This is a genomic window from Carnobacterium pleistocenium FTR1, assembly GCF_000744285.1.
GTDB classification, from domain to species: domain Bacteria; phylum Bacillota; class Bacilli; order Lactobacillales; family Carnobacteriaceae; genus Carnobacterium_B; species Carnobacterium_B pleistocenium.
Genome location: NZ_JQLQ01000002.1, coordinates 980,415 through 1,095,757, shown reverse-complemented (window position 1 = coordinate 1,095,757; position 115,343 = coordinate 980,415). Strand labels below are relative to the sequence as shown.

The following is a 115,343-nucleotide window of genomic DNA, read 5'->3' as shown; positions in this document are numbered from 1 at the left end:
CTATTTTCTTTCATTTTTTTTAATTAAAATTCTGATTGTAGCGTTGAATAGCCGCCTTTGATTTTTCTAAATTTGTGACGGTCAACTCAAAATGTTTAGAGGCATAGCTGTAAAATAAAATATCGACAGCATACATTTGAGTCAACAATGAAATCGTGGCTCCGCTTCTTAAAGGAGCTTCATGAGCAAAAGCCGTTTTTAAAGGAAGATCAGCTTCAAGACTCAAGGCATTCTCTGTATTACTTGTGAGTGACACTGTTTTCAGTCCCAACTCTTTTGCAATCCTCATTAATGCCAAGACTTCTCTCTTTTCCCCACTATTTGAAATACCAAAAAATACTGCATCCTTAGAAGCGACTGCCATTGAAGTGACTAACAAGTGTTGATCAAGGGAACAAACCGCTATTTTCCCCGTGCGGCTAAATTTTTGTTGGATATCTGAAGCCACAATGTGTGAGGCACCTAAACCGTACAAATAAATCACCGAACTTTGATATAACAGTTCTGTAACGCGCTCGATTTGTTCTGTGTTCAACACATTATTGGTTTCTCTAAACAAATGATTGGTATTGATCAGCAACTTTTTTTTCACCTGTTCTAAACTTTCGTCTGATAGAATATCTGTGTATAAGTTATCTTTGATCCCCTGCGAATCGGCAGATAATTGCAGCTTCAACTCGGTAAAGCCCTTTATGCCGATCGACCGGCAAAAGCGAATCACAGCAGCTGAACTGGACCCTGCTTCAGTTGCCAGCTCTGTCGCACTCATTTGGATAATCCTCACTGGATTTTTTAAAATCGTTTCGGCAATTTTTTTTTCTGATTGCGGCAAAGCAATCATTTTTTCTCTAATGGTCAACAAGACATTATTTTGCATAAACTGCAACCTCCATATTTATTGAAAAACGCAATTTTATTTCATTTTGAGCTGAAAAAAGACATGCAAATCATTAGACTCACATGTCTTTTTCAAACGCTATTGCTATAGTATTAGTTTACAGTTTATAAATCCAATTAGCCAACAATACTTTCTGATGCGAATTCTTCTTCCTCATCATACGTTACTAATTCTGTTGGTTCCATAGCTGATTTAGGAACGCCAAAGAAGTAAGTTGCTGCGAATCCACCAGCATAAGCTGCTAATAATCCAACAACGTAGCCCCACCATTGACCATTTGCAATCAACGGAATCAAGGCAACTCCACTTGGTCCGATCGCAGTTGCACCGATGCCACCAAATAATCCAATAACAGCTCCGCCAATACCGCCACCGATACATGCCGTAATGAACGGACGACCTAAAGGCAAGGTGACAGCATAAATCAATGGTTCGCCAATGCCTAAAATACCAACTGGCAAGGATCCTTTGATCATATTTGTTAATTGTTTGTTTTTACGACATTTTACCCAAAGAGCGATTGAAGCCCCCACTTGACCAGCACCAGCCATTGCTAAAATGGGCAATAACAGTGTCATCCCTTGAGAAGCAATCATTTCGATATGGATCGGTGTTAAAATTTGGTGTAAACCAAACATAACCATTGGTAAGAACAAGGCCCCTAAAACAAATCCAGCAAAAGCTCCTCCCACATTTAAGACCCAGGTGATGGCTCCAACTAAACTAGTTGATACAGCCCCTGCGATCGGCATGATCAAGAAGATCGTGACTAATCCGATTGCTAACAGAGAGATTGTCGGTGTTACAATAATATCGATTGAATCTGGAATAACTTTACGCAAGTTTTTTTCTACTACTGACAAGAGGTAAACAGCCAAGATAACGCCGATAATCCCGCCTTGTCCAGCAACCATTGGAGCACCAGTGAAGATATTGGTCAGTGGTGCTTCAACATTCATTCCTGGAAGGTAAATAATCCCAGCAACGACCCCACCAAGACCTTCTGTCGCGCCAAATACTTTGGCTGCATTGATCCCTACATAGACATTCAAGTATAAGAATAAGCCGTTTTTAATGATGTTCAATACAACAATACTATTCTCCCAGTTTGCGCCACTAATTTGTTCAGCAATTAACATATTCCCAAAAATAGATGCGATCCCACCGATAATCCCAGCTCCTACAAATGCAGGAATCAAGGGAACGAAGATGTTCGCGATATCTTTTAAGACACGCTTGAATGGCGTATTGTTTTTCTTTTTTAATTCAGCTTTGTTTGCATTAGCTTTTTTTTCGGCTTCCGAACGGCCAGATACTGGTGTAGTTGATTTGCCAGCCGGAATCTTGTCGCCTAAACGAACACCCGCCATTTCAACCATTTGATTCGCTACTTTATTTACCGTACCCGGTCCAACAACGACTTGCAAAGTATCATCTTCCACAACACCCATCACGCCGTCAATTTTCTTCAGTCCTGCTAAGTTCACTTTAGCATTGTCTTTGATGTCCATCCGAACACGTGTCATACAGTGAATAACAGAGTCGACGTTCCCCATCCCACCAACTTGTTCATAAACCTGTCTAGCTATACGCTGCTCTTTAGTTTCGGCCATTTTTTTCTCCTCCTATTTTAGGCTAAGGTTTCGCGAATAAACCCTTTAGCTGCTGTTAATTTTTGTGCTGCTGTCGTTTTATCTGAATCCGTTAAAATCATCACGATGGCTAATTTCACTTGCTGATCAGCTGCTTCAAATATTTCACTAGCTTTTTCATACGTACATTCTGTCGCTTGCATAATAATGCGTTTTGACCGTTCTTCTAATTTTTTATTAGACGGTTTCACGTCTACCATTAAGTTTTGGTAAACTTTGCCTGAACCGATCATTGCACCCGTTGACAACATATTTAAAATTAGTTTCTGAGCAGTGCCCGCTTTTAAGCGAGTAGAACCCGTCAGCACTTCTGGACCAGCATCTACTTCGATCGGCATTTGCGCAAATTGGCTGATTTCAGCTTGCTTGTTGCATGAAATCGTCGCGGTTTTTGCTCCGACACGAGTCGCATAGTCTAACCCACCGATAACATAGGGTGTACGGCCGCTTGCGGCAATACCGACAACGACATCTTTATCGCTCAACTGGATCGCTGCTAGATCTTCTGCACCCAGCGTTTTTGAATCTTCCGCGCCTTCAACAGCCACTGTCATGGCTTTCATTCCACCAGCAATCAATCCTTGGACCATACTTGGATCCACACTAAACGTTGGCACACATTCAGCTGCATCTAAAACACCTAATCGTCCACTTGTTCCAGCACCCATATAGATCAAGCGTCCGCCTTTGCTAAAGGCTTCAATAATAACTTCAACTACTTTTGTGATCATTGGCACTGCTTCTTCCACAGCTAAAGCCACTTTTTGGTCTTCTTGATTCATCAAAGTTATGACTTCACTTGTCGAAAGCTCGTCTAAGTTCATGGTTTGACTGTTTCTCGTCTCAGTCGTTAATTTAGCTAAATTCATTTCGTTAACCTCTTTCGTTGTTCTGTATCGGTTGAAGTTCAAATAGTTGTCCTGCTTTGCACCAGTCTATTAATGAAAGGTCCTCTGGGATAACATGCGCTACAATATTTACCTTTTCATCTTTAAACAGCGGTCGCTTGACTAGTTGAATTTCGCCCATATATCGCCCGTATAACTTGTTGTCTAGTGTAATGCTTCCTTGTACACGATCATTCGTGTGTTGTGGTTCAATTGTCGAAATGGTTTTGAATCGTGCATCGGCACTTCGGATGACATCTCTTGCTGCATCCCACCGATTTTGGTGGTTTCCAACAACGGCAGCTAGATAGTTTGTTTCTGGAACTTCTTCAATTGAAAATAAGAGCGTTTGTTTTTTGATATAATAAAAAAATTGCTGTTTTGTTCGATCATCAATGGTTGGATCTCCAATATAAACAGCATCAACTGCACAGTCTTCTAACAACTCGATCGTACTGGCCAATGGATGTAGTCCGCGGTGCTTTTCCAACGTTGGCAATCGAGAAAATAAAGGACCTCTTAAAGTTTCATTTCCGGGAACAAAAGCCATTACCTTGAATCCTAGTGCTTTCAGCCACTGATTTTTACGGCTAAACGATTCTTTTTCTAAACCTGTTTCTGGCCGCGGATAGTAATTGTGCCACGCTTCCATTTGATCGAAGTTTGCATGAAATTGCTGCAACTCTTCTACATCTTCTTGCGTAATCGTACTCGCATTGAACGCCACCATCATCGATTGGCTGACTTGAGCGCTGATTTGGTTTGTGATGCCATAATCCATTCTTAAACCAGTGATCCCAATAGCCAGCATTTCTTCAGGTCGCTCAAATGAAAAACCAATTTTCCGCAAAGCTTCTCCTGAACTATCAACCACTAGTTGCATGCCCAATTCCTTGGTCCATTCCCCTAGCGTCTTTAAACGTTTCACATATTGAGATGCGTCTTCTTCTGGGATATGCACGGAAGTAAACACACCTTCAAAACCACTGTCTTTCATTGCTTGCAGATAAGCTTTTGTCTCAATCGTTAACGCCTCGCCCAGAAAGACAGATACTCCAAACATAGCACCCCTCCTTTGAAATCGTTTTATTTACTGAACTAATCATAACATGTTGAAATATAATTTCAATACCTTTTCTTTATTTTTATAAAATTAGACCACCTAGCACTAAAACATCCTTTAGCCCATATGATATCTAATTAAATAAATGTATACCTTTACATTTAAATTCTATTTCATAGGTTTTTTTTTAATTTATGCTTAAATTATTGTTTTTATCCTTTCTTTTTTTAGTAACTTGTTTATGTTAAACTGAAATTATATTTCAATATAGGAGGACGATTATGCAACGACTATTTTTTATCCGTCATGGAATGACCGAATACAATTTAGCGGCTCGGATCCAGGGTGGGAGTATTGATTCTCCCTTATTGCCGCAAAGTTTAGAAGATGCTAAGAAAACGGGCCAGCACCTTAAAGATTATGGATTTGAACATATTTTCGCTAGCCCTCAGGAACGGGCGGCCGAAACTGCTCGTCTGATCACTTCACAATTTGATCAAGATTTCACTATGCATTACCTAGATGATCTCAAGGAATTTGGCTATGGTTCACGGGAAGGAACGTTTACGACTCAATGGCATGAAACATCACCTGACACTTTTTATAATTTGCGTAATCGGCCAGATTTGTATGACCCTAGTGACTTTAATGGAGAAACGTATCCAGCGTTGATTGCTAGAGGAAGCGAAGCGATCCATCAAGCTATTGAACAATTTCCTGATACTGATTTATTGTTTGTTGGACACAGCATCATCTGGACAATGACACTTTTGTCACTGATTGGAATGGATCTGAAAGATCTTCGTTCTCAAGAACCGCTGGCAAATACGAGTATTTCTGAACTCGGTTACGCTGATGGGAAATTCACCTTGACTACTTGGAACCAGATCGGTCATTTGCAATAAATGATTGGCAGCGGACTAGCTGAGAATAAGCCAAAGGGTCTGTTATCAGAAAACTGATGAACGGACCCTTTTTTTCTATACATATTGATTGTTTGAAAAATGGTGTTGGTCTTTTAAAAGAAATTTCTGCTGGAATAACAGATTTGCTTGTGGAGAGCCACGGAAGCGCCTGAAGCCTTTGGTCTTCCAGGCTTTCAAGCCTCAAACAAAGCTTAATCGCTTAAGCGTTAATGCTTTATAATTCGCATTGAATTCTTTACATGGCTACAAGCAACTCCTATTCCGCCTGAAATTTCAAGTGAGTGATCCAACTGATCTATTAACATCAAAAAATTTTAGTTTGTTATACCACTATTTTTATCAGACAACGTAAAAAAAGAAGCTATGCGGTTTTTGCATAGCTTCTTTCTTGCGGTCGATTCATCTTTCAATTTGTTTCTAGTAGTTTATTTTTTGCTCTCAACGACAAAAATTTGACTGCTAAGATGTGTAAAGATATCCCTAACCCCGCACCCCAGCTGTCAATCACCACATCGCTTAATTGGCCGCCTCTTCCCGGTACCAATAATTGATGAGCTTCATCTGAAATAGCATACACGATACAAATCAGCAAGCCAATCCCGATTGCTTTAACTCCCTTGATACCCGTGCTGGTCAAAGCGTATTTTACTAGCCCACCTAAAATGAGATAGATAAAAAAATGAGCATTTTTTCGAATAAAGTGATGCAAGTCTGTCGGAACGAGCGCTTGACGTACTCCAATAGACCAGTTATAGAGCAGATAAGCTACGATAAGAACTAAGATGAGTTCTTTTGCCCCAATGGTCATGCCACGTTTTTTCAATTTTATGATCACAACTCCAGCTAAACCGATCGTGATGATTACTTGTCCAATTTTAATCGCTTGGATACTGATTCCTAAAACAGTATAGCTCAAATTCCAAGACTGTTGTTGGAGCTGCTGAGAAAAATAAAAAATCAAACCCATCCATAATACTACCAGTATCCAAGGCCACCCTCTTGCCAATCTATTCTTCTCTACTTTCATTTCACACTTCCCTTATATCCATTCATTGATTCAATCTTTTTCGCTACTTGGTCTGATTTTTCTAGTATACCTTTAAGCAACTGGCACTTCAAATAAAACTCATTTATTTCAACCCATTTGATTACCCTTCATTCAACGCTAGAATACCTTCTTTGTAAGGACAATGAGGCGCTAGAACAATATATAAACCACTTTCAAAAACATTTGTTTTTCTATATCTTTTTTTCGATTTAATCGGTAAAATAAGGATAATAAATTTGATAACCGAATTTGCGTAATTAGTTAGCTTTTTTACTTATTAGTTATTAAAATCCTTAAAGAAAAGAGGAATATTGATGCGTGATGTATTAGAGGCAAATGAGCGCAGAAGATTAGAAGTTATCGAATACCTTTATACAAGTAATAGATGGTTGACCCTAAGAGAAATTGCTCAAAATATAGCTAGTTCCGAACGAATTTTAAAACAAGACATGACTCTACTGCGTGAACAATTTTCTAGAGAAGTTTTACAAACATCTCATCGTGGCATTAGATTGGTCTTGCCTTCAAACAAAGATATTGATGACATTTATCGTCATATTTTAAAAAATAGTCTAGCCTTTAATTTTATTGAACAATTAATTTATGATGAAACAAAAACAGTTGCTAAACTAGCAGAAGAATTATTTGTCAGTCAATCCACATTGACCCGGTTAATAAAAAAAATCAATGTTTCATTAAAAAAATCCTATTGTGTACAAGTACAGACAAAACCTTGCAAAATGATCAGTGAAAGCGAAGAAAACATTCGCTATTTTTATATCAGCTACTTTTCTGAACGGTACAGTAATTTTGATTGGCCTTATAAAACAATTGATCAAAGTTTTTTTGAACAATTATTACTATTTTTAGCAAATGCGTTAGATTTCCCTTTAGATTTTGCCGATTTTAAACGGTTAAAAAATTGGACAGCTATTCCTTATTTACGTATTCAACAAGGACATTACGTCACTATCAAATCTGACCGCTACTCAAACATGGTTCCAGATTTTACTAATTTTCAGCATTTAGCACGGGCAATTAAAAAAAGGACTGGTGATACGTTAAATGTTGCTTTTATTGAACAACTCTTTTCCATCTTTATCAATAATGACTTTGCACTAAGCTATGATTTCTTAATTGAAGCGGCAAAAAATGATCCAGTCATTAATGAAAAGGTCTCTTATCATGCTACATTGCTCGATTATCTATCTGATCAGGTACAAATCTCTATACCAAATCGCAATCATTTGATAAAAGAGATGTACAATATCTCGCATTTTGCATTTAAAACCAAGCAAGGTGACTATCCGCTTCCGTTTATTTTATTTGATCCAAAAAAACAATTCATCCAATCGATGGAAGAATTGTTTCCTCATTTTATAACTGCTGCTTTTACAACTTTAGACATGTATGAACAGAAAATGCATGAAACCTATAGCGAATCTGCCCGCTATGAAATCATCTACACCCTGCTCATTCATTGGGATCACTTATTACCCGATCTCTATAACCAAAAAGGAAAATTCCACTTATTGATTATAAGCGATCTTGATTTTGAACATGCTAGAATGATTCAATACTTATTGCATCACTATTTTAAACAAGAAATCACAACTGAAATTTATATGAAACCAACTGTTTCAATCGAACAAATCAAAAAACAGCCACATGATTTTTTGGTTACCACTTTCTCATTGGAAACAGAAAATTTGGCTCTTGCAGAAAATAGTATCTGTATTCAAAATATTCCAACTAAACAAAATATATCCAGTATTCGTCAAGCTATTGAAGAACATTATAAATTGAGAGAAACCGCTTTGAAATTTCTTTAAAAAATCCATTTAATTCTAAAAGACAACTTGCAGTAAAAAATACTAAAAAAAATAATCTTGAGGTCATATTCCCTCAAGATTATTTTTTATGTTTATTATTCGCCTTTAACTAATTCTAATGGTGATGCAATGTATTCTTCAATTGTTTCGCCAGCAAAGTAATCAAAAGCTGCTTGCATTGCTAATTTACCCATTTCGCTAGGTTGTTGAGCAACCGTTGCGCTTAGTGTTCCTGCTTCAACCGCTTTGATTCCGTCTTCTGTTCCATCAAAACCGACAACTTGGATCTCACCTGTTTTTCCTGCTGATTGAATAGCTTGGATCGCTCCTAAAGCCATTTCATCATTTTGGGCAAAAACCGCTTGGATATCTGGGTTTGATTGCAACATATTTTCCATAACCGTTAATCCTTCTGCACGGTCAAAGTTAGCTGTTTGGCTGTCCACTACATTTAATGATGCTTCTGCTATATTCGTGAACCCTTCGCCACGTTCTCTTGTAGCTGATGCTCCTGGGACTCCTTCTAATTGAACCGTATTTGCATCTGCTCCTGAAATTTCTTCGATATATTCAGCGGCCATTTCTCCACCTTCAATATTATCTGAAGCTACCAATGTTACCACTTGTCCGCCATCACTTGAACGATCGATCGTAATAACCGGAATTCCGGCTGCATTTGCTGATTCAACAGCTGGTGTGATAGCCGATGAATCTACTGGGTTGATCAGTAAAATATCTACCCCTTGTTGGATCAAATCATCTATGTCATTTGTTTGTTTAGCCGTATCATCTTGCGCGTCGACACTTTTGACCGATGTGCCTTGTTCATCTGCTAAATCGGTAATGCCTTCTTCAAGAGAAACGAAAAACGGATTATTCAATGTCGAGATTGAAACACCGACCACTAATTCTGCCGTATCTTTTTCTTCAACTGGGCCACTCTCCGTTGCATTTTCGCCTTCTAAAGTTGCTGCTCCGCATCCTGCAATAAATAACGCTGCTGCTGTTGCTAATCCAATGATTTTTTTCATAAGTGTAATTCCTCCTATTTTTTGTTTTTTCTGTCTAATAATACAGCGATGATGATAACAATACCCTTAACAACTTGTTGATAGAAACTTGAAATACCTAATAAGTTCATTCCATTGTTCAATGTCCCGATGATCAATGCCCCAATCAAAGTTCCAACTAATCTTCCACGTCCGCCTGATAAACTGGTTCCACCTAATACCACAGAAGCAATCGCGTCCATTTCATAAGACGTACCAGCAGTTGGTTGTGCAGAATCCAATCGAGAAGTAATAATGATTCCGGCTAAAGAAGCCATCAAACCAGAAATAGCATAGATTCCTGTTTTAATTCGGTCGTTTTTGATCCCCGCAATAAATGCTGCTTTTTCATTTCCCCCTATCGCAAATGTTTTTCTACCAAAAGTCATTTTGTGTAACAGGATATACAATAAGATAAAACTAATGATCATCAATACAACTGGGAATGGGATACCGAATAAATAGCCGCGTCCGACAAATTTGAAAATAAAACTGTCGCCAATCCCTGTGATTGGATTTCCATTCGTATAAACCAATGTCAATCCACGGTAAATCGTCATTGTTGCAAGTGTTGCAATAAACGGTGCCATCCTGCCTTTAGTGATCAACAAACCATTGACCGCTCCAAAAGCTGTTCCGGCAAATAAACTTAGTACCATAGCCAGTATCGGATCCAAACCAGAGGCAATTGCACCTGCCATCAACGCACTGCTTAAAGCTAAGGTTGACCCAACGGATAAATCGATCCCCCCGGTGATAATAACGAAAGTCATCCCGAAAGCGATTAGTGCATTTGTTGATACTTGTCGCAATAGATTCAATAAATTATTCGGTGAGATAAAACCTGGATTGACGACTGTGACCAAAATGACTAAGACGATCAGTGCAAGCAATGGACCAAGCTTTCCCATAAAGTCTTTCGAGCTTATTTTCTTCTTTTTCGTTTCTACTGTATCTGTTTGTATCATCTTAGTACCCTCCTGTTGCGAGTTTCATTATTTTTTCTTCGGTTGCTGCTGCTTTAGCGAGTTCACCTGCGACATGACCTTCATGAACCACGATCACGCGGTCGCTGACTCCTAAAATCTCAGGTAAATCACTGGATACCATGATGATAGCCACACCCCTATCGGCTAACTCATTCATCAGTTGATAGATTTCACGCTTGGCTCCAACGTCTACTCCTCGTGTTGGTTCGTCGAGAATCAACACTTTTGAGCCGATTCCGATCCATTTAGCTAACACGACTTTTTGCTGATTTCCACCTGACAAACTTGATACACTATCAAATTGGTCTTCGGCTTTCACATGCAACCGTTCCATCAATAATTTGGCAAAATCGGATTCAGCATGTGTATCGATCAGTCCTTTTTTACTAAAACCATCAATCGACGGTAAGCTGATATTATCTCGAATGGAGTAATCGAGTATCAAACCTTCTTCTTTACGGTTTTCAGTCAAGAAACCGATGCCCTGTGCAATAGCCATACTTGGATTCTTGATGATTATCTTTTCCCCTTCAAGGTAAATTTCCCCTTGATCCAATTCATCGATCCCGAATAGGCTGCGCATGATTTCGGTTCTTCCTGCTCCCATCAAACCGGAGAATCCAACAATTTCACCGGATTTGACCGTGAAAGAAATGTTTTCAAAGCGATTCTCTTTCGTCAGCCCTTTTGTTTCAAAGACAACCTTACCAATTTTTGAGTGTTTCTTTGGGTAATAATCTTCCAAGTCACGCCCAACCATTTTACGCACCACTTCATCATTCGTGGTTTCTTTTGTCAACGAAGTGTCGATCGATACCCCGTCTCGCATGACGGTGATCCGGTCGCTGATTTTAAAAATTTCTTCCATCCGATGAGAGATATAAATAATAGCAACATTCTTTGTTTTCAACGTATAGATGATTTTAAACAGCATCTCGATTTCTCTTTCCGTCAAAGCCGCTGTTGGCTCGTCCATGATGATCACTTGAGCGTTAGTCATCAAAGATTTGGCGATTTCAATCATTTGCTGTTGACCTACAGATAATTGTTTAACGTCTTGATCCAACTCGATATGGACACCTAAATCAGCAAATGTCTTTTCTGCTAACGTTCTCATTTCTTTGGTTTTGACCCAACCCATTTTATTTTTAAGTTCTTTCCCAATAAACAAATTTTCCAACACCGTCATTTCTGGCCAGGTATTCATTTCTTGATGAATAAAACTTACCCCATGTTCTTCTGCTTCCTTTGGATTATCAAAACGTTTCTTTTCGCCGTTAATAACAATTTCGCCCGCGTCTGCTTTATGCATTCCGGTCAAGATATTCATTAGCGTTGATTTTCCAGCACCATTTTCACCCATTAAGGCATGAACTTCTCCAGCTTGGATATCAAAGTCGACTCCTCTAAGGACCGAATTGCTGCCAAAGCTCTTTCTAATGCCCGTCATTTTCACTTCCATTTGATACACCTCCTAAAATAGCACACCTGATTGCAAGATAATGTTGGAATATGGCGTTGCTTCGCCGGTACGGATCACAGCTTTAACGTCTTTCAACTGGTCTTTGAAGTCTTCGTGGCTGACATATGTGATTTCTTCATTTTCGATTAAAGCTGCTTCAACTGCTGCCAACTGACTAGTATTTTGTTGTTTGATTTCTTCTGCTAAGATCACTTTTTCGACTTTCATATCGCTTAAGACAACTTTTAAGACGGATAAGAATGATGGTTCGGATAAAGTCAACGCTAAATCGATTTTTTTCACACCATCCGGTACAGGCAGACCCGCATCTCCGATCGCAATTTTATCTGTATGTCCTAAATCGGCTAACACTTTAGCGATCTCACTATTTAATATTCCATGTTTTTTCATACTGTTCACTCTCTTTCATCTCTGCTAGTGTAGGCATTCCGCCTTGAGCACCAAATTTTTGAATCGATAACGATGCAGCTAAATTGCCAAAACGAATACTAGATTCCATATCCAAGCCAGCTGTAAGTGCTACTGCGAAGGCTCCGTTAAACGTATCTCCAGCACCTGTTGTGTCTACTGGATTCACTTTATAAGAAGAAACCTGTTTTTCACTTGTTCCATCATGGTAATAAACGCCTTTTGATCCCATGGTCACGATCAATTGATTTGGAAATTTTGCTACCCCTTCAGCAACCGTCATGTCTGGAAACAGCAATTTAAACTCACTTTCATTGGGTGTCAAATACGTTGCTTTTGCTAAAAGATTTTGGCTTACTTGTCTAGCTGGAGCTGGGTTATAAATGACTTTGACGTGCTGCTCAAAACAACTAGTAATAATTTGTTCCACTACTTCTTGCGGCAATTCATTTTGGACCACTACAATATCGCTTGCTTGGATCAATTCCTTTAGTTTTGCCATGCGCTCGTTGCCAATCGCGTTATTCGCTCCGGGAATATAAATGATGGTGTTATCGCCATCTACAACCGTGATATGAGCAGATCCAGATGGTACTTGTGTAACGGGTTCCACATAATCCGTATGAATCTTATTTACGGTCAAGTTTTGGATCAATTCTTTCCCGAATAGATCCGTTCCAACCGTTCCAGCCATATAAACGTCTCCGCCTAAACGAGCACTCGCTACCGCTTGGTTCGCTCCTTTGCCACCAAAAGTGGTCGTAAATCCGTTACCGGTAATGGTTTCTCCGACTACTGGTCTTTTATCAGCAGTTACTACGAAATCTGTTGAAATACTGCCGATCACTGCTATTTTACTCATTTTTTATCCTTCTCTCTGACTGATTCTCTAATTTTTAAGGTTACGGGCAATTGAATCCGGCTACTCTCGACCGGTTTTTTTTCAAGAATGTCGCACAATAATTCTGCTCCTCTATAGCCCATCTCATAAGCAGGCTGCGCAATCGTCGATAAACCTGGATACATCATTCTGCTAAACGGCATATCATCATAGCCAATGATTTGAAACTCTTCTGGGATGTGCTTTCCTTTTTTGATGGCTTCTTTCATCAACGCGATTGCATACACATCGTTTGAAGCGATGACACTATCAGCCAAAGGATAAGCTTCAAAAAATTGTTCAGCTGTTTGCTCGGCTAATTCAAATTTAAAACTTTGTGTTTGAAACAACTGGTAGTCTAACTGACGTGCTTGTAGAATTTTTTCGTTACCCGCTAATCGCAATGCTGAACTTGGGACGTCTTTTGGTCCCACCATGATCACGATTTCTTTTGGGTCTCTATCGGCAATCGCTTCTGCAGCGAGCATCCCACCAGTGTAGTCGTCGGAATGGACTGCCAGATCTCGGTCGCTTTCGACGCGGTCTAGCGTGACGAACGGCATTTTTTTTATTTTGTTGACATCTCCTTGAACAGCAGAGATCACACCGGCAATGTTATTTTGCAAGAAAATTTTCAAGTAGTCTTTCTCTTTTTCCAAATCATCTTCTACATTGCCTAACAGCAAACTGTACCCTCGTTGATTCACTCCATCTTCTACTCCTTTAGCAATCAAAGGAAAAAACGGATTCGCAATATCTGGCAATAATAGGCCAATCAGCTTTGATTTCTTTTGATACAATGACCGGGCTACTTCGTTAGGGTAAAAATTCAATTCCTTGACGGCTGCCTCTACTTTTTTGCGAGCTGCTTCACTGACATAGCCGCTATGGTTTAGCGCCCTCGATACTGTAGCGACCGATACACCTGCTAATTTTGCTACTTCTTTTATCGTTGTCATGTCATCCCTCGCTTAATTTAAAAGTAATATGGAACCGATTACACATGAATCTTAACATGGCTTGTTTTTATATGCAAGCGTTTTCTTTATGTTTTTTTAATTAGTTGAAAATTTTCTTAGGTCTTCTTGGCTTTCAAGCCTCAAACAGTGCTTAATCGATGAGGCGTTAACGCTCTATAATTCGCACTGAATACAATGCAGGTCTACAAGCAACCCCTATTCCGTCAGAAATTCCAGGTAAGTAGTTGAAACAATTCACCAATACAAAAATCTGTTTTCAGGCATCTAAATTTTTCGCGAAAAAAAGCCTATCTCCTGTAAGATAGGCTTTTTTACTTTTATCCTTCGTAAGCTTTTATCAATTCGGCAATATTCATTTTTTTCATTGGAAGAAAGGCTTGTACTACACGATTCAATTGTTCTTGGTCTTTGGTATTCATTATGTCATTCATGATTGTAGGTGAAATTTGCCATGAGAATCCATATTTATCTTTCAACCAGCCACATTGTTCAGCTTCCGGTACAACAGATAATTCTTCCCAAAGGTAATCAATTTCTTCTTGCGTATCACAATTTACTAAAAATGAAATAGCTTCAGAAAATTTAAAATCATGAGCCATAGCACTATCCATCGCTACGAAATTTTGTCCTTCTAGATTAAATGCTCCATACATCAATTTCCCACCTTGTTTTAGCTCATCATCACCGTAATAACTCAACCCATCAATGGCGGAATTAACAAAAATTGAGGTATAAAATTGGATTGCCTCTTCTGCTTTACCATACTGTTCACCAGTAAACAACATAACTGGAGTAATTTTTTGTGAGATCAACTGATCTGGTAGATACATAATTTGCCAAGAAAGGCCAAACCTATCTTCTGTCCAGCCATATTTCTCACTAAAAGGATACGCATCAAGTGGCATAAGGATTGAACCATCTTTGGATAGTTGCTTCCATAAACGATCGACTTCTGACAAGGTATTGCAAATGACCTGTAAAGAAACGGATGGATTCAACTTGAAAGTTGGACCAGCAGAAATGGACATAAAAGTTTTGTTAGCCAAAGTAAACACGATGCTGTCTGCAGATCCGGAAGGTGTATCTGAAGGAGTGTTATTAAGGGTTACGATACTGTCGATAGAAGAATAATCAAACAAACTAACATAGAATTCGGCCGCTTCAAGAGCTTCTTTGTCATACCATAGATGCGTAACAATTTTTTGCATGGTATACCTCCTCGTTCCTTTTGATTAAGTATACGCCTGACAAAAAATATTGTAAAAACATCTTGCTTGTCATTTTCCACTCTTAAAACTATTCTCAAACTTGTGATAAAGAGCCTCAGTTCAGGCTACTCAAAGGCATTTCTGATTTGAGATTGCGCTACTAGCCTTAGTTCATGCTACTCACTAGGAACTTTTTATTTGAGTTACCGCTACCAGACTTAGTTCATGCTACTCACTAGGCACTTTCTATTTGAGTTACCGATACGAGCTCTAGTTCAGGCTACTCAACAGCATTTTCGACTTTGAGTTACCTTTACTAGCTTTAGTTCGGGCGACTCAACAGCATTTCCGACTTTGAGTTGCCATTACTACCCTCAGTTCGAACGACTCAAAGGCATTTCCGACTTTGAGTAACTGCAACAAAGCCTTCTAATAGATCCAGTTTTTTACCAGGCTGGAATAAGTGCTCCTTTGAACTCTTCTTCAATATATTGTTTGATTTCATCTGTTTGGTAGTAGTCTACGAATTGCGCAATCGCTTCGTCATCTTTATCTTCGGTACGAGAAACAATGTAGTTTGCTTGTTTTAGATCCGAAACATCTTCCATGAAGATTCCGGTTTCTTGTGGATTTAAACCAGCGTCAAGGGCAAAATTCGAGTTGATACCTGCAGCTCCTAAATCTTGCAATTGGGATGGCAATTGTGCCGCCTCAGAAGTAATAAAGTCTAAATTCAAGTTGTTCTCAATGATGTCGCTCGTTGTAACTTCTTGCCCTGAACCTTCTGGTAAAGTAATCAATCCGGCTTCTTCAAAGAGTTGCAACGCACGTCCTTCTTGCGTTGGCGAATTTGGAATGCCAATCACGTCGCCTTCTTTAACTTCACTGACGTCGGTATATGCTTCAGAATAGATCCCCATCGGAATAGAAACCGTTGAAACTATTTTGGTCAGCTCATACCCAGTTTCTTCTATTACAGTTTCTAAAAAAGGACCTGTTTGGAAGGAATTGATGTCTACTTCGCCATCTGCTAGTGCGGTATTAGGTTGGACAAAATCGGAAAACGCAACGACCTCAATTTCTAAGCCATCTTCAGCGGCTATTTTTTTGATTTCATTCAAAATGTCTTCATGTGGTCCCGTTGTTACGCCTACAGTCAAAACGTCATCACTCAATAATCCTGCTCCTTCTGAAGACTCTGCTTCATTCACACTGCATCCTGCTAAAATGGCCCCAATTGCGACTGTTGTAATGATTCCTAATTTTCTTTTCATGTTTATTTCCCCCTATTAGTTGTTTAGTATTTTTTCTGCTTTTATTGAGTTGAATAGTGCTAACCCAGCGATTCTTTTGGCTGCTTCTAACAGCCGCTCGTCTGGTTGGGATAGCCCAACGCGAATGTACCCTTCGCCTAATGTGCCAAATCCATTGCCGGTTGTTACAATGACATGCGCTTGAAGCAACAAGACATCAAAAAACGCCTCTGACGTAAAGCCATCTGGTACTTTGATCCATACATAAAACGAGCCCTTTGGTTTATGTATCTCTAATCCTGTTGGTTCCAATTCAGAGATAAACGCATTTCTACGTCGCTCATAAACGGCCGCTAATTCTTTTGCAGAAGTCTGATCACTCAATAAAGCTTTTGCTGCAGCTCTTTGAATGCCGCCATACAGACTAACATTGGTATGGTCTTGCATCAAATTGATACTTTCGATGACCGAAGCATTTCCTACTGCAAATCCAATGCGCCAGCCGGCCATATTATGTGACTTTGATAAAGTGAAGAATTCCACCCCCGTGTCTTTTGCGCCTGGCGTTTGTAAAAAGCTTAAGGACTTCTTATTGTCAAATGTGAGCGAGCCATATGCAAAATCGTGAGCGACACAAATGTTATTCTTTTGAGCAAATGCAACCGTCTCAGCGAAGAACTCTGCCGTTGCTGTTGCCGCTGTTGGATTGTTTGGGTAATTTAGAAACAATAATTTCGCTTTGGCCGCAACGGTTGGTTCGACCAGATCATACTCAGGTAAAAAGTCATTTTCAGCCAATAAAGGCAATGAGGCAATTTTAGCATTTGCCAACGCAATTCCCGATAAGTAATCCGGGTAAGAAGGATTTGGCAGCAAGACTGTGTCTCCTGCGTTCAGCAAACACTGGCTGATCTCTACAATGCCCGCTTTTGATCCATGTAAAACCGCTACTTCCGTTTCAGGATCTAGCGTTACTCCGTATTCCCGTAAGTAATATTCAGCAACTGCTTCTCTTAAATAACGATACCCTCTATAAGGTCCGTATTTATCATTCTGTGGATCATCAGCTGCTGCTTTTAATTCTTCCACAATGAAGGTCGGCGTCGGCTGATCTGGATTTCCAATGCCTAAATCGATCACATCGTAACCTGCTTCAATCAGTGGAGCTGCTTTGGCCCGCAAATGAGCAAAGAACTGAACAGGGAGTCGTTTCAGCGTATCTGATGGTTCAAATGTGGTCATATTGCATCCTCCTAGCTATACTTTTAGGGTTAAATAATTTTCTAACGCATGAATCGCTTGTTGAATCGTTTCCTTTGTTGCTGTGTACTCCGATTGACTGAGGTTCGCATCCACTGAAATGTTCGTTGCCAATTCAGCAATTTGGTCATCCGTTAGATAGCTCAAATTCAAATCAGCTAACGTTTTTGGTAAATTTAATTTGTCATAAAAGGCCGCTAGCTGATCGACTTCTGCCCAATTTTCTTCAACTGATAACTGGATCAGTATGCCATAAGCCACTTTCTCACCGTGCAGAAATGCATGTGTTTCAGGAAAGATCGTTAATTTGTCATGAACAGCATGCGCGATGGTTGAACGTGCATAGCCGTCTCCTAGACCGCCCACTAAACCGCTGACGGCAATAATAGTTTCACACACTTGCGTAAAAGCCTGCGTAAGCGTATGGGATTGGCTATCTGTCACTGCCTGCGGGGCATAGTTGAGAATCGTATCTCTACAAGTTAAAGCCGCTGCCCGCGACACCAACAAGAGCGCATTTGTTTGATGTTTAGGTTGGGATAAAATGATGTCCGATTCATACCATTTAGCCAGCGTATCCGCTGCCCCAGCTATAAAATAGTTGACCGGTGCGTCCAGTAGCAAGTTCGGTTCAACAGCTAACAGTGCTGCTTGTTTCGTATGTAGATCAAATCCCAGACAAACACCTTCAACATTATACATGACACTTAATGGTGTCCACGGAGCACAATTGCTAGCCAGGGTTGGGATCAAAATCGATTGAACGCCCGCAGCAGATTTTGCTGCTGCATATTTGACCGTATCCATCAGCTTCCCGCCGCCTACCCCAATAATGGCATCTGCACCGCTTTGCCTAGCGCGTTCTGCGATTCGATCCACTTCTTCATACGTGCATTCGCCATTGAATGCCACAAATTCTAATGCTAGGTCACTTGCTATCAAATCGGCTAGATAACTTTCGGCTTTTTCCCAAGAACGTGCTCCATGGACAATCACGGCTTTTTGGATACCGCGTAAGGTCAATTTATTTGTTAAAGTAGCTAAAACGCCTACTCGACACTCATATTCTTGTGGACCTGTTCTGGCAATTAATGACATGTGCTATCCCTCCAAATTTAAAACTCGCTTTAAAAAAAGATAAAAAAAATCCGCCCCTGCACAAAAAATCTTTGTGCAAGGACGGAAAGTTAAATTCTCTCGTGTTACCACCTTGTTTTATAAAAGCTTCGCAGCTCTTACCTTAACCAGTACGTTTAGTTCAAAGAGAACCTATTAATACTGTGACACTGTAACGGGTGTACCCGTAATCATCTAAAGTCCATAAACTTTCGATCATTCCACTCCAAGACCATCTTCCATTTCAGTTCTACTGCCTCTTTTCACCAACCAAGGCTCTCTACAAGTATCGCTTAAAATGTACTCTTCTTTTCTTCGTGTTTATAAAATCAATTTTAATGTTACTCTAATCAATTTATCATTGAAATCACTATAACAGCCCCATCATTTTTTGTCAATGGATCTTAATAAGTTTATTTCATGTGCTTCTGCTCGATGGTCAAATGGTGTGGATGCTCTCAGATAAAATTTTTTCTGGAATAGACGAACTTTGCTTCAGTTAGTTATCCACACTAAAAATCCAACAGTCACTCAAATTTTCATTTGATTGACTATTGGATTTTTGTTATCTTTAACGATTCACATACCTCAAAATGACAATTCCATTATCTACAATGTATTCTTCCAATTTCAATTCAATTGGCGGGTGATTGTCATAAAATAATGGTCGACCGGCTCCAAGAACGATTGGGATCAGTCCAATAATGTACTCATCAATACAATCCGCTTTTAAAAAAGTATTGATCAACTGACCGCCACCAAATAGCATAATATCTTTTCCAGCTTTTTGCTGCTCTTTTTGGATAACCTCAATAATGTCACTCCCGCAAAATTTGATGTTATCATAAGCAGTGATTGGCGCATGGGTAGCTACATAAACGGTCTTTGTTTTGAATTCCAGATGCATATCTTGCTCATAGCATCTTTTCCCCATCACCACGATATCGATGTCTTCTAACAAAGTTTCATAATTGTACTGATTTTTCGTATTTAATGAATCGTCTTCGTACCCTTTGATCCATTCGTAACTGCCATCTTCATTAGCAATAAAGCCATCTAAACTCATCGCTAAATTCATTATGATTTTTCTCATTCTTATTTGCTCCTTTTTATGCTAGCTCTCATAAGCTTTTTTTAATTCAGCGAGCCCCAGTTCATGCGACTCAAAGGCACTTTTTCATTTGAGTAAGCGTAACGAGCTTTAGTTCGTGCAACTCACTAGTCACTTTCTATTTGAGTTACCTCTACAAGCTTCAGTTCGGACCACTTAAAAATATTTTTCTTATAAGATTGACTTTTACCCCTCATAAGCTTTTTTCAATTCAGCGATATCGATTTTTTTCATTTTAAGGAAGGCTTGTGTTACTCGTTTCAGCTGGTCGGGGTCTTTTGTTGTTGTCAATTTCTTCATGATCGTAGGAATAATTTGCCAAGATACGCCATACTTATCTTTTAACCAGCCACACTGTCCCGCTTCAGGTACAGCAGATAGTTCTTCCCAGTAATAGTCGATTTCTTCTTGCGTATTGCAATTTACCATGAAGGAAACAGCTTCATTAAATGTAAAACCATTTAATTTGCCGCTATCCATCGCTACAAAACCTAGTCCTTCTAAATCGAACAAGCCATACATGACTGTACCCAATTGATTTTGCTCATCGCCCTCACCATAGTAATGAAGTCCATCAATGGCTGCATTATCAAATACCGAAGTATAAAACGCCATCGCTTCTTTGGCCTTGCCGCATTGTTCACCAGAAAACAACAAAGTTGGGACAATTTTTTGAGCAATCAATTGGTTAGGCAAATGCAAAATTTGCCAAGAAAGACCGTATCTATCTTCTGTCCAACCGTATTTGTCGCTAATTTTATCGGCGCCAAGTGGTATCAAAACATGGCCATCCTTAGACAATTCTTGCCATAAATGTTCTGCTTCTTCTATAGTATCGCAAAAGATTTGAAAGGAAATAGCTGGTGTGAATTTGAATCGGGGGCCAGCGGAAATAGCCATGAATGATTGGCCAGCTAGTGTAAAATTGACGGTTTCTACAGTTCCTGAAGGCGTATCATCAATTTCCATACGACTAGTGATTGAAGAATAGTCAAATAACGACGAGTAAAATTCGGCTGCTTCGGCTGCTTCCTGATTACACCAAAAATACGGAACAATTTTTTGCATAATAAGTCCCCCTTATCGCTATCTTTTAGTTCAGTATACGTTACGCATCGGTATTTGTAAAAATATCCCACCTATCAATATGACTAAGTTTTCTACACATTACCTTTCATCTATGGATGATTAGAATTAAAGGGAATTAATTAAAAAACAATTATAATTTAATGTTAAAAATAAAAAAATGAGTGTTATATAAAAAGATAACGTTTACACTAATGATATGTTATTTTATTAACAAATCATTAGTTGAAATGGAGACGAAAGCATGAAAGAAGATTTTGAACGTGATCAGCAGCATGGCTACTATAAAAACTGGCGGAAGAGTTATTATCAATTTAATGAACAATCCCGTGTTAGAAAAGCTCCAACTCATTTAGGCGAAGTTTACGAATCGAATTACTATTATGAAACGACCTTTATTCGAAAACCAATCACCCCTTTATTGATCACGGATAACATGATTCCTTCTTTGCTTGCCATTAGTTTTGAGCAGTCCCATATTTTAGTGAATTCAAAAACCTTTTATATAAAAGATATCCACGATGTAGCAGATACACCCTTTAATACGATTGTTTTCCAATTAGGTGCACCGCCACTAAAAACCAAAGAAGATTCACGTACGATCATGAACCGCTATTTCGATAAAAAACCGTTGAATTATCAGTTCATTCAGTCTATCGGAAAAAGTCTAGGGTATCATCACCGTTGTCCTTTCGTTTCAGGTTATGAACTATTTGTGCCTGAAAAAGGATCTTCTAACGATTCAACCAGTTGGTATGGACTGCACCATATCGTCGATTCAGAGGAAGATAAAAAGGGGAATCATATGCACGTGTATTTTCGTGAAGGGCATGAATTGGAACTGCTTGTTTCCGCGCGCAGTTTTAATGAACAAGTAGAGCGTTCAGCTAACCTTTCTTTTCTTCAGCACTTGGTAATCGACGAACTCGTTGGGCTTTTACACTATACCCGTACACCTTACTTTACAGAAGAACTAAATATCGTTCAAAGACGATTGAAAGCTTCTACTTTTACTGCAGTCCCTCAACCACTAGAAAAAGTTTTGCATTTCATGTCAAGCTATCAGGTAAGTGACATACTCGAAACGGTTTTTGGAGCAGGAAATCCTTATATCGATGAGATCAGAAAAGATTTTACCTTCACTTTGAAAAATAAGCCTTCTTCTTTTAATAAATAGACAAAACAAGCATACGCCAGAAATTAAATATTTCTGGCGTATGCTTGTTTTTTAATTGATGGATTTTTTTAGTTTTTCAGAATAAGTAAAAAGTGGTTCAGCTTCTCAGCTACTCGCTTTTTCCATTGGTAAACGGTTTTTCGACTCACTGCTTGTTTTTTGGCAATTTCGGTGACCGATAACTGATTGACAACAGCATCTAATAAATACGCTTGTTCATTTTTAGTTAACAGCGGCAGCATTTCTTTCAATAGATCCATTTCTTGATACGCTTGTTCAAATGGCACTTGCGTATCTGGTCGATTGGACTCTAAATGTTCTGGCCAAGGCATTTCGCGCTCCCATTTTCGCTGCTGTTTTCGCAATAGATCAAGCATATGCCAGCGGACTTTTGTGTAGGCAAAACCAGTGAATTGATACAAGAATTCTTCTTGTTCCAAATCTTCCGGAAATGTTTCGTAAGCTTCTACAAGTTTTAACAATCCTTGTTGCACGAAATCATCGTAATCTGCATGCCTCCAGCTTACATTTAATTTCTTCAGTACCCCGTGGACGATTTTTGAATGTTGATCAAAAAAAGCTCGTTCTTTGTCTTCGCTTAAGGTTCTTATCATCTGTTTCAAATCCTTTTTCGTGGTGTTACAAGGCCTTGTACTCTTACAGCATACTCAGTTCTTGTGAAACCGACAATCAACCAAACTAGCCAAAAAAGCCTCCAAAATCTCACCAATGAGAGACTTTGGGGCTGTTTAATAAAGGGGTTTATCTTCAAAAAAGAAACCTTTCTGGAATGAGCGAAACAGCTTATAAAATACCAGGTGCTGCTGGAAGCCTTAAATAAGTTGCAATTCCCCACCAATAATCGGGAAACAACCCTCCTAACTATCGATAGGTCATCTTTAGCTGATTGAGGATCAAATCGCAGCTTTTTATCAAATTTGGTCGCATATGGTACAACTTTAATTGGGAGGGTGACCAAATAGAGTAATTAGATGCGAAATCACGTTAAACTTGTTTTCTAAAGTATTGGTCAAGCAATAAAAAGGGTTTAGCCTACAGTGCTCTTGGCTCAATTCTCAACTAAATTGTCCGTCGGCTTCCAATGATCGTCCAATCTCTAATAACCATTCTTCTTTGCCTTTTGGTGCAGTAAACTGGACACCTAAAGGCAACCCGTTCTGAGTTACATGGACTGGTAAACTGATCGCTGGTTGGCCAGTTAAATTGGCCTGCACTCCGAATGGTGTAACAGTCAGACTTTTATCAAACATGTTCCAAACAATTTCCTGTTGTTGGTCCATTGAATAGTCTTCGATATGCCGCATCTGGTCAAGTATAACTTTATCCTGCCATTGCACACCGACTTCTGGAGCAGCCTCCGCTGTTGCTGGGGTCAAATACAGATCGTACGAGTCATTGAAGTTCGCCATCACTTCTGCAGCTTGGTCCCACGTTGTTAATGTATTGGAATAACTGGCTGCTGAAATCGATTTTCCAGCCGTATACAAGACCCACGTGACCAGCTCCATGTCCTCAATAGTCACTGACCGCTGCAATTTTTTTTCAATACCTTCCATCATCGCCGTAGTTTCACCCGAATTCATGGCATAGTAAGATTTCATCAATTGGATCCCATCAATTTCTGGTGTCTTTTCGGTTACTTGGTGCCCATTTGCTTCCAACCATTTAACGGTTTTCAACACGGCTTTTTTAGCTTCTGCACTTACCGGAGTCTGAACGGGTGAATCAAGTGAGAATGCAATCCGAAATATTTTGCGCTGTGGATCAAGTAATCGATTTAAATAACCCGCTTCAAATAAAGGCGTTTGAAACGCAGCAGCCGGTTGAACCACTTGTAGAACATCCAACATCGCTGCAGTGTCTCGCATCGATTTTGTTAAAGCGAAACTAATCGCTGCTCCTTGCCAACTTCTACCGACACCCGGTCCAATCGGTGTCTTGCCGCGAGTTGGTTTTAGACCAACTAACCCCGTAAATGAAGCAGGAATACGAATCGATCCACCACCATCGCTTGCTCCAGCGATGGGTACCATACCAGACGCTACACTAGCAGCTGCTCCACCGCTTGAACCGCCTGGTGTGTGATCTAAATTCCAAGGATTGCGTGCTGGTCCATACAATTCGGACTCCGTTATATTCTTAAACGCAAATTCAGGAATATTCGTTTGGCCAATCACGACAAAACCAGCTTTTTCTAAGGCGGTCACAAAATGATTTGTTGATTGTGCAACATCTTTTTTTAACAACCGTGATCCAGCTGTATCCGGCTCACCAGCTAGCGCTTGGCCAATCCCCTTTGTTAGTAATGGGACTCCCCCAAATAGCTGATGGGAAAAATCACGTTTCTCTGCTTCAGCCAATGCTTTTTCCTTTCGCATATGCGTTACTGCATTCAGCAGCGGATTTTCACCTTCAATGATTCGAAAAGATTCCTCGATCAATTCTTTCGAAGATATTTGTTTGTTCTGTACTTGTTTTGCATAATACAAGCCGTCTTTTGTTCGATCCACTCTTTTCAACCTTCTCTCTTGCTGATTCTATCTTCCAGTGTATCATTGAAAACAAAAATTGACCTTATTGGCAGAAAAAAGACGAAAAAAAAAGGAAAGGTATGTATAATTTTAATTTCTGCACTTTATTAAAAACAGTTTTGTTTTTAATGAAGTGTAGAATGAATTAAAATTTCATCCCACGTCCCTTGATTTGATTGATATCGTGCTTTTTTTATTTTTTGTAGCTCTTATTTAACAATCGATAACAAGCGATTGTTTAAATTTGTCATAAGTTATTCATGACTCACTAAATTTCAAACTATTCTGTTAAAATTTTTAATTCTTTTTTAGAAATTCTATGCTAAAATAATTTGAATTCATTTAAAGGTTTACATCTAAATGAATGGTATGGAGAATTTGTTCCTCATCATCTTTAATGATGACAAAATAAATCTCTTTAGCTGACCAACTATTCAGATCATCAAAGGTATAATTGTTTTTACGCAAGACTGTATCGATTGGACAATCTATCGCACCATCGGCATTGATTAAAACGTCATTTATTTCCACATCTAGCCGAATCGTTTGATTTTTTGCTTTAATCACATACATATATTCTTGTTGAAGATCTGGTTTGGTTGATTTCGCTTCTTTTATAATGTTTAACCCCTACTTTCAGTGTGTAGCTTGTACAAACAAGGTTAAGTTAAAAATTTTTTTTGCTCTCAACTTAAGTTTGTTATCTAAACAGTATAACGAGTATTAGTGACTTTATGACCAAAAGTTACAATAATAACTGGACTAATTTTTAAAGGAGGCAGTCAAAATGAAGGAAATAAACGTACCCATTGGTTCAACACTAAAGAAAATCAGAGAAAATAAAGGGTATACGCAAAAAGAAATTTCAGACCATACGATGGCTCGTTCAACGTATACGAAATTTGAAAATGATGATATCACACCTACGCTTTCCAAATATCTCGCCATATTAGATCATATGGATATGTCCCATGAAGAATTTATTTATCTTTTAAATGACTTTGAATTAGGACAGAAAGAAACGATTTCTTATTTATTCAAACAATTAGAAAGAAATCCAACGCGTGAATTGGTCAAAGAAATCCTCGAAAAAGGCGAAAAATTAGCAAAGGAACGTTATGATCAATTGATTTTAGACATGCTGAATGCTTGTCGTGGCTATCTCGTTTTATTCGAGGAACAAGACTTAACTAAAGCAAAGGTCTATGCTCAAAAAGTGTGGGATCGGATGGAAACGTTGGATAAGTGGTATTTAGCTGAATTGCACATTATCAATAGTATTTTGTATCTATTCGACAGTGAAACAGCGGCTTTATTAACGGAAAGAGCTCTTGTAACGTTAAATCAATACTACCATCTTGAAGAAGCTAAAAACTTAAAAATCAGTTTTTTACTGCATTTAACAAATCTACTGATGATGGACCAAAAATACGAACGAGCTTTGTTTTACATCAAGCAATTAGAAGTAGAAAGTTCTCGTATGGACTTTTCGGTGATGTTTGCAGTTGCATTAGTCCGCAAAGAAGTTTGCATGACAAAAATCGGTGATACTTCTGAGCCGGGACTTATTGACCGTGCGATTCGTATTTTTGATAGTTTAGGGAAACAGAGTTTAAAAGAATTAGTTGAGACTGATCCAGAGAACTTTTTCAATCTTTATTCAAATTACCCTCTCGATAAAATACAAAACGAACTTTTAGCCCATTAACAGATCAGACTAGCAACCACCAACAAAAAAGACAGCCAAGAGGAAACGCTCTTGGCTGTCTTTTTAGTATTAAATGAGTTCGGATCTAGCGATTGCGGTGGTGCCGATAGAAAAAATACTTAGTCCCTTCCATAGCAGCAATGTAAAAACCAATCAGCAGTATGAGTATGGCAATTACATTGAACGGAATCGGTTCAAGTGCAAATAAGGAAGCTAATGGAGTATAGGGAAGCAGCATGGTGATGACTCCTATGATCACCGTTGAACCGGTAAGCAAAGGAGCCGGTTTACTCTTGAAGAAAGGTTTTTGCGTCCGTATGACCATCAATGTAGCTAATTCCGTCAAAATGGAGAAAGTGAACCACCCGCTTTGATAAAGCCCTTGAGACTCCCGAAAGATACTAAATAGGATGAATGTAATAAGGTAATCAAATACTGAACTAACCAAGCCAAAAGTAAACATGAAATGTTGAATAAATTTAATATCCCATTTACGTGGGGTTTGCACCATCTCTTCATCGACTGAATCTCCAGAAAGACTAAGCGCAGGAAAATCGGTCAAAAAATTAAGCAGTAAGATCTGTTTTGGCAACAATGGGAAAAAGTTCAAAATCAGGGAAATTCCCGCTACGCTGAACATATTGCCGAAATTAGCGCTCGTTGTTACCCAAATATACTTTAAGGTATTGCTGAAAGTAGTCCGTCCCTCCTCGATTCCTCGGTTCAATACGGAGAGGCTTTTTTCCATCAGCACGATATCTGCCGATTCTTTTGCTACATCCACAGCATTATCGACTGAGATACTCACGTCAGCGGCATGCAAAGCTGGCAAATCATTGATGCCATCTCCCATGTAGCCTACTACATGTGCTTTTTTCTTTAAGGCCAAAATGATGCGTTCTTTTTGGTTAGGGTCCACTTCAGCAAAAAGATTGATGTGTTCAATCTTTCTCCAAAGCGTATCTTCAGTCATCACTCTTAATTCTTTGCCTGTTACCGTTCCGGTTATCTCTATCCCTACCGCTTGAGCCGTGTGTAGAGCAATCAGCTTGTTATCCCCCGTAATGATCCGTAAGGCTACTCCTTTTCTTGATAATTCTTGTATCATTGAAATTGCATCCTCTTTAGGATGATCGGAGAAAAGAAGGAACCCCATAAATATCATGTCTTTCTCATCAGCTACGGTCACTTTTTCTGGGAGTGCTTCGGTTTTTTGAGCAATACCTAGTACGCGTATGCCTTGCTCGCTCCAGGATTTATAGCGTTGTTCTAATTCCGCTACAAGATCGTCGCCCTTGTCCCGTTTCACGCCATCGATCTCGATAAAACGACAAACCTCGAACACGCTGTTAAAAGCTCCCTTTACTACCAGTTTAGCTTGACCCTCTTCACGATAAAGCACACTCAACCGGCGACGAGTGAAATCGAAAGCCACCTCATCTAATTTTTGAACCGTTGCAATGTCCAACTTTTTAACTTTTTGGATGGTTTCATCTAGACTATTTCGCATTCCTTTTTGCAGAACGGCATTCAAATAAGCCAAACGAAAGACCCTTTCCGAGTCTTGACCGTTCCAATCCAGTGCACCATCTAATTGGATATCTCCATTCGTGAGTGTCCCCGTTTTATCGGTACACAAAGTATCCATGCTGCCAAAATTTTCGATAGAATTCAACCGGCGTACGATAACGCCACCTTTAGCCATCACTCGCGCTCCTTTTGATAAGGTGATGCTGATAATGGCCGGTAACAATTGCGGTGTGATCCCCACTGCTAGAGCGACTGAAAAAAGCAATGAATCAATGGCTGGTTTATCCAACAGAACGTTGATCGCGAATACCGTCAGCGTAAGGATCAACATGATTTGTGTTAAGAGAAAACCAAAATGTCAGATCCCTCTCTCAAAGTCTGTTTCTGGTGGACGCAACGTCAGCTGTTCGGCAATCCTACCATAATGGGTTGCCGTTCCGGTCCCCATCACAAGCTCGATCGCATGGCCACTAAATACGCTCGTTCCCATAAAAACACAGTTTTGTCGCTCTCCTACTTCGCTGTCTTCTGAAACCACTCCTGCTATTTTTTGGACCGACATTGATTCCCCGGTCAACAAGGATTGATTTACATATAGATCATCACTCTCCAATATGCGACCATCTGCTGGGATCATATTGCCCCCGGATAGTTGAACGATGTCGCCTGGCACTACAAACTGCGAAGAGATAGCGCTGAATTTCCCATCTCGTTTCACGGAACACGTAATTTGAACCTTTGACCTTAATTTTTCGATAGCTTGTCCAGCGCTGTACTCCTGATAGAAGCTTAATAACGCACTACCCATCACGATTAGAAGAATGATCTGTGCATCGAACCAATCACCAGTCACTGCAGAAATGCTCGTCGCAAAAATTAAGATCAGAATAATAGGGTTCTTGAACTGATTCAAAAACAGTGCAACCTGCGAAAGTCTTTTCTTTGGTTTTATGACGTTTTCACCATAGGCGGTCAGTCGAGTGGCAGCTTCCTTAGAACTCAGTCCATCTGTACTAGACTGAACTTGATCCAACGCTTCTGAGGAGTCTAAGCTCCAATACGGCACATCTGTTATTCTTTTCATGAATTCCCCTTCTTTGCTCTATTTTTTCACAACAAAAGATCAAATAAAACGATTCAGTTTTTCTTTTTTAACAGTTATTTCTCAATTGATTTAGACGATTTGAAGCTTTAAATAAAGTATACCGGCAAATGATTTTTATACAAAGAGATACGCTAGTTTAACTTACCTCAATCTGACTTAGCAGGTCACACGGACAACTTTTTTCACCATTCAGGTAAGACTGATAAAGTTAATGGGGTTTCACTGCTTTTTTTTAGTCTAAAATTGAGTTCTTTAGGCTTTTATGCTAGACTTAAACAGTATAAATAAAACGCTTACTTATTTCGTTTTTTGTTCGGTTTTTCACAAAAAAGGAGGAGAAGGTAGAATGACAAATTTTGTAGAATGGGAATTTTTGACCGAGTTTGTTGAAAAAGCTTTTATGGCTTATGGAATACCGGAAGCAGATGCAAAAATCTGTACCGATGTTTTGTTGCAATCAGATAAGAAAGGCATTGAAAGTCATGGGGTCAACCGGTTTAAACCGATTTATATCGATCGCATCAAAGACGGTATCCAAAATCCAGTGACTGAGTTTGAAATCGTACGCGAAACCCCTACAACGGCAGTAGTCGATGGTCATGACGGGATGGGTCAAGTGATTGCCCATCGTTCGATGCAAATGGCTATTGCTAAAGCTAAAAAATACGGCATGGGTATGGTAGCCGTCAAGAACTCTACCCATTTTGGGATTGCTGGTTATTATACCGATATGGCAGCAGATGCTGGGTGTATTGGCATGGCCGGCACGAACGCCCGTCCTTCTATTGCGCCAACATTCAGTGTGCAAAATAAATTAGGCACCAACCCACTGACGGTCAGCTTTCCAACGGATGAAGACTTCCCATTCTCATTGGACTGTGCTACTTCTATCATCCAACGAGGCAAAATCGAACTTTACGAACGTGAAGGCAAAGATACGCCTGCTGGAACGGTTGTTGCCCATGATGGATCTGCCATGACTGACTCTCCAACGATTTTAAAAGCTCTTCAAGCTGGCGAAGCAGCTCTTGCTCCACTGGGAGGGATCGGCGAAGAACTTTCTGGTTATAAAGGCTATGGCTACGCTACGATCGTCGAAGTTCTTTCATCTGCTCTGCAGCAAGGGAATTTTTTGAGCATGCTGTCTGGCATCGGCGATAGCGGCGAGAAAATAAAATTCCACTTAGGACACTTCTTCATTGCTATTGATACGGAAGCCTTTATGGGTCTAGAGAGTTTCAAGAAAACGACTGGTGACATCATGCGTGAATTGCGTGCCGCTGAAAAAGCTCCGGGTGCTGAACGCATCTATACGGCTGGAGAAAAAGAATATTTAATTTGGCAAAAACGCAAGAAAACGGGTCTGCCCGTTAGTGAACCCGTTCAAAAAGAACTGATTGCGATCCGTGACGATGCCGGATTGACCGATTACCGCTTCCCATTTGAGCAGTAAGGGAGATCAACTATGGATAATAAAAAAGAAGCGCTCGCAAAGCATTACGAATGGAATGGAAAAATTGAAGTCACAAGCCGCGTCCCACTCGATACTCGGGAAGATCTAGCCTTGGCCTATACGCCTGGCGTGGCCGAAGCTTGCTTAGCTATTGAAAAAGATCCTGATGAAGCTTATAAATTGACGCGGAAAAACAATCTAGTAGCGGTCATCACTAATGGAACGGCTGTGCTTGGCCTAGGTGCTATCGGTCCAGCAGCTTCAATGCCAGTGATGGAGGGCAAATGTGTTTTGTTCAAAGCCTTTGCTGGTATTGACGCCTTCCCTCTTTCGATTCAATCAAGAGACGTGGACATCATCGTGCAAACGATCGAACAAATCAGTGGCAGTTTTGGTGGCATCAACCTGGAAGATATTGCAGCTCCTGAATGTTTTGAAGTGGAACGCCGCTTAAAAGCTTCACTGGATATTCCCGTTTTTCATGACGATCAACACGGAACAGCCGTTGTCGTTGCTGCCGGATTGATCAATGCTTTAAAACTAGTTGATAAATCCTTTGCCAGCATCAAAGTCGTTGTTAACGGAGCAGGGTCAGCGGGTATCGCTGTTGCAAAACACTTGTTGAACTTTGGAGTCCAAAATCTGATCTTATCGGATAAGTCTGGCATTTTAGCTAGTGATACACCTAACTTAACAAGTGAACAACAATACATGATGACCCTGACCAACTTAACGAATCAGCATGGCGATTTGACTTTAGCTTTAAGGGATGCGGATGTTTTTATCGGTGTTTCAGCTGGGAATATTTTAAAACCGGCTATGATCCAAGACATGAAGCCCCAACCAATCGTTTTCGCTATGGCCAATCCTGTTCCGGAAATTATGCCTGAACTGGCAGCAATGTCTGGTGTCGCTGTCTTAGGAACTGGGCGCAGCGATTATCCGAACCAGGTCAATAATGTGTTAGCTTTTCCCGGGATATTTAAAGGCGCACTCAGCGTTCGAGCTTCTGATATCAATGAAGCCATGAAAGTCGCCGCTTCCCACGCGATTGCTTCGCTGATTACCAGTGATGAATTAAAAGCGGACTACGTGATTCCTGATGCTCTAGACCCAAGAGTCTGTCCTGCCGTGGCTAAAGCTGTAAAAGAGGCCGCTATTGAGACACAGGTCAATCGTATTTAGAGAAAGAGTGTTTAAAAGTTGGTATTGGTATAACGAGTCAGAATTTCTTATGGAATAAACGGTTTTGCTTGTGAAGCCATGGGACCACCTTAAGCCTGAAAATCATAGTCTTAAGGCTTTCAAGCCTCAACAAGGCGTAATCGCTGAAGCGTTAACGCTCTGTTATTCGCATTGAATCCTTTACACGGCTACAAGCAAATCCCATTCCGCCAGAAATTCAAAGTCATCAATACTATAAAATCCATATAAATAACCTGCTAACGACCTATTGAATAAAGGTCGTTAGCAGGTTATTTATTTTTTTTAATAAGTATCGCTTGTCCAGCCATTCGCTTTATAAGCATTCACCATATTCTGATTATGCTCATCCGTTGCATATCTTATCTCAAGAGGTCTCAAATGGACCGCAATCGTTTCTTCTGCTTTGTTTTTCTCAACTGAAATCACTTCAATCTCAGCAGGATCTACAAACATAGAGTCTTTGATGAAATCTCCTTTTCGCGGAATATTAATTGATTCAAATGGTTTTTTCAGTGTGATCACTTTTTCTTTAGGGATTTTTACATTGATCGTGCGATAAAGTATCATTTCCATTGTCTTCCCTCCAAAGTTTTGTATCTAAGTAAATCATATCACACCTTTAGAAACTCGACGAATAGAACACTCAATCTATATACATTCATTTGACGAGTATTACTCGATTAGATTATTATTGGCATTCTAAATTAAATTAGTCCAACTCAATTAGATTTTTCCGCTGAGTTGGTCAAAATAAGGATATTTGCGCTTTCTCAAACAGAAAAAATCTATGAGTTTATCAAATAGATGTTCTTTATATCAACTCAAATGAAAAGGCACAGTGAGTTAATTGAATTAAGATTTATTGCTTTTACTCAAAAGAAAGTTTGCTTTGAGTACGCATTATTTTCAAACTTCACTACTCATTCGATCACTGTTCAAAGTGAAAACCAAAAATAATTTACTAATATGGCTCAAAAAAAGAATACAAAAGATTTTCTCTTAAGTATCCATTATTTCCTGTTATAAAATTGCTATCTCTTCTTGTATTGATCCATTTCTTCCTTTGATAGTTTCATTTTTTCAGTAACTGCTATATAGTTTTTAGACAGAAATGAGTAAAATAATACATCAATTGCAATCATCTGAGCATGTAGGGAACTCGAAATAAACTGATTATTCGTTTCTATTTTTTTGACAGTCTGAATTGTGTAATCGGCTCTATTTGATATACTATTTTGTCCGAATTGAGTTAATCCAATAGTTTTTATGGATTTTTTTTTAGCTAATTTAATCAGTTCGATAATTTCCTTTGTTTCTCCTGAGTTAGATATACCGAAAAAAAGAGCATTTTTTGGAGTTGCACCTAACATGGATACCAGTTGGTGATTATCAGTTGGACAAATAAATATTTTCCCTACTTTACTCCACTTTTGCACCATATTTTCAGCAATGATTCTTGAATTTCCAACACCATAAACATAAACCATAGAAGCAGCTTCAATCAATTCTACGACACGTTCAATATCAAACTCATTCATCAATGAAATGGTTTCTTCCATTGATTTAAAGGCATTAGCTAATAGTTTGCTTTTGATCGTGCTGCTTTTTTCCTCTGCCTCTATTTCCGCATAACCAGATTCATCCACCGATACGATTTCTGCAGATAAGTTTACTTTTAGTTTTGTAAATCCGTTAACACCAATTCGATTACACAGCCGAATAACAGCCGTCGAATTTGAATCTGCGGCTATTCCCAGTTGTGCTGTTGTCATTTTAATGGTCTCTTCAGGATTCTTAAGAATGTACTCGCCAATTTTTCTTTCAGAATTAGGCAAATCATCAAGGACACTTTTAATTCGACCTAGAATATTATTTCTAATCATGTTGTTTCACCTCGTATAATCAAAAGATACAGGAATCTTCAAGAGAAAGCAATCTAATGATAATACGTTATCTTTCCTAGTATGACAGGTTTCATTGCGCCTGTAGCACTTGGAACATTGCTTGGCAAATGATGAATGGTCTGGTTCGCTAATATAGTCATCGCAATCGCTTCTTTAGCTTCAGAAGAAAAGCCTACTTCTTCTTGGATAAGCACCGATATTTCAGGCAACTGTTCTTTGATCATTTGAACTAAAGTAGGATTGTAACTTCCACCACCTCCGATAATAAGTTCTGTCTGTTGATCAATAAACGGGCTTATATTTACGGCAATAGACTGAGCCGTAAATCGAGTGGCTGTTGCAATGAAGTCATCTGGTGCTACCTTATTTTGCCATTGTCCAATTAGATTTGCTGTATATTCTGCTCCAAAATCTTCTCTTCCGGTAGTTTTAGGATATTTTCTTTCAATATAAGGATGAGCCATCATCTCACTTAACATTTCTTGGTCTACTATTCCTTGAGAAGCATGCTCACCATTTTTATCATAAGCTTCTTGGTAAAAGAACTGGCACAATTCATCAATGATCATATTCCCAGGCCCTGTATCAAATGCAATAATTTCTTCTATTTGCGCTCCACTAGGAATAATCGTCACATTTCCGATTCCGCCAATGTTTTGCAATAAACGTGTCCGTTCAGCGTCTCGATATAAGACAAATTCAGAATAGGGCACAATTGGAGCACCTTGACCGTTTACTGCCATGTCTCGTGTTCTAAAATCGGATACGACCATTGTTTTAGTTTCTTCCGCTATAATAGCTGACTCCCCAATTTGAAAAGTAGAAGCTGATTGATGAGATCCCGGAACAGGCAAATGGTAAATCGTTTGACCATGTGAAGCTACAAAATCGACTTGATCAAGCGCGAAGTCTGCTTTTTCACACACTGCTTTAGCAGCTTCACTAAAGACATACCCTAATTCAACATTTAAACTACAAATTTTATCCACTGAAGAGGTTTCAACCGATAAGACATCTTTTATTTTTTTTACAATTTCAGTACTTAATGGATAAGTTGTAAATTCCATTAATTGAACAGTTGTATCGGTATTGGTTCCATGAATCTCTACTAATGCGGCGTCAACGCCATCTAGAGATGTGCCTGACATAATTCCGACTGCAAAGGCCATTTTATCACCTCTTTTAGTTTTTTAACGCATTCAATTCTTTTTGCATTTCGATCATTTGCATGATCAAGGTTTGTTCTGCCATTGACGTCATCAATTGGTCTTGAGCGTGAATCAATATTAAGCTGATTTTTATATCTTCACCACGAATTTCGTCTTGTACTAATTTTGTTTGCGTATTGTGAGCCAAATTCATTTCATTTTTACATTCTTCCATCAATCGGTCGCATTCTTCATATTCCCCCGCACGAGCTTTTCCGAGTGCTTCATAGGCCAATGCGCGAGCATTTCCTCCGTGCCCAATAATGTCGAAAATAATCATTTCCAAATCTTCCATTTTTGTCTGCTCCTTTAATCGTTTGACTTTAGTTTAAATTGAAATTTTTGCCAAGGTTTTAAATAGTCCAATAAGAACTGTTCTTCTTCTACAACATGTCCAACAACATTCGATTTGCCAGAATTTTTCATTGGCTGCAAGGCGACTTGCAGTTCACCGGCATAATGAGCATATAAGGATGTCTCGATAATGATATCGCCTTTTTTCATATCCGGTGTGTTGAATGGTGCAAATTCATGCCCTTTATACTTCACACGGCTTTGAGTCGAGCGAACCACATAATCCGATACATCTCCGCGATTAAAATGGAATTCTTCTACGACGATTTTTTCTTCTAGTTCAGGAACGCTCTCTTCTAATTCACACATAAGTGTTAATTGGTAAGAATTAATTTCACTTAAGGCTTTCAGCTCAGCTTCACTAGCAAATGCATTAGCAATAATCACGTCATCAATAACTTCGGTTGCCCATAAGTGCTTGGCTTGAACCTCAATTGGCCACTCACGATGCATTTCAAGCGTACATAATCCTTCGTTGACAGGCCATGGTCCAATATGTGAAGAAGGCGAATTGACAAACGCAGCTGTCACTATCCCATGTGCTTTGTATTGCTTACTCGTTTCGATAAAATGGTCGTAATTTAACCCTGTATAGCGATGTGGGTAAAAATTATGGCACCCCATTAAGTTATCCGCATTCGCTTGATAACTCATGATATTATCTAAGTATTTAGTTCCACTACTGATATTCAATTCAATTTTCAATTCTTGCGAATTAAATGTCATAATCGATTCTTCGTTTCCAGTAAAGCCCATGTCCAGACGAATACCGTCCGCACCAATTTCTTTAAAAAACGTTAAATCATTGTAACTGATGCCTAGTTCACCAAATACTTTTGGACTCACATCTGCAATAACTTCCATCCCTTTTTCTTTAGCATGTGAAATCACATCGGTAAATTCTTGAACGATTGTTTCTTTATCGCCTTCTACGGATAACAAACATGTAAATACCCGTTTAAAGTTGTAACCTGCTGCTAAATCAATATAGTCTCTGATTTCTGATACTGAACTATGATTTGGATAAACAGAAATGCCTAATCTTCTCATGTATTCTTTCCTCATTTCTTTAAATTTAAAAATGGCCATAAAATTGTGGATGATTTTTTGGAATTACTTTGTCCCATTCTTTTAAGACATGTTTCGAACCACTTGCTTTCCCTTGATACTGGTACCACTTAAGGTCGTGGTAGCCTACTAAATACGATGACAAACTTGAAATGTCCATCATTAAACACTCATCTAATGACACGTCTTTCTCACTCAATTTAGTTACTTCTTTTGAATCAATCCTATAGACTCCTTCATTCCAAGGTGCAAATGCATCTGTCACTTTTAGGTACAATCGCTTGGTCAATCCTTGAAATAGATAAACGGTTAAAAAGCGTTCAACATCTACAATACGAATCATTTTGTCATGCACTACTTCTTTTTTGAATTGCGGTTCATCCCATTGAGTACCAAAAGACTGATGAGCAGCTGCCGCACCCGTTACATGAGTGAAATTAGAACGGTGGACTTTGATGAATTCCCATAAAGCTTTTTCGGCTGTCAGGTTAAGAGCAACTTGATCCAGTACTTCAAATGTTTGGTCGTTCATAACGTAACGGATATATCCTTGAGGCTGTCCATTTTCAGCGATACTTAAAGCAAATGATGCATCTGGCTGTCTTAATTCCAAGCGTTTCCACCAGTCTTCATTACGAACCATCATCCCATTCGTTTGAAGAGCATATTTGTGGTACAACTCTTTTACGAGTTCCAATTGTTCTCGGTTCTCAGTATAACTAAAGCGTTCCAAATGACCCATATCATATTTTTTCGAGTTAAACAAATCAAAGGGAAACGTATAATCGACTTTATCAAAGAATAAATCCCAACCAAAATGACGATAAAAAGAAACTGAAAAAGGGCCTAAAACCGATATGAGTTGGTCTTGTTTCCTCATTTCTTCTAAGCTTCTTGTCAATAAGTTCTTCATAACTCCTGCATTTCGGTACTCAGGATATGTAGCGACGAATGATATCCCTCCCATAGCAAATGGTTGATGATGTATCGTCATGTTTAGTGGGAACACCATCACTTGTCCGGCTAATTTTTCTCCATCAAATGCGCCAATTGTCTTACTGATTTTAGCCCAGTGAAGAAAATCTTCTAAGTAATTCCCAGTATATTGATGACGAAAACAATAGTCTCTAATTTTCACGATCTGATTGATTTCATCTTCTCGTATCAAACGATAATCGCACTTCATATCTGCACCCTCTTCTGTTCAAGAATGGTTTGAACTACTTTTTCTTTTTTGGAAACTGGTTCGCACGAATCAAACCTTTTACTTGGTTCTTTTCAATCATAATGCGACCTGTTTCAAAAAACATAATAGCGCACAATCCTGATAATAAATACAAACTATAATTCACGGCTGTTGGCAAGTTTTGAAATAGAATCGTTGGGATCAAGACTACTAAGAAAGCTGCAAATCCAAAAATCCACCGATTGATGCAAATGTTTTTTTTCTGCAAAAATCCGACCAACATGACACCTGCTAATACAAAACCAATTAGAAAAATAATGAGTGCAATTCGCATATTGAGATCCTCCTTTTATCAAACTAAGAAAGGACTGACTATTATCTTGCCTAAACAGCCCTTTCTTTCACATTTTAAACCGCTGCAGTATCCACTTGCATATTCTTTTTATCTTCCATTTCAGAGTGCTCTTCTTCTACCATTTTCTTATCGTAAACTTTAACAAATGGGTAGTAGATCAATCCAGCAATTGTCATATTGATCAATACCAAGGCTGCAGCTTTCCAATCGTTTCCAGCTGATAAGAACGCGCCTATTGGAGCTGGCAAAGTCCAAGGAGCATTTACGGAAAAGCCATTAATGACACCAAACTTCACTGCAAAGTAACTGATCGTTGTTGTCACAGATGGTGCCACAACAAATGGAATCGCTAAAATTGGATTCATAACAATCGGTGTTCCAAAAATCAAGGGTTCATTAATGTTAAAAATGGAAGGAATGATTGAAAAACGTCCAACTTGTTTTAAGTATGCTGATTTTGTAAACAGCAATAAGATACATAGTGATAACGTTGCACCTGATCCACCGATCCATACTAACCATTGGTAGAATTGTTCGGGTGCAATATATGGCAACTCGTTGCTTGGTGTTCCACTAACCATCGCTTGCCCATTTGCTTCAAGCATCACTAGCCACATTGGACGAACAATCGAGCCAATAACACTCACACCGTGAACTCCAGCTGCCCATAGCATTGTAATCAAGACTACTGGCAATAATACACCTATCAAATTATTCCCTAAAATATTGTTTAATGGTGTAAAAATATTAATCAAAATTTGGTTGATGTCAAAGCCAAGTAAGATACGGATAATCCAAACAAACACAATGACAAATGTTCCAGGAATCAATGCTTCAAAACTTCTGGCAACGGAATCCGGTACTTGTTCTGGCATTTTAATCATCAAGTTCTTTTGTTTAAATAAACGCAGTACTTCAACTGCAAAGATCATAGCTAAAATAGCTGAAAACATTCCTGATCCGCCAAGATTTCCCATTGGAAGAACCCAACCAATTGCTTCTCCTTCAGGTAAGGATGCATCTACGTTAACTGGAACCGTTAACATTAAAAAGGTTGCTAACGACAGCACCCCACCGGTAACCCCATCTAACTTATATGATTTTGATAAACTGTATCCCATCCCATAAGCGGCATAGAGAGACATCAAACCGGTTGTGATCCGGAATGGAATCGCAATTTGTGCTGCATAAGGTGCAATCGCTTCAGCCCAAGAGGCAATCGGTGGATTTCCAATAACTAAGAAGAAACACCCAATGATAATCAAAGATAATGTCGAGATAACTCCATCGCGGATGGCTTTTAAATGTTTTTGCTCAGAAAGCTTAGCTAAAGGTGGCATGAATTTCGTTTCAAGCCAATTTAAAAAATTCGTCATATTTACTCTCCTTAATGATCCATAATAATAAACAAGTGCATAGCTTAAGTAAAAAATTTAACGGTATTTCTTAATCAACTCTAACGTTTTAGGTGCTCCAATAGGGGTATAGCCCATCGGTTCAACCTTTTCAATCGGTACATCGTTTTCATTTGCGTATTTTTCAAATGTCCCAAATTGGTGTTTGACTTGAGGTGCTACTAATAACAGTTTATAGTCGCCATCTTTCAATTCTTCTTCTACTGCTCCAGATCCTACTGCAATCATATCCAACTCAAAATCTTGCTTTGCAGCTTCCGCTTTAATCGCTTTAACCACTATTGCACTTGACATTCCACCTGAACAAACCATAATAACTTTCATCTTTTTTCCTCCTACTATCGAATTAAACTAAATTTTGTTAAGGATACTTTATGTCTAACTTCAAACTTATTTCCTTTTATACTTCTATTACTATCCTCCTTATCAACATCTTGAAATAATTATGTATCCCCTTTCAATAGAGTATAACTTAATTGGAATTTTATTTCAATATAAATATAAATATAGTGAAATAATAAAACGAAATGTCGATTTCACCTAATATTTATTAAAAAGTAGCTATTATAACTTCATAGTTAGCAATATTATTTTTTACGTACATTATTTAAGAGGAGGTGAAATCATGATAGTAGTCAAAAAACGGAACAAATCGAATTATTTACGCACCTTAGAAGCTATAAATAGACGGATGATACTTTCAGATGAGGAAAAACTTCATTTGTTAAATATGCAAAAAGGATTTGAAGGAGAGCTTTTCTTTGATTCGCTGGTAGAAGAATTTTTAGACTTAGACGCATTGGTGTTAAATGATTTACTGTTTACAGAAAAAGGCAACACATTTCAAGTCGATACATTGATTCTGACAGGTGACAAAATCTTATTATTTGAAGTAAAAAATTATGCAGGGAATTTTGAATTCAACTCGCATCATCTTTTAACCTTTCCCGGCAAAGAAATCGTGAATCCATTGAATAAATTAGACGAAACTTCTATCAAAAGGAGGCAACTATTAAGTAAATTAAATAGTAATCTAAAGCTTGATCCTGTCCTCATTTTTGTAAATTCTGCTTTCACTCTTTACAATGCACCAATCGATAGACCAGTCATTTTCCCAACACAAATTCGGGAACACTTTTCCAAAATAAATAAGAGTGTCTTACCATTGTCGAAAAAACAGCACTATCTTGCGGATAAAATACTGAAAGAACACCATGATGAATCAGCTTTTCAACATAAATTTCCAAATTACACTTATCATTTTCTCAAAAAAGGACTATGGTGTACAGAATGCTCCTCCCCTACCCTAACGATTACTCAACGAACCTGTTCATGCAAAACGTGTGGTTATAGAACTTCAGTAGAAGAAACAATTTTGCGTCAAATAGAGGATTTTAAATTATTATTTCCAGATTTAAAGGTAACAACTTCTGTAATTTATAATTGGATTGATTCTATGATTCCAATGACAAGAATTCAAAAGATCTTATTAAAACATTACACCATTCGCGGAGCCACTCATGGTTCCTATTACGAATAAAAAACTTTTTAATTAGGAGATACTCGTCACCATTCGAATATCACTCGAATAGGTCTTTTCTTACAGCTTTTTATTAGCTTTTATATTTAAATTAGGTCAGTTCGATTGAATTTCTATTTTGAGTTGATTGAACTAAGACTTGTTGCTCTTTCTGAAAGGAAAAATTGCTATGAGTTGTTCGAATTAAGACTTATTTCGTCTACTCAAAAGGAAAGTAATTCTGAGTCGCTCTTACTAAGGGATATTACTCCTACTCAAAGTAACTTCTACCTTGAGAGGATACTAAGTTTCATTTTCCATTCTGTCTATTTCAAGAAAATAATCCCACACTCATACAAATTACTCGTATAAGCGTGGGATTATTTTTTCTATAATTTTCCTATAGAAGTTTTATTCTAGAACTCTTCTTCTTCATCGTCTTCATCGTCTTCAGAATCTTCAGCTGACCATGACACGATTCCTCGCTGAGCTTCATTGATTACGGAGGCGACTGCCTCTTGGATGGGAGAATTGATCATTTGTTGATTGATAGCATCAATAACCATTGGTAAATTGACACCTGCAATCACGTGAACTATCTTTTGTTGTTCCGCTGTAAGTGAATTCACAGCCAAAACAGCTTGGTTATACAGACTAGCGCCTGCTAAATCCACGAAAATAATGACTCCATCCTGTTGATCAACTTCTTTGATTGCATTTAAAAATTTTCCATTTAAATCTTGTACATTATCTTCTTGAAATAAGTTTACTGTTTTGATATTTTCAGTACTGCCGATAATCAAATCGGCTGCGCTGACGATACCATCACACATTTTTCCATGTGTAGCAATAATGATTCCAATCATTTATTATTCCTCCCGACTAGCTGTTTCAAAAATAGCAATACTTCATTCATGTTTGTATCACTCAATTGATGCTGCTTCAAATCGTCTTTACTCAATGTAAAGTGTTCATTTTCTTTGGTGCCACTGATGACGTACACTAAGCGATCATTTGCGAGATCCGGCGATACGACTGTCTCTACTGAATCGCTAGGGATAGCTAATTTGCGATTGCTCATCACTTGGTATAAGTTTTTTTCTGAACCAATACTATCCAACATATAGATAACAGCATTGCTCTGACGCAAGACTTTTTCTAAACCGGCATTATTCGTACAACCTGCATCTAAAAAAGCAAATGCTAGTTTTTTGTTTTCAAACTGTTTCGTGCTGTAGAGTTGAACTAGGACAGAAGACGTATTTCGAATCAAATTATGCTTATTCGGCCAGCCTCTAGCTACGTTCTTCAAAAAGAAAAAATAGAGAGCATAAAATAGAATGCAAAGCAGCGAAAGTAGGCTTAATAAAGAATTAGTCTGAAATATTGGCATAGCCACTTGCCAGGTGAACAATAACCCCATCATTATGGTTAGGATGGCAGAAACAAAAATAAATCTCATGGTATTTTTTGTTCGATTGGCTACATCAAAAAATTGATAAGGACCAAGATGAGCTGCTGGAGTATCATAATAGGTGCAGATAATTGTATCGGCTTTTTTTATGTTTCCAACATAAAGGTTTTTATATTCCACTAGATCTTTTTCATTCACTTTAAAGGTTTCCAGCGCAACATCTGACCGAAATTGATGTATGTCAGCTGACAAACTTTCTAAAAAACGATCTTTTCGTTTTCGCGTATAACGCTTACCAAAAATGGAATGATAGCGAACATACCAATCTTCTAATTGTTCATCTTGTTCCATCAATTATCACCCTAACTCATCATAGATTAAATTTTGCTAAAACTTCTTTCAAATTGGTTCTTGGAGCAGAAGGTGTTGCTTGGAAATAGATATCTTCCACATGGTACTTTTCATTTAATTCTTTTAGTTTTAATGCATCTTCTTTATTTAAATAAACAGACTTAGTAACAAAAACATCAGTTTCGTTTTTTTGAGCGATACCTCCGATATTTATTTCTTTCATTGGCACACCATGCTTCACCAACTCATAGATAACATCGACTGTTTTGGAAATCAAGATACAACTGTATTCCTTGAATTCGAATTCATCCCAATAGTATTTGCATTTTTCTAGCGTCATGACGACCGTTTTCTTACCCGTACGACCTCCAGCACTTTTATACAAACTTTTCATAAATTTATCTTTTGCTACAATATCATCTACCACGAATAATGAATTTACTCCGTCACGCCCAGACAGTGTCAGCATGACTTGTCCATGAATCAAACGCTCATCTATCCGTACTAAGTTTACTACTCCCATTGATTTCAACTTCCTTTCTTATGCTTGTTTCAATTTTTATCTGATTACAAAATTCCTACTGCAGCTAATACGATCAAAATCAATGTTAACCATATCAATGCTCGTGTAACTTTTAAACCTTTCTTGACATAGTACCAATAAATACCCATAACGGTTACAAGTGGTAGCAAACCTGGTAAAATCGTGTCCAGCGTTTCCTGAACAATAAACGGCCTGCCAGAGATCACAAATTCCAAGGAAGAGGAGACCGTTACATAGTTTCCGGCTAGGATTCCCATCATGAACAACCCTAAAATAGACAACAATTCGATTGCATTTTGAACGCCTGCACTTTCCATCAAGCCTGTGGCACTTTTACCCATAACAAATCCTTGACGTGCGAAGAATAAACCAATCAATAATTGATAAGTAGCAAACGCAATGAATGGGAATAACGCTCCGGCAGCTAACCCGTTTTGAGCCCAAGGAATGGCGATCGCAATAAAAATATATTGGACCGTTCCTGAATCAATGGAGTCACCAATACCAGATAAGGCGCCCATTAGACCGGCCTTAGTATTGTACATTAAATCATCTGTCATGACGATTTCTTCGTTGTTGTGTTCTTGTTTGGCACGCTCTTGTTCCATCGAAGACATTAAACCGGTGATTATCCCGCCACCCCATGTTAATTGGGTATTGAAGAACAATAATTGTCGTTTATACGCTGCGCGTAAATCATTATCGTCTTTGTATAATTTCCGCAAAACGGGCATCATACCGTATAGTAACGATGGTGCCAGGTAACGTTCAAATGAATGAGGAATCTCATTTGCAAAGTGCCATCTTAAGTAAGCTATTGAAACATCCTTGTTTGTCAGTTCTCCTGGTGCCATCTCTTTTTTGCTTTCAGTAAGCGTTACTTTTTGTGTGTCAGTAGTCATTGTTAGTGCTCCTTTCGCTCATCGTTTTTTTAGAAATCATCGTCATCATCATCATCAGATCCATCAACAGTATTTGTACCGTTTGCCGAAGATGCTTTTGCAGTATTGTTCCGACTTAGTACGAATATTGCCGCAACCAATGTCCCTATAATTGCATAAGTTACCATTGTAATGCCCATATCCCTAAAAATTACACTCATGAAGTAAGCTAATAAGAAAAATACCATATAATCGCGACGTCCAATAACATAAATAGTTGTAGCGATCCCAATGGCTGCTAGTCCGCCACCAACAACTTCAAGGATATGTAAGAATACTGTCCCTTCCAAAGTTGCGATAACATCCGCAATGACTGGTGCCCCCCAGAATAACGCAATGAAAACTAAAGGAACGAACAAGATGAAAGAAGCAATTGTTGGGTAAAGAACAATAGACCGAGATATTGCCTTGTGATTCAAACTTTCAACTGCTCTATCCGTAGCTTTTCCAATAAAAGTATTAAGAAAGAAACGGAATTGGTAAAGATAAGAGCCTAATAAACCTACCGGAACGGCAACCGCAATCGCTGCCTCAGGCGAAAGATCTCCCAGTAATGCTACTGACACAGCAATAGCTGCAGCAATCGATGGTTCAGAAGGCATTGTGCCCCCCGGAGAAAATACCCCCATATAAATCAATTGAATAGCTGCGGTGATAACCATTGCACCTGCAATATCTCCCATTACTATCCCAACTACTAAACCAGTCATTAATGGTGAAAAACGCAGTGTTAAAGTAGCACCACCTAAAAATGACCTTGACATGATTGCAGCGACCCAAAGTGCAATAATCAGACTTTGCCATATTGTTAATGTATCCATTCTTTATTACCTCCTTATTTAGTCATATATTTTTCTAAATCGATTAGTGCTGTTGTTAATGATTCTTCATTTATTTGCAACGGCAGCAGATGAACTTTTTGTTTGCTGTCAATTAATTGAACAATGTTGATTAACTTAATTTCAGACATCGGATATACACCCATCTCTGTTAGTGATTTTGGCAAGTTTAACGCTTCATAAAAGGGAATCAATTCATCAATCGTCGACCACTTTTTTTCTAATGCTAATTGATAAAAAATTCCATAAGCCACTTTTTCACCGTGCAAATAGTCATGTACTTCCGGTAAATAAGCAGAGATGGCATCGTGGATCGCATGAGCAGCTGTATTTCGTGCATATTTATCGCCTAAACCTCCAACCAAACCAGCGATGGAAAAAATAATCTCTGAAATATGAATAAATTCAGCTGATATCGTTTTTGCTCTCATATCGGCGATGGCTTTTTCAGATTCTGCTAATACTTTTTCTTTGCACATACGAGCAGCAAAACGTGCCATTTGTGGAAAGGGTTCATCGTTAAAGGTTTCTTGCTCTAAAATCAAGTCTGATTCATACCATTTTGCCAACGTGTCTGCAATTCCAGCAATAAAATAATTGACTGGTGAATCGATCACCAGCGCTGGATCTGTGATTAGGAAAGCGGCTTGACGCTTAACATGTTCTGATTTCCCTTCTGCCAGACCATTGTCATGATACATAACAGAAAGTGGTGCCCATGGTGCACAATTACTAGCCAACGTTGGAATAAGGCCAAATTGCGTATTGGTTAAATGACACGCATATAAAACGGTATCGGATAATTTACCTCCACCAACTCCGATAACAAAATCGATTTTATTTTTTTTAATAATTTCTGCAATACGGTGACACTCGTTATAACTGCATTCTCCATTGTACTGTTCATAAATAATTTCTTTGTCTAGCTTCATTACGTTAGTTAAGTAAGGTTTTGCTTTTTCCCAAGAAATGACACCATGCACAATTAGTAGACGACTGGCAGCATGTTCTTGGAGTAGTTCAGGTATCAGACCTATTGATCCCTCGCTATACCGATAAAACTGCGGCCCGCCTTTCACATTTAGATCTGTAAGCATTCCTAAATCTCCTTCCTAATTCAAGTAAGAACTATTGCTCTGTACAGACCTGTTTGGAAGAAGACCTACTGAGATCCGCTCACAATCCGTTGCACATTTATCTCCCATGCCTTCAAGACACTCCATGGTATAAGCTGAAGTATGCGGAGTTATAATAACGCTTTCATATTTAAGATAAGGATGATCAGCACGACCAGATTCAACTTCCAGTACATCAGTCGCAAAGCCAGCAACTTTACCTATTTCTAATGCATGGATCAACGCCTCTTCCTCAACCAATGCTCCTCTAGCCGTATTAGATAAGTAGACATTATCTTTCATTTTAGCAAACTCTTCTGTAGAGAGCATGTGGTAGTTCTCCTCTGTTAGACTGGCACATAAACAGATTACATCTGCTCTTTCTAGCAGCTCAGGTAGCTCGATTTTTTTGGCACCAAATGCGGCAATCTCCACTTTGTCTTTATTAGGATCATAAGCCAGCACCTCACAGCGAAAACCATAATGCAGGATTTCAGCAACCCGGCTACCAATATTTCCGATTCCAATCACTCCAACTGTTTTCCCTCCAAGAGCATGTCCAACAAATTGAGCACGTTCTTCCCATTTGTCTTGCACGACACTTTGAAAGGCTAAATTGGTTCGTCTCATAACAGTTAATAGATTGGTCACATTATTTTCAGCCACTGCATCCCGTTCAATCAAAGCCGGCACAATCGATACGATCGTATTGTGTTTCTTAGCGGCTACTAAATCAACATTGTTAAAACCAATACCGTGTCTGGTGATCAATTTCAATTCATCTTTGTGATCAAAAAAGGCTTGGGTGAAAAAAGGAGTTACGCTAGCAATGATCATATTGAAGCCTTGCAATTTTTCGGCTAACGTCTTTCCATCGATTTTACTATCAAAGGTAAAACTGTGTACCTCTCCTAATTGATGCAACCGCTCTAAATGATCTGGAAATACTTTTCCAAAACTACTTGAATTTACGATTGCGATTTTATTGTTTTTTGTCATTTTTAAAGTTCCCCATTTCTCATAACCGTATGACCGCCGAATTGATTCCGCATCGTTGCGACAACTTTTGCAGAAAAACTGTCATCAATTTTTGATACATTACGAGCAAATAATGAACTTGCAATAACAGGAACAGGAATATTTAAATCGAGCGCCTCAATGACGGTCCATTTTCCTTCTCCACTGACATCTATGATACCTTTAATATCGTCTAATTTAGGATCACTCTTGAAACTTTCTTCTGTCAATTCCATCAGCCATGAACGGATAACCGATCCGTTATTCCAGACAGAAGCGACTTTTTCGAAATTGTAATCATATTTACCGGCATTTAAGATATCAAATCCTTCACCAACAGCTTGCATCATGCCATATTCAATACCATTGTGGACCATTTTCAAGTAATGTCCGCTACCAGATTCCCCTGTGTATAGATACCCTTTGTCACAAGCCAGTGCAGCGAAAACTTCTTCTACTTCGATGAAAACGTCGGCATCTCCGCCAATCATCAAACAAGCACCTAATTGTGCGCCTTCCATTCCTCCTGACGTACCGCAATCTAGAAAACCGATTCCTTTTTCTTTAGCTAATTCATAATTTCTCACACTGTCCTTAAAATAAGAATTTCCTCCGTCTATCAAAATGTCACCTGTTTGTAATTGATCACTAAGTGTTTTTACCAACGTATTGGTGATGTTTCCTGCTGGTGTACTTAAAAAGATGATTTTTTTTTCTTCTAAGCTTTCGAGAAACGTTTCTTGTGAATTAGCAATTGCTAGTTGACTCTCAGAAGCTTTTTGGCGTGCCGGGATCGAAACATCATAACCGATAACATCGATATTATTTTCTTTCAAATTTAGGGCTAGGTTTAAACCCATTTTTCCTAATCCGATAATGCCTATTTTCAAGTCTTCTCCTCCTCTTCATTCTCTCTTTCATAACCCAATTGTAACAAATATTTTTTATTTGTAAAGGGCTTTCATAAAAAAAGTTTTTTATTCAGAAAAATGTAGTATACTGTTATTAAAGAGGAGTTGAACTTATATGCCTTATAATTATTTAGAAAAATTACTACGGCCTTATATGAAAGGTTTCAGCGATACTGAGAAGACTATCGCCAATCATTTCATTAAACTTAGCAATGACATAGTCAATAAAACCCTTTCCAACTTAGCAGATGATACCGGATTTTCTGAAGCAACTATTTTTAAATTTGTTAAAAAAATCGGTTATGATGGCTTCCCCAACTTTAAAATTTCGGTAGCATCTAATTTCAGAACAATTGAAGAACGAAAAAATGAGCTAGCGGTTTTTTCTGACGTCAGCAAAAAGGATTCTTCCTATACGATCGCCCAAAAATTGGTTTATTCAAATAAGGTCGCGTTAGATAATATGGTTGAATCACTGGATGAAACAAAAATCAATCTCGCACTAAGTTTGATCTCTGATTCTAGAGTTTTACACTTTTTTGGACAAGGGGCTTCATCCGTAATTGCATTAGATAGCTACCACAAATTTTTGCGGACGGAATTTCATTGCAATTATATTTTTGATTACCATATGCAGCTGAGCTACGCTACAAAGCTTGGTCCAAATGATTGTGTTTTTTTATTTTCACACTCTGGCGAGACGATTGAAACGATTGAAGTGGCAAAAATTTTATGCGCCAATCACGTCAAAATTATTGTCCTAACCGGTAACCACCACACGGATTTAGTGAAACTTTCGACCGTCGCGTTCATTGTCGATTCAGAAGAATCTGTTTTTCAATCCGAGACACTCACCTCTCGAATTCTTTATATGACGATCATTGATATTCTCTATGTCGCCATGATGTATCATGATGAAGCAAAAAACAAAGAATCCTTAGAAAGGATTCGTAAGGCGTTGGCTATTACAAAAAAAGGAAGGAAATTGCGATGACAATTAAAGCAATCGTATGTGATATGGATGGGACCTTGCTTACTTCTGATCATACTATCGCCCCTAAAACGTTCCGTAAATTGATGGAGCTGCAAACCAAAGGCGTTAAATTGATTTTAGCTAGTGGCCGAAGCTACATCCGCTTGTTGCCTGATGCTTTAGAGTTGCAGATGGACAAGCATGCCGGTTTGATGATCGACGTTAATGGCACGTCTATTTATCATGTTGCAACCGCTAAACGCGACAGAATTGGTTTATTAGAGGGATCGTTTATCACTGAGATCAACCGTTTCTTTTCGCTCTTTACGGTGGAATTACAATACAGTCAAGATGATACGATCTATACTTATTTGCCCGATGAGATCTACACCATTAAAAAAAATATCCGCGGAGAGATGCGCCTACCGGATGATTATCCCTGGATGGGCGGAATGTATGGCTGGTTATGTGACACGCGTGACGGTTACCCTAATCAATATATGGTACGCAATTTGGCAGATACGCCTAGTTTTTGCAATAAGATCTCTGTCGTCCAACAGCCCGCTTATATGTCCTTCGTGCGGGATACGTTAAAAAACCATCCTATTTACGCACAATATGAATGTGTCTTTTCAGACGAACGCAAAATGGAGATCACGAATAAGGACATCACGAAAGGAAATGCTTTAGAACTCATCATGGAGAACCAAAATATTCAACATGATGAAATGGTTGTCTTCGGCGATAGCGAAAACGATATCTCGATGTTCAAAAATAAAAAATATTCGGTAGCCATGGGCAATGCCCTTAGTTCCGCAAAACAACAAGCTAACTACACCACTGATAGTCACAACCATGAAGGCATCTATCATATGTTGGTTCGTTTAGAAAATCAAGGGCTCTTCGAATAATACCTTATCCCTCGACGAGAATATACAGAAAAAGAACCTACTGTGATAGGTTCTTTTTCTGTGTATTCTTTTTTAGCTACCAACTTTAAATACTAGTTAGACCTAATGTAATATTGTATTAGTTAATGCGTTAGCTTATTTTTTGTATGATAGTTAGTTTAAAAAGTTTTTTGATATCATCGCTTTATCTTCCCTGAACCTGAATCTAAAAAGTCATTTACTTCAGATACACTAAATTGATTACAATCTCCTAGGACTGTGTGTTTCAATGCTGATGCTGCTGTAGCAAAATTGATAATCGTTTGAGGGTCATTTTGACATAAAAGACCATGTAAAACACCTCCAGAAAAGGCATCGCCGCCTCCTATACGATCTACAATGGGATTTATATGATGACAATCAGATTCGTAATATTTTTTATCCATCCAGATATTGCCGGTTAAATCATTTTCAGTTACTGAATAGATTGCCCTTTTAGTTGAATAAAAAACTTCAATATTAGGGAACATCCCTTGCATTTCTTGATAGTAGTAAATCATTTCATTTTTAATACCTTTATTTTCGCTGCACTTAGGAATATTAAGAAGGTAGCGAGCATCCAATTCACCAGCCGAACAATAATCTACATACGGTAAAATCTTTCTAATAGTTTCTTGTGCCTCTTCTAAACTCCAAAGTTTTGAGCGGTAATTAATATCAAAACTTATCTTAACACCTGTATTCTTAGCAAACTTAATTAAATCTATTGTCCGTTTTTGCCACTCTTTTGAAAGTGCAGAAGTAATTCCAGAAATATGAAATACATCGACACCTTCGAAAAGAGCTTCTAAATCCCATTCAATTTCTGTTATAGCAGCAAAACTAGAACCCAATCGGTCGTAAATCACGTCCGCAGATCGCTTCGCCACTCCAGCTTCCATATAGTACAGTCCTAAACGCTTACCACCAAAAAGTAAGTTTGTAGTGGATACTCCATAACTATTTAAAAATTTTTTTACCGATTGGCCTAAAGCATTATTGGGAACTTTACTGGCAAAGACTACCTCATGACCATAGTTAGCAAGTGAGATGGCTACATTTGCTTCTCCACCTCCATAACAAACATCAAATTGTTGAGCATGTGCTAATCGTTCACCAGGATTTGTTGAGAGTCTCATCATAACTTCGCCCAACGTTACAATTTTCCCCATATTATCTGTGTCCTTTTATTTCGTGGTATTTATTCATATATTGTTTTGCTAAATCGGTGACTTTATCAAAATCTCCATTTTTTACTGGCTCTAATAAATTCCCACCAACACCGACAGCAACTACGCCTTCGTTGAACCATTCTGCCATATTGTCTATATTGACACCACCTGTAGGCATGATATTCAAATAAGGTAATGGTGCTTTAAATGCTTTAACCACACTAGGACCATATACACTTCCAGGGAATAATTTGACAATATCAACACCACATTTAAGTGCCGTTTCCATCTCAGTTATGGTCATACATCCTGGTAAATAAGGAATTTGGTAAAGGTTACACATTTCTGCAGTAGCTGGGTTAAAACTTGGACTTACAATATATTCAGCCCCAGCCATAATGGCTAAGCGAGCTGTTGTTGCATCTAATACTGTTCCAGCTCCTATAACTATTTCGGCTTGATTTTTATAATAAACAGCTAATTCTTTTATGATTTCATTAGCTTCGGGAACAGTAAAGGTTAATTCTATACTTCTAATTCCGCCTTCAATTACCGCATGACTAGTTTTTAAAACTTCTTCTTTCGTTTCGCCTCTAAGAACAGCTATAACACCGGCTTCTTCTATTCGTTGCAAAATAGTCATTTTTTTCATTTCTTATTCTCCTCTAAAAAATTATTGATCTTTGAGTTTTAAGATAAAACAGCATTTCCTAATGTAGTCCCAGCAAGATGTTCTCCTTCAAGATTATGTTCACCAGCTAAACTTTGAACTTTATCCATATTCGTCACGACCACAATAATAGTGTCATCTTTTTGGGCTTCTCTTACTTTTTCTAAATTAATATGAGCAATTTTCATTTTAGAGGTTACTTTTTCTCCTACTTTAACAAAGACATCAAACGCTTCTCCATTTAAACTTACTGTATCAATTCCCATATGGACAAGAACTTCAAGTCCATTTTCTGTAACTATCCCAATCGCATGTTTTGTTGGGAAAATTGTTTGAACGGTACCAGAAACAGGTGAATAAATATCTCCTGAGGTAGATTTCATAGCATATCCATCACCCAGCATTTTTGTTGAAAAGACATCATCATTTACATCTTCTAGCGGAACATACAGGCCATCAGTAACCGCATTCAATTGGACTTCATTTGAACTTTCCTCAACTTCTTGTTTTGGTACTAAGAAACTAGTAATAGCAAATGAAACCCCTATTGCTATTATAATTCCAAAAACTGCATAAATAAAATATTCGCCAATATACGCTGGTAAACTGAAGATACTTGATAAGATGTACCCATAAATCCTTACTCCAAAGAAACTGATAAAGGCAGAAGATACAGCACTACCAATGGTTGCTGCAAGAAAAGCTTTTTTATACTTTGTTAATACCCCAAATAAAGCAGGTTCAGTTATACCTAACAGACCTGAAAAAGCAGCTGAGATGATGATTGATTTTTCTTCCTTTGTTTGAACTTTTTTATATAAAGCAATCGTTGCACCGGTTATAGCCATATTAGCCATAAACATCATTGGCATTAGCATATCGTAGCCTTGATTGGCAAAATTTTGTAACGCAATCGGAGTCATAGCATGATGTAAACCCGTAAGGATCGCAATTGGTCTGATTAACCCAACTACCACACCAGCTAAAATTGGAGAAATGGTAAACAACCAACTCACTCCATCAGCAAGAAGATTACCCGCATAGATTCCGATAGGTCCTATTACTGTTAAAGCAAATATTCCTCCAACAAATAATGAAATTGTCGGAGTAAATACGGTACGTAATATTTCTGGTAAGACTTTGTCAACCCACCGATAAATATAACTCAAAGCTAAAATTGCAAAAATAATTGGGATTACTGTTCCAGCGTAATTAAATACTGGTACAGGAACTATGCCAAAAAGCATAAAGTTTGAAAATTCTCCAGCGGCTGCAGCAGCAGTCATCGTTGGAAATTGCAATGTAGCAGCGATTGCAATCGCTAGATATTGATTGGTTTTAAAAATTCGAGCTGCAGAAGCTGCAACAAAAAAGGGCAAGAATACAAATACTCCACTAGCTAACATATCAATTACTTGAAAAGTTGGTGTCTCATTAGAAATGACATTCAATGCAACAAGACCAGCCATCAATCCTTTTATCATACCAGCACCCGCAATTGCCGGCACGATAGGACCAAAAACGCCAGAAACAGTATCCATAAATAAAGAAACTAATCCTTTTTTCTCACTATTTTGATTATGGTTACTATCTGAATCCTCTTCGATACCTAATTCTTTAGCTAATATTTCATAATAGCTAGCCACATTTGTCCCGATAACAATTTGTAATTGATCACTTTGAAACTTTGTACCGACTACACCTGGTATCTTTTCCAATTCTTTGTAATTCACTTTTTCTTTGTCTTTAAGATTAAATCTTAACCGTGTCATACAATGCCAAGCATTATTTATATTTGCTTGGCCTCCAATATGTTGAATAATTTGTTTTGCAACCTCTTCTTTTTTCATTTGATTCCCCACCCTTTTTCTCTAATTATTTTTTGTTTCCGTTTACAATTTAAATGATAGCACAATATTCCAAATTATAAAAACAGTCCTTAATATGAATAATACGAAAGAATCCTTTGATGTAACAACGTTTTTTGAATTTATGATGATTATTGGACTGGTTTTTATCCATATATCTCTATCTTTTCATACCAAATTGACAGCCGTTCCCATTACATGTTTCAATATACATGTAGTCTTAAAAAAAGGAAGAGAGGTTTGAACATGAAACCAACGATTATTACAGATATTAAAAGTTACACCATCAAACCAGATCGACACAATTTAGTAGTAGTGAAAATAGAAACAAATAGAGGTGTCATAGGTTATGGTTGTGCAACTTTTCAACAACGCCCTTTAGCAGTTAAAGTTATGGTTGACGAGTATCTAAAACCTTTACTGATTGGTAAAGATGCTAATAACATTGAAGATTTATGGCAAATGATGACCGTTAATTCCTACTGGAGAAACGGTCCAGTAATTAATAACGCTATTTCTGGAATAGATATGGCTCTCTGGGATATCAAAGGAAAATTATGTGATATGCCGCTCTATCAGTTATTAGGTGGGAAATCTAGAGATGCCATTGCTAGTTATACTCATGCGGTGGCAGATAACCTAGACGACCTCTACCAGGAGATCGATACTATCCTTGCTGAAGGTTACCAATATATTCGCTGTCAATTAGGTTTCTATGGTGGCCCAGCTGCTGAACTGAATACGCCTAAAAACACTTCTGAAGGTTCTTATTTTGACCAGTACCAATATATGGATACAACCTTGAACATGTTTGCAAGCATTCGCAATAAGTATGGCAACTCGTTCCAGATGCTTCATGATGTTCATGAACGTCTTTACCCAAATCAAGCAGTACAATTTGCTAAAAAATCTGAAGAGTATAATCTATTTTTCTTAGAAGATTTACTGCCACCTGATCAAAATGAATGGCTAAAACAAATTCGATCTCAATCATCGACCCCAATTGCTACTGGTGAATTATTTAATAACCCAATGGAATGGCAGTCTTTGGTTAAGAACCGTGAAATTGATTATATGCGTGCACATGTTTCACAATTGGGCGGAATCACACCGGCTATCAAATTAGCACATTTTTGTGACGCTATGGGAATACGAATGGCTTGGCATACTCCTTCTGATATCACACCAATTGGTATTGCTGTAAATACCCATTTAAACATACACCTTCATAACGCGGCAGTTCAAGAAAATATACTAGTACCTGAAAATACAGCCAAGCTTTTTTCATATGTACCAGTAGCTGAAAAAGGCTACTTTTATCCAATAGATATGCCTGGAATTGGGGTTGACTTTAACGAAGAATTAGCCGAAGAATATCCTATCATCTATCGGCCTCATGAATGGACACAAAGTCGTACACCGGATGGTACAATCGTTACTCCTTAATCAGAAAATAAAAAGAATCTGCCACACACTGATTTGTGCTGTGACAGGTTCTTTTCATTTAATCATTTTGCCTTATTTGATGGCTTTCTTTATTAAATGGAATAAGATAGGTGCATGTGTAATCGATAGCAGTTACTTCACTATATTCATAAACTTGCCCACTTTTTAAAATACCACGATTAATGATCTTCATTGCTGGAGTGCCTTTTTTACAAAGCAATAATTCAGACTGTTTTCTAGTTATCAAAACAGGAGTGTAACTCGTTATATAATGTGAAATATCATACCCAGATTGCTGTACAAACTTTTGAATAGAGTCTTCAACAATGTGAGAAGTTAAATCTGGAAAAAGAGAAACCGGTAATTTTGAAGTTTCAATTTGAGTTATTTTATAGTTTACGATACGAATACGTTGAAAGACCCAAACATATTGTTCATTATCTATTTCAAAAATTTGACGATCTTCTTCCAATGCAGGTTGTTTCTCCAAAAAAATAATTTTTGAACTAATTCGAGCATAGGAATTTCTTGTCAAAGAATTATAAATTAAAGGATTTTGTTTAGCATCTTTTCGAATAAATGTTCCAGATCCTTGAACAACTTGAACAACTCCAATATCACTCAAGCTATTGATGGCTTCCTGTATCGTGTATCGTGAAACTTCATATTGAACAGCTAAACTCCTTTGAGTAGGTAACTTACCACTTGAATAATATTCTTGGTAAATTTTACTTAATATATCTTGGACTACAAATTCACGTTTTTTCATCAGAAAACTCCTCGCCATTACTTTCTAAACAATGTTACTACTATTTTTAATACTCCGCTAGAATAAATTTTTTCATTATAATCATTATTAGTATAGCTTATCTTACAAGTAAGACAAATGCCAAACTAATAGATTTCTTAAAATAACTGTACGCTCTAAGCTAAACAATTTAAACTTAACTAAAAAAATACTTAAGAATTTCTCTTAAGCACCCTTCAACTATTTTGAATTGTATTTTTTGGTGTGGATGAAGAAATTCATTTTTATCTTTAGAAACTCGACGAATAGAACACTCATTTTTTTGCCAGACTTAATCTTTCTTGAATTCTTTTGATATGCAGCTTTTTGGTTTTCTTGTCAGCATGCATGAAAGGTTTAAGCATTTGAAAATAAGCCTGCATCTCATCTGAAGTTAAGCGAGGCTCGTTATATTGTTTTCTTTTTAACATTCGTTTCAGCTGATTTTGTTGGAAAACTTGAACATTAGAACTAGTCACCGTAATCTTCTTTAATTCACAATGACTGCTGAAAATAATGAATGAGTGCACCAAAGAATCTTCGGTAAGAGCTAAAACGGCTTTTAAAGCCTTAATATGTCCCTTGTTTTGCCAAATGGGATTAAAAAATTTGAACTGCTGCTTATTTGGGAAAGTTTGAGTCCAGTTAAAGTTTCTTTCATCGCCAAAAATCCAGCCACTGTAATTCTTTGACTCTACAACAAACAAACCCGATTTTGTGATCATCACCAAATCAATTTCTGTTGTACTTCCATCCTCTTTAGGAATGTAAAGATTCGTCATTAACAGCTTTTCCCCTTTTACTTTTTCAAGACTGCGGTAAATATTGTATTCACCCATATTTCCTTTATTGAAAAAGGTTTGCCAAAAATTATGATTACTTGCATGGCGATAATCAGAAGTCTTAAAGTCTATATAAATTTTTAGTTTCAATATTCCAAACCCAATAATGTATATGACAACTATGTTAAAAATAAGGTCCATCATTAAAGTTGCTTCCTCCTTGATTTTTTATAATTACTTAGACCTTATTGACCATAAACTAGAATAGTACCACTATGTAGTGACTTGCTAGTCGAAACTTAGTAGCTAAAATAGTTTTTATTTCTACTTTTTTAGTTTATCCATTAATATCACGGATTGTAAAATTAAGCTAGATAACTAAAAAGCCATTTACGGTACAGTCAAAATGAATTCCAAATCAAAAAATTAGAGGAATGACCATAATGACCTAAACCATCTTACCACCGAAAAACAGGTAATGGTAGAAGCTTATACCGAACAAACGTTTTCATAATGAAATTGAGGCTTATATTAGTTATTCACGACAGGTAATTCATATCAAAGTATTAGCAACTTTTGTATAATCATTGAAAAATAAAAAAATAGCATTAGAAGAATTTTGCTCTTCTAGTGCTATTTTCTCATTTTATAAAGAAGTTTTTTCTTGGCTTTCTTATGTATCTAGTTTGATTGCCAAATACCCTTTTTCATTACTTGACTTTGTTTAGTAAACAGAATATCTTTTTCTACTTGATAAAGATAAACAAAAACTTCCTGTGCTACATAAATCCTAGATCTATCATGCCATATTTCAGCTTTTACTACACTGCGCACGTATTCATTAGCTGGATGATCCACTCCATAATACCCTTCTAGACTATCTAATTGAGATAACGTTGATTCATAATCAAGCAATTCAAATAGCTCACCGTATACCCACTCTGTACTGGAATCTTCAACTAAAAGAGCTGGATATCCTTTATACGGCATATTATAAAGAGTACCTCTAATTCGGGCACGTTTTGGTTCAACTATAGACACTTTACCATCTAGATAACTTTTATAATTAAATTCGCTAGTTTTTAAACTGCCATAAACAAAAACTGGCAGGATAGTTTCAGCTCGCATATCAATAAATCGCTCCCCCTATTTCTTTTAGATCTTCTTTGCCCTCAAAAGCAACAATTGCCTCTATTGCCGCTGTCAATCCTTTAGTGATATCAGTTAAATTCATGAAAGGTAGATTCGATTTGTCTACTACTTGTTCAGGAATAAAAGGCACATGAATGAATCCACCTTTGATTGCCGGATATTGAGTATCAATTAAATATTGAACTTGATACATAATATGATTGCAGACAAACGTCCCAGCTGTATTAGAAACAGCTCCAGGTATACCAGCTGCCTTGATTGCTGTTGCTATGGCTTTAACAGGCAACTGAGTAAAATAAGCTGCTTTTCCTTGTTCTTGAATAGCTTCATCAATCGGCTGATTGCCTTCGTTATCTGGAATACGCGCATCATCTACATTGATTGCTACACGTTCAGGTGTCATTGCAAAACGGCCCCCTGCTTGTCCAACGTTTAATACAACATCCGGATGAAATTCTTCAATAGCCGCTCTAACAACTTCAGCTGATTTTCCGAATACAGTTGGAATTTCTAATTTTTTGATTTCGGCTCCTTTAATACTATCCGCTAGACCTCTGACAGCTTCAAGAGCTGGGTTAATTTTTTCACCGCCAAATGGGTCAAATCCAGTTACTAGTAGTTTCATTTATAATCATACTCCTTTCAATAGTTGCCTTCTTTGTAAAATTCAACATAATTATTTTCGTTCATAAAGAATACCATTTATTGTTTAATAGTTGTTTTAAAATGCCCAGAAATACATCAATGCGATATGAATTACAATCATGCTGAAAGCAAATGGTACTTGTTCTTTAATAACACCGTTCAAATTTTTCATTTCCAACAAGGCAGCTGGTAAAGCGTTAAAGTTAGCAGCCATAGGTGTTAACAGCGTACCACAAAAACCAGCTGTCATTGCCAAAGCTCCTGCAATAACTGGGTCTCCTCCTTGGGCGATGACAAAAGGAATTCCTATCCCAGCTGTAATAACAGTAAAAGCAGCAAACGCATTCCCCATAATCATTGTAAAAATGACCATTCCTAACACATAGGCGATGACACCTAATAACTGATTTCCTTCTGGTATAAAAGTTGAAACTCCACTTGCAATAACATCACCTACACCAGCAGCTGTAAAAATGACACCCAGTGCGGCTAACAACTGTGGCAAAATCCCAGTCGTGCCTACTTGTTGAATCATGCGGTCTCCTTCATCTAAAACCATTCTTGGTTTTGATTTAGTCATGAGAACAGCAATTATTAAAGAAATAACTGCTCCTACTCCAATACCTACTTGTCCACCAAGAGGCGTGAATTGTGCAATTGGAACAGCCACTACCGCTAAAGCAATAACGGGGATAAAAATTTTATTGCCTAAATGATTACTAGATTCTAACGCTTTATTTTCATCCACTTTCTTAACTTCTCCTAGACGGACTTGTTTAAACAATGTCAATACACCTATTCCTATAAGTAATACGCCATTAATCATTGCGGGTATGAAATTTCCAAAAGCAAATACAATTCCTAATAAGAGCCAGAATAACGTTGTGCCTAAACGTGTTGGATGCTTTTGATCTCTAAAAACGTTACTAGCTGTGTAAATAAGTAATAAACCAATCATGATGAAGAAGAATTCTAATATATTAGTTACAAGTGCCTCCATTTATTATTATTCCTCCTCTTTTTGTGCTACTAAGTTTTCTTTATTCTCATATTTTCGTTGCAATTTCCGATCAAATAAAATATTTGATCCTGCTACTAAAATTAACATAATTAAAGCAATCGGAATAGAAGCTTGAGCAATAGCTACCGCTGAAACTTCATATCCTAAAGATTCCAATGTTCCAGTAATCAATAAAACACCTGCTGCTGCAATGAAAGTATTTTGAGCAAAAAAGTTTCCGTAGTTTTCTGTTGCTGCCGAGCGTGCCTTAAGACGTTCAATATCTTCATCGCTGATTTCACCATATTTAGTTTTGGCAGCTGCTTGAGTCATCGGTTCAACTAACGGACGGATGAATTGTGTATGTCCTTGGACACGTACAGAAAAGAATCCTGCGAGTTCACGAATAACCATGTATAAAGATAGGAAACGACCAGGTGTCAGTCCTTTCATCTTCTCTATCAACTTAACTGCTTGCTGGCGTAACCCATATCTTTCCGTTAATCCTATCATAGGTAGAGTAAGTAAAAATAATGTTACTAACCGGTTAGAGACAAATGCTTCTCCTAACAAAACTAAAAAATCGGTAAATGAGATACCTGAAAATAGAGCTGTAGCCAGTGCTGCAAGCAATACAACGGCAATCGTATCAAACTTAAAAATGAACCCCACTACAATAATTAAAATTCCAATTAGCTTAATGATTTCCATGATCCTCTCCCTTTCTTTAGTTTTTTTAATCTTATTCTAATTATAATCACATTTAAAGTGAGATGCAAATTTATTTATGAAACTGAAAATTACAATTGATTTAGATTCATTAACTAATAGCGTATCAAGACCTTATATTACCTTTTTGGTTATCTTAGCTTTAGTATTTAGTCGATTCAAGAAGAAAAGCAGCTAGAGTTGCCTGAACTAATACCCGTTACCTCTACTCAAATGGATAATGTCTATTGAGTCGCTCAAAATAGAGCTCATTACCTCTACTCAAAATGAAAAGTAGCATCGAGTTGCTTAAATAAAGGCTCGTTGCCCTTACTCAAACGGTAAAGGACTATTGAGTTACTCGAACTAGCGGTCATTACTACTACTCAAGTGAAAGCGACTAGCCGAAGTTGCCCGAACTAACGCCTATTACCTTTTCTCAAATACAATTCGCTAGAAAAGAAATAAAAACGAAAAAGCCTCAAAAATTTTCATTCTTGGGGCCTTCATAATTTATTAATGAAGTTCTTTCACCGGTACATTCACTCGCTCTTTCAGTAATTCGAACCACATACCATACCCTTTTCCGTTTGGATGAACATTATCAGCCAGAATATCTCCAGTCAATAAATCTCGTTCTTCAAGTCTAGTTTGCATCAATTGATAAATATCAATAATCGGCCACTGCTGCTCTTTAACATATTCAACAATTTCATTATTGTATTGACCATAGGTAAACTGAGCATCTTGTAAAAGCACATCATTGTAATTAGTCGGATTTGCGGTTTGTAAAATAACTAATGTATCTGGTAGTTTGTCATTAAACGTGTCCATGATCCATTGGATGTCTGCTTTTGTTTGATCCATATCGCTTTGTGGATAGCGATTATTATTGATCAAACACAATTCAAAAATGATGATGTCTGGATCGTCTTTAATGACGGACTTGATTTTATGCCTTGAAATCAGATCTGCTGTACTGTAGCCGTTGTACCCGTGATTGATGACTTTAGCATTGATTCCATCCGTCTCGTCAAGATTCGTTTCCAGTAAATTACCCCACACGGGTTGTGCTTTGGTCGCACCTTTTCCATAAGTTACACTGCTACCTAGAACAACAATTGTTACCTCACCATCGCGTTCCGTTACAAATTTTGAGCGATCTGCTAAACTTTCATGTTTAAACGTATCCGATAATTTATAAGTTTCATTCATTTGGGCTAACGTTCTATTCGCTTTAGTAAGATTAAAGAAAAATATAAAAACAGCTACCAAAACTATGAGCATCCCGATTTTCAAATTAGTTCGTTTCATTTTAAACGGCTCCTCCAACTACTAGTTAATACAGTATATCATGTTTAACAGCAATACAGTAAGGCGGAAATCCGACTATTTGGAGAGCAATTGTTTAGGTACTGCCAATTACTATTTTTACATCATTTTATTAAAAAAAGGTCGCTATCATTTTTAGTGTTGTTAGATTAACCATCTCAATCACCTAAAATTTATGCGGAATAGAGTTGCTTGTAGCCAATGCATTGGATTCAATGCGAATTACAGAGTGTTGAGCTTCAGCGATTACGTTCTCTGTTTGAGGCTTGAAAGTTTGTAAGACTACAGGCTTACAAATGGTACCGTGGCTTTACAAGCAAACTCGTACATTCCAGAAGAAATTTCATCTTGAAGCATCAACACCATTTGCCAACTAACCAAAAAAGCAGCTTGAGTGGCTCCACTCAAGTTGCTTCAAAAATAATCCATATACGAAAGGATCTTTTCTTTGTCAATTAGGTAATAACGATATAAAGTAATGCAGCGATAGCTCCACCTATCATTGGTGCTACTACTGGAATCCATGAGTAACCCCAGTCGGAATTTCCTTTGTTTGCAATCGGTAATAATTGATGCGCAATACGTGGACCTAAGTCACGTGCAGGGTTGATTGCGTAGCCTGTTGATCCTCCTAGAGAGAGACCAATTGAAAGAATTAATACCCCTACGACTAATGGGTTTAATCCATCAGTAAATGTATTTTTTCCGAACATCATAAGAGCGAATACCAATACGAAAGTACCAATTGTTTCTGACATAACATTGGCAACGGTGTCACGAATAGCGGGTCCAGTTGCAAACGTTCCTAAAATACTAGCTTCGTCTTTTGTTTCTTTGAAGTGGGGTAAGTACGTTAACCAAACTAAACCGGCTCCCACAAAAGCTCCAACCGTTTGAGCAAGAATAAAGGGAATAACCAATGCCCACTCAAAATTACCAATAATTGCCATCCCAAGTGTTACAGCTGGGTTTAAGTGTGCTGGTCCCATAGATGCTGCAACATATACTGCGATCGTTACGGCTGCTCCCCAGCCAAGAGCAATCGCAACCCAACCAGCGCCTTCAGCTTTACTTTTTTTCAAGCTGACGGCTGCAACGACTCCATCCCCAAGTAAAATTAAAATCATTGTTCCTAAAAACTCACTGAAAATCTGTAATGTATCCCCTGTCATTTATCTCCATCCCCTTTTAAGTTTTTTAGATCAGACTCTGCAATGGCTGTTTCTAGTCCTTTCTGATAAGTTATTTTTGTTTCTTCTGTCCAGCCATAATAGCGAGCCATTTCTGTGATCACTGGGTCTATGATGCTATCTAATGTGTCGCGCATAAACAACATGTGGTTCGTGCGACGGATCAAGAAGTCACTCGGTGTAAGCGCCATCTCTTCTTTCATAGCATAGCATAAGCTTAGCGTATCTGCTAGAGTTAACCCTTCTATTTGTTGAGTTTCGTCTAGCAAAGCAAATACTTTAGGTACATTTGAACCATAGAGGTTAGCAAGGTACAACGCTTCTGATTCATTCAGCCCTTTTTCAATCCCCATTTGAGCTAATTTTTCAGTTTCTGCTTCAACTTCTAGCGGGTTGATTTCGCCGCCAGACACTGAATATTTAGCAGAATCAATCAATTCATAAGAAAGGTTAAAATCGTTTTGTAAGATTTCAACAACAGCTTTCATCGCACCCAGCGCCATTTTACGGTAGTCGGTTATCTTTCCTCCGGCTACTGTGATCAAGCCGTCTGGATCAATGTCTAACGCGCTGCCACGTGAAATGGCCGAAGGGTTATCTTCTGATTCAGAGTTGCTGACTTCAATGTTTTTCAAAGCTTCTTCTACAGTAATCCGATCGACAGATCCTTTTTGGTAGCGCTCGATTGCTGCGATGACGTTGTCAAAGCTTTCATCTGAGATAGGTTGATTTTTTGCACCATTGTAGTCTGAACCGCCATTAGCAGAAATCAATGGACGCAATCCTGCCCAACTGGATTCGATATCGTCGATTGTGATCTCAGCTGACGGATAGCGGTTGTTGACAATTTCTAGTAGGTAATCCACATCTTCTTGTTCAACAACTGGGTGTAAAAAGTCGCCTGTGTAGTCGGTATCTGTTGTTCCGAAGTACGTTTTTGCTTCACGCGGAATCACGAATACCATCCGGCCATCGTTTTTGCCTGTGTCAAAATAAGTGGGTTGCGGTACAAATAATCGTTTGTTATCTACGACTAAATGAACGCCTTTTGTCGGACGCATTTGAGGTGCAGCGTCTACTTTATCATCCATTTGACGGATCGTATCTGACCAAGGACCCGTTGTATTCAATACAATACGAGCTTTGATATCAAATGTTTCCCCGGTCAATAAGTCTTCTACGGTTGCGCCACTGACTTTGTCGTTTTCATCGTGTACGATCCCGACCACTTTCATGCGGCTGACCATGTGTCCGCCATCTGTAGCTGCGCGTTTAATATTTTCAATCACCAAGCGGGCATCATTGTTGCGGTAGTCTAGATAGACTCCAGCACCTAATAAACCATCACTTCTCAGTTGCGGTTCGCGTTTCAAGACTTCTTCTTTAGTCAACGTGTAGTTTGCATATTTTGTCCCCGTAACATCAGCTAGTCGATCATACAGATCCATCGCTATTTTTAAAGAAAACATCGAAAAAGTTGAACCGGGTTCGTTATAGATTGGCAAAATCATTGGGTCCGCTTTTGGAATATGTGGTGCGATTCCTTGTACGACCGCCCGTTCTTGGACCGTGTCGGCTACAACTTCAACATCGAAGTTTTTCAAATAACGTAAGCCGCCGTGGACCAATTTGGTTGAGCGGGATGACGTTCCTTCTGCAAAGTCTTGCATCTCGACCAGCCCTGTTTTAAGACCTGAAGCGCTGGCTTGTAAAGCTGTGCCAGCACCTGTGATCCCTCCACCAATGATTAAAACGTCTAGTATGCCTTCTTTTAGTGCCTTGATGTCTTGTTTTCTTCGTTCAATTGAGAAAACCATGATTTTTTCCTCCTTTTTAAGCTTCCGGTTTAAAGAGTTGAGTGGCTTTAACGGCTAGTTTCCAATTTTCGTATAATTTTTCGCGTTCAGCTTCTGGCATTTGTGGTTCAAAAATTCCGCCTTCTTCGTACATACCTTTGATTTCATCCATACTTTCCCAGAATCCAACAGCTAAGCCAGCTAAGTAAGCAGCTCCTAAAGCAGTCGTTTCTAAGTTGTGTGCGCGTTGGACTTTAGTGCCTAAGATATCGGCTTGGAATTGCATCAACCAATCGTTATTAGCAGCTCCGCCATCGACTTTCAATAATGGAATATCGATCCCGGCGTCTTTGTTCATCGTATCGATCACGTCGCGTGCTTGGTAAGCAATAGACTGTAAGGTCGCTTTGACAAAGTCTTCTTTGGTTGTTCCACGATTTAATCCAAAAACCGATCCACGTGCTTCTGAATCCCAGTATGGAGCACCTAATCCAGTGAAGGCTGGTACGACAAATACTTCATTTTTGTTTTTTGAGGCTTTAGCTAGTGCTTCTGAATCAGCTGAATTTTCAATCATTTTCAAGCCATCACGCAACCATTGGACCGAAGAACCCGATACAAAGATACTTCCTTCTAAAGCGTAGTAAATTTTGCCATTGATGCCGTAACCAATTGTCGTCAATAAGTTGTTTTTTGATAATTGTGGTTTTTCACCCGTATTCATTACGATAAATGAACCTGTTCCATAAGTGTTTTTCACCATACCAGGTTCAAAAGCCATTTGGCCAAATAAAGCGGCTTGTTGGTCTCCAGCCATTCCGGAAATAGGTGTGTTGGCGCCATAGAAATGGTAGTTAGTCGTGTGGCCGTAAACTTCTGAGTTAGACTTAACTTCTGGCATCATCACAAGCGGAATATTTAATAAGTCTAAGATTTCTTGATCCCATTCCAAGTTATGAATGTTGAACAACATTGTCCGACTAGCGTTTGAATAATCAGTAACGAATGATTCGCCACCTGTTAATTTCCAGACCAACCAAGTGTCCACTGTCCCAAAGAGCAGCTCGCCTTTTTCAGCCCGTTCTTGAGCACCTTCAACATGGTCAAGGATCCAACGAATTTTAGTAGCTGAGAAATAAGAATCAATGATCAATCCCGTTTTTTCATGGATCATTTGTGAATGTCCCGCTTCATGAAGTTCAGAAGCGATTGGTGCCGATTGACGCGATTGCCAAACGATCGCGTTATAAATCGGACGACCCGTTGCTTTGTCCCAAATGATTGTTGTTTCCCGTTGGTTCGTGATCCCGATCGCAGCGATTTCTTCAGGTTTAACACCCGATTCAATGAAGGCTCCAGCAATCACGGATTGGACTGAATTCCAGATTTCATTCGGGTTGTGTTCCACCCAGCCGCTTTGTGGGAAAATTTGTGTGAATTCTTTTTGTGAACTACCAATCGTGTTTGTTGCCTTATCATAAATAATCGCTCTTGAACTCGTTGTTCCTTGATCAATCGCCATGATGTATTTTTTCTCTGTCATAATGTAATTTCCTCCTTGTTTTTGCAATCGCTTTCTCTACCTTTTTATTGTAACCGTTTTTTCAAAAATTAAAATGTCATCTTTTTTGGGTTTTTAAAAATTTTTGAGAGGTTTTTGACTTTTGTTAGTCACTTGCGTTGAAAATCAATAAAAAGGGTTATTTAATAACTAGTCGTTAGGAGGATTTGCTTATAAAGTTATTATACTGCCTTATACTTAAAATCTGTAGACTTAAGACTTCTAATCTTTAAATAGTATTGGTATTGCAAATAGAATTTCTTCTGGAATGGAAAGGCTTGCTTGTGGAGAGCCGTGAGTCCACCAGAAATTCTAGGTTACCGATTGAATAAATCTACCAGCACTAAAATATCAAACATAAAAATGGTTCTAGATTAATGGTGTGGATGCTTCAAGATAAAATTCTTTCTGGAATGTACGGGCTTGCTTGTGGAAAACCGTGAGACCACCTTAAACCTAAAACCCATATTTGTCATGGTTATTGCTACTTTAGTAGCTTACAAACATGATACACTTAGGCATTAATTGCCTACAGTGCTTCCTCTCAAGCAACCCTAATTCCGCCAGAAATTCAAACTAATCAATTGGACTAATTCTCCTATAAATAGATAAACAAAAAAAACAAGCTACAGCAGATTGACTGAGCTTGTTCTATGAATGGATTTTTTGAATAATGGTTTGGATATTTTTCATGTCAAAGGATGATAGAATTTCAGAGAACACATAAATTTTAGCTTCACCGTAATAGCTCTTTTTGACGGGCTGTTCATTCGTCAGAATAAGATCATACCCTTTACCTGGGCGATAGTCCTCCACCTTTATGCCGTTGATGTGGCGCATATTCTGTATCAGCAACTGATTCAGCGTCTCTGTATAAATTTGTTCCATTTTTAAATCAATCCCAATCTGTACAATGGTGGTCATCTTAAAAGAAACCATCGCTAGCAAACTGATGTATTTCAGCAGAACCATTTCTACCGAACGGGTTTCAGTTATATTTTGGATTTCAAATTTAGTTGTACTGATCCCAAGTAAGGTATGGCCAAATGAAACTAAGTCTCGGCCAGTAAAGGTTTTTTCTTTAGCCAGCAGTTCTTCATAGGCATAGACTTCCATTTCGCCTTGAAAGAAATACAATTTCGTGTGGATATGAGACAGGTGATAGTGCATATCGCGTTCCAACATATAGGGCAATTTACGAAATTTGTAATGAATGATAATGGTTTCCACAATGTACGTATCCAGCGTTGCAATCGGTGCACGCCTATCGCGTTCTAATGTATACTCATGAAAATCGTGTTCCGTCAATATGGGAAAAGCCAATAAGAATGAAAAGTGCAACATAGCTTCTTCTTCATCGACTTCGATCGAATACCGGCTGAAGTAGCGCAAAACTATAATACGCATTTTTTGGTATAACGGATCGTTTAAGTAAGGCTGCATGCGTTCACGTACAAAGGTATAGTTCTTTTCTTTGCTTGTGACGCGGTTCTTACTGATCAACATCCACCTATTGAGCCGTTGCCGGTTTGCAGGTTCGATCGTGATGTTTAGAAAACTTTCCACGGTTTGGACCACTTGAGTGACCTGCTGATCAGCATCCGAAGCGACAAGGGCTTCTTGATTTTCGATATGGCTGAAAAATTGGAAGTAGAAATGCCTGATATGCAACTCTTCGCCGTGCAGCTGGCCATTACGGATCTTGATGCCAAACTCTTTCAAATAGCCATTCAATTCTTTGATCTTGCGAAATAAGGAAGAATCACTGATGGCCAGTTCTTCTGTCAGCTGAATGATTGAAAATTCTTGGTGCTTAAATAAAAAGCGGATCAGCTCCACTTTGACTGACTGATTCAAATAAAGTTGGTAGATGTGCTGCAATGAATAGTCATCGCTCATGGTCAAGGAAATGGATTGTCCATCATAAGTGACCTGTACTTGATCAATAAGAGATTGAATCCGAAACGAGATGAATTCTAAATCCTTTTCGAGTGATGCTTTGGTGACACTCAGATAATCCAACATCTCGGTGTAAGAAAGGTTTCCGCCGTTTAGAACCAATTGTTTAAAAATCGTAACTTCTCTAATCTCGTTTTTCTCGAGAAAGTGTTCAATTTTCATTGCCGTCATCCCTCACTTCTTGCCAAGAAATAAAATTAGTGGCCGAAATTAGTTGCGAAAAAGAAGGATGGAAGAAATACTCTTTTTGTTGCAAGTCTTCCAAGGTTTGGTTGGTTTGGATGGCCAACGCCAATGTATTGATTTTTTCCAGTATATTTGACGTCGAAATCAATTGCGCACCAAGCAAAACATGACTGGTTGCATCGTAGACCCATTTAATCGTTACCGTATCCGCATCTGGCAGACTGGTTAGACGCACTTCTTGATGATAAGCTTTAACTTTTCGACCTGAAAACACACTTTCAGCTTCTGTCATACCGGTACTGGCAATGTAGTACCCAAAGAGAAAAGTCCCAATCGTGCGTAAGGAACCTACGAAAGCTGTTTTTGGTTTGATCAGATTAGCCGCCGCTACAATACCTGTCCGGACAGCATTGTTCACTAGTGGGATATACTCCGTTTCATTGCCTTCTCCAACATTCAGTTGGATGCAATCTCCAACGGCAAAGACACCTTCGACTGACGTCCGCATATAGCGATCAACCGCAATGGTTCTATCCATATGTAATTGAATGTGTTCATCTAGAAAGGACAAGTTCGGTCTCACATTCACACCTAAGATAACTGTATCGCTCACAACCGTTTCATTGCCAAATTGAACCGTTACTGGTAAATCAGCTTCAGCTTTAATCGCCGAAACCGTTTGGTTCAATTGCATATCGATCCCCGCTTCAATCATTTTTTCTTGCACTGGAAAGATCATGTCTTTATCAAAATACTTGAATAACACATAATCCATACTTTCAATCAGTGTGACTTGTTTTTGTTGCTTGCTTAATAAATAAGCGGCTTCCACGCCGACTTGACCAGCGCCTATAATCGTCACACTTTGACTCATTTCCATCTTCGTTAAAGCAGTAACTGCTTCAGAGTGTCGTTTATACTTCAAGACACTTTCCCCACCACTGCCGCTAATTTTTTGCGACAACTGGCTTGAACCCGTTGCAATGATCAATTTATCATAAGTAGTCATCTTTTCTTGACCATGCCAAAGATAAATAACGGTTTTATTAACCGTGTTCATTTTTTCAACAGCTGCTTCTAGACAGTATTGAACGTGCTGCTTTTCCAGCTGTTCTTTCTTGATAAAGTAAGCCGCATTCAAGTCGTTAATTTCATTTCCCCAGTACAAATGCAATCCATTCGGAATGTATCCTAACGTAGCTTGTTTTTCCAGCAACACTATTTCTGCATCAGGCTGTTTTTTTCGCACTTCTAAAGCCGCCGCTATTCCAGCATAAGAAGCGCCTATAATCACTACTTTCATACTCTTACACCTCGTTAAGTTGTTTTCACTTATTATAACACACTACTATTTCGAATTAGATAAGCCTAATTAGCCTTATCCAGCATTTTCACCATAGCTACTCTTATCATAAAGTAATGTTAAACTATAGGGTTTATTGTTTTCTTCACCCCAAATGCATCCTTTAATCGTTAAATCGACACCTAATCCTACATCATTATTGTATTCTGTAGCGTACATATCTCCATAAATAGGCTCATTCAATTCTCCTTCAAAAGACAATACTTCTTCAATAACGGGTTCATCTGGAAAATTAGCGATTTCTAATATCGTCCGAATATCTGCTGCATCTACTTCAAAAAAGGTGATTTGCTTGACTGTACCATCAGCCGCATCAGACGAGACTGTAAATATTTCCGGATACATATAATTCATTTCTTGCTATTGTTCGAACTCATAAACACTTATCTCCACTTGTCCGCCAAAATAATCCTTGAAAAAAGCTGTCATTTCTTCTCCACTTTCAGGATTATAAGTGGCTTTTTCTTCACTGACTTATTCACTTTCCAAAGACTCCTCTATAACTTCTGAAGATATAACTGAGCTGCTATCCTGCTCGGTAGTAATTTCATTTGAACAACCAACTAGAGCAAATAATATTAGTATGCAACTAAAATACTTTTTAATCAAAATCACTCCTTACTTTATTCTCTATTCTTATTAAGTCCTAAGGGGATCTATCTCTTAATGAATAGCTTATGATTATTTCATTTATCATCTCTACAAATTAAAGAAATGATACAATCCCAATAGGTAACCCCAATAGTTCCAAAACTCTCGTTTAGCCACATACTGCAGGTCTTCTCCAGCGTCATTCCATGGAACAAATTCACCGTTCACTAACTGATACGCAGCTACATAGGTCAACTCATAGCCATAATCACGATTAGTACGTTCATAAATCAGTTTTGTCCGCAACATATGATAATCAGATGACACAATAACAGCAGAATCAAATCCATTTTCTTCCATCATTTCCAATGTGTTCACTGCATTCTCGTAAGTGCTCGTTGCTTCCATTTCAGGAATGATTTGCGTTTCTTCGACATCAAAGTCTAAATAGATTTGTTCATTAGCCTTATCTATTGGCGAGACAATTATTTTTTCTGATTCACTGTATCCTTCGTGCAATAACTCCGAAGCTCGATAAGCTCTCACATACGCTTGCCCTTCTGGAACAATAATCACATCAGATAGCACAGGTTCCTCATTAACAATGAGATTAGTGATAATAATCGGATAACTAACACCAATAATTAAGCTCACAAACAGGATAACAACTATAAGGATAAACATCCTTCTTTTTTTCATTCAGTTCTCCTCGCATATAGAAGGTCTAAATTAAAATCTATAATAAACAGACAGGTTGAATCAACCACTCATTCACTTCTTCTCAATTGAAATATATACTTGTATCTCTTCGTTGTCAAGAAGCTTACTATGTGCATAATAAATGACGGATATGAGTCGAATTTTTTTCATCTTCACTTTATCCTATCTTCCTATTTTAAAAGAGACAAAAAATATCCTAAAGATTAAATTACTACCTTCTCTAGGATATTTCTCAAATTTAATTTCACTAATTATTTTTCAAACTAATCTAATGAACCGACTAATTTTCCTGCTTAAGTCAGTTTAGTCCATTACCAAGTTGTCCTTGTTTCAAATAATCAATTGCTTTTTTCAATCTTTCCAACCCATCTAATACTTTTTCTTTTGAGCAACCTAAATTCATTCTCAAAAAATCTTGACCTTCTTCTCCATAAATTGATCCGTCCATAATGGCAACTGCACCAATAGCAATTAAAGCTTGCTGAATCTCCTTCATTTTGAAAGAGAGTTCGCTTATATCTAGCCAAGCTAAGAATGTCGATTCTGGAATAATGAACTTGATTTCGGGAATATTTTGTTTCAAATAATCAAACGTAAAATGCATATTTTCAGAAACATAGACATTCAATTCATCAACCCATTCATGGCAGTATTTGTACCCTGCCATCATACTTTCTATTCCCAATATGCTTGCTGAAGACAGTCCATCTCTATTTTTTAAAATATCTAAAAAAACCTTTTGCAATTCCATATCTGGAATCAACGCATAAGATCCAATCAATCCAGAAGTATTAAATGTTTTACTAGTCGATGTACAAATAGCAATATTCTTTAATTCTTCTGTTATAACAACAATCGGTGTATGGTGATGCCCCTCACGAACAATGTCCATGTGAATTTCATCGGATATTAAAAATACATCGTATCGATTACACAAGTCAACTATCTTTAATAATTCGCTTTTAGTCCAAACTCTTCCAGTAGGGTTATGAGGGCTGCACAGCACTAATATTTTTGCTTTCGGATGGGCTAATTTTTTTTCTAAATCTTTAAAATCAATAGAATAACGTCCATCTTCATAGCGTAACTTGTTCTCAACTACTTCTCGTTTGTTGCTTTTTATAGTTTTAAAAAAAGCATCATAAGCGGGCGTTTGGATCACAACTTGATCGCCAACAGTTGATTTCAATTCAATCAATTTCGAGATAGTATACATGACTGAAGGAGAGTAAACAATCCAGTTCAATTCTATTATTGTTTGGAACCGTTGGTTGTACCAGTTTACTATAGGTACCTTAAAATCATTGTGGTTCCATCTGGTATATCCGTATATCGGATGAGCATTTCTTTTTTTTAATGCCTCACTGATTTTATCCGGAACTTTGAAATCCATATCAGAAATGGTAAAAGGCAATAAATCGTTGACCCCAAAACGATCTTCTATATAATCCCATTGAGTGCAATACGTGCCCCTTCTATCTATTACTTCATCGAACAGTTCTTTTCCCAAATAAATCAGTCCCTTTAATTAATTAGTCTTTCAATTTGATTTTTCAATGTGGCTACTTGCGTTCCAATAATGACTTGTAGATTTTGATCATCTAGTTTCATTACTCCTAAAACACCATTTTCTTTTAAAACATCTTCATTTATTTCATCCATGTTATTAACAACTAACCTTAATCTAGTCACACAATTATCTAAGGAAGCAATATTAGCTGCACCGCCTAATGCTGATAAAATCACTGGCGCATCATATTTGCCTTTCTTTTTATGACCTAACTCTTCTTGAGAATATTCAGTGGTGTAGACTTCTCTTCCTGGCGTTTTCAAATTGAATTTTACAATCGCATATTTGAAAACAAAGTAATAAATAGCAAACCATAGGATTCCAACTAATACCACTAAATACCATTTCGTTTCAGAACCTTGTAACACTCCAAAAATTAAGAAGTCTAAAATGCCACCGTCTGTATTTCCAATTTTCACTGTCAACAAAGCCATCACCATAAATCCTAATCCTGTCATGATCACATGGAACAAGTAAAGCAATGGTGCGACGAATAAAAATAAGAATTCGACTGGCTCAGTAATACCTGTTACAAAAGTTGCTAAAACTCCAGAAATCAGCAATCCCTTAATCTTTGATCTATTTTCAGGTCTAGCGGTTTTATACATAGCTAAAGCAACAGCTGGTAATCCAAACATGAAGGTTGGCATTTTACCTTGTGATAAAAAGGCTGTAGCCGATGGACTTATTTCCACTCCACTTTGTAATTGAGCGTAAAAAATATTCAGAGCCCCTGAAACGGTATTCCCATCAACGATTTGTGTGCCCCCAGCTTCGGTAAACCGTATCATTGAGACGAGTATGTGATGCAAACCTGTTGGGAGTAAGAGTCTTTCTCCAGCTCCAAAGAGGAATGGACCAAAAACTCCCGCTCTTTGAATCAAGTTTCCAATACCCATAATTGCTGCACCGAATATAGGCCAAATTAAAGGCAATAACAGTCCAACTAATCCTAAAACGATGGAAGTAATGATTGGAACGAATCTAGCTCCGCCAAAAAATGCAAATGCGTCTGGAAGTTGAATCTCAAAAAATTGTTTATGCAATGACGAAACGATTATCCCAACGATAATTCCTCCAAGTACACCCATCTCTAAAGTTTGAATTCCCATTACCATACCTTGACCAGCTTCTCTCAAAGCTTCAGTGTCAGCCAATAGATTAGCTTCTGTCAAATAAAAGTTGATTGATAAATTCATAATGATGTAACCAACTAATCCTGAAAAAGCAGCTACTCCTTTATCGTACCTAGCTAATCCTAAAGGAATGGCCATTGCGAACAATACTGGTAGATAAGTAAAAGCAAAACCACCAATCGTTGAAAGAAATCTAAAAATCACTTGTAAATAATCATTTCCTAAAAATGGCATGATCTCAATTGTTGTTGCACTAGTGAATGAACTCCCAATTCCTAGAATTAATCCCATAAATGCGAGCAATGCCACAGGTAACATAAAGGTCTTACCTAACCCTTGAAAAAATTCCCAAAAACTACCCTTACTTTTATTCATTTTTCATATCTCCTTTACAACTTATTTGTACCTCTAAGGTAACGCTTCACAACCCGTCTAGCAAGCGTTTTCACTAATTTGAAATGAGTTACATTTAATGTAAGGAGATTCAACATTTTCAAACCTTCAAAAGGTTTTTCTACTTATTTTGTTTAATATATTCAAAAATAATTAAGTCCATTAATAAGTTGATTGTGAATCTAGAGCTCATATCAATATCATTATAATAAAAACTTTCAGAATATGCTGTTAGTGTCAAATCAGCTAGTTTTTCTATATAACTATTTTGTGTACCGCCTAGTAATATGAAAGGTACTTGTCTTTGTTTTAAAATATTCGCGTATTCCATCAAATGAAGCGTTTCTCCACTATGAGATAATAAAATAGCCAAATCAGTTGGTTTCATATTATTTGCGACCGCTCTTAATTCATCCCAATCATTTCTAGCAGAAGAAATTCTACCGGCAAATGTTAATTTTCTAGCTGAATCACTACAAAAAGAAAAGGATACACCTACTCCAAAAAATTCAACTAAATTGCTCTTGCTTAAATATTCAGCTGCCAAGGCTATTTTTGAATTATTGATATCAATTAATGTATTTTCCATTTCTTTTTGAAAACGTTTAACATGTACTTCTATATCAGCAATCTTATTATCTTCAATAGGATAAGTTTCTTTATTTAAGTTGTACTGCTCTAAAGAATATTTTAACTGTTGATACCCTTTGAATCCCAGTTTTTTGCATGTCCGACTAACAGTTGCAGTAGACACAAAAATTTCATTAGAAAATTCATCAATATTTAAATTTGCTACCTTATAAGGGTATTTTAATATATACTCTAATACTTGTGATTCTAAGTTGCTCAAATTTTTTCGCTTAGAAATTAATTTTTTGAAAAAAATATTTATTTCAGCCATTGCATACACTCTCCTACATTATGAAAACTATATTAGATTAACCATTTTTTATCATTAACATAGCATATAAAAAAAGTTGTTAGCTATCTGTCTAAATAGTAACTGGTTCAACATGTCTTAGATTTCTTCTGTAAAAAATACAAACCCATCATCATTTTTAAGATTACATGCATTTGAAAATCTTCTTGTTTTTTACTCCTTAAATGCTTGTTGAAATTAAATTTATTAAAAAGCTATGTATATATCTTTTTGATTTTTGCCTGATTGGGACAAAAATGTCTTTTCTTTAGAAAAATAATCTTTCTTGTACTTAGAGTTTGAATTTGCAATCTCTTCACTCCATAACGATACAATTAGTTGCTTTAATTCTCTTGCCACTGTTTCTTTACAAGTGTAACATTTTTCAAACTACATAGAACAGCCTGAGTAACTTACAAATTTTCTAAACGACTCTAGAAATCCTGTCAGTTATTCAGACTCATAATTTCTAATTAACAAACTTATTTACACCTATACAGACTAAAATAATCCTAGAAACTTAGGCTGTTTTACTTTTCTTGGAGTTGGAGAAACAATTAACTCTCCATTAACGATATCTTTTGTTACTTGTTGGTATTCCTCACATTTTGCTCTTCCAAACTCTTTTTCAAGCATTCGGAAAGCTTCTTTCATGTAAAAAGATCGTGAAGAAATATTATGAGCATCTGATGCGATAAAGTGAACTAAATTCGCTTCAATCAGTTGCTTACTTAACTTCTGTATACTCTTTCCAAAACCGCCTGTATAACTAGCAGCCGTGAGTTGAGCCAAAACTCCCTTTTCAATAAACGGTAATAACACGTTTGGATCTTTCAGCACTTCTCGGTTACGTTCAGGATGAACGATTATCGGCGTGATTCCTTCTTTTTGCAATTCAAAAAATAACGATTCTGTATAGGCAGGAATAGCAGGCGTTGGAAATTCAATTAAAACATATTGACTGCCTTCATCAATAAATTGAATCTTATCCTCACCTAATTCTTCAAATAATTCACCATTGATCCGGACCTCTTGGCCAGGAAAAATAGTTAGTGGAATGCCTCGCTCATCAAGCTCTTTTTGCAATTCATCTACTAGAATTAAAATATCTTTTTTTTCATTGTCCCAGTGGCCATTTTTATAATGTGGCGTAGCTAAAATATGAGTAATACCTTCTGATACAGCAACTCGTGCCATATCTAATGAGTCTTCCATATCTTTTGCCCCATCATCGATGCCTTGTAAAATATGACAGTGTAAATCAATCATTTTTTATCCCCTCAATCTAATTTATACTTTTATTATAGAATAGAATCGCTGTACTATCTAGTCAAAAAATAATAGATAAGTAAGCATTCTGTATTATTGATATACACCACTACAAGTCACCACTAAGAGAAGCGGACAAATACTTGGACTCAAATTGAGTTAGGAGGATGTTTATGTACTCTCACGAGGAACGATTGAAAGCCGTAAAATTATATATAAAATATGAACACTCACTAGCAGCTACTATTCAAAAACTTGGTTACCCTTCTCCAAAAGCATTATATAATTGGCATCAAGAATATTGTAAAAATGGAGAACTTCGTGACTTATCTCTTAGAGCTACTAAATTTACTTTAAAAGAAAAAGAGATAGCTGTTGATCATTACTTTGAATATGGTCGGAATTATTCTCGGACAGTTCGACTGCTAGGCTATCCGAACAGGGAAACATTACGACAGTGGTGTGAAGAATCAGCCCCAGAAGCTCGTAAAATTCGACGGAGTGCGATAAACTACACGCAAGAGCAGAAAAAAGAGGCTGTAATCCGACTCTTTAGCCGAAATACTTCTGCCAAAAAAATCGCGGAACAGACAGGTGTTGGTAGAAAGACGCTCTATGACTGGAAAAGTGATTTAGTCGGAAGGGATTTTCCTTTAACCATGCCAAAACAACCTATTGAACAAACTTTAGATACACTGAATTCAGAAGTCGATAACCTACAAAAACAAGGTTATCAGCTACGAATGGAAAAAGAGATTCTTGAAAGAGCAGCTGTTTTAATAAAAAAAGAAGCGGGCATCAATCCAATAAACTTAACAAATAGAGAGAAGACTATCTTGGTTGATGCCTTACGTGCCGATTTCCCTTTAAAAACCTTATTCCAACAATTGAAGCTGGTGAAAAGTAATTATTTTTATCACAGAAAGCAACTGGCATTGCCAGATAAATACGAAAAAAAACGCGCTTTACTGACAGAGATTTTTCAAGAAAATGATGCAAGATATGGCTACCGTAGACTGCATTCAGAACTGAAAAATAATGGAATCGTACTGTCAGAAAAGGTTGTTAGAAGGCTGATGAGCGAAGAGAATCTTTTTGTTAGAATAGCGCGGAAAAAGAAATATAGTTCCTATGCTAGCGAGATTACACAAGCCGCTCCAAATCTTTTACAACGAAATTTTAAGGCGGAAAAGCCAAATATGAAATGGCTGACTGATATTTCAGAATTTCGCATTCCTGCTGGGAAGGTTTATCTGTCACCTATCATTGACTGTTTTGACGGAGCAGTCGTAAGTTGGACGATTAGTGCTGAACCGAATGCAAAATTAGTCAATACAATGTTCGACAACGCTTTAGAAACACTAGGCGTTAATGAGCATCCAATTATTCATTCTGATCGTGGAGCGCATTGCCGATGGCCAGGATGGATAGAGCGAATAAAAACCTCCGGTTTGACACAATCCATGTCCAAGAAAGGCTGTTCTCCAGACAATTCTGCCTGTGAAGGCTTTTTTGGACGCTTGAAAAATGAATGGTTTTACGGGTTATCTTGGAAAGACTTCAGCATAGACGAGTTCATGGAACGACTAGATCATTATATTCATTGGTATAATGAAAAGAGAATTAAAATGTCATTAGGTGGAATAAGTCCTCTTCAGTATAGACGAAGGCTAGGACTAGCTGCTTAAACAGTCTAAGAAAACATCCGCATCCCCTGCTGGTAATTTACGGTGGCGGATATCATCGGACTCCGAACCCTGCCCGGAACGATAACCGTTTGATAGTAATCAGCTAATTCACGGTAAGCTTCATTAAGTATAGGTTCTCCTCGAATAGCTTTTGTTACACCAGTTTTCAAATTATCAGGGACCAGTGATTCTGGAACACCGTCGAAATATTCAAATGCATGGATATGTCCTGTTAACCAATTGGCAGATTTCATATCTAAAAAGCCTTCTACATAACTGTATTGACTGTAAGGGAATGTCGCTACGAAAACATATACGGTCAATTTCCCTCCGGTTTGACGATCATTAATAGACAAAGTTGATCCACCCCAGTCAATCTCTAATACTTCACCCGGTTTTCTTATAATAGGCATGGTTGCTTTATATTTTTTTGCATACTTTCCATATTTTTCTGCAAAAGTACGATAAGCATAAAGGATTTTCCCACCGTTACGCGCGTGTTGCGCATACTCAATGTGAAGTAACTTTAAAGTCACATTTTTCTTCTGTAATTCCTTATGAATCTTTTCCCAATTAGGTGGAAAATAGCCTTTCTCAATCGCTTGTTTCTCTGGAAAGAGAAATTCTTCAAGCCGATGATTGTTCATAGTGTCAATCAAACTTTCTAATCCAATCTTTTCAGCACGTTTGATGACTTCTGAAACTGTGTTTCTCGAACTTCCAACGCTAGTGCTAATAGTTCGTTGGGAAACTTTTTTGAAATGTAATTCCAGAATCTTACGGTATTGAATCATTAAAAAACCTCCTGTATACAGTGTCGTACCTGACGGTACGCAACTCCAGTATACAGAAGGTTACTTTTATTTAGCTATCTATTTTGATTGGCACGCTAACACGCAATCACTGGCTCTATTCTCCGCATACAATGGCTCACTTTTACGCACAAGTGGCTCTAATCTTTCGCAATATTCAATATGAATTATTCAGGATAGCAATCAATTCTATAAGATTTTGTGAAGTATTATATATGAGAAACATTTTTTATGAATCTGATTTGTTAAATTAATCATAAAAATATAACTAATCTTTATTTTACTTCTATCTTTTAAATGCTAATTTCCATTTATTAGTTTTACTTAATATAATACTTGATAAATATTTAAAGCTATCTAATCTAAACATATAGGAAATTAGTATATAAGTTATAGCTCCAACTATAACTTGTAACAGTAATAGTTGAATGAGATTTAAGTTCAATAAATTTATAGAATAGACACATATTCCCATAACAAATGAAACTACTAAATTTGGAACTATATCTCGCATTTGTTGAATATATCCATATTTCAGTATTTTTTTATTAGGAGATGCATTAACAAAACATGATATTAATGTCTGAAGAACCATTCCCAACGCTATAGTAGTCACGCTATTAAAGAAAAACACAGTAATGAAGAGTATAAGTAAGCCGTATGTCCTCTTTATTATTTCTAATTTTAAAAACAAGTCACTTCTTCCAATTGCTTTTATAACCTGTAAATTTATAGTGTGTATAGGTATAAAAATAAAATAGATGGAAAATATTTGAATATATTCCACAATTCCTAACCATTCATCAGTTAATAACAATTTTACCAATGGATTTGCTATAGCAGCCAAACCGATTAACATAGGGGTCATTATATAGGTACTTATTTTTATTGCTCTTCTCATTATGTGTCTTGTTTTTTCTAAATCATCTTGAAACTCTGAAAGTGCTGGGAATAAAACTTTTGATATAGTGCTATTTATATTTGTACCGATTTGATTTGGGTATGAATTCCCTTGGGTATATAAAGCGAGTGCTTCTGGGCTAAATTTTATACCTATAATGAAATTTCTTAAATTATCTGAAAGAGAGCCAATCAATGAAGATACGAAAAGCTTCCAACCATAAGAAATAATCGATTTCATTCTAGTAAATGAATATTCTAAAGTTGGTCTCCATTCAACAATTCTCCATAAGACAATTGTATTAATTAACACATTACTTAATCTTTGGGCTACTAGTGCCCATACTCCAGCACCTAAATACGCACAGATAATTCCAATAATCGCTGACAATATAGTTCCTGAAAGTGTAGAAATAAAAAACTTCTTAAACATCATATATTTAGAGACAAGCGCTTCTTGTACAGCATTAAAGCCGATTATTGGAATATAAAGACCTAAAACTCTCATTACCATAGTCAATTCTGGCATTCGATAATAAAAGGAAATTATAGGTGCAGCAAAAAAAAGAATGATATACAAAGCTAACGATAGAAAAAAACTAAAATAAAAAACAGATGAAAAATCTAAATTATCAGCATTTTTTTTTTGAATCAACGCATTACCAAATCCGCTCGTTATAAACACATTTGCTACTGAAATAAATATCATAACAATTGATATCACTCCGTATTCATCTGGAGATAGTAAGCGCGCTAGTATTATGGACAAAATTAAAGTAACACTTTGAGAAGCAGTTCTTTCAAGAAAGGTCCATATGATTCCAGAAAAAACTTTACTCTTCATTTTATTTGATTGATTACCATTTTTATCCATTCAGAAGTCCACTCCAATTTTGACTTATTGACAAAAACATTTACAGTAAGTTATAACTTTACTAGTTCTCCTAATTTCTCATCATATTCTTTTGGTTCAAATGGAATCATCCCTGCATTTGGTCTAAAAGTTAATTCAGAGAAGAAAATACTTCCTTCAATTTCATAAAAATCAACTCTCATGAAGGGAGATTTAGTTGCTTTGGATAAGATACTCGCTAATTCAATCATTTTAGAAAAATTCTGAGGTAATTTAGGATCAACAGGAAATTCACTGTAATCACTTCTTTTAAAAGGTAACTTACTTCCGTCTAAATCATAAAAAGACATATAGGCGGTAGAGTGATTTTCTAACCCACTTGAAAGATATACAAAATTAGGCTCCCCGTTGAAACAAAAGAATTTATAATCTGTTAAACCCTTCTTGTTCCCATCATCCATGTATTTCTCTGCGATAATAAGAGGCTTAATATTTTTATATTGCCACTCTCTACTACTTTGATAATAATTCCTACTTAACCATGAATTAAAAAGCTTAGCTGATTTTAGAACGTCTAGTTCTCCTTTATCTCTACATATAATTATTCCACCTGAATTATGATTCGCTTTTAAGACGAATTTATTAGGTAAGCTATTAAATTCAATATCTTCAAAATTTTCCCAAACTCCTAAAAGAGGAATAAGATATTCATCTCCTATAGTGTTTTTGATAAATTCTCTAACAGAATATTTATCTGCCATCTTAGAGTACTCAGGTTTACGATCATATAATTTAAGCCATTGTAGTTTTTCATTTAAAGTTTTAGGATTTTCCAGATTTAGTTTTGTACCCATTCTTAAATAATAATGAATCTTGATAATAAACGAATCCGGAATTTTACTGAGTAGCTTTCTTTCATCTAGTCTTTTAAATTGTTTCAACAAATAATTACGTGATTCTTTTTTCATATATCAGCCCTCCTATAGCTCAATTTCATTAAGCCATTGTTTTTTAATCTCTTGATTAGAATATCCATTTTGCACATAGTCTGTTGCTGAATCAACAATATTTTTTCTTAGTACGGGGTCGCTCATTAAAATCTCTACTGCCCTTTGTAAATAATGTTTTTCTTCATTTATATCATCTCGAACTGGAATTAAAATACCTCTTTCAAATATTTCAATTTCATTCGTTCCATTATTGTAATTAAAATCACCGGTAATTATTTCTCTTGGTCCGCTTTTACAGTCCGTTGAAATAATAGGAACATTGCACGCCATAGCTTCTAATAAAACATTACCAAATCCTTCATAGTAAGAATTAAGTACAAAAATTTTTGCTTTATTCATATACATAAATGGATTACTTGTATATGGAACTATAAGTACTTTATTAGCTAGACCTAATTTATTAACTTTTGTCATAATTCTACTTTCTAAAGTTCCCTTACCTACTAAAACTAATCTTGTGTTGGGAAATTCTTTATTTATCAATTTAAACTCATCAATTAAATTAAGTTGATTTTTTTGATATTCAAATCTTCCGACATTAATAATTACATCGTGATTTTTAAAAAAATCATTATACTGCTCAGGTAAATATTCGCATTTTTTATTTACAATATCTTTTATGTCAACAAAATTATATATAGTCGTAACTAACTCTTCTTTCAAGTTAAAATTACTGATTAGATCCTGTCTTACTCCATTAGAAATTGCAATTATTTTATCAGAATATCTATACAATATTTTCATTAATCGAATTTCTATTCTTCTGCTTACACTTATTTTGTGCTTAGTACTTTGCACAGATTTATTTATTCTGACAGACAAGAGCACTTTATCTTTTGTTCTTGAGAGAACATTAAGTATATTAGGAGTATCCATAAAACTAATAGAAACGTCTATACCGTTTTTCCTTTTCTCTGATCTTAACTTTAATAATAATTTAAAATACACCACTACTCTATTAAACAAATAAACTATTCTATATTTACTTGGTTCAGAGGAATTATCAAATTCTAAATCAACTAATTTACCTTTATATTTATACGTTACTTCTTTTGAATTAAAAAGAAATATAAATAACTCATCTACAGAACCTTCTATTTGCTCAGATAACAAACCTACAATTCTTTCTGCGCCACCTCTAGATAGAGTTGGACATATTATTGCAACTTTCTTCTTTTTTAACTCGTCAAGATTTGTATTCATTTCTTTCTCCTATCTCTAGAAATTATTTAATCAATAATTTCTCATTTTCACTGAGTCTAAAGTTATCATAGCCCCAAAAATATAATCATATTTTACTGGATCGAAAGGTACTAATCCGCTATGGTGATAAAATGTATATTCACCAAAATAAATTCTACCGTTTATGTCATATAAATCGATTCTTACATGTGGATATCCTTCAGCCAATTTCTTCGTAATATTGACCATTTCATCAAAATTTTCTGGCTTATCTATTCTATACCCACTATTTTCATGTGCCATTTGTCTGAAACTCAGTTTTTGAAAGTTCATATCGAAATAATCAAATTTCACATCAGAACCTTTTTTATCTCTATCCGAAGCTACAAAAAGCATTTTTGGTTCACCATCGAATGAAAATAACTTATAATCTTTTAACGATTGTTCTGTTTCATCTACTAATAATTCTTCTGCAATGATTCTAGGTTTTATTCCTTTATATGGCCACTCTCTTTTAAACCAAAAATAATCTTTCTTTAATAACTTATTAATTTTTTTTCTAGCAGAATTAAAATCAAATTCACTTTTATTTTTGCATATAATAACACCACCACTATCATGTGTACATTTTAAAACAAACTGATCAGGTAAATCTGAAAAATTTATATCATCAAAATTGTCCCATAATCCTAATAAAGGTATTAGGTATTCTTCCCCTATTGTAGAACTTACAATTTGTCTTACTTCATATTTATCAACTAATCTTTTATACGCTGGATTTCTATCATGAAGCTTTAACCACTGTAATTTTTGATTAAATGTTTGTGGACTTTTCCAGTCAAAGGTTTTACCAAAACTAGCTCTATAGAATATATCTAAATATATAGCATCGGGTAAAAATTTTGCTTTATTTTCAATGATTTTAGATATGATAATATATGGGTTTTTCAAAATTCTCTGTAATTTTCTTCTTAATTTACTCAATTTGACTAACCTCATCTTTAAAAAGTTTTATTATTTTCTTTGCTCTAATATCCCATGTATACTTTTTTTTAAAATTATCATAGGCATTTTTACCGAATTTATTCCTAATTGAATAATTTTCTACTAACACATCTAATTTCCGACCCCATTCTTCAATATTATCAGAATCTACTAAAAAGGAGTCGACCCCATCTGTTAAAACTTCTTGTATAGTAGGAAGATTGGATGCAATTATTGCTTTCCCATGTGACATGGATTCAAACAATTTTAGTGGTGATATCCATGATCCAATGTCATCTTTTTTATTTTTATCATAGAATATATTCTTAGAGAAAGGTAACAGTGAAATATCAAAACCATGATAATATTTATCAATTTCACTATTATCAACATATCCATATAATTTAATATTAGTTAATTGCAAGTAATTGATTTTTCTACTCCAATAACTTACCCACTCTTCTGTGCCACCAACTATATGAAAATCATACTTTTTTCGTGTACTAGCGAGTTTTAATACGATTTCCATACATTTCCCGAAATACAAATGTCCAAGATATCCTATGACCACTTCACTATCTTGGTCTTTCAAATCTAATACTTCGGTAAATTCATTGGAATTGCGTTCAATCATTACCTCATCTGCTGCATCATGCATGACTATAACTTTACTTGAATTAAGCCATGGGAACAATTCTAAATACTTATCTTTTAAAGCTTGACTAATTACAACTAGGTATAAACAATTTTCATTAGTTAATAATTTTTTTTCTAAGAAGGTTAAAATTCCTTCTCTAGGAGGCATATGAGATTCATAAATAAATTTGTATTTATTTCTTAGTAAAAAAAGTCCATAAATTGAGCGACCATATAAATAGTCCACATGTTCCTTATTCTTTTTTGTAGATAGTCTAAATAAAGTCATAAGTGCAATATAAAGTGAATTTGGTATAATTCTTTTCATCATTTTATTTTGATAAAATCTATATATCTTGAAGCTCTTTTTAATACCATATTTAGAAAACACATCTTCCTCTTCTCGTGCTTCTACACCACAATACAAAGTCACTTCATTATTATTATTTGCTAGTGCATTACACATTTTCATTACATGAACAGCATTAGCTTTTTGTGACGGTATAATTGAGTTACTAATATATGCGATTCTCACAAACTTATCTCCTCACGTTTTTCTTTACTTACATACGACTTTACTGTTAAGCGTAAAAGTATTAATAATACAAATGGATATGCTAGTGTAAATATAAACGGTTCTTTAATCTCAATAAATAGCATTAATACAAGTAACAGTCTGAAAAACATTCTTTTTTTAGACTGTTTTACTTTTTTGATTAAACTATTGATATATATCGTCAAACTTAGATATGATAGTAAAGCCATAACAAACCCCACTGACATATATCTTTGAACATAACCAGAATCGTGCCAAATTAATTCTCCATTGCTTGTATATCCTTTTTCTACTCCCGTTCCAATCAAAGTTTCAAAAGTCAAAGAAGGGATATTCATATTTGATATAGTCTTTAGTGTTTTACTGTTTGAAGGCTTAAATATTTCATCTAATCTCCCAATTGTATATTCGATAAGGTTTAGATTCACTTCAACTTTTTTTATAAAAATGTATGTTCCTAATGATAATAAGATAAATAAACTAAAAAACATGATATTTCTTTTTATTTTTATATTAATACCACCTGATCCAAAAAAGACTATAAAAAGCAATATCACAATTGAAACATAAAATCCTGTTCTTGCAACAAAAGCTATTGCGATAAGAATAGTAATAAAAGATAAAATGTATTTCCATTGAATTTTATTAAATAACAAAATATATGCATTTGCAAATAACCCAGTAAATAAGTATATACTTCCAGTAGCTCCAGTAATACCTATACCAATAACTCTATCTGAATATCTTGCAATATCTCCATATTGTATATTTTCTAATAGAATTCTAACACTTGGTAATAATGATAAAATAACGATACTAGATTGAATTAAAGTCGCGACTATCATAGCATTACAGAACTGAACTTCATCAGTAAAATATTCCTCTAATACAAAAGAAAAGAAGAAAACCATAATGAAGTAATTAAAAAATGCAGTAAAAGCACTATATTCAGAAGTTAGTGCACCATTCCCTAAAGCAATTACAAAACTATATAATAAAAGACATAAATTAAAATATCCCCAAGTAAATGTCCTTTTCTTGACCCACTTTAGATTTCTCTCAACTCTAAATCCTTTTTTTCTAAAAAAATCGAATGAAAATAGTAACATCAAAATGATCCTAGGAGAAGCTATATTAGGTAATATTTTTAAATGTATACTATATACTGTGAATAGTACTGCTAAATATAAAAAAATATTTGTAATTTTTTTTTTAGCTGAAGTATTTGGATAGTTTTTTAGTCCAACCTCTTTAATATAGTTTTCCATCTCATTCTACCCCTCTTAGCCGTGCTTATTTGTCTTATTTGTCTAAGTTTTCAGCTAAAATTTTTATTGCTTTTTCAGGTAAAAATTCAGAACACCTATTTAAACAATTTATTTTCATATCGTAAATTATTTCGGGTTTATTGTAAATTTTTTTCAATTCATGTGTAAGTGCATTCGGATCTTCAGAATCATAAATAATTCCATCTTTTCCTGAACAAATTATTTCCGAGTTATACTTATAGTTGGAAGCAATTATAGGCAGCCCAGCCGAGAAAGCATCAACAAAAGTATTTGGATACCCCTCACTTTTATAATAAGTTGGAAATAGCAATGCAAAGTAAGCTTTTAAAGTCTCTGTGCTTTTCTCAAAATCTACTATACCGCAGTATTTGATATAGTCCGGTTGACTATCTAAAATATCGGTAAATCTTTCCCTGTAACTTTCATCTATTGTTCCATAAATATCTAATTCAAAGATATTTTCTGAATATTCTCTGTTTATATTATTAACTGCCTCAATAGCGTCTTCAATACCCTTCTCTTTCAATACTCTTGAAAAAGTACATAATCGATACGGAGGTTTATCAAACTTTTTTAATGAATCTATTGAAACCGGCTTTATCCTTCTGAACTTGTTAATATAAACAACGTTATTTAGTCCTTGATTTTTTAAACCTGTGTGCATACTTTTTAGTTCCACATAAACTCCATCGAGTTTCTTAATATATTTCTTTACTTTTTTATCACTTTGTAAGTATTCTGTTAACCAACCACCAACTACATAATAATGTAGTTTTTTATTAAAAATTTTGTTTAAACTTATAAAAAATTTAGGGAAAACTTTCACACCATTTTCATCAGTTAGAAATACCACATTTTCACAAGTTACAATAGCAATTATGCAATTAATCGCTAACTTTACAGCGTTTTTTCTCCAATTATACGTGTTCACAATTTTTACTTGTCCTTCACCATATACATTTATTAATTCACTTGTTATTATGGAAGTTTTAACTCCTTGACCGTCAGTGGTCACTTGTCCATCACCGTGATAACCAACTACAGCTACTTTTTTCATTTAATTCTCCTTTTTAACAATAAGGTAATACTTTGAGTGGGTTCATGAAAAAATGAAATAACTGCATATTTCAGAAACATCAGCATCCTTTTTCTTCTTAATTCAGCAAATGATAATACTGCAAAATGTCTCATTTTTATATAACTGATATCTTTAGAACTAAGAATATTAAAATACTTTTCTTTATACTCATAAAGTCGATTTTCTCCATATATCTTACCATTTCCACTAGATAGCCCATTAATTTTAGTATGGACATAAGCTTTAACATCACATTTTTTTAAATATGTGAATTTACCTTTTCCTCTTATTGCTTTATGCATTAAATAAAATTCATCACCCACATCTACTTTAGCAAACCCTCCAATAAACTTTAAATAACTTTTCTTAAACATCATTACATCAGTTCCAGTCATATGATACTTTAAATGATATCTTTGTAGACTTTTGGGACTTTTATCTAATATATAATCTCTTGAACGCTTTTCAATAAGTTTTCCTTCATCGCTATATAACCATAAATCAGTTAAAGAATAGTCTGCTTGATTTTTGATCATATCAGTAAGCTGATTTTTAATTTTATCAGGTCCATATATATCATCATCGTCTAAAAAGGTAATATATTTCCCAGTTGCTCTATCAATGCCTAAGTTTCGTGATTGTGCTGATCCTTCATTCTTTTCATTTATAATATATACTAGCGTAATATCTTGATTTTTTTTGTAATTTAATAAAATATCTTTAACTTTATTATTCCAAAATATGTCGGCATTATCATCAACGATAATAATCTCTATGTTAGTATAAGTCTGCTTTCCTAAAGAATTTAATGCTGTTTTTAGAGAAGCTTCACGTCTATATGTAGTAACAATTACTGATATTTTTATTTCCTCCATTATTCTCCACCTATTTCTCAGTAATATTTGTTTTTAGATAATACCTGTTTTCTAAATATTTTTTAATTTTCTGATTTGTCAAATTAGGCTAGACAATACATCCTACTACTCATGTTACTCAAAAACACTTTCAGTGGTATTAGATATTTCACTGAATTTACTGGAATATTATTTCTCTTATCTGCAACATTTTATATTTATCTGGGACTCTATTAAGCCAATCAGTTAACTGATTTCCAATATAGTTGTTTTTTTCCTATTATTAGTATTTTTCATTCATTTTCCATTGCTTCTCGTTTCTTTAACGAACTAGTTTCACCTTCAACGATGCCTTCGTTTTTCACAACACTGATGATAGTTCCTATAAAACATTTAGCATCAAAGAGAAAACCTATTTTTTTCATATATACACCATCTAAAGCTGCTTTTCTTTGAACAGATAGTTCATCCCGTCCATTAATTTGGGCCCATCCGGTTAATCCAGGGTAGATATCATTTGCCTTATATTTATCTCTTTCTATTACCAAATCATATTGATTCCATAAGGCTGGTCTTGGACCAATGACACTCATTTGACCTTTGAGGATATTGAACAATTGTGGCAATTCATCTAGACTAGTTTTTCTTAATACTTTGCCAACTTTGGTAATATATGAATCAGGATTTTTCAATAAATGTGTTGGAGCATTTTTTGGCGTATCGATTTTCATAGTTCTGAATTTATAAATATTAAATAGTACTTTATCTTTTCCAACTCGTTTTTGCTTGAAAAATATTGGACCTTTTGAATTTACCTTAATTGCGATTATAACGATTAAAAATACAGGTAATAAGATTATTATACCAAGCAATGCTAATACGACATCAATAACTCGCTTGAACAGTTTCTGGTACATCAATAGTAACCCCTTTCTCTTCGGGTTGATTACTGTGATCATTATCTTTTTCTGGCTTCTCATTTGCGAATTCAAGCAAACGCTCTTTCAATTCTATACTACTGCATTCATCTAATGTATAAACAAATTTCATAACCTTAGTTAGAGGTATATCGGTTACCCTCCCAACAAATATCTTTTCGTACACTTGCTGATCTGTTTGTTCACTATCCACTAGTAATTCCTCATAAAGTTTTTCTCCTGGACGAATACCAGTTTCAATGATAGGAATCTCATTTTCTGTATAGCCGCTTAATTTAACAACTTTTTTAGCTAAATCAACTATCTTTACTGGTTCTCCCATGTCAAGGATGAAAATTTCGCCACCTTGAGCTAATGCGCCGGCTTGAATAACCAATCGACTCGCTTCTGGTATCGTCATGAAGTACCTTGTCATTTTAAAGTCTGTAACCGTAACTGGTCCTCCATTTTTAATTTGTTCTTTAAATAATGGGACTACACTTCCACGACTGCCTAACACGTTTCCAAAACGTACAGCTGCGAATTTTGTTTTCTCGGGTTCATTTAAACCAGTAACAATCATTTCAGCAACACGCTTAGTTGCACCCATAACGTTTGGCGGATTAACGGCTTTATCAGTTGAAATCATGATAAAACTGCCAACACCTGCTGCTTTAGCAGCTTCTGCCATATTTTTAGTGCCGTATACATTATTTTTAACAGCTTCTCTTGGATTGTATTCCATCATCGGCACATGCTTATGTGCTGCCGCATGATAGACACGATCTGGTATGTAATGTTGCATCACTTCAAAGAGTCTTTTACGATCTTGAATATCCGCTATTACGGGTACAATTTCGATTTGACCCCTATATTTTCCACTAAGTTCTTTATTAATTTGATAAATCGAATTTTCTCCATGTCCCAATAAAATTATACGTCTAGGCGAGAATCGTGCAATTTGACGACAAATTTCTGAGCCGATTGAACCCCCAGCACCACTTACTAAGATGGTTTTACCACTCAACTTAGTTGCGATAACTTGCATATCTAATTTAACTTCTTCTCGTCCAAGCAAATCTACAACATCAATTTCTCTAAATTGACTAACTGATAACTTACCTTGCAAGACATCTTCAACTGAAGGCATCAGATTGACAGTAATTTCCGCTTGATTACAAATGTCTAAAATACGTTCATATTCTTTTGGTTCCAAAGAAGGAATCGCAATTGTGATTTGCTGAACTCGATGTTTTTTAGCCATTTCAGGTATATCATTTATATTTCCAATTACCGGTACTTCGTGCATCAACATCTTAAACTTAGAAGGATCATCATCGACGATTCCCACAATTTTCACATCACTTGGATTACGTTTTAAACTACGAATCAAGATACTTCCGCCATCTCCAGCACCAACAATCAATGTTCTGATTTGTTGTTCAACTGAATAGCCATGGACCTTCTTATAGTTATGTTCATTGTAAATACGCCAAATGATTCTGCTTCCGGCTATACTTGCTATCGAAAAGATATACGTTAAGATAATAAATCTTAAACTGACCGTCTTCAATAAAACTACCGAAATAAGTGCCGAAGCTATAAATGAAAAACTGACACAAATAATTACAGCCAATGACTCACGAATACTTGTATAGCGATTGATTTTAGAAAATAGTTTGAATTGAGTTGCTAATATGAGGTAGAGGCTAATAGTTACACCAATAGTAGTTATAAATGATTGGATTGAAACGGCGATATAGGGATTTAAAAAGAAATAAGCAATTAATCCTGATACTACTATTGATAAGCTATCAAACCCAATCAGAATATTCTTTTTAGTTCTTCTAGTCATAATCTTTCTCTATTTCTCCTTTAAAACAATCCTAGAAATTTGGAATGTCTAATTTTTTTTGGTGCGTTCGAAATAATGAGCTCTCCATTGATAATATCTTTTGTTATTTTCTGATACTTTTCAACTTTTTTTAAGACCAAATTCTTTTTCTAGTTGGTGATACAATTCTTTCATATAGATACTTCTTGAAGTCGTGTTATGTGCATTCAAAGCAATATAGTGAACTAAATCTGCCTCAATCAATTGTTTGCTAAATTTTCGATTTTTTTACCAAAAGATCCCACATAACTTCCTGCAGTTAATTGAGCTAATGCCCCTTTTTCAATCAATGAACACAATCCATTCGGATCATTTAAACTAACATGATTGCGTTCTGGATGAACTATGATTGTTGTTACTCCAGTTTTTTGTAATTCAAAAAATAACGATTCCATGAAAGCCGGAATCGTAGCAGCAGGAAATTCAATTAATAGGAATTGATTTCCCTCATCAATAAACTGTATTTTATTTTCAGTAATGTCCTCAATTAATTCTCTTGCGATACGTATTTTTTGTCCTGGAAAAATCGTCAATGGGATAGCACGACTATCTAGTTCTTGATGCAGAATTTCGACTTATTGATTAATATCATATTTTGCATTTGTCCAACGACTATTTTTATAATGTGGTGTAGCTAAAATATGATTGATCCGCTAAGCACCTGCCATCCTGTCCATCGCTAGAGAATCCTCTACGTCTTTTGGTTCATCATCAATACCGGGTAAAATTTGGTAATATAAATTGATTATCAAATTTACTCACCTGCTCCATAGTAATAATAATAATTGTCGCCTTTCAATTCTACTCGATTGAATACAACACCAATCACATTTGCTTTTACTTTTTCAAGCAGTTCTTTTGATTTTGTAACCATTTCTTTATCAGCACCATCTTTATTCACTACAAAGATCGTGCCATCAGCCTTACTTGCCATCACCTGTGCATCTGTGACAGCGATAACTGGTGGCATATCAAAAATAATCAAATCAAACAGATCTTCAAATTCTGTTATTAATTGATCCATCCGGTTAGATGCTAGTAATTCAGATGGATTTGGTGGAATAACACCACTTGTAATAATGGACAACCCTTCTGTATCTAGACGGTGAGCAATATCTTTGACCTCAACATCTCTTTCGGTCAATAGAGTTGTTAATCCATCGCGATTAGGCAAGCTGAAGGTTTTATGGACTGTAGGCTTACGCATATCTGCATCGACAATCAAAACTTTCTTACCTTGCATAGCAAAAGTAACGGCCAGATTAGCTGATATTGTTGACTTTCCTGCTCCCGGTCCAGCTGATGTAATGACAAGCGTTTTAAGATTTTTATCTACCATTGAAAATTGGATATTAGTACGAATCGTTCTAAATTGTTCAGCGATTACTGAGCTTGGCCTTGTTAGTGTAACTAAACTTGGACGTTCATTAGCATCTAATTGTTTTTTCTTTTTATTGAACATTTCTTTCACCTCTTTTATACTCTGCTTTTTGTTCTTCTAGTATTTAACTCAGCTTTTTTAACTTTTATTTCTGCTTGTAATTCATCATGTGACATTTCTGAAACACTTCCTAATACTGACCAGCCTAACGTTTCGGTAATGAATCGTTCATCTCTGACAGTTTTATCCATGAATTCTAGTAAGAAGGAAATACCAACACCTAGCATCAAACCAACTAGTAAACCAATCACTAGGTTTAGTATGTTATTAGGTGAAATTTGATCTGTAACGGGAACAGCCTCTGAGATAATCGTCACGTTTTCAACATTCATAATATTTCCAATTTCATTTTGAAAAGTAACGGCAACCGCGTTTGCAATCTCAGCCGCTTTGTATGGACTATCATCTATTACAATCAATGAAAAAACTTGCGAATTCTCTTGTGTTGTAATTTCAATTTTCTCAGATAATTCAATCGTTGTTAAAGTTGATTCCAAGCTTTCTTGGACTTCATTTAAAATAACTGGCCCTTTAATAATGTCTTTGTATGTATTGATCATCTGCACATTCGTATTAATATCCGTAAGTTGTAATCCTTCTGCAGATTCTGTTGTGCGATTGACTAAAATTTGAGTAGTTGCATTGTACTGAGGTGTTGCGATGAAAAAGGTAAACCCAGCTGCTAGTATTAAACCAATCATGCCTAAACTAATGATCAATGAAAACCGCTTTTTCAATGTACTGAATAATTCTGACAAACTAATTTCTTCTTCCATTTCTTCCTCCTGCTTAACTCTTTTTTGTTAACTCTGTTACTATTTTAAATGACTTTAAGTAGTATACCATATTCATCTAATCTGTGAACATTATAAAGTAATTTTATCCAACAAATTTTTATTTTTAAGATGGTTGGTGGAACTATTTTTGTCATGTTTCAGGCATTTTAGTTTGGAGAGCACTAAAAAAATAAAGAGCTCCTTATTGAGCTCTCTATTTTTTATGTTCAATTTCTGCCATCCAATTCTTTACTTAATTGGATAATGTATTCTTTCAAGTCATCTTTTACTTCTTTATGTTCAAGTCCAAATTCAATATTAGTCATCATATAACCGAACTTATCGCCAACATCATAGCGTTTCCCTTTGAATTCGTGCGCTAAAACTTGTTGCGTTTTATTCAAGGTCTCGATGGCATCCGTTAACTGTATTTCATTTCCTGCACCAGGTTCTTGTTTTTCAAGAACGTCAAAGATCTCCGGTGTTAACAAGTAACGGCCAATAATCGCCAAGTCGCTAGGTGCTTCTTCAGGTGTCGGTTTTTCAACAAAGTGATTCACTTTGTATAGATCCTTAGAGACTTCTCCATCTAAATCGACGATTCCATACTTAGACGTATCTTTATGTGGAACACGCATCGTAGCTAAGACAGATGATTGCGTTTCATCATAGTGGTTCATCAATTGTTTGGTCAAAGGCACTTCATCGACCATCAAGTCATCCCCAAGCAAGACAATAAAGGGTTCATTCCCGATAAAACTTTTTCCATGCAAGACAGCGTCTCCTAGACCTCTAGGATAAGACTGACGCACAAAATGCAATTTGATTTTTGTGGTACTTTCAACTAATTTTAACAATTCAAATTTTTCTTTTTCTTGAAGATTTTGCTCTAATTCAAAATTAGAGTCAAAATGATCTTCAATCGAGCGTTTACTTCTTCCAGTAACGATTAATATTTCTTCGATCCCAGATTCAATCGCTTCTTCAATAATAAATTGAATTGTTGGCTTATCTACGATTGGCAACATTTCTTTTGCTGTAGCTTTTGTGGCCGGTAAAAAACGCGTCCCTAAACCTGCTGCAGGAATCACAGCTTTTCTTACTTTTGACATATCTCTTACCTCCTAATAGATGGCTTTCATGCACTAACGGACTAATCTGTATGGAATAAATCTCTCGTATAGACTTTTTCTTGTACATCCATCAATTCTTTGGCTAATCGATTTGAAACAATCACATCAGATAGTTTTTTAAATTCGTCAAAATCATGAATCACTTTTGAATTATAAAAAGTATCTTCTTTTAGTACCGGTTCATAAACAACTACTTCTATACCTTTTGCCTTGATTCGTTTCATGATTCCTTGGATGGATGACGCTCTGAAGTTATCTGAGTCAGTTTTCATCGTCAAACGATAGATTCCAACTATTTTTGGATTACGTTTCATAACCATATTTGCTATATGGTCTTTACGTGTACGGTTCGCATCCACAATTGCGCCAACGATATTATTTGGTACATCTTCGTAATTTGCCAACAGTTGTTTCGTATCTTTTGGCAAGCAGTAACCGCCATAACCAAATGAAGGATTATTGTAATGGGTCCCGATTCTTGGATCTAGCCCTACACCATCAACGATTGATTTTGTATCCAATCCTCTAACTTCTGCATACGTATCCAATTCGTTAAAGTATGCTACTCGTAATGCTAAATAAGTATTAGAAAATAATTTGACTGCTTCAGCTTCTGTCGAATCCATAAATAAAACAGCAATATTTTTTTTTATAGCCGCTTCAACTAATAAATCTGCATACGTTTTAGCTGCTTCCGTTTTTGCACCAACAACAATACGTGACGGATAAAGATTATCATAAAGCGCCTTACCTTCACGCAAAAATTCTGGTGAAAAAACAATATTATCTACGCCGTACTTTTCTCGTGTTTCCTTTGTGTACCCAACAGGTACGGTTGATTTAATAATCATAGTCGCTTGTGGATTGTATTTAAGAACATCTTCAATAACGCCTTCTACTGTTGATGTATCAAAATAGTTTTTCTTTTCATCATAGTTTGTCGGTGTCGCAATAATCACATATTGTGCATCTTTATAAGCATCCGTTTTATTTGTTGTAGCTTTTAGATTCAATTCTTTTGTTGCCAGGTATTCTTCAATCTCTTTATCAACGATTGGTGATTTTTTATTGTTGATCAACGTTACTTTTTCTTCAACGATTTCTAAGGCTGTAACTTCATTGTGCTGTGCTAACAGAACTGCATTGGATAATCCAACATAACCGGTTCCGACTACTGTAATTTTCAAAATGGACTGGCTCCTTCTACTTTTATATTTAAAAACAAAAATTTTCAAGTTAACATTATAATAATAGCAGATTGCTGAGCTAAAAACAATCAGTCTGCTATTCATCTTCTACAACAAAAAACACTATGAGAAAAAACATAGCGTTTTTATTATTAATTTAATTCCAATTGTTCTTTTAATAGACTAGATACTCTATTCATTTCTTCATCCGGTACGATCCCATAGTAAATTCCATCAATCATTGAGCCAGTTGCTACAAGTTGATCTTGTTGGATGTTTCCAGCAGCTGAACGATAATTATTAAATAACTTTACCATATCATCAAATTCAAGACTTGTTTGCATATTATTTTCTAATGAACCTAAGATATCTTGGTAATTTGAAATGGTAGATAATGAGGCTACTTTTTCAACAGTTGCTTGGATCACTTGTCGTTGTCTTTCTTGACGACCATTGTCTCCATTCGGATCATCATAACGCATTCTAGAATACGCTAATGCAGCTTCACCGTCTAAAGAAGCCGTTACACCTTCTGTAAAGTTATAGCCTTCAGAAGAAAAAGTTAATGGGCTGGTTACTTGAACTCCGCCAACTGCATTGACCACATCTTGTAAACCTTGCATATTAACTTGGACGTAATGATCAATTGGAATGTCCAACATATTTTGAACGGTATTTACGGACATTGATGTCCCACCAAATGCATAAGCATGGTTGATTTTATCCGTCGTTCCATGACCTACGATCTCAGTACGTGTATCACGAGGAATACTGATAATTGTTGTAGTATCTGTATTTGGGTTTACGGTCAGGACCATCATTGTATCTGAACGCCCTTGCTCTGTTCTTCCTAAGTCTCCTGTATCTACTCCTAACAGCAGAATAGAAAACGGATCTTTTTTACTAATATCAACCGAGCTATCACGAACTTCTTCTTTTTCAACATCTTTATATATTTTTTCAGTTGTTCCTGCAACATCACTGTAAATTTTCCAAACAAATAAACCTAAAACAATAAATAGTACCAATGCAATAATTAGAAAAATTTTCAAACCTTTTCTTTTCTTCTTTGGTCTTTTTCTTGGTTTTCGCATTTCAAATCTTGATTGTGACATTCTTCCACCCTTTTCTTGACAGTCTTTATAAACGGTCACATTGATTATATGTACTTCCTTTTTTATTGTACCAGTAGAATAATATTTTGCAATTATATTTTTATTTTAATTAGAAAAGGGTAACTCCGAATTTAATTCGAAATCACCCTTTTATAGTCAAGTCCATAACATTTTGTGAAATACAGTACATTGCTTTAGAGCTTTAGCTCATAGGTTAAAATTTAATATATTTTTTTGTAGACCTTAGCCAGTCTTCGTGACGGTTGATTACCATATTCACAATAACAAATTAACTGCTTTCTTTTTAAATTTTCAACATAATTTTTTTGGGAATTTTTAATAAATGCTTCGGCAAAAATTAAATTGCTAACTGATTTATTGCCATATTTAAATTATTCAATTTATTTTATAAATGAGTTCACCTTACTGGTAGGTGCTTGTTCTCCTTTTTCAACTAATTTAATCTCAACACCTTCTAAACGTTTAGCTTTGCCTTCTGTACCGGAAGATTCGCCGTTCTTAGCCCAACCTAGCCAACCATAGCTTTGTGCATGGACGCGATAATAAACATCATATTTTTTGGCCATTTCGCCTGTTAATTGAATTTGAACAGCTTCCAAGCGTTTGGCTTTGCCTGAAGTGCCGCTTAAGCTGCCGTTTGTTGACCACCCTTGCCAACCATAACTTTGAACATGCGTTTTGTATTGAATGTTTCCTGAAACTGTTAAGTTTTCCAGATTGATCTTAATACCTTCTAAACGTTTAGCTTTTCCTGATGTTCCAGCCATTGTTCCATCCTTAACCCATGCTTGCCACCCAATGGATTGGACATGTGTCGTATAAGATACGGTAGGAACTTTTTCTTTTTTATCGAAAGGTTTAGCTGTTGATCCAGGAGCAGCTGCTCCTTTTTCTACTATGACAATTTCTATTGCTTCCAGACGTCTACTGTAACCTTCTGTTCCTGCTTCTTCACCATTCTTGGCCCAGCCTAACCAGCCATTTTTTTCTGCATGAACACGGTAATAAACGTCGTATTTTTCTGCATCTGTACCGGTTAATTTAATTTTGATGGCTTCTAATCGTTTAGCTTCTCCTGATGTTCCACTTAAAGTCCCATCTGAGACCCAATTCATCCATCCGTTTTTTTCAACATGCGTAGAATACGTAATCCCTAAATCAGGATTATTATCTACAGTGATCTTAACAGCTTCCATCCGTTTACTCTCACCTTTAGTTCCAGATAGTGCTCCATCTGCAACTTTATCCATCCACCCTTTGCTTTGAACATGAGTTAAATAAGAGACTGCAGCTTTTTCTGTATTAGTAATTACTTCAAACTCACCAGCCGTTAAATCAGGTCCATTTTCTTGCCAAAAGACACCGTTAAACCACTGCATGTAATTTTGATTACTGTCTTTAGCACTTATACTTGTTATACGCCATGATCCTATATAAGATTCATCATCAATTAAAAAGCTAGCTTCGTATCTGTCTGTTTTTGAATTGTACACCATATCAATATTAAAATAAGATTCATCAGTTAGGTCTTCACCATAAAAATATCCTAAACTAACCTTTTCTAAGTTACTGTCATCAGTAATTTTAGCGCTTATAGTAACAGTATTCCCTTCAGTAACTATTTTTTTTGATACTTCTAGAGATTCATAATCAAACTGCGGCAAATTGATTTCTGATCTTATACCTGAAATAAGGAAGTTCCCAGCAGTTAGAGAATCAAATTTTTCACTGTATACAGTATTCCCTTCTAAATCAGTTGCATATATACCATCAAAAATCCACGTTCCATTTTCAAATTCTTTATCTACTTCGATTTCTACTTCGAAAAGATCTGTTTGCTTATTAAGCTTTAAAGTAAAATTACTTTGATACTTGCTTAAAGGAGCAACATAAGAAATGTCAATATAATCTATATCAGCAGGGTTCTCTGCTGCTAAACTAATTTTAATAGTATCTCCTAATGTTGCAGAAGTTTTGCTAACTTTTAGTGATGATACATCAATTATAACTTCCGTATTAATTGCTGCTTTCATTTCAACTGTTTGCACAGTTTTTTCTGTCTCATCGATTGTTTTTTCGTCAGTTGCAGCATATGAAAATATCGGTGAAAGAGTTAAGGCCAATATTGTGCTAGTAAAAACTGTACTAATTAATTTCTTTCCAATTAACATTTATGTATCCCCATTCTTAAATTAAAATAATTTTTAACAATTGTTATGTTTCCATTCTACTCTCCTTATCTTTCTAATTATTTTAAAAAATAACATTAGTAACTTTACCATTATCTCTAAGGGTTATCAATATGATTAAGCGTTAATTATTACTAATATATTCATTCAATCTGATTTGTCAAAACAAAGCTCTATACTTTTTAGTGTTGTTAGTTCAGCTACTTTAATGGCACGAAATTTACAGAGGAATAGGATTGCTTGTAGCCGTGTATTTGATTCAATGAGAATTAAAAAATGTTGGCGTTTTAGCGCGGTTACGGTTTGTTTGAAGTTCGAAAGTCTGAAGAATGTGATTTTAAACTTCTGTCGCTCCCATGGCTCTCCAAAAGCAAACCCGTACATTTCAGAATAAATCTCACCTTATTCTATCAAAACCATTTGGAGAAGAGTCAAAAAAAAGCCTTCAGAAGTTTTAGCTTCTGAAGACAAATATATTTTCTTTAACACGACTTTAATTACTTCAAACTGATTATTATTTGATAAAAGAATTAGCTGTACTACCTGGCGCTTTTCCGCCTTTTTGAACCAATTTAATTTGTATAGCTTCCATTCTCTTAGATTTACCCTGACTACCTGCTGAGTTTCCATTTTTAGCCCAACCTAACCAACCGTAAGATTGAGAATGAACTCGATAGTAAATATCAAATTTTTCTGATAATTCACCCGTTAGCCTAATTTGTATAGCCTCCAAACGCCTTGATTTACCTGTAGTTCCACTTAAATCTCCATTTTCAGTCCAGCCTTGCCATCCATTATATTCAACATGTGATTTATATTGAATACTACCCGAATATTTAGAATCACTTTTTGAAATTTTAATCGCTTCTAACCTTTTTTCTTTACCCGTTGTTCCACTTGTATTTCCACTTGAAACCTTTTTTTGCCATCCAGTTGATTGTACATGTGTAGAATAGTTTATAGTTGCAGGTTTCAATTTGTATGCATTAGCTGTAGATCCCGGAGCACTAGACCCTTTAGGTAATACAGATATTTGAATAGCGTTTATTTTTTTTCTAAAATCAACTGTTCCAGAAATGTTCCCATTTTTAGTCCATCCCAACCAGCCATCTCCATCTACATTTACTCTATAATAAACATCAAAGGCACTAGCTTGTGTTCCTGTAAGCTGAATTTTAATTGCTTCTAGTCGTTGATACTTACCCATGCTACCACTAGTTACGCCATTACTTACCCAATTTGTCCAGCCTTCATTTTGAACATGTGAAGAGTACTTAATACCTAAATTTTCAAAACCGGCTACATTAATTTTAATAGCTTCTAATCTTTTTTTATTGCTTGTAGATCCGCTAGTAATACCGTTTGATTTAGATTTTAACCAACCTGATGTTTGAAAATGAGTTTCATAAGTTACATTCGGATACCTATCATATTTAGCTAAATCATATGTTTCAATAAGATCCGTTAACTTTTTTACATAAGTAGGGTCAGTTGCATATGAATACTTAGCCACTGGTTTTACTAATCCTGCTGCTGCAGTTTTATAGTTTGTAGCATTAGCTCTCCAAGTACCTGAGTAGTTATCTGTTTGATAAGTTAGACCGTTTTTCAATTTTTTGGCATAATCTGATAAAGATTCTAAAAAAGAAGGATATTTTCTAAAGTTTTGATAAATAGTATACCATCCATTTGTTTTATCCCATTCCCTTGTTGGCATAGATACAAATTTCCCATTATAAGTTCCTTTAACTCCAAACAAGTTGTTGTTAGGACTGCTGGCAAGTGAGCTAGTTCCCCATCCACTTTCCAACGCTGCTTGGGCAATCATAACTGAAGGAAATAATCCATATTTATTAGCTACTTCAACCGCATATGGCGCAATATTATTAATGAACGTTGTAGAAACCGGTAAACTCATCATTCTAGAGAAAGTATTCATTTGTTGATTACTTTCTCTTTCCATTAGTTCTATAGTATATTCTCTGTTTTCTTCTACAGAAAAGATTTTCTCATCAGAATAGTTTTCTGCATCGGAAGTATTCGATTCAAATTCGCTTGAATCCATTATGTCTTTCTGTATTTCATCAGTTGTAGTTGTTTCTGGTTCAGCAGACTCTGTTGTACTTGATTCTGTTACACTGGATTCTGTTGCACTGGATTCTGTTACACCGGACTCTGTTATATCTGTTGCATCTGACTCTGTTGTTCTTGACTCATTCTCACTCGGATCAACTGTTATTGTTTCTGACTCATTTGACTTTTCATTATCTTCTTCCAACTCATCAGAAGTAATTATGGTAGTCTCTGATTCGTTTGATTCCATTGTACTTGAATTTAATTCACTAGAGTCTGTTGTATCAGTTTCTATTTCACTTGATTCTATCGTACTTGACATAATGCTACTTTCAGTTGCAAAAATAATAGTTGGCTGTAGAGTAGTAAATAATAATACGTTAGTTGTTAAAAATACTATCATATTGAAAAATTTATTATTCTTTCTTTTCATTCTTTTTCTCCTCCATATGTAAAAAAATAACGCTAAAGTCATGATAACATAAATAAATTGTCACAAAATCAACGATTTTGTGACAATTTATACAAATTAAGTGCTTCTTTCCATGTTGAAATCTTAAATCCAATAGATTTAGCTTTAGATAAATCCATGACAGAGTGCTTTGGTCTGTTGGCCTTTTGTGGATATTCAGCTGATGTTACCGGAACAATTTCTACCTCTTGACCTTTCAAAATTTCTTTCGCAAATTCATACCATGAACAACTACCTTCATTAGATAAATGGTAGATGCCATATTCTGCTTTTTGCTCAATAAGGTAGTATACAAATTCAGCTAACGTACGAGTCCATGTTGGACGACCAATCTGATCCGCTACGACTGTCAGCTTTGGATGTGTTTCAGCTAAGCGTTGCATCGTAAACACAAAATTTTTTCCGAACTCACCGAACACCCATGATGTCCGAACAATATAATGCTTTGAAACTAGTTTTTGAACGATTTGTTCGCCAGCTAGTTTGGCACGTCCATATTCACTTTGAGGATTAGTTAAATCTGTTTCTTTATACTCCCCTAAATTTGTTCCATCAAAAACGTAGTCTGTACTAATATAGACGAAAGTTGCGTCTACTTCTTCTGCAGCTTTTGCTATAATTTCAGTTCCTCGTATGTTAACAGCTTGATTTAGTTCTTTCCCTTCATCTTCTGCTGCATCAACGGCAGTATAAGCTGCACAATGATAAATAATTGTTGGTTTTAATTCCTTAATAAAGTGATTTACTGCTTTTTCATCTGTGATATTTAATTCTTTTGAACCAACTGAAAGAAATGTTATTTTTTTTTCAGTTAATAATTTTTTCAGTTCAGAACCAAGTTGTCCAGTTCCTCCGGTAATTAAGACAGTCATTTTTGGACCTCCAATTTTTTTATAAACACCAATTAAACAAATAAAAAAGCCTTTCATGGTACACTCAACATGTAATTCCGACTAAAGAAGACAGAGGAGTGATCACGAATGACTTACACCCACTTTACCATGGATGAACTGGTGATGATAGAACTTTATTGCCACTATAATAATGGCTAATTTGGCAAAATAGCTACCTATTTAGAAAGGATACGAACATGCTTACGTTGGTTGAAGGCCATTTAAGAAAAGGTAAGTTGTTTAAAGAAATAGATTTCAATGACATGAATCAAACAACTATTTCTTCAACCACAGGAAAATGAAATGACATTCAAAGAAAATTATTGAAATATCAGGTACCATTTAAAATATTTTGTCTAGTTCAATTTAATAAAGCAAAGAAAACAAAAAATCTGCTAAACTTAAAAAAAATCTTTTATTTCGTTCGATTAATTTAGTCCAGCGCGTTCTTTCAACGGACGCCACCAAGCTTCATTTTTTTGATACCAGTCGATGGTTTCTAAAATTCCAGAATCAAAGGTGTACTTGGGTTTCCAACCTAATTCAATTTCCAACTTTGTTGGGTCGATGGCATAACGTTTATCATGACCCAAACGGTCATCAACGTATTGAATTAATTCACGAGATAAGCCCAGTTGATCGATAATAATATCAACGATTTGGTTATTCGTGCGTTCATTGTGTCCACCTACATTATACACTTCACCTTTACGACCTTTGTGTAAAACTAAATCGATTGCTTGGCAATGATCTTGTACATGCAGCCAATCACGGATATTTAATCCATCCCCATAGATTGGTAATTCTTTACTATCCATGCCATTTGTGATCATCAACGGAATCAATTTTTCTGGAAAATGGTATGGACCATAGTTATTTGAACAACGAGTAATATTGACATTCATTCCATAGGTTTCGTAATATGCACGAACTAGTAAATCCGCTCCAGTTTTACTTGCCGAGTAAGGACTGTTAGGTGCTAAAGGTGTTTCTTCTGTAAAGTAACCTTCGGGCCCAAGAGAGCCGTATACTTCATCCGTTGAGACTTGTAAGTATTTTTCAATATTCATTTCTTTAGCGACGTTTAATAAAGCTAAAGTTCCTTGAATATTGGTTTCTACAAAAATCTCAGGATTTAGAATACTGCGGTCCACATGTGACTCTGCCGCAAAGTTCACAAAATGAGTGATTTTATGTTCCTTAACTAAATGGCGCACTAATTCTTTATTCAAGATATTTCCTTGCACAAATACATGATTTGGATTACCCATCACATCATCTAAACTGTGAATATTTCCTGCATAGGTCAATAAATCTAAGTTGACGATTTTATACGTTGGGTGTTTTTCAAGCATATAATGGACAAAATTACTGCCAATAAAGCCGGCTCCCCCTGTTACTAATATGTTCATCGTTATTTTTCCTCCCAAATAAATGGATTATCAAATTCAGCTAATGTAGGATGCTTTGTATCTTTTTCAGATAGAACTAATTTATCCATCGGCATTGGCCATTGAATGTTTAACGCTGGATCATCGAAAGCAATCCCTCCATCATGTTCTTTTGAATAATACTCATCCACTTTGTATTGCACGTTGCAATTGGGCGTAAGGGTTACAAAAGCATGTGCGAAACCTTTAGGTACTAACAATTGGCGATGGTTAAACTCGCTTAAAATGAACCCCTCTGATTGTCCGTATGTAGGAGAACCCACACGTATATCAACAATAACATCATAAATGACGCCTGTCGTTGCACGAACTAATTTTGTTTGGGCTTTCTCAGGTGTTTGGAAATGCATCCCTCTTAATACGCCTGGTTCAACGGATAAAGAATGATTATCTTGAATAAAATCAATAGCGATTCCATTCTCTAAAAATTTTTCTTTTGTATAGCTTTCAGTAAAAAAACCTCGATGATCTCCGAAAACATCCATTTCAATAATTTTCACATCTTGTAGTTTTGTATCTAATACTTTCATGTCATCTAAATTCCTTTCTATTTATCCTCTTCAGCAATACGTAGTAAATATTGACCATAGCCATTTTTTTTCAAAGGTTGAGCCAGCTCAATCAATTGTTCTCGAGTAATATACCCCATGCGATAAGAGATTTCTTCTAAACAGGCTACTTTAAGATTTTGGCGCTTTTCAATGGTTTCAATAAAAGTACCGGCTTCAAGTAACGATTCATGGGTCCCTGTATCTAGCCATGCATAGCCACGGCCCATTAGTTCCACTTCTAATTCTCCAGCTTCTAAATAAGCTTTATTAATATCAGTAATTTCTAACTCTCCACGTGGGGATGGTTTGATTGTTTTGGCGATATCTACAACTTTATTATCGTAAAAATACAATCCAGTTACCGCATAATTACTTTTCGGTATGGCAGGTTTCTCTTCTATTGATACAGCATGCATATCTTCATCAAACTCAACAACTCCAAATCGTTCTGGGTCATTAACATGATAGCCAAATACTGTCGCACCTGATTCTTTTGAGGCAGTTCGTTGAAGCATTTTTGATAATCCACCACCATAATAAATATTATCGCCAAGAATCAAACACACAGAATCTTTTCCAATAAACTCTTCACCGATAATAAACGCTTGTGCTAATCCATCCGGACTTTCTTGTATTTTATATTCTAAATTAATTCCTAATTCATGTCCATCACCAAATAATTGTTCAAAACGAGGAGTATCTGTTGGAGTTGAAATAATTAAAATGTCTTTGATTCCAGCTAACATTAAAATAGACATTGGATAATAAATCATCGGTTTGTCATAAATAGGCATTAATTGTTTTGATACTGCTTTAGTTAAAGGATACAAGCGTGTTCCGCTTCCACCTGCTAATATTATACCTTTCATAATAATCTCCTTTTAATTTTTATTAACGGTATTTTATTAATTAGTAACACAAAACTTGTTTTCTCTAATTACCATCAGTTAAATTATACTTCATTTAGGAAAGGTTAAGCAAATTCAATTTCCATAATCACCTATTTTGTTACTAGATAAAGTCAAAAAAATAGACATTACAAACTGTAAACAGAGAGTAAAATCTATCTTTATAATGTTCATTATAATTAATAACTAATTAAAATAATTAACTATTCCTTCAACGATTCCTTTAGCTAACTTATTTTGATAATTGTCTGTTACTAATTTAGCTCTTTCATTAGTATTATCCAGGTATCCCAATTCTAATAGCACTGCCGGCATAGTTGTTTCTCTAATAACATGGAAATTTGCTTTACGATTATTTCTATTATAGGCACCTGTATTGCTGATCAGTCTTTTGTGTATCTCATTGGACAAAACAGTACTAATAAGTAAACGATTTGAATTACTTGACATTATATTCTTGGGGTTTCCAAGACCATTGTAAGAATACGTTTCGATTCCATATGCTGTTTTCATAAAGGAGTTATGGTGTACACTAACAAAGATATCTACTTTCATCTTATTAGCTTCTTGTGCCCGATCAGATAAGCTTACAAATTTATCTGTTCTTCTTGACATAATAACTTCGTAACCTTTTCCTTTTAATAGTTTTTCAACTTTTAATGCTATTTTTAAATTAAGAACTTTTTCTGTTACGCCGCCAGATATTGCTCCAGGGTCATCTCCACCATGACCGGGATCTAGATAGATAGAAATAATACTGTCTATGCCCTTCTTATTCATCCATCCAATAGTTTTACCGTTTATAGAAATTAAAGCCCATGTGGCACGAGCCGTTTGTTTTTCCTGGATAATTCTTATATTTTTATTTAGATAACTTCCTGATTTCCCAACAATTATGTTTCCATCTGTGTATCCTGGAACAGTATAAATATCGTGCTGCCCTTCAACTACTTTAGCATTATAATTTGTAGTTTTTGTTGAATTAACTTTATCATATTTTATTTTTAGACCGTTCTTATTCATCCATACTGGAGTTTTCCCATTTATGGAAATTTCTACCCATGTTGCTCGCTTTGTTTTTACAATTTGAGTAACTATTGCTTTTTTACTCAAATATGTTGAGGATTTTGTTAATCTCTGGTTATTTTCAGTATAGCCAGGTTTTGAGTATACATCGTGCTGATTTTGTACTACAACAGCCTCATAATGTACTTTTTTCGTATCTAAAATTTTATCATATTGAACAGTTAATCCTATAATATTCATCCATCCGACTACTTTTCCGCTTACTGATATTTGAGCCCATGTTGCTCGGTTCGTTTTAAGTATCTTTGATACAAGAACTTTTTTATTAAGATAACTTGAAGATTTAGCAATTATTTTATTACCTTTAGTATATCCAGGTACAGTGTATACATCATGTCGGCCTTGTGAAACAACTGCATCAAAATGTACATCCTTAGTAGTTTGTATCGTGTCATATTTAAGTGTTACCGAAGTTTTATTTACCCAACCGATATTTTTGTTGTTAATTGAAATCTGAGCCCATGTTGCTCTATCAGTTTCTTTTTCCTGAGTAATTTGAACTTTTTTATTAAGATAACTTGATGTATTACCAATTTCTTTTGCTCCACTAGTAAACCCTGGAGCAGAATAAATAAGCTGGTCTTTCTTACTAACAATAGCATCATTATGGGTATTGCGACTCTCTGAAACTTCATCCACAAAGTTTACTTTAATTATGGACAATCCTTTTTTATTCATCCATCCAATCGTTTCACCGTTTAAAGTAATTAATGCCCATGTTGCTCTAGCGGTTTTTATTTCTTTTACTATTGTTATATTTTTATTTAGGTAAGTTTCAGATTTTGTTATAAGTTCATTGTTCTTGGTATATCCAGGTATCGTGTATACATCATGTCTACCCTCTACTACTTTTGCTATAATATTCACTTTGTTACTGGAAATAATTTTATCGTATTGAATAGATAATCCAATAATATTCATCCAACCAATTATTTTTCCGTTAATAGAAAATTGAGCCCACGTTGCTTTTCCCGTCTCTGCAATGTTTACTATATATGCCTTTTTATTTAAATAGGATGATGCTTTTGTGATGATTTCATTTCCCTTTGTATATCCTGGGGCTGTATAAATATCATGGCGTCCTTGTTCCACTAATGCATCATAATGAACCGCTTTAGTAGTCTTTATGCTATCATATTGAACCGTTAAGTGAGCTTTATCAACCCAACCAATCGTTTTGTTATTAACTGAAATAAGAGCCCATGTTGCTCGTTTTGTTATTTTTTCTTCTAAAATTCTCGTGTCGTTTTTATAGTAATCTTTTGTATTAGCGATTGCTTTTGAATCTTTTGTGTATCCAGGAGCCGAAAAGATTAATTGATTGTTTTTTGATACAGTTGCTTCATAATGAACTGATCGACTTTCACTAATAGTATCATTATATTCAACTGCTTTTATACCTTTTTTATTCATCCAACCGATTATCTTTCCATTCTGAGAAATCAATACCCATATCGCACGGTCGGTTACTTTCTCCTCATCTATTTGAACAGTTTGGTTTAAATATGTAGAAGCTTTTGTTATTATCTCATTCCCTTGTGTATAACCAGGTAAAGTATATACATCATGACGTCCTTGCTCTACCGTTGCATCATAATGAACTTCTTCGGTTTTTTCTAATGAATCGTATTTAAGGTTTACTCCAATAATATTCATCCAACCAATCGTTGCACCATTGATAGAAAACTGTATCCATGTCGCACGACTTGTTTTGATTATTTGAACAACATTAATTTTCTGATTGAGATAAGTAGAGGCTTTTGTTATAAGAACGTTTCCTTCTGTATATCCAGGTAAAGTATAAACATCGTGGCGTCCTTGCATAATAACTGCATCGTAGTGAACCATTTTCTGATCAATAATTTCATCGAAATTAATATTTAATGTATCCTTAGCAACCCAACCTATTATTTCATTATTAATAGAAATTTCAGCCCATATACCTTTTACAGTCACTTTTTCTTGTGAAATAAGAACTGATTGATTCAAGTAAGTAGTTGTTTCTCCTAGTTTTTTTGCTCCTACTGTATAACCAGGTTTCGAGAAAACAGGCTGATCTCCTGCGACTACTAAAGCATCATAATGCACATAATCACTTTTATTGACACTATCACTTCCATCAGCTTTAAATGATTCTATAAATTCTTCGTCTATAACCGTTTCCTCTTCAGTTTTCTTTTGTCTAGATTCGGTAGTTTTACTAAAATCATTGTATGTAGATTCGTCTAGATCATTTTCATCTGTTTGTTCTTCCATTGTTTCACTATGTATACTTTCCGATGTGGCTGTTTGACTCTCCTCTTCATTACTCTGAGATGATAAGCTTTCAGAATTCTCTAGATTTCCCAAACTATTTTCTTGCTCATTACCTTCATAATTCTGGGCCTGAGTTTCCTCGACTCTTTCTTTATTAATTATTTCGGAAGCAGATACTGCAGCCGGTGCAATGGATGAAGTCAATGTCGCCAATACTGTCAGTACAGTGATTGACTTCAGCATAGAGCGTAATCTTTTTTTCGTGTTTCCCATTATAAACCTCCCTTTTTCTTTTACAAAACTACAAAAACTAATTTTTAGTATACCATAGTTTTTGTGATTTTTTTTAAATCTTTGTAAATTGGTAATCCTGTCACTAGTGGTAATTCATAGTGGCGGATATCAATAAATTAATAGACACATAAATTTCTATTTCTATTCTAGTGAGTTATTGTGAATTTATTTTCAACAAAAAAATTCAGTTATATCTATTTTGCAAAATAGATATAACTGAATTTCCTCTTCCCCTATAGCAGCTATACTGATGATACTTTAACTATAACCGGTTGCTATAATTTCCGAGAATTATAATTGTGTTAAATCAGTTTCTTCATTGTTTTTCATAATAATTCACATACCAATCAGTAAAGTTTTGAAGTCCTTCTTTTATTGAAGTCGTTGGTTTAAAACCAGTCAACTCATGCAATTTATCTGTAGATGCAAATGTTGCTGGAACATCACCAAGTTTTATAGGCTCATATTTTTTATTAAAATTAACTCTACGACCTAAAGATTGGCTGAAAGCTTTTTCTAAAGTCGTAATAAATTCCATTAATTTAACTGGTTGGCTATTTCCAATATTTAATATTCGATGAGGAACTTGCTCACTTTTTCCTTCTGGTTGTTTTAACAGTAATTGAACTATTCCCTCCACAATATCATCTATATAAGTGAAATCACGGTATAAATCATTTTCAAAATCGCCATTATTATAAATTGTAATTAAATCATTAGCAAAATATTTGTCAGCAAAACCAAAATATGCCATATCTGGTCTACCCATTGGGCCATACACGGTAAAAAATCTCAATCCTGTAGCAGGAATATTATACAAATGGCTATAAGTATGAGCCATTAATTCATTTGATTTTTTAGTTGCAGCATATAAAGATACAGGGTTATCTACTTTATCTGTTTCTTCAAAAGGAACCTTTTTATTATTTCCATAGACTGAACTCGAAGAAGCATAGATAAGATGGTCAACAGGATGATTTTTACAGGCTTCTAAGATGTTAAAGAAACCTATCAAGTTGCTTTGAATATATGCATCAGGGTTCTCTAAGGAATATCGCACACCCGCTTGTGCAGCTAAATTGATTACTATTGCTGGATTAAACTCTATAAAAATGTCCATTACTGATTCTTTATCTGCTATATCAATTTTCTTGAATTTGAAATTTTCAAACGTATTTAAATTTTCTAATCTTTCTTTTTTTAAATTTACATCATAATAATCATTTAAATTATCAATACCTATGACTTTTTTTCCGGATTCTAATAATCTTTTAGATAAAAAAGATCCTATAAATCCTGCGGCGCCAGTTACTAAAATAATATCTGCATCATTTTCTCTTATCATCTAATCATTCCTAACATATTATTTTCTCGAAAAATCCAATACTTTTATTTGTATAATAGAGAACGAAGTATTCAATGAATATATTTTGATTTTAGTAATCATTTTACAATCAGTTTTTTCATTTCTTTGATTTGACCTGTTAACAATAATCCAATGAAAAAAGCAATAGCAAAAACAATTACTTGTATAACTAAGTTAACAAAAATACCAAAGTTTAAATCAGGTAACAATATAAAGAATATCAATTGAAGTATTCCTAAAATAAATGGTTTTTTCAGAGCCGTTATTAGCTTTGAAAAACCAGAATCGAAAACTTTATACATCAGTAAATAATTATTGACCAAAAAGTTCACTGAAAATGATATTACTATCATATATGCAACTGATTCAATTGTACCATTCATTATTCCATAAACAATAAATAGGGCATTGAGTATCATAGATTGTATTCCAGAAAATAGAAGTAAATCTGTTCTATTTGTTGATTGGTAAAATGCTCCTGTTGTACTTGCTATCATTTGTAGCCATATTGATACCGATAAAATACGAAATGTTAAGACACTATCTCCCCATTGATTACCAAAAATAAATAAAATGATTTCCTCAGCAGCAAAGAAACAAAAAACAGAAACCGGAATACCAATATTTGCTAAGATTCTAGTAATCTTCAAATATACTTTCTCTATAACATCTTTTTCCTCTTGATAATCAGACATAATAGGTTGGATTACAGGTGTTATAATTCCAGCTAATAATTGATTTGGATATAACGATATTTGGTATGATTTGTTATAAAATGCTAATTGTGTTGGGTCTAAAAATCTACCTATTAATATACTATCTAAATTTCTAGAAAAATAATTAATAAAGTTAAACGAAAATTGGTTTTTAGAAAATTGCCATATTTTTTTTATTGGATCCCATTTAAATTTTTCAAAGGGAGAAATCCTAGTTTTATAATAATAATACGCAAAATTTATGATAGCCTGAACTATCCCACCAATAATTATAGAATAATATTTAAACCCCATCACTGCTAATATTATTGAAACTATCCCTTTAATAATACCAGATATAATAACCACGACATTTACAGATTTAAAATCTTTCTTTTTTTCAAGTACGGCTTTAGGTACTACTAGTAGTGCATAAAAAAATACAGATATACCTAAAATTACAAAAATAGGAATATAAACAGTATTATCATAAAATAGGCTAACTGGATATCCTAAAAAAGTAAAAATGATACCCAATAATACAGCAGCATAGATTGAGAATTGAAAGATTACACTTATTTCAGTGTCCTTTAATGTCTTATTCTGTATTATTGCTGGCCCAAATCCCATATCTGCTAGCAATGTGAAAAACGCCAAAAATATTTGCACAATAGCTACAATTCCATAATCTCCTGGGGAAAGTATCCTTGATAAAACAGCATTTACTAACAACTGGATAATTACATTAGAATATTTTCCTATTGCACTATACCTAATTCCTGATTTGAAATCACTCATTGCCATAACAAATAGTCCCTACTTTCATTGTTTAAAACTTATTTAGACTTATTTTATATCGTAATAATACTTTTGTTCATTAACTATTTTTTTTATTCGCTCTGGTTTTATAAAAAATAATTTCAACGCTTCTTTAACACTTTTTCGCCCAAATTTATACTTTATCTTAGATTGATTAGAAAAACTTTTTATAGATGATTGATCTTCTTTATGGTAAATACTCGTTTCATTATAGTATATCATCTCTAAATTCATTTTCTTAAAAATAATCCCTAAAATATTTTCTTCATAGTACAAAAAAGTTTTTGGATAAAATCCATTAATTTGGTTTAAATAATTTTCAGTTAAAAAAATTGCTGCTCCATGTAAAATGTAATTTTCACTATTTTTGTCTTCATTTTTGTTTTCAATTTCTTTGTCACTATTTATATTTTGTTTTAAAATTCCAATATTTCTTAAAAATAAAATCATCGGGAAAAGGTATTCTCTTATAATACTTTTAAGATTAGCACTAAACTCAATTGGGTTTTGATTATTTCCATCGCTACCAATTATTTGCGTGCCAACAGCCCCAATACTATTTTTAATATCAATTCTTGCTAATTTTTCGAAATATAACTTGTCAGTAAAAATTGTATCATTATTCACTACAAAAACATTTTTTATCTTTAAATGATTTGTACAGTATGAGATACCTATATTATTTCCCTTTGCAAATCCTAAATTCTCTTTTGTCTGTAAAAAATATATTTTTGTATCATTGTGTAGATGCTTCTTGATATTTTCTATAGACATATTATTTGAACAGTTATCTACAACTACAATTTCTAAATCATCATAGGTTTGTGTTTTAATAGATTGAATACATTCAACAGTATCTTCCCAGTTCAAATAGTTCAATATCACAATACCTATTTCCATAATTGCCTCCTAAATAAGTTTGATTATAATGATGCTTCCTTAATATTATGCTTACCCTTTTTTTGAAAATCAACTACAATATAAAAAGGAATAAGGTAAGGAATTAAATAATGAGAAATTCCACCTTTTATTTCAAAGACAATAAATAGAAGAATTAATAAGGCGCCAAAAAAACGGGAACTTAATTTCTCTTGTTTCGAAAGAGTATTTTTTATATCGAAAATAATAAAGAATGGTATAAAATAATTTATCAACGTAGGAAAAATTCCAAAAAACAATAAGCTTCTTAAAAAGCCAACATCCGTTCCTCCAAAATAACTACCACTTATTGGATCTGTAAACCAACCTTCTCCAACAAAAAATTCTTTTAGACTTGGAACGAAATACATTGTTTCAAATAGAATATCAGTTGAAGTTGAAGAAAATTTCCCTGTTTGAACAAAGCTAATTATCAATTCGAATGCCCATTCGAACCATATACGAATAGGTTCACTTAAAAATGATACTCCTATTAGAAGCAATACTCCCATAAAGGAAAATGAAAGTATAGTAATACCGAAATGTAATGTTTTTTGATTTCCTAAAAAGAATACTATTAAAGTGAAAAGTGTAATAATACTAACAATGCTACCAATTCTTCCATACAAAAGAGTTCCTAAGAATAGAAAAATTAGAGATACATAGAATAACCAGGATAATTTTTTTTGTGATTTCAACGTTTTTACAATTAAGAAGCTATTTAATACAATTCCAATCGAAAATCTCAAAGTTTGCCTAAAACCTGCAAAACCATCTATTCCTATCCTTGTTGAGTATTGCGGTTTTAATAAATGTTCAATATCTGTTTCAGAAATATAAAGAACATTTAACCATGCTTCTTTTAATGAAGGAATATTTATCAATATAAATGTGGTCAAAATATACATTAAACAGCTAGCAATATAAAATTTGATTAATAGTTCGATTGTTGCTTTTTCTTTATATAATTTAATAAAAATAGTAATCATCGCTAAATGGGTGATGACAAGTTGTAAAGAAGTAAAGTATATACCTCTAAAATAAGTAAAGTCTACAGTACCTAGATATATAGGATATGCAATTGAAAAGATAGAAATTAAACCAAACAACATGATTAGAAATATACTTTTTATAGAAAAAATATTTGTCTTCTTTAACAAGATTTTAGAATTAAAAACTATAATCAAAGCGCTAATACTTAAAAATATTAAGTCCTGTAATAAATGTTGCTCTTTAAATACAAATGGAAATGTTACATAAAATATTAGAAGGAAGAAAAAAAAGTTCGTTACTTTATTATTCATTTTTTTTTCCTTCCTTCACTAATATATTTTTAATGATTTCTACAGTATTTTGAATACTAAAACCACTCTGTTCAACTACATAAGCCATTTCTAAGCGGTTATTATCTTTTATAAGTAGATTCATGATTTTGTTAACCCAGCTTTCAATTGGATGATTTAAACTCATATAATTAACTTTTTCTGTAACATTTATTTCTAAAGGTACGTTATTAGAGACTAAGCAAGTTAAACCAGTAGTTTGAGCTTCAATTGCTGCAATTGAAAGTCCTTCACTTTTAGAAGGAAGAATAAACAAATCTGACGCTACTAAATAATCTTCAATATTTGATTTAAATCCTAATAAAATAACATGTTTATTAAGGTTTAAATCACGAATTTTTCTTTTCAGAATTTTTTCCAAGCTTCCTTCTCCAACTAATAGTAATACGATATTATTATCAACTTTTGATAACTGAAAAACTATGTCTAGTAAAAAAGATTGGTTTTTTACATCTTCTAATCTTCCAATATTTATTAACACTTTTTTATCGCTAATTTCCAACTCTTCTCGGATATTCTTTCGGGTTTTCGGATTAAATAAAAAACGTTTGATGTCTACCCCGTTTTTTATTATTTCTACGTTTCTAACGTCTTCAAACAACCATGAAGATGCTTCTTTTGAACTTGCAAATAAAATGTCTCCGTAATTTTTTAACGTTTTCTTATTTAAAAAATGTAATCTTTTTAAAATTTTAAACTTTAATCCAGTATTTCTTGATTCAAAAGCAGATCCGTGCGAATGAATAATCAACTTTGAATTAGTGTATTTTTTTATATTTTTATATATAGATATATTACTTGCAGAGGTAGCGTTGGTCCAAATATAATCATACTCACTTTTTTTTAATAGCTCTTTTATTTCTTTGTTATGAGCGATTGGGTTCTTGCCCCATGCGGTGACTTTAAAATTTTTACCGCCATTTTCAATAATTGTTTTTTCGTATTGACATATTGCATTTGAAGAAGTTATAAAGTCAAACGATAATGAGGTATCATTTAAATGAGATAGGATGTTTATGAAAAAACCTTCAATCCCTCCTATTTCATTTGATACACCGTAAACTAATATCTTTTTCATTGACCTTTCAACCTCCTTCACTTTATTGATTTTATTTTTCAAGCGGAATACTAACAATGTACAATCCTCTTTTACCTTCAAAAACAGAATCAAAGCTAATTTCATTTCCAGCTCTATTCCATCTTGGATGCAAGTCACATCTAAGTTCATTATCATATTTAAATGGGGCGAACACACGTGCCAAAGGCTGAACCTTATCGTTATGCGCAAGAAAAATAGAAGTCATTCTATTTTTGTTTGGATAAGTATCTGTAACAATATATTTACCATCAGGAGAATAACTAGGATGTCCGTCATTTGTTAGCTCTTCTAAAACTTGAATAAACTTTGTTGTTTGATCATTAAACAAATAATAACCTGTTCCTAATTTATTCTTATTTGCATATGCTATTATTTCTGTATCATTTTTCCAGAAACAGTGTGAAGTCATAACATCATCATTTAAATTGTATAAGTTATTTCCATCCATATCCATGGTTACTAATCTAGTGTGTTTTTCCCCACCAT

99 protein-coding genes, 3 pseudogenes and 1 other annotated feature (1 of these 103 only partly in view) are annotated in these 115,343 nt (G+C 35.7%); of the genes and pseudogenes, 11 read left to right on the top strand and 91 right to left on the bottom strand.

What is annotated here, in order from left to right:
• Positions 1–19: 19 nt before the first annotated feature.
• The 4 genes from BP17_RS05285 to BP17_RS05270 all read right to left on the bottom strand — a co-directional run bounded on the left by BP17_RS05285 (position 20) and on the right by BP17_RS05270 (position 4,500).
• On the bottom strand, positions 20–877 hold the full coding sequence (locus tag BP17_RS05285; protein WP_035052358.1) for a MurR/RpiR family transcriptional regulator: 858 nt from the start codon (positions 875–877) through the stop codon (positions 20–22).
• A gap of 137 nt (positions 878–1,014) precedes the next feature.
• Positions 1,015–2,511, bottom strand: a complete 1,497-nt coding sequence (locus tag BP17_RS05280; RefSeq protein WP_035052356.1) for a PTS transporter subunit EIIC — start codon at positions 2,509–2,511, stop codon at positions 1,015–1,017.
• A 17-nt stretch (positions 2,512–2,528) separates the two neighbouring features.
• A complete protein-coding gene (gene murQ / locus BP17_RS05275) occupies positions 2,529–3,419 on the bottom strand; it encodes an N-acetylmuramic acid 6-phosphate etherase (protein WP_035052354.1) in 891 nt (296 codons plus the stop codon).
• Positions 3,420–3,423: 4 nt separating this feature from the next.
• The gene (locus tag BP17_RS05270; protein WP_035052352.1) at positions 3,424–4,500 is read right to left on the bottom strand and encodes a DUF871 domain-containing protein; all 1,077 of its coding nucleotides are present in this window, start codon (positions 4,498–4,500) and stop codon (positions 3,424–3,426) included.
• Between the two features lie 281 nt (positions 4,501–4,781).
• Between BP17_RS05270 and BP17_RS05265 the strand changes: the two genes are divergently transcribed.
• Complete coding sequence (locus BP17_RS05265) at positions 4,782–5,405, top strand: histidine phosphatase family protein (protein ID WP_035052351.1); 624 nt, start codon at positions 4,782–4,784, stop codon at positions 5,403–5,405.
• A gap of 427 nt (positions 5,406–5,832) precedes the next feature.
• Here BP17_RS05265 and BP17_RS05260 read toward each other — a convergent pair whose 3' ends face one another.
• Positions 5,833–6,453, bottom strand: a complete 621-nt coding sequence (locus BP17_RS05260) for a VanZ family protein (protein WP_051910462.1) — start codon at positions 6,451–6,453, stop codon at positions 5,833–5,835.
• 335 nt (positions 6,454–6,788) lie between these two features.
• On the opposite strand from BP17_RS05260, the gene BP17_RS05255 reads away from it, so the two are divergent.
• Positions 6,789–8,306 carry a helix-turn-helix domain-containing protein gene (locus BP17_RS05255; RefSeq protein WP_035052349.1) on the top strand — a complete coding sequence of 506 codons (1,518 nt, stop codon included), beginning with the start codon at positions 6,789–6,791 and terminating at the stop codon, positions 8,304–8,306.
• A gap of 95 nt (positions 8,307–8,401) precedes the next feature.
• On the opposite strand, the gene BP17_RS05250 is transcribed toward BP17_RS05255, so the two are convergent.
• The 12 genes from BP17_RS05250 to BP17_RS05195 form a co-directional block, all read right to left on the bottom strand.
• Positions 8,402–9,337 (bottom strand): D-ribose ABC transporter substrate-binding protein, encoded by a 936-nt coding sequence (locus tag BP17_RS05250; protein WP_035052347.1) that lies wholly within the window; start codon positions 9,335–9,337, stop codon positions 8,402–8,404.
• Between the two features lie 14 nt (positions 9,338–9,351).
• Entirely contained in the window at positions 9,352–10,323 is a 972-nt protein-coding gene (locus BP17_RS05245; protein ID WP_035052344.1) for an ABC transporter permease, read from the bottom strand.
• 1 nt (position 10,324) lies between these two features.
• Positions 10,325–11,806, bottom strand: coding sequence for a sugar ABC transporter ATP-binding protein (locus tag BP17_RS05240; protein WP_035052342.1), 1,482 nt, complete (start codon positions 11,804–11,806; stop codon positions 10,325–10,327).
• A 12-nt stretch (positions 11,807–11,818) separates the two neighbouring features.
• Positions 11,819–12,217 carry a D-ribose pyranase gene (rbsD, locus tag BP17_RS05235; RefSeq protein WP_035052340.1) on the bottom strand — a complete coding sequence of 133 codons (399 nt, stop codon included), beginning with the start codon at positions 12,215–12,217 and terminating at the stop codon, positions 11,819–11,821.
• Positions 12,192–13,097, bottom strand: coding sequence for a ribokinase (gene rbsK, locus BP17_RS05230; protein WP_035052338.1), 906 nt, complete (start codon positions 13,095–13,097; stop codon positions 12,192–12,194). The genes rbsD and rbsK overlap by 26 nt, the downstream gene beginning before the upstream one ends.
• Positions 13,094–14,074: a LacI family DNA-binding transcriptional regulator gene (locus BP17_RS05225; RefSeq protein WP_035052336.1), complete on the bottom strand. Its 981-nt coding sequence runs from the start codon at positions 14,072–14,074 to the stop codon at positions 13,094–13,096. Before BP17_RS05225 ends, rbsK begins: the two co-directional genes overlap by 4 nt.
• Positions 14,075–14,412: 338 nt before the next feature.
• The gene (locus BP17_RS05220; RefSeq protein WP_035052335.1) at positions 14,413–15,303 is read right to left on the bottom strand and encodes a VOC family protein; all 891 of its coding nucleotides are present in this window, start codon (positions 15,301–15,303) and stop codon (positions 14,413–14,415) included.
• A 446-nt stretch (positions 15,304–15,749) separates the two neighbouring features.
• Positions 15,750–16,577 carry a MetQ/NlpA family ABC transporter substrate-binding protein gene (locus BP17_RS05215; protein WP_035052332.1) on the bottom strand — a complete coding sequence of 276 codons (828 nt, stop codon included), beginning with the start codon at positions 16,575–16,577 and terminating at the stop codon, positions 15,750–15,752.
• Positions 16,578–16,592: 15 nt separating this feature from the next.
• Positions 16,593–17,798, bottom strand: coding sequence for an aminotransferase class I/II-fold pyridoxal phosphate-dependent enzyme (locus BP17_RS05210; protein ID WP_035052330.1), 1,206 nt, complete (start codon positions 17,796–17,798; stop codon positions 16,593–16,595).
• Positions 17,799–17,813: 15 nt separating this feature from the next.
• Positions 17,814–18,914, bottom strand: coding sequence for an iron-containing alcohol dehydrogenase family protein (locus BP17_RS05205; protein WP_035052328.1), 1,101 nt, complete (start codon positions 18,912–18,914; stop codon positions 17,814–17,816).
• 74 nt (positions 18,915–18,988) lie between these two features.
• Positions 18,989–19,257 (bottom strand) — a binding site (T-box leader).
• 246 nt (positions 19,258–19,503) lie between these two features.
• Complete coding sequence (locus BP17_RS05200; RefSeq protein ID WP_035052326.1) at positions 19,504–20,025, bottom strand: dihydrofolate reductase family protein; 522 nt, start codon at positions 20,023–20,025, stop codon at positions 19,504–19,506.
• 204 nt (positions 20,026–20,229) lie between these two features.
• The gene (locus BP17_RS05195) at positions 20,230–21,111 is read right to left on the bottom strand and encodes a VOC family protein (RefSeq protein ID WP_035052324.1); all 882 of its coding nucleotides are present in this window, start codon (positions 21,109–21,111) and stop codon (positions 20,230–20,232) included.
• A 262-nt stretch (positions 21,112–21,373) separates the two neighbouring features.
• Here BP17_RS05195 and BP17_RS05190 point away from each other — a divergent pair, with 262 nt between their 5' ends.
• Positions 21,374–22,306 carry a competence protein ComK gene (locus BP17_RS05190; RefSeq protein ID WP_035052323.1) on the top strand — a complete coding sequence of 311 codons (933 nt, stop codon included), beginning with the start codon at positions 21,374–21,376 and terminating at the stop codon, positions 22,304–22,306.
• Positions 22,307–22,374: 68 nt separating this feature from the next.
• On the opposite strand, the gene BP17_RS05185 is transcribed toward BP17_RS05190, so the two are convergent.
• The 3 genes from BP17_RS05185 to BP17_RS05175 form a co-directional block, all read right to left on the bottom strand.
• Positions 22,375–22,920: a sigma-70 family RNA polymerase sigma factor gene (locus BP17_RS05185; protein WP_035052321.1), complete on the bottom strand. Its 546-nt coding sequence runs from the start codon at positions 22,918–22,920 to the stop codon at positions 22,375–22,377.
• 462 nt (positions 22,921–23,382) lie between these two features.
• Positions 23,383–24,846, bottom strand: a complete 1,464-nt coding sequence (locus BP17_RS05180; RefSeq protein WP_051910461.1) for an amidase — start codon at positions 24,844–24,846, stop codon at positions 23,383–23,385.
• 354 nt (positions 24,847–25,200) lie between these two features.
• Positions 25,201–25,425: a hypothetical protein gene (locus tag BP17_RS05175; RefSeq protein ID WP_156956000.1), complete on the bottom strand. Its 225-nt coding sequence runs from the start codon at positions 25,423–25,425 to the stop codon at positions 25,201–25,203.
• Between the two features lie 220 nt (positions 25,426–25,645).
• Here BP17_RS05175 and BP17_RS05170 point away from each other — a divergent pair, with 220 nt between their 5' ends.
• Complete coding sequence (locus tag BP17_RS05170) at positions 25,646–26,566, top strand: helix-turn-helix domain-containing protein (protein WP_035052318.1); 921 nt, start codon at positions 25,646–25,648, stop codon at positions 26,564–26,566.
• 85 nt (positions 26,567–26,651) lie between these two features.
• On the opposite strand, the gene BP17_RS05165 is transcribed toward BP17_RS05170, so the two are convergent.
• Complete coding sequence (locus BP17_RS05165) at positions 26,652–28,271, bottom strand: HAD-IC family P-type ATPase (RefSeq protein ID WP_232219636.1); 1,620 nt, start codon at positions 28,269–28,271, stop codon at positions 26,652–26,654.
• 3 nt (positions 28,272–28,274) lie between these two features.
• A pseudogene (locus BP17_RS13530) lies at positions 28,275–29,180 on the bottom strand (HAD-IC family P-type ATPase); the annotation flags it as partial.
• Positions 29,181–29,547: 367 nt separating this feature from the next.
• Here BP17_RS13530 and BP17_RS05160 point away from each other — a divergent pair.
• Positions 29,548–30,654, top strand: coding sequence for an Ldh family oxidoreductase (locus BP17_RS05160; RefSeq protein ID WP_035052315.1), 1,107 nt, complete (start codon positions 29,548–29,550; stop codon positions 30,652–30,654).
• Positions 30,655–30,666: 12 nt separating this feature from the next.
• A complete protein-coding gene (locus BP17_RS05155) occupies positions 30,667–31,839 on the top strand; it encodes an NAD(P)-dependent malic enzyme (RefSeq protein ID WP_035052313.1) in 1,173 nt (390 codons plus the stop codon).
• Positions 31,840–32,142: 303 nt separating this feature from the next.
• Here BP17_RS05155 and BP17_RS05150 read toward each other — a convergent pair whose 3' ends face one another.
• From BP17_RS05150 to BP17_RS05110, 9 genes are all read right to left on the bottom strand, one after another.
• Entirely contained in the window at positions 32,143–32,433 is a 291-nt protein-coding gene (locus BP17_RS05150; RefSeq protein ID WP_035052311.1) for a hypothetical protein, read from the bottom strand.
• A 458-nt stretch (positions 32,434–32,891) separates the two neighbouring features.
• On the bottom strand, positions 32,892–33,743 hold the full coding sequence (locus BP17_RS05145) for a MurR/RpiR family transcriptional regulator (RefSeq protein WP_035052310.1): 852 nt from the start codon (positions 33,741–33,743) through the stop codon (positions 32,892–32,894).
• Positions 33,744–33,796: 53 nt separating this feature from the next.
• Positions 33,797–34,933 carry an anhydro-N-acetylmuramic acid kinase AnmK gene (gene anmK, locus BP17_RS05140; protein WP_035052308.1) on the bottom strand — a complete coding sequence of 379 codons (1,137 nt, stop codon included), beginning with the start codon at positions 34,931–34,933 and terminating at the stop codon, positions 33,797–33,799.
• A 13-nt stretch (positions 34,934–34,946) separates the two neighbouring features.
• The gene (locus BP17_RS05135; protein WP_035052306.1) at positions 34,947–35,267 is read right to left on the bottom strand and encodes a PTS lactose/cellobiose transporter subunit IIA; all 321 of its coding nucleotides are present in this window, start codon (positions 35,265–35,267) and stop codon (positions 34,947–34,949) included.
• A gap of 14 nt (positions 35,268–35,281) precedes the next feature.
• Positions 35,282–36,376 (bottom strand): DUF871 domain-containing protein, encoded by a 1,095-nt coding sequence (locus tag BP17_RS05130; protein ID WP_035052305.1) that lies wholly within the window; start codon positions 36,374–36,376, stop codon positions 35,282–35,284.
• Positions 36,377–36,401: 25 nt separating this feature from the next.
• Positions 36,402–37,580: a GNAT family N-acetyltransferase gene (locus tag BP17_RS05125; protein ID WP_035052304.1), complete on the bottom strand. Its 1,179-nt coding sequence runs from the start codon at positions 37,578–37,580 to the stop codon at positions 36,402–36,404.
• Positions 37,581–37,614: 34 nt separating this feature from the next.
• Positions 37,615–37,914, bottom strand: a complete 300-nt coding sequence (locus tag BP17_RS05120; protein WP_035052303.1) for a hypothetical protein — start codon at positions 37,912–37,914, stop codon at positions 37,615–37,617.
• Between the two features lie 74 nt (positions 37,915–37,988).
• On the bottom strand, positions 37,989–39,311 hold the full coding sequence (locus BP17_RS05115) for a PTS sugar transporter subunit IIC (RefSeq protein WP_035052302.1): 1,323 nt from the start codon (positions 39,309–39,311) through the stop codon (positions 37,989–37,991).
• 57 nt (positions 39,312–39,368) lie between these two features.
• On the bottom strand, positions 39,369–39,674 hold the full coding sequence (locus tag BP17_RS05110) for a PTS sugar transporter subunit IIB (RefSeq protein ID WP_035052300.1): 306 nt from the start codon (positions 39,672–39,674) through the stop codon (positions 39,369–39,371).
• Between the two features lie 301 nt (positions 39,675–39,975).
• On the opposite strand from BP17_RS05110, the gene BP17_RS05105 reads away from it, so the two are divergent.
• Entirely contained in the window at positions 39,976–40,890 is a 915-nt protein-coding gene (locus tag BP17_RS05105) for a nuclease-related domain-containing protein (protein WP_035052299.1), read from the top strand.
• A gap of 395 nt (positions 40,891–41,285) precedes the next feature.
• On the opposite strand, the gene BP17_RS05100 is transcribed toward BP17_RS05105, so the two are convergent.
• Genes BP17_RS05100 through gnd form a run of 8 tightly spaced genes read right to left on the bottom strand, consistent with a single transcriptional unit; the run spans position 41,286 to position 47,980 of the window.
• Complete coding sequence (locus tag BP17_RS05100) at positions 41,286–41,735, bottom strand: PTS sugar transporter subunit IIA (RefSeq protein WP_035052296.1); 450 nt, start codon at positions 41,733–41,735, stop codon at positions 41,286–41,288.
• The gene (locus tag BP17_RS05095) at positions 41,732–42,634 is read right to left on the bottom strand and encodes a hypothetical protein (protein WP_051910460.1); all 903 of its coding nucleotides are present in this window, start codon (positions 42,632–42,634) and stop codon (positions 41,732–41,734) included. Before BP17_RS05095 ends, BP17_RS05100 begins: the two co-directional genes overlap by 4 nt.
• A gap of 19 nt (positions 42,635–42,653) precedes the next feature.
• Complete coding sequence (locus BP17_RS05090; RefSeq protein WP_035052294.1) at positions 42,654–43,157, bottom strand: PTS system mannose/fructose/N-acetylgalactosamine-transporter subunit IIB; 504 nt, start codon at positions 43,155–43,157, stop codon at positions 42,654–42,656.
• Positions 43,158–43,201: 44 nt separating this feature from the next.
• Entirely contained in the window at positions 43,202–44,080 is an 879-nt protein-coding gene (locus BP17_RS05085; protein ID WP_051910459.1) for a PTS system mannose/fructose/sorbose family transporter subunit IID, read from the bottom strand.
• 29 nt (positions 44,081–44,109) lie between these two features.
• Positions 44,110–44,940 (bottom strand): PTS mannose/fructose/sorbose/N-acetylgalactosamine transporter subunit IIC, encoded by an 831-nt coding sequence (locus BP17_RS05080; RefSeq protein ID WP_035052292.1) that lies wholly within the window; start codon positions 44,938–44,940, stop codon positions 44,110–44,112.
• A 14-nt stretch (positions 44,941–44,954) separates the two neighbouring features.
• Positions 44,955–46,055, bottom strand: coding sequence for an iron-containing alcohol dehydrogenase family protein (locus BP17_RS05075; protein ID WP_035052290.1), 1,101 nt, complete (start codon positions 46,053–46,055; stop codon positions 44,955–44,957).
• A 15-nt stretch (positions 46,056–46,070) separates the two neighbouring features.
• Entirely contained in the window at positions 46,071–47,072 is a 1,002-nt protein-coding gene (locus tag BP17_RS05070) for a D-isomer specific 2-hydroxyacid dehydrogenase family protein (RefSeq protein WP_035052288.1), read from the bottom strand.
• Between the two features lie 2 nt (positions 47,073–47,074).
• Positions 47,075–47,980, bottom strand: coding sequence for a phosphogluconate dehydrogenase (NAD(+)-dependent, decarboxylating) (gene gnd / locus BP17_RS05065; protein ID WP_035052285.1), 906 nt, complete (start codon positions 47,978–47,980; stop codon positions 47,075–47,077).
• A gap of 136 nt (positions 47,981–48,116) precedes the next feature.
• Between gnd and BP17_RS05060 the strand changes: the two genes are divergently transcribed.
• Both BP17_RS05060 and BP17_RS05055 read left to right on the top strand, forming a co-directional pair.
• Positions 48,117–48,995 carry a MurR/RpiR family transcriptional regulator gene (locus BP17_RS05060; RefSeq protein WP_035052283.1) on the top strand — a complete coding sequence of 293 codons (879 nt, stop codon included), beginning with the start codon at positions 48,117–48,119 and terminating at the stop codon, positions 48,993–48,995.
• Positions 48,992–49,885, top strand: a complete 894-nt coding sequence (locus tag BP17_RS05055) for a Cof-type HAD-IIB family hydrolase (protein ID WP_035052281.1) — start codon at positions 48,992–48,994, stop codon at positions 49,883–49,885. The genes BP17_RS05060 and BP17_RS05055 overlap by 4 nt, the downstream gene beginning before the upstream one ends.
• Before the next feature lie 176 nt (positions 49,886–50,061).
• Here the strand turns inward: BP17_RS05055 and BP17_RS05050 are convergent, their stop codons facing one another.
• The 3 genes from BP17_RS05050 to BP17_RS05040 are packed head-to-tail and all read right to left on the bottom strand — an operon-like array spanning position 50,062 to position 53,595.
• Positions 50,062–51,075: a sugar kinase gene (locus tag BP17_RS05050; RefSeq protein ID WP_035052279.1), complete on the bottom strand. Its 1,014-nt coding sequence runs from the start codon at positions 51,073–51,075 to the stop codon at positions 50,062–50,064.
• 1 nt (position 51,076) lies between these two features.
• Positions 51,077–51,727 carry a bifunctional 4-hydroxy-2-oxoglutarate aldolase/2-dehydro-3-deoxy-phosphogluconate aldolase gene (locus BP17_RS05045; protein WP_035052276.1) on the bottom strand — a complete coding sequence of 217 codons (651 nt, stop codon included), beginning with the start codon at positions 51,725–51,727 and terminating at the stop codon, positions 51,077–51,079.
• A gap of 38 nt (positions 51,728–51,765) precedes the next feature.
• The gene (locus BP17_RS05040) at positions 51,766–53,595 is read right to left on the bottom strand and encodes a glucose PTS transporter subunit IIA (protein WP_035052274.1); all 1,830 of its coding nucleotides are present in this window, start codon (positions 53,593–53,595) and stop codon (positions 51,766–51,768) included.
• A 264-nt stretch (positions 53,596–53,859) separates the two neighbouring features.
• Here BP17_RS05040 and BP17_RS05035 point away from each other — a divergent pair, with 264 nt between their 5' ends.
• Entirely contained in the window at positions 53,860–55,059 is a 1,200-nt protein-coding gene (locus BP17_RS05035; protein ID WP_035052272.1) for an enolase C-terminal domain-like protein, read from the top strand.
• A gap of 58 nt (positions 55,060–55,117) precedes the next feature.
• Here BP17_RS05035 and BP17_RS05030 read toward each other — a convergent pair whose 3' ends face one another.
• The 18 genes from BP17_RS05030 to BP17_RS04945 form a co-directional block, all read right to left on the bottom strand.
• On the bottom strand, positions 55,118–55,828 hold the full coding sequence (locus BP17_RS05030) for a GntR family transcriptional regulator (RefSeq protein WP_035052270.1): 711 nt from the start codon (positions 55,826–55,828) through the stop codon (positions 55,118–55,120).
• A gap of 293 nt (positions 55,829–56,121) precedes the next feature.
• Positions 56,122–56,778, bottom strand: a complete 657-nt coding sequence (locus tag BP17_RS05025; RefSeq protein ID WP_232219600.1) for a nuclease-related domain-containing protein — start codon at positions 56,776–56,778, stop codon at positions 56,122–56,124.
• 531 nt (positions 56,779–57,309) lie between these two features.
• Positions 57,310–57,756, bottom strand: coding sequence for a gamma-glutamylcyclotransferase family protein (locus BP17_RS05020; RefSeq protein ID WP_035052264.1), 447 nt, complete (start codon positions 57,754–57,756; stop codon positions 57,310–57,312).
• A 1-nt stretch (position 57,757) separates the two neighbouring features.
• Positions 57,758–58,405, bottom strand: a complete 648-nt coding sequence (pcp, locus tag BP17_RS05015; protein ID WP_035052262.1) for a pyroglutamyl-peptidase I — start codon at positions 58,403–58,405, stop codon at positions 57,758–57,760.
• Positions 58,406–58,501: 96 nt separating this feature from the next.
• Complete coding sequence (locus tag BP17_RS05010; RefSeq protein ID WP_035052260.1) at positions 58,502–59,425, bottom strand: DUF979 domain-containing protein; 924 nt, start codon at positions 59,423–59,425, stop codon at positions 58,502–58,504.
• 6 nt (positions 59,426–59,431) lie between these two features.
• Complete coding sequence (locus tag BP17_RS05005; protein ID WP_035052258.1) at positions 59,432–60,136, bottom strand: DUF969 domain-containing protein; 705 nt, start codon at positions 60,134–60,136, stop codon at positions 59,432–59,434.
• A gap of 513 nt (positions 60,137–60,649) precedes the next feature.
• The gene (locus tag BP17_RS05000) at positions 60,650–61,447 is read right to left on the bottom strand and encodes an SGNH/GDSL hydrolase family protein (RefSeq protein ID WP_035052256.1); all 798 of its coding nucleotides are present in this window, start codon (positions 61,445–61,447) and stop codon (positions 60,650–60,652) included.
• 473 nt (positions 61,448–61,920) lie between these two features.
• Positions 61,921–62,637, bottom strand: a complete 717-nt coding sequence (locus BP17_RS04995; RefSeq protein WP_035052254.1) for an MIP/aquaporin family protein — start codon at positions 62,635–62,637, stop codon at positions 61,921–61,923.
• A complete protein-coding gene (gene glpO / locus BP17_RS04990) occupies positions 62,634–64,472 on the bottom strand; it encodes a type 1 glycerol-3-phosphate oxidase (RefSeq protein ID WP_035052252.1) in 1,839 nt (612 codons plus the stop codon). The genes BP17_RS04995 and glpO overlap by 4 nt, the downstream gene beginning before the upstream one ends.
• A gap of 16 nt (positions 64,473–64,488) precedes the next feature.
• Positions 64,489–65,994, bottom strand: a complete 1,506-nt coding sequence (gene glpK / locus BP17_RS04985; RefSeq protein ID WP_035052249.1) for a glycerol kinase GlpK — start codon at positions 65,992–65,994, stop codon at positions 64,489–64,491.
• A 669-nt stretch (positions 65,995–66,663) separates the two neighbouring features.
• A complete protein-coding gene (locus BP17_RS04980; RefSeq protein WP_035052246.1) occupies positions 66,664–68,133 on the bottom strand; it encodes a helix-turn-helix domain-containing protein in 1,470 nt (489 codons plus the stop codon).
• Complete coding sequence (locus BP17_RS04975; protein ID WP_035052244.1) at positions 68,123–69,460, bottom strand: FAD-dependent oxidoreductase; 1,338 nt, start codon at positions 69,458–69,460, stop codon at positions 68,123–68,125. Before BP17_RS04975 ends, BP17_RS04980 begins: the two co-directional genes overlap by 11 nt.
• Before the next feature lie 75 nt (positions 69,461–69,535).
• Positions 69,536–69,874 (bottom strand): hypothetical protein, encoded by a 339-nt coding sequence (locus tag BP17_RS04970; protein WP_035052242.1) that lies wholly within the window; start codon positions 69,872–69,874, stop codon positions 69,536–69,538.
• 345 nt (positions 69,875–70,219) lie between these two features.
• A complete protein-coding gene (locus BP17_RS04965) occupies positions 70,220–70,810 on the bottom strand; it encodes a YdcF family protein (protein ID WP_035052241.1) in 591 nt (196 codons plus the stop codon).
• Positions 70,811–71,129: 319 nt separating this feature from the next.
• Positions 71,130–72,341 carry a MalY/PatB family protein gene (locus tag BP17_RS04960; RefSeq protein WP_035052240.1) on the bottom strand — a complete coding sequence of 404 codons (1,212 nt, stop codon included), beginning with the start codon at positions 72,339–72,341 and terminating at the stop codon, positions 71,130–71,132.
• Positions 72,342–72,355: 14 nt separating this feature from the next.
• Complete coding sequence (gene malX / locus BP17_RS04955; RefSeq protein WP_035052239.1) at positions 72,356–73,912, bottom strand: maltose/glucose-specific PTS transporter subunit IIBC; 1,557 nt, start codon at positions 73,910–73,912, stop codon at positions 72,356–72,358.
• A gap of 139 nt (positions 73,913–74,051) precedes the next feature.
• Positions 74,052–74,831, bottom strand: a complete 780-nt coding sequence (locus BP17_RS04950) for a MurR/RpiR family transcriptional regulator (RefSeq protein ID WP_035052238.1) — start codon at positions 74,829–74,831, stop codon at positions 74,052–74,054.
• A gap of 519 nt (positions 74,832–75,350) precedes the next feature.
• Complete coding sequence (locus BP17_RS04945) at positions 75,351–76,118, bottom strand: tyrosine-protein phosphatase (protein WP_035052237.1); 768 nt, start codon at positions 76,116–76,118, stop codon at positions 75,351–75,353.
• A gap of 173 nt (positions 76,119–76,291) precedes the next feature.
• Here BP17_RS04945 and BP17_RS04940 point away from each other — a divergent pair, with 173 nt between their 5' ends.
• Entirely contained in the window at positions 76,292–77,806 is a 1,515-nt protein-coding gene (locus tag BP17_RS04940) for an IS3 family transposase (protein ID WP_035052236.1), read from the top strand.
• Positions 77,807–77,811: 5 nt separating this feature from the next.
• Here BP17_RS04940 and istA read toward each other — a convergent pair whose 3' ends face one another.
• From istA to BP17_RS04785, 31 genes and pseudogenes are all read right to left on the bottom strand, one after another.
• Positions 77,812–78,600 carry an IS21 family transposase gene (gene istA / locus BP17_RS04935; protein WP_084676293.1) on the bottom strand — a complete coding sequence of 263 codons (789 nt, stop codon included), beginning with the start codon at positions 78,598–78,600 and terminating at the stop codon, positions 77,812–77,814.
• A gap of 304 nt (positions 78,601–78,904) precedes the next feature.
• Positions 78,905–80,392 carry a lipopolysaccharide biosynthesis protein gene (locus BP17_RS04930; protein ID WP_051910458.1) on the bottom strand — a complete coding sequence of 496 codons (1,488 nt, stop codon included), beginning with the start codon at positions 80,390–80,392 and terminating at the stop codon, positions 78,905–78,907.
• Positions 80,393–80,442: 50 nt separating this feature from the next.
• Complete coding sequence (locus BP17_RS04925; RefSeq protein WP_051910457.1) at positions 80,443–81,339, bottom strand: ATP-grasp fold amidoligase family protein; 897 nt, start codon at positions 81,337–81,339, stop codon at positions 80,443–80,445.
• A gap of 12 nt (positions 81,340–81,351) precedes the next feature.
• The gene (locus BP17_RS04920) at positions 81,352–82,584 is read right to left on the bottom strand and encodes a glycosyltransferase (RefSeq protein WP_035052234.1); all 1,233 of its coding nucleotides are present in this window, start codon (positions 82,582–82,584) and stop codon (positions 81,352–81,354) included.
• Positions 82,585–82,614: 30 nt separating this feature from the next.
• Positions 82,615–83,547: an ATP-grasp fold amidoligase family protein gene (locus BP17_RS04915; protein ID WP_198022511.1), complete on the bottom strand. Its 933-nt coding sequence runs from the start codon at positions 83,545–83,547 to the stop codon at positions 82,615–82,617.
• On the bottom strand, positions 83,540–84,718 hold the full coding sequence (locus BP17_RS04910; protein WP_035052230.1) for a glycosyltransferase: 1,179 nt from the start codon (positions 84,716–84,718) through the stop codon (positions 83,540–83,542). Before BP17_RS04910 ends, BP17_RS04915 begins: the two co-directional genes overlap by 8 nt.
• Positions 84,715–86,007, bottom strand: a complete 1,293-nt coding sequence (locus BP17_RS04905; RefSeq protein WP_035052227.1) for a hypothetical protein — start codon at positions 86,005–86,007, stop codon at positions 84,715–84,717. Before BP17_RS04905 ends, BP17_RS04910 begins: the two co-directional genes overlap by 4 nt.
• 34 nt (positions 86,008–86,041) lie before the next feature.
• Entirely contained in the window at positions 86,042–87,085 is a 1,044-nt protein-coding gene (locus tag BP17_RS04900) for a glycosyltransferase family 4 protein (protein ID WP_035052224.1), read from the bottom strand.
• Positions 87,082–87,981, bottom strand: coding sequence for a glycosyltransferase family 2 protein (locus BP17_RS04895; protein ID WP_035052222.1), 900 nt, complete (start codon positions 87,979–87,981; stop codon positions 87,082–87,084). The genes BP17_RS04900 and BP17_RS04895 overlap by 4 nt, the downstream gene beginning before the upstream one ends.
• 78 nt (positions 87,982–88,059) lie before the next feature.
• A pseudogene (locus BP17_RS13835) lies at positions 88,060–88,172 on the bottom strand (IS30 family transposase); the annotation flags it as partial.
• A gap of 81 nt (positions 88,173–88,253) precedes the next feature.
• Positions 88,254–88,877, bottom strand: a complete 624-nt coding sequence (locus BP17_RS04890; protein WP_035052220.1) for a sugar transferase — start codon at positions 88,875–88,877, stop codon at positions 88,254–88,256.
• Positions 88,846–90,732 carry a polysaccharide biosynthesis protein gene (locus BP17_RS04885; protein ID WP_035052218.1) on the bottom strand — a complete coding sequence of 629 codons (1,887 nt, stop codon included), beginning with the start codon at positions 90,730–90,732 and terminating at the stop codon, positions 88,846–88,848. Before BP17_RS04885 ends, BP17_RS04890 begins: the two co-directional genes overlap by 32 nt.
• A gap of 120 nt (positions 90,733–90,852) precedes the next feature.
• Positions 90,853–91,304, bottom strand: a pseudogene (locus BP17_RS13525) (CpsB/CapC family capsule biosynthesis tyrosine phosphatase).
• 221 nt (positions 91,305–91,525) lie between these two features.
• Positions 91,526–92,233, bottom strand: coding sequence for a CpsD/CapB family tyrosine-protein kinase (locus tag BP17_RS04875; protein WP_035052217.1), 708 nt, complete (start codon positions 92,231–92,233; stop codon positions 91,526–91,528).
• A 14-nt stretch (positions 92,234–92,247) separates the two neighbouring features.
• Positions 92,248–92,988, bottom strand: coding sequence for a YveK family protein (locus tag BP17_RS04870; protein WP_035052214.1), 741 nt, complete (start codon positions 92,986–92,988; stop codon positions 92,248–92,250).
• Between the two features lie 227 nt (positions 92,989–93,215).
• Positions 93,216–94,100: a UTP--glucose-1-phosphate uridylyltransferase GalU gene (gene galU / locus BP17_RS04865; protein ID WP_035052213.1), complete on the bottom strand. Its 885-nt coding sequence runs from the start codon at positions 94,098–94,100 to the stop codon at positions 93,216–93,218.
• A gap of 41 nt (positions 94,101–94,141) precedes the next feature.
• A complete protein-coding gene (locus BP17_RS04860) occupies positions 94,142–95,308 on the bottom strand; it encodes a nucleotide sugar dehydrogenase (RefSeq protein ID WP_035052212.1) in 1,167 nt (388 codons plus the stop codon).
• A 152-nt stretch (positions 95,309–95,460) separates the two neighbouring features.
• Positions 95,461–96,423 carry an LCP family glycopolymer transferase gene (locus BP17_RS04855; protein ID WP_084676289.1) on the bottom strand — a complete coding sequence of 321 codons (963 nt, stop codon included), beginning with the start codon at positions 96,421–96,423 and terminating at the stop codon, positions 95,461–95,463.
• A 401-nt stretch (positions 96,424–96,824) separates the two neighbouring features.
• The gene (locus BP17_RS13050; RefSeq protein ID WP_051910455.1) at positions 96,825–98,615 is read right to left on the bottom strand and encodes a hypothetical protein; all 1,791 of its coding nucleotides are present in this window, start codon (positions 98,613–98,615) and stop codon (positions 96,825–96,827) included.
• A 532-nt stretch (positions 98,616–99,147) separates the two neighbouring features.
• Positions 99,148–101,139, bottom strand: a complete 1,992-nt coding sequence (locus BP17_RS13045) for a glucosaminidase domain-containing protein (protein WP_051910454.1) — start codon at positions 101,137–101,139, stop codon at positions 99,148–99,150.
• 68 nt (positions 101,140–101,207) lie between these two features.
• Positions 101,208–102,050, bottom strand: a complete 843-nt coding sequence (gene rfbD / locus BP17_RS04835) for a dTDP-4-dehydrorhamnose reductase (RefSeq protein WP_035052208.1) — start codon at positions 102,048–102,050, stop codon at positions 101,208–101,210.
• 449 nt (positions 102,051–102,499) lie between these two features.
• The gene (rfbB, locus tag BP17_RS04830; RefSeq protein WP_035052206.1) at positions 102,500–103,483 is read right to left on the bottom strand and encodes a dTDP-glucose 4,6-dehydratase; all 984 of its coding nucleotides are present in this window, start codon (positions 103,481–103,483) and stop codon (positions 102,500–102,502) included.
• Positions 103,484–103,485: 2 nt separating this feature from the next.
• Positions 103,486–104,052, bottom strand: coding sequence for a dTDP-4-dehydrorhamnose 3,5-epimerase (gene rfbC, locus BP17_RS04825; RefSeq protein ID WP_035052205.1), 567 nt, complete (start codon positions 104,050–104,052; stop codon positions 103,486–103,488).
• 17 nt (positions 104,053–104,069) lie between these two features.
• On the bottom strand, positions 104,070–104,942 hold the full coding sequence (rfbA, locus tag BP17_RS04820) for a glucose-1-phosphate thymidylyltransferase RfbA (RefSeq protein ID WP_035052202.1): 873 nt from the start codon (positions 104,940–104,942) through the stop codon (positions 104,070–104,072).
• A gap of 225 nt (positions 104,943–105,167) precedes the next feature.
• The gene (locus tag BP17_RS04815) at positions 105,168–108,596 is read right to left on the bottom strand and encodes a GW dipeptide domain-containing protein (protein WP_035052200.1); all 3,429 of its coding nucleotides are present in this window, start codon (positions 108,594–108,596) and stop codon (positions 105,168–105,170) included.
• A 337-nt stretch (positions 108,597–108,933) separates the two neighbouring features.
• Entirely contained in the window at positions 108,934–109,962 is a 1,029-nt protein-coding gene (locus BP17_RS04810) for a GDP-mannose 4,6-dehydratase (RefSeq protein ID WP_035052199.1), read from the bottom strand.
• Positions 109,963–110,060: 98 nt separating this feature from the next.
• Positions 110,061–111,482, bottom strand: a complete 1,422-nt coding sequence (locus BP17_RS04805; RefSeq protein ID WP_035052197.1) for a lipopolysaccharide biosynthesis protein — start codon at positions 111,480–111,482, stop codon at positions 110,061–110,063.
• A 42-nt stretch (positions 111,483–111,524) separates the two neighbouring features.
• Positions 111,525–112,397, bottom strand: a complete 873-nt coding sequence (locus BP17_RS04800; protein WP_051910453.1) for a glycosyltransferase — start codon at positions 112,395–112,397, stop codon at positions 111,525–111,527.
• 23 nt (positions 112,398–112,420) lie between these two features.
• Positions 112,421–113,719: a hypothetical protein gene (locus BP17_RS04795; protein WP_035052194.1), complete on the bottom strand. Its 1,299-nt coding sequence runs from the start codon at positions 113,717–113,719 to the stop codon at positions 112,421–112,423.
• On the bottom strand, positions 113,712–114,836 hold the full coding sequence (locus BP17_RS04790) for a glycosyltransferase (protein ID WP_198022510.1): 1,125 nt from the start codon (positions 114,834–114,836) through the stop codon (positions 113,712–113,714). Before BP17_RS04790 ends, BP17_RS04795 begins: the two co-directional genes overlap by 8 nt.
• A gap of 31 nt (positions 114,837–114,867) precedes the next feature.
• On the bottom strand, positions 114,868–115,343 hold the final stretch of the coding sequence (locus BP17_RS04785; RefSeq protein ID WP_035052191.1) for a TolB family protein. The gene runs 772 nt beyond the window's last position; only the last 476 of its 1,248 coding nucleotides appear in the window; its start codon lies beyond the right edge, outside the window — the gene reads right to left on this strand; its stop codon occupies positions 114,868–114,870.

Coding starts and splice junctions, on each gene's coding strand:
- BP17_RS05285 (WP_035052358.1), bottom strand. CDS start 877: ATGCAAAATAATGTCTTGTTGACCATTAGAGAAAAAATGATTGCTTTG.
- BP17_RS05280 (WP_035052356.1), bottom strand. CDS start 2,511: ATGGCCGAAACTAAAGAGCAGCGTATAGCTAGACAGGTTTATGAACAA.
- murQ (WP_035052354.1), bottom strand. CDS start 3,419: ATGAATTTAGCTAAATTAACGACTGAGACGAGAAACAGTCAAACCATG.
- BP17_RS05270 (WP_035052352.1), bottom strand. CDS start 4,500: ATGTTTGGAGTATCTGTCTTTCTGGGCGAGGCGTTAACGATTGAGACA.
- BP17_RS05265 (WP_035052351.1), top strand. CDS start 4,782: ATGCAACGACTATTTTTTATCCGTCATGGAATGACCGAATACAATTTA.
- BP17_RS05260 (WP_051910462.1), bottom strand. CDS start 6,453: ATGAAAGTAGAGAAGAATAGATTGGCAAGAGGGTGGCCTTGGATACTG.
- BP17_RS05255 (WP_035052349.1), top strand. CDS start 6,789: ATGCGTGATGTATTAGAGGCAAATGAGCGCAGAAGATTAGAAGTTATC.
- BP17_RS05250 (WP_035052347.1), bottom strand. CDS start 9,337: ATGAAAAAAATCATTGGATTAGCAACAGCAGCAGCGTTATTTATTGCA.
- BP17_RS05245 (WP_035052344.1), bottom strand. CDS start 10,323: ATGATACAAACAGATACAGTAGAAACGAAAAAGAAGAAAATAAGCTCG.
- BP17_RS05240 (WP_035052342.1), bottom strand. CDS start 11,806: ATGGAAGTGAAAATGACGGGCATTAGAAAGAGCTTTGGCAGCAATTCG.
- rbsD (WP_035052340.1), bottom strand. CDS start 12,217: ATGAAAAAACATGGAATATTAAATAGTGAGATCGCTAAAGTGTTAGCC.
- rbsK (WP_035052338.1), bottom strand. CDS start 13,097: ATGAGTAAAATAGCAGTGATCGGCAGTATTTCAACAGATTTCGTAGTA.
- BP17_RS05225 (WP_035052336.1), bottom strand. CDS start 14,074: ATGACAACGATAAAAGAAGTAGCAAAATTAGCAGGTGTATCGGTCGCT.
- BP17_RS05220 (WP_035052335.1), bottom strand. CDS start 15,303: ATGCAAAAAATTGTTACGCATCTATGGTATGACAAAGAAGCTCTTGAA.
- BP17_RS05215 (WP_035052332.1), bottom strand. CDS start 16,577: ATGAAAAGAAAATTAGGAATCATTACAACAGTCGCAATTGGGGCCATT.
- BP17_RS05210 (WP_035052330.1), bottom strand. CDS start 17,798: ATGACCACATTTGAACCATCAGATACGCTGAAACGACTCCCTGTTCAG.
- BP17_RS05205 (WP_035052328.1), bottom strand. CDS start 18,914: ATGTCATTAATTGCCAGAACAGGTCCACAAGAATATGAGTGTCGAGTA.
- BP17_RS05200 (WP_035052326.1), bottom strand. CDS start 20,025: ATGAGAAAAATCATAATGAATTTAGCGATGAGTTTAGATGGCTTTATT.
- BP17_RS05195 (WP_035052324.1), bottom strand. CDS start 21,111: ATGCAAAAAATTGTTCCGTATTTTTGGTGTAATCAGGAAGCAGCCGAA.
- BP17_RS05190 (WP_035052323.1), top strand. CDS start 21,374: ATGAAAGAAGATTTTGAACGTGATCAGCAGCATGGCTACTATAAAAAC.
- BP17_RS05185 (WP_035052321.1), bottom strand. CDS start 22,920: ATGATAAGAACCTTAAGCGAAGACAAAGAACGAGCTTTTTTTGATCAA.
- BP17_RS05170 (WP_035052318.1), top strand. CDS start 25,646: ATGAAGGAAATAAACGTACCCATTGGTTCAACACTAAAGAAAATCAGA.
- BP17_RS05165 (WP_232219636.1), bottom strand. CDS start 28,271: ATGGCTAAAGGTGGCGTTATCGTACGCCGGTTGAATTCTATCGAAAAT.
- BP17_RS05160 (WP_035052315.1), top strand. CDS start 29,548: ATGACAAATTTTGTAGAATGGGAATTTTTGACCGAGTTTGTTGAAAAA.
- BP17_RS05155 (WP_035052313.1), top strand. CDS start 30,667: ATGGATAATAAAAAAGAAGCGCTCGCAAAGCATTACGAATGGAATGGA.
- BP17_RS05150 (WP_035052311.1), bottom strand. CDS start 32,433: ATGGAAATGATACTTTATCGCACGATCAATGTAAAAATCCCTAAAGAA.
- BP17_RS05145 (WP_035052310.1), bottom strand. CDS start 33,743: ATGATTAGAAATAATATTCTAGGTCGAATTAAAAGTGTCCTTGATGAT.
- anmK (WP_035052308.1), bottom strand. CDS start 34,933: ATGGCCTTTGCAGTCGGAATTATGTCAGGCACATCTCTAGATGGCGTT.
- BP17_RS05135 (WP_035052306.1), bottom strand. CDS start 35,267: ATGGAAGATTTGGAAATGATTATTTTCGACATTATTGGGCACGGAGGA.
- BP17_RS05130 (WP_035052305.1), bottom strand. CDS start 36,376: ATGAGAAGATTAGGCATTTCTGTTTATCCAAATCATAGTTCAGTATCA.
- BP17_RS05125 (WP_035052304.1), bottom strand. CDS start 37,580: ATGAAGTGCGATTATCGTTTGATACGAGAAGATGAAATCAATCAGATC.
- BP17_RS05120 (WP_035052303.1), bottom strand. CDS start 37,914: ATGCGAATTGCACTCATTATTTTTCTAATTGGTTTTGTATTAGCAGGT.
- BP17_RS05115 (WP_035052302.1), bottom strand. CDS start 39,311: ATGACGAATTTTTTAAATTGGCTTGAAACGAAATTCATGCCACCTTTA.
- BP17_RS05110 (WP_035052300.1), bottom strand. CDS start 39,674: ATGAAAGTTATTATGGTTTGTTCAGGTGGAATGTCAAGTGCAATAGTG.
- BP17_RS05105 (WP_035052299.1), top strand. CDS start 39,976: ATGATAGTAGTCAAAAAACGGAACAAATCGAATTATTTACGCACCTTA.
- BP17_RS05100 (WP_035052296.1), bottom strand. CDS start 41,735: ATGATTGGAATCATTATTGCTACACATGGAAAAATGTGTGATGGTATC.
- BP17_RS05095 (WP_051910460.1), bottom strand. CDS start 42,634: ATGGAACAAGATGAACAATTAGAAGATTGGTATGTTCGCTATCATTCC.
- BP17_RS05090 (WP_035052294.1), bottom strand. CDS start 43,157: ATGGGAGTAGTAAACTTAGTACGGATAGATGAGCGTTTGATTCATGGA.
- BP17_RS05085 (WP_051910459.1), bottom strand. CDS start 44,080: ATGACTACTGACACACAAAAAGTAACGCTTACTGAAAGCAAAAAAGAG.
- BP17_RS05080 (WP_035052292.1), bottom strand. CDS start 44,940: ATGGATACATTAACAATATGGCAAAGTCTGATTATTGCACTTTGGGTC.
- BP17_RS05075 (WP_035052290.1), bottom strand. CDS start 46,055: ATGCTTACAGATCTAAATGTGAAAGGCGGGCCGCAGTTTTATCGGTAT.
- BP17_RS05070 (WP_035052288.1), bottom strand. CDS start 47,072: ATGACAAAAAACAATAAAATCGCAATCGTAAATTCAAGTAGTTTTGGA.
- BP17_RS05060 (WP_035052283.1), top strand. CDS start 48,117: ATGCCTTATAATTATTTAGAAAAATTACTACGGCCTTATATGAAAGGT.
- BP17_RS05055 (WP_035052281.1), top strand. CDS start 48,992: ATGACAATTAAAGCAATCGTATGTGATATGGATGGGACCTTGCTTACT.
- BP17_RS05050 (WP_035052279.1), bottom strand. CDS start 51,075: ATGGGGAAAATTGTAACGTTGGGCGAAGTTATGATGAGACTCTCAACA.
- BP17_RS05045 (WP_035052276.1), bottom strand. CDS start 51,727: ATGAAAAAAATGACTATTTTGCAACGAATAGAAGAAGCCGGTGTTATA.
- BP17_RS05040 (WP_035052274.1), bottom strand. CDS start 53,595: ATGAAAAAAGAAGAGGTTGCAAAACAAATTATTCAACATATTGGAGGC.
- BP17_RS05035 (WP_035052272.1), top strand. CDS start 53,860: ATGAAACCAACGATTATTACAGATATTAAAAGTTACACCATCAAACCA.
- BP17_RS05030 (WP_035052270.1), bottom strand. CDS start 55,828: ATGAAAAAACGTGAATTTGTAGTCCAAGATATATTAAGTAAAATTTAC.
- BP17_RS05020 (WP_035052264.1), bottom strand. CDS start 57,756: ATGCGAGCTGAAACTATCCTGCCAGTTTTTGTTTATGGCAGTTTAAAA.
- pcp (WP_035052262.1), bottom strand. CDS start 58,405: ATGAAACTACTAGTAACTGGATTTGACCCATTTGGCGGTGAAAAAATT.
- BP17_RS05010 (WP_035052260.1), bottom strand. CDS start 59,425: ATGGAGGCACTTGTAACTAATATATTAGAATTCTTCTTCATCATGATT.
- BP17_RS05005 (WP_035052258.1), bottom strand. CDS start 60,136: ATGGAAATCATTAAGCTAATTGGAATTTTAATTATTGTAGTGGGGTTC.
- BP17_RS05000 (WP_035052256.1), bottom strand. CDS start 61,447: ATGAAACGAACTAATTTGAAAATCGGGATGCTCATAGTTTTGGTAGCT.
- BP17_RS04995 (WP_035052254.1), bottom strand. CDS start 62,637: ATGACAGGGGATACATTACAGATTTTCAGTGAGTTTTTAGGAACAATG.
- glpO (WP_035052252.1), bottom strand. CDS start 64,472: ATGGTTTTCTCAATTGAACGAAGAAAACAAGACATCAAGGCACTAAAA.
- glpK (WP_035052249.1), bottom strand. CDS start 65,994: ATGACAGAGAAAAAATACATCATGGCGATTGATCAAGGAACAACGAGT.
- BP17_RS04980 (WP_035052246.1), bottom strand. CDS start 68,133: ATGAAAATTGAACACTTTCTCGAGAAAAACGAGATTAGAGAAGTTACG.
- BP17_RS04975 (WP_035052244.1), bottom strand. CDS start 69,460: ATGAAAGTAGTGATTATAGGCGCTTCTTATGCTGGAATAGCGGCGGCT.
- BP17_RS04970 (WP_035052242.1), bottom strand. CDS start 69,874: ATGAATTATATGTATCCGGAAATATTTACAGTCTCGTCTGATGCGGCT.
- BP17_RS04965 (WP_035052241.1), bottom strand. CDS start 70,810: ATGAAAAAAAGAAGGATGTTTATCCTTATAGTTGTTATCCTGTTTGTG.
- malX (WP_035052239.1), bottom strand. CDS start 73,912: ATGAATAAAAGTAAGGGTAGTTTTTGGGAATTTTTTCAAGGGTTAGGT.
- BP17_RS04950 (WP_035052238.1), bottom strand. CDS start 74,831: ATGGCTGAAATAAATATTTTTTTCAAAAAATTAATTTCTAAGCGAAAA.
- BP17_RS04945 (WP_035052237.1), bottom strand. CDS start 76,118: ATGATTGATTTACACTGTCATATTTTACAAGGCATCGATGATGGGGCA.
- BP17_RS04940 (WP_035052236.1), top strand. CDS start 76,292: ATGTACTCTCACGAGGAACGATTGAAAGCCGTAAAATTATATATAAAA.
- istA (WP_084676293.1), bottom strand. CDS start 78,600: ATGATTCAATACCGTAAGATTCTGGAATTACATTTCAAAAAAGTTTCC.
- BP17_RS04930 (WP_051910458.1), bottom strand. CDS start 80,392: ATGGATAAAAATGGTAATCAATCAAATAAAATGAAGAGTAAAGTTTTT.
- BP17_RS04925 (WP_051910457.1), bottom strand. CDS start 81,339: ATGAAAAAAGAATCACGTAATTATTTGTTGAAACAATTTAAAAGACTA.
- BP17_RS04920 (WP_035052234.1), bottom strand. CDS start 82,584: ATGAATACAAATCTTGACGAGTTAAAAAAGAAGAAAGTTGCAATAATA.
- BP17_RS04905 (WP_035052227.1), bottom strand. CDS start 86,007: ATGGAAAACTATATTAAAGAGGTTGGACTAAAAAACTATCCAAATACT.
- BP17_RS04900 (WP_035052224.1), bottom strand. CDS start 87,085: ATGAAAAAAGTAGCTGTAGTTGGTTATCACGGTGATGGACAAGTGACC.
- BP17_RS04895 (WP_035052222.1), bottom strand. CDS start 87,981: ATGGAGGAAATAAAAATATCAGTAATTGTTACTACATATAGACGTGAA.
- BP17_RS04890 (WP_035052220.1), bottom strand. CDS start 88,877: ATGTACCAGAAACTGTTCAAGCGAGTTATTGATGTCGTATTAGCATTG.
- BP17_RS04885 (WP_035052218.1), bottom strand. CDS start 90,732: ATGACTAGAAGAACTAAAAAGAATATTCTGATTGGGTTTGATAGCTTA.
- BP17_RS04875 (WP_035052217.1), bottom strand. CDS start 92,233: ATGTTCAATAAAAAGAAAAAACAATTAGATGCTAATGAACGTCCAAGT.
- BP17_RS04870 (WP_035052214.1), bottom strand. CDS start 92,988: ATGGAAGAAGAAATTAGTTTGTCAGAATTATTCAGTACATTGAAAAAG.
- galU (WP_035052213.1), bottom strand. CDS start 94,100: ATGTCAAAAGTAAGAAAAGCTGTGATTCCTGCAGCAGGTTTAGGGACG.
- BP17_RS04855 (WP_084676289.1), bottom strand. CDS start 96,423: ATGTCACAATCAAGATTTGAAATGCGAAAACCAAGAAAAAGACCAAAG.
- BP17_RS13050 (WP_051910455.1), bottom strand. CDS start 98,615: ATGTTAATTGGAAAGAAATTAATTAGTACAGTTTTTACTAGCACAATA.
- BP17_RS13045 (WP_051910454.1), bottom strand. CDS start 101,139: ATGAAAAGAAAGAATAATAAATTTTTCAATATGATAGTATTTTTAACA.
- rfbD (WP_035052208.1), bottom strand. CDS start 102,050: ATGACTGTCTTAATTACCGGAGGAACTGGACAACTTGGTTCTGAACTG.
- rfbB (WP_035052206.1), bottom strand. CDS start 103,483: ATGAACATATTAGTAACAGGGGGAGCCGGCTTTATTGGCAGTAATTTT.
- rfbC (WP_035052205.1), bottom strand. CDS start 104,052: ATGAAAGTATTAGATACAAAACTACAAGATGTGAAAATTATTGAAATG.
- rfbA (WP_035052202.1), bottom strand. CDS start 104,942: ATGAAAGGTATAATATTAGCAGGTGGAAGCGGAACACGCTTGTATCCT.
- BP17_RS04815 (WP_035052200.1), bottom strand. CDS start 108,596: ATGGGAAACACGAAAAAAAGATTACGCTCTATGCTGAAGTCAATCACT.
- BP17_RS04810 (WP_035052199.1), bottom strand. CDS start 109,962: ATGATAAGAGAAAATGATGCAGATATTATTTTAGTAACTGGCGCCGCA.
- BP17_RS04805 (WP_035052197.1), bottom strand. CDS start 111,482: ATGGCAATGAGTGATTTCAAATCAGGAATTAGGTATAGTGCAATAGGA.
- BP17_RS04800 (WP_051910453.1), bottom strand. CDS start 112,397: ATGGAAATAGGTATTGTGATATTGAACTATTTGAACTGGGAAGATACT.
- BP17_RS04795 (WP_035052194.1), bottom strand. CDS start 113,719: ATGAATAATAAAGTAACGAACTTTTTTTTCTTCCTTCTAATATTTTAT.
- BP17_RS04790 (WP_198022510.1), bottom strand. CDS start 114,836: ATGAAAAAGATATTAGTTTACGGTGTATCAAATGAAATAGGAGGGATT.